Source organism: Halostagnicola bangensis (genome assembly GCF_054653435.1).
The window spans coordinates 1801979-1913251 of sequence record NZ_BAAIGG010000002.1; the positions used below are offsets into that span (position 1 = coordinate 1801979).

At 59.5% G+C, this 111273-nt stretch carries 113 protein-coding genes, 3 tRNA genes, 3 rRNA genes and 2 pseudogenes (2 of these 121 only partly in view); 59 read left to right on the forward strand and 62 right to left on the reverse strand.

Going from position 1 to position 111273, the window contains the following annotated elements; genetic code table 11:
* Positions 1–779: the 5' portion of a DUF7282 domain-containing protein gene (locus ACYQ14_RS10590; protein ID WP_459887898.1), read on the reverse strand. The gene continues 367 nt to the left of window position 1, outside the view; 779 of the gene's 1146 nt are visible here — the first part of the coding sequence; its start codon is at positions 777–779; the stop codon falls past the left edge of the window.
* Positions 780–1198: 419 nt separating this feature from the next.
* Between ACYQ14_RS10590 and ACYQ14_RS10595 the strand changes: the two genes are divergently transcribed.
* From ACYQ14_RS10595 to ACYQ14_RS10620, 6 genes are all read left to right on the forward strand, one after another.
* Complete coding sequence (locus ACYQ14_RS10595; protein WP_459887901.1) at positions 1199–1351, forward strand: hypothetical protein; 153 nt, start codon at positions 1199–1201, stop codon at positions 1349–1351.
* Positions 1348–2598, forward strand: a complete 1251-nt coding sequence (locus tag ACYQ14_RS10600; RefSeq protein ID WP_459887904.1) for a poly-gamma-glutamate biosynthesis protein PgsC/CapC — start codon at positions 1348–1350, stop codon at positions 2596–2598. Before ACYQ14_RS10595 ends, ACYQ14_RS10600 begins: the two co-directional genes overlap by 4 nt.
* A 27-nt stretch (positions 2599–2625) precedes the next feature.
* The gene (locus tag ACYQ14_RS10605; protein ID WP_459887906.1) at positions 2626–3906 is read left to right on the forward strand and encodes a Mur ligase family protein; all 1281 of its coding nucleotides are present in this window, start codon (positions 2626–2628) and stop codon (positions 3904–3906) included.
* 121 nt (positions 3907–4027) lie between these two features.
* A complete protein-coding gene (locus tag ACYQ14_RS10610) occupies positions 4028–5119 on the forward strand; it encodes a poly-gamma-glutamate hydrolase family protein (protein ID WP_459887909.1) in 1092 nt (363 codons plus the stop codon).
* A 186-nt stretch (positions 5120–5305) separates the two neighbouring features.
* The gene (gene rnz / locus ACYQ14_RS10615; RefSeq protein ID WP_459887912.1) at positions 5306–6241 is read left to right on the forward strand and encodes a ribonuclease Z; all 936 of its coding nucleotides are present in this window, start codon (positions 5306–5308) and stop codon (positions 6239–6241) included.
* A 476-nt stretch (positions 6242–6717) separates the two neighbouring features.
* Complete coding sequence (locus tag ACYQ14_RS10620; protein WP_459887915.1) at positions 6718–7296, forward strand: transposase; 579 nt, start codon at positions 6718–6720, stop codon at positions 7294–7296.
* A gap of 281 nt (positions 7297–7577) precedes the next feature.
* Here the strand turns inward: ACYQ14_RS10620 and ACYQ14_RS10625 are convergent.
* Positions 7578–7745: pseudogene (locus tag ACYQ14_RS10625) on the reverse strand (ISH6 family transposase); the annotation flags it as partial.
* A 107-nt stretch (positions 7746–7852) separates the two neighbouring features.
* Between ACYQ14_RS10625 and ACYQ14_RS10630 the strand changes: the two are divergent.
* Both ACYQ14_RS10630 and ACYQ14_RS10635 read left to right on the forward strand, forming a co-directional pair.
* A complete protein-coding gene (locus ACYQ14_RS10630) occupies positions 7853–8113 on the forward strand; it encodes a hypothetical protein (protein ID WP_459887918.1) in 261 nt (86 codons plus the stop codon).
* A gap of 417 nt (positions 8114–8530) precedes the next feature.
* Positions 8531–8839 (forward strand): hypothetical protein, encoded by a 309-nt coding sequence (locus tag ACYQ14_RS10635; protein WP_459887920.1) that lies wholly within the window; start codon positions 8531–8533, stop codon positions 8837–8839.
* A 1368-nt stretch (positions 8840–10207) separates the two neighbouring features.
* Here the strand turns inward: ACYQ14_RS10635 and ACYQ14_RS10640 are convergent.
* Positions 10208–10615: a PIN domain-containing protein gene (locus ACYQ14_RS10640; RefSeq protein WP_459887923.1), complete on the reverse strand. Its 408-nt coding sequence runs from the start codon at positions 10613–10615 to the stop codon at positions 10208–10210.
* Positions 10612–10842 carry an antitoxin VapB family protein gene (locus ACYQ14_RS10645; protein ID WP_459887925.1) on the reverse strand — a complete coding sequence of 77 codons (231 nt, stop codon included), beginning with the start codon at positions 10840–10842 and terminating at the stop codon, positions 10612–10614. Before ACYQ14_RS10645 ends, ACYQ14_RS10640 begins: the two co-directional genes overlap by 4 nt.
* A gap of 248 nt (positions 10843–11090) precedes the next feature.
* On the opposite strand from ACYQ14_RS10645, the gene ACYQ14_RS10650 reads away from it, so the two are divergent.
* A complete protein-coding gene (locus tag ACYQ14_RS10650; protein ID WP_459887927.1) occupies positions 11091–13067 on the forward strand; it encodes a DUF460 domain-containing protein in 1977 nt (658 codons plus the stop codon).
* A gap of 45 nt (positions 13068–13112) precedes the next feature.
* Here the strand turns inward: ACYQ14_RS10650 and ACYQ14_RS10655 are convergent, their stop codons facing one another.
* Positions 13113–13367, reverse strand: coding sequence for a DUF8015 family protein (locus tag ACYQ14_RS10655; RefSeq protein WP_459887930.1), 255 nt, complete (start codon positions 13365–13367; stop codon positions 13113–13115).
* 185 nt (positions 13368–13552) lie between these two features.
* Entirely contained in the window at positions 13553–13732 is a 180-nt protein-coding gene (locus ACYQ14_RS10660) for a DUF7470 family protein (RefSeq protein ID WP_459887932.1), read from the reverse strand.
* Between the two features lie 178 nt (positions 13733–13910).
* Between ACYQ14_RS10660 and ACYQ14_RS10665 the strand changes: the two genes are divergently transcribed.
* The 3 genes from ACYQ14_RS10665 to ACYQ14_RS10675 all read left to right on the forward strand — a co-directional run bounded on the left by ACYQ14_RS10665 (position 13911) and on the right by ACYQ14_RS10675 (position 15924).
* Complete coding sequence (locus ACYQ14_RS10665; protein ID WP_459887934.1) at positions 13911–14624, forward strand: glycerophosphoryl diester phosphodiesterase membrane domain-containing protein; 714 nt, start codon at positions 13911–13913, stop codon at positions 14622–14624.
* A gap of 78 nt (positions 14625–14702) precedes the next feature.
* The gene (gene eif1A, locus ACYQ14_RS10670; RefSeq protein ID WP_459887937.1) at positions 14703–14990 is read left to right on the forward strand and encodes a translation initiation factor eIF-1A; all 288 of its coding nucleotides are present in this window, start codon (positions 14703–14705) and stop codon (positions 14988–14990) included.
* Between the two features lie 646 nt (positions 14991–15636).
* Positions 15637–15924 (forward strand): hypothetical protein, encoded by a 288-nt coding sequence (locus ACYQ14_RS10675; RefSeq protein WP_459887940.1) that lies wholly within the window; start codon positions 15637–15639, stop codon positions 15922–15924.
* Between the two features lie 10 nt (positions 15925–15934).
* Here the strand turns inward: ACYQ14_RS10675 and ACYQ14_RS10680 are convergent, their stop codons facing one another.
* From ACYQ14_RS10680 to ACYQ14_RS10700, 5 genes are all read right to left on the reverse strand, one after another.
* Positions 15935–16120 (reverse strand): antitoxin VapB family protein, encoded by a 186-nt coding sequence (locus ACYQ14_RS10680; RefSeq protein ID WP_459890044.1) that lies wholly within the window; start codon positions 16118–16120, stop codon positions 15935–15937.
* Positions 16121–16316: 196 nt separating this feature from the next.
* Positions 16317–17429 carry a pyridoxal-phosphate-dependent aminotransferase family protein gene (locus ACYQ14_RS10685; protein ID WP_283836445.1) on the reverse strand — a complete coding sequence of 371 codons (1113 nt, stop codon included), beginning with the start codon at positions 17427–17429 and terminating at the stop codon, positions 16317–16319.
* A 236-nt stretch (positions 17430–17665) separates the two neighbouring features.
* Complete coding sequence (locus ACYQ14_RS10690; RefSeq protein WP_459887943.1) at positions 17666–18700, reverse strand: DMT family transporter; 1035 nt, start codon at positions 18698–18700, stop codon at positions 17666–17668.
* A gap of 317 nt (positions 18701–19017) precedes the next feature.
* Entirely contained in the window at positions 19018–19494 is a 477-nt protein-coding gene (locus ACYQ14_RS10695; protein WP_459887946.1) for a cupredoxin domain-containing protein, read from the reverse strand.
* A 135-nt stretch (positions 19495–19629) separates the two neighbouring features.
* The gene (locus ACYQ14_RS10700; protein ID WP_459887948.1) at positions 19630–20859 is read right to left on the reverse strand and encodes an MFS transporter; all 1230 of its coding nucleotides are present in this window, start codon (positions 20857–20859) and stop codon (positions 19630–19632) included.
* A 163-nt stretch (positions 20860–21022) separates the two neighbouring features.
* Here ACYQ14_RS10700 and ACYQ14_RS10705 point away from each other — a divergent pair, with 163 nt between their 5' ends.
* The 3 genes from ACYQ14_RS10705 to ACYQ14_RS10715 all read left to right on the forward strand — a co-directional run bounded on the left by ACYQ14_RS10705 (position 21023) and on the right by ACYQ14_RS10715 (position 24512).
* Positions 21023–22387, forward strand: a complete 1365-nt coding sequence (locus tag ACYQ14_RS10705) for an O-acetylhomoserine aminocarboxypropyltransferase/cysteine synthase family protein (RefSeq protein ID WP_459887951.1) — start codon at positions 21023–21025, stop codon at positions 22385–22387.
* Complete coding sequence (gene metX, locus ACYQ14_RS10710; RefSeq protein WP_459887953.1) at positions 22384–23589, forward strand: homoserine O-acetyltransferase MetX; 1206 nt, start codon at positions 22384–22386, stop codon at positions 23587–23589. The genes ACYQ14_RS10705 and metX overlap by 4 nt, the downstream gene beginning before the upstream one ends.
* A 143-nt stretch (positions 23590–23732) precedes the next feature.
* The gene (locus tag ACYQ14_RS10715; protein WP_459887956.1) at positions 23733–24512 is read left to right on the forward strand and encodes a hypothetical protein; all 780 of its coding nucleotides are present in this window, start codon (positions 23733–23735) and stop codon (positions 24510–24512) included.
* 57 nt (positions 24513–24569) lie between these two features.
* Here ACYQ14_RS10715 and serB read toward each other — a convergent pair whose 3' ends face one another.
* On the reverse strand, positions 24570–25214 hold the full coding sequence (gene serB, locus ACYQ14_RS10720; protein ID WP_459887958.1) for a phosphoserine phosphatase SerB: 645 nt from the start codon (positions 25212–25214) through the stop codon (positions 24570–24572).
* Positions 25215–25408: 194 nt separating this feature from the next.
* On the opposite strand from serB, the gene ACYQ14_RS10725 reads away from it, so the two are divergent.
* Both ACYQ14_RS10725 and ligA read left to right on the forward strand, forming a co-directional pair.
* Positions 25409–25678 (forward strand): DUF7571 family protein, encoded by a 270-nt coding sequence (locus ACYQ14_RS10725; RefSeq protein ID WP_459887961.1) that lies wholly within the window; start codon positions 25409–25411, stop codon positions 25676–25678.
* A gap of 175 nt (positions 25679–25853) precedes the next feature.
* A complete protein-coding gene (gene ligA / locus ACYQ14_RS10730; protein WP_459887964.1) occupies positions 25854–28013 on the forward strand; it encodes an NAD-dependent DNA ligase LigA in 2160 nt (719 codons plus the stop codon).
* A 90-nt stretch (positions 28014–28103) separates the two neighbouring features.
* Here the strand turns inward: ligA and ACYQ14_RS10735 are convergent, their stop codons facing one another.
* On the reverse strand, positions 28104–28520 hold the full coding sequence (locus ACYQ14_RS10735) for a hypothetical protein (RefSeq protein WP_459887967.1): 417 nt from the start codon (positions 28518–28520) through the stop codon (positions 28104–28106).
* A 688-nt stretch (positions 28521–29208) separates the two neighbouring features.
* Here ACYQ14_RS10735 and ACYQ14_RS10740 point away from each other — a divergent pair.
* Positions 29209–29691, forward strand: a complete 483-nt coding sequence (locus tag ACYQ14_RS10740; RefSeq protein ID WP_459887968.1) for a hypothetical protein — start codon at positions 29209–29211, stop codon at positions 29689–29691.
* A gap of 129 nt (positions 29692–29820) precedes the next feature.
* Positions 29821–30198, forward strand: a complete 378-nt coding sequence (locus tag ACYQ14_RS10745; RefSeq protein WP_459887971.1) for a DUF7522 family protein — start codon at positions 29821–29823, stop codon at positions 30196–30198.
* A gap of 94 nt (positions 30199–30292) precedes the next feature.
* Here the strand turns inward: ACYQ14_RS10745 and ACYQ14_RS10750 are convergent, their stop codons facing one another.
* The 3 genes from ACYQ14_RS10750 to ACYQ14_RS10760 form a co-directional block, all read right to left on the reverse strand.
* Positions 30293–31159 carry an ABC transporter permease gene (locus ACYQ14_RS10750; RefSeq protein ID WP_459887974.1) on the reverse strand — a complete coding sequence of 289 codons (867 nt, stop codon included), beginning with the start codon at positions 31157–31159 and terminating at the stop codon, positions 30293–30295.
* A complete protein-coding gene (locus tag ACYQ14_RS10755) occupies positions 31156–32073 on the reverse strand; it encodes an ABC transporter ATP-binding protein (RefSeq protein ID WP_459887977.1) in 918 nt (305 codons plus the stop codon). Before ACYQ14_RS10755 ends, ACYQ14_RS10750 begins: the two co-directional genes overlap by 4 nt.
* A gap of 109 nt (positions 32074–32182) precedes the next feature.
* On the reverse strand, positions 32183–32452 hold the full coding sequence (locus tag ACYQ14_RS10760) for a DUF7967 family protein (RefSeq protein WP_459887980.1): 270 nt from the start codon (positions 32450–32452) through the stop codon (positions 32183–32185).
* A 141-nt stretch (positions 32453–32593) separates the two neighbouring features.
* Here ACYQ14_RS10760 and ACYQ14_RS10765 point away from each other — a divergent pair, with 141 nt between their 5' ends.
* From ACYQ14_RS10765 to ACYQ14_RS10775, 3 genes are all read left to right on the forward strand, one after another.
* Positions 32594–34336, forward strand: a complete 1743-nt coding sequence (locus ACYQ14_RS10765; protein WP_459887982.1) for an excinuclease ABC subunit C — start codon at positions 32594–32596, stop codon at positions 34334–34336.
* Positions 34337–34416: 80 nt separating this feature from the next.
* On the forward strand, positions 34417–34947 hold the full coding sequence (locus tag ACYQ14_RS10770; RefSeq protein ID WP_459887985.1) for a hypothetical protein: 531 nt from the start codon (positions 34417–34419) through the stop codon (positions 34945–34947).
* A gap of 31 nt (positions 34948–34978) precedes the next feature.
* Complete coding sequence (locus tag ACYQ14_RS10775; RefSeq protein WP_459887987.1) at positions 34979–35275, forward strand: SUI1 family translation initiation factor; 297 nt, start codon at positions 34979–34981, stop codon at positions 35273–35275.
* A gap of 85 nt (positions 35276–35360) precedes the next feature.
* Here the strand turns inward: ACYQ14_RS10775 and ACYQ14_RS10780 are convergent, their stop codons facing one another.
* The 3 genes from ACYQ14_RS10780 to ACYQ14_RS10795 all read right to left on the reverse strand — a co-directional run bounded on the left by ACYQ14_RS10780 (position 35361) and on the right by ACYQ14_RS10795 (position 39365).
* Positions 35361–36164 (reverse strand): DUF6498-containing protein, encoded by an 804-nt coding sequence (locus ACYQ14_RS10780; protein ID WP_459887990.1) that lies wholly within the window; start codon positions 36162–36164, stop codon positions 35361–35363.
* 198 nt (positions 36165–36362) lie between these two features.
* Positions 36363–37622, reverse strand: coding sequence for a DUF6498-containing protein (locus ACYQ14_RS22090; RefSeq protein ID WP_488193327.1), 1260 nt, complete (start codon positions 37620–37622; stop codon positions 36363–36365).
* A gap of 93 nt (positions 37623–37715) precedes the next feature.
* Positions 37716–39365: a hypothetical protein gene (locus ACYQ14_RS10795; RefSeq protein WP_459887993.1), complete on the reverse strand. Its 1650-nt coding sequence runs from the start codon at positions 39363–39365 to the stop codon at positions 37716–37718.
* A 555-nt stretch (positions 39366–39920) separates the two neighbouring features.
* Between ACYQ14_RS10795 and ACYQ14_RS10800 the strand changes: the two are divergent.
* Together ACYQ14_RS10800 and ACYQ14_RS10805 are read left to right on the forward strand one after the other, a co-directional pair.
* Positions 39921–40043: pseudogene (locus ACYQ14_RS10800) on the forward strand (IS1595 family transposase); the annotation flags it as partial.
* A gap of 104 nt (positions 40044–40147) precedes the next feature.
* Positions 40148–40720: a GNAT family N-acetyltransferase gene (locus ACYQ14_RS10805; protein WP_459887995.1), complete on the forward strand. Its 573-nt coding sequence runs from the start codon at positions 40148–40150 to the stop codon at positions 40718–40720.
* Positions 40721–40968: 248 nt separating this feature from the next.
* On the opposite strand, the gene ACYQ14_RS10810 is transcribed toward ACYQ14_RS10805, so the two are convergent.
* A complete protein-coding gene (locus ACYQ14_RS10810; RefSeq protein ID WP_488193328.1) occupies positions 40969–41259 on the reverse strand; it encodes a DUF8011 family protein in 291 nt (96 codons plus the stop codon).
* A gap of 157 nt (positions 41260–41416) precedes the next feature.
* Between ACYQ14_RS10810 and ACYQ14_RS10815 the strand changes: the two genes are divergently transcribed.
* A complete protein-coding gene (locus tag ACYQ14_RS10815; RefSeq protein WP_459888001.1) occupies positions 41417–41899 on the forward strand; it encodes a GNAT family N-acetyltransferase in 483 nt (160 codons plus the stop codon).
* A gap of 13 nt (positions 41900–41912) precedes the next feature.
* Here ACYQ14_RS10815 and ACYQ14_RS10820 read toward each other — a convergent pair whose 3' ends face one another.
* The 5 genes from ACYQ14_RS10820 to uvrB form a co-directional block, all read right to left on the reverse strand.
* Positions 41913–42191: a DUF8154 family protein gene (locus ACYQ14_RS10820; protein ID WP_459888004.1), complete on the reverse strand. Its 279-nt coding sequence runs from the start codon at positions 42189–42191 to the stop codon at positions 41913–41915.
* 11 nt (positions 42192–42202) lie between these two features.
* Complete coding sequence (gene tnpC / locus ACYQ14_RS10825) at positions 42203–43618, reverse strand: IS66 family transposase (RefSeq protein WP_459888007.1); 1416 nt, start codon at positions 43616–43618, stop codon at positions 42203–42205.
* A gap of 381 nt (positions 43619–43999) precedes the next feature.
* The gene (locus ACYQ14_RS10830) at positions 44000–44593 is read right to left on the reverse strand and encodes a GNAT family N-acetyltransferase (protein WP_459888010.1); all 594 of its coding nucleotides are present in this window, start codon (positions 44591–44593) and stop codon (positions 44000–44002) included.
* 613 nt (positions 44594–45206) lie between these two features.
* Positions 45207–45527 (reverse strand): winged-helix domain-containing protein, encoded by a 321-nt coding sequence (locus tag ACYQ14_RS10835; protein WP_459888013.1) that lies wholly within the window; start codon positions 45525–45527, stop codon positions 45207–45209.
* 209 nt (positions 45528–45736) lie between these two features.
* Positions 45737–47791: an excinuclease ABC subunit UvrB gene (gene uvrB, locus ACYQ14_RS10840; protein WP_459888016.1), complete on the reverse strand. Its 2055-nt coding sequence runs from the start codon at positions 47789–47791 to the stop codon at positions 45737–45739.
* A 647-nt stretch (positions 47792–48438) separates the two neighbouring features.
* Between uvrB and ACYQ14_RS10845 the strand changes: the two genes are divergently transcribed.
* Positions 48439–49521 carry a hypothetical protein gene (locus ACYQ14_RS10845; RefSeq protein WP_459888019.1) on the forward strand — a complete coding sequence of 361 codons (1083 nt, stop codon included), beginning with the start codon at positions 48439–48441 and terminating at the stop codon, positions 49519–49521.
* Between the two features lie 895 nt (positions 49522–50416).
* Here ACYQ14_RS10845 and ACYQ14_RS10850 read toward each other — a convergent pair.
* From ACYQ14_RS10850 to ACYQ14_RS10870, 5 genes are all read right to left on the reverse strand, one after another.
* Positions 50417–50812 (reverse strand): PIN domain-containing protein, encoded by a 396-nt coding sequence (locus tag ACYQ14_RS10850; protein WP_459888022.1) that lies wholly within the window; start codon positions 50810–50812, stop codon positions 50417–50419.
* On the reverse strand, positions 50799–51071 hold the full coding sequence (locus ACYQ14_RS10855) for an antitoxin VapB family protein (RefSeq protein WP_459888024.1): 273 nt from the start codon (positions 51069–51071) through the stop codon (positions 50799–50801). The genes ACYQ14_RS10850 and ACYQ14_RS10855 overlap by 14 nt, the downstream gene beginning before the upstream one ends.
* Before the next feature lie 234 nt (positions 51072–51305).
* Complete coding sequence (locus ACYQ14_RS10860; protein ID WP_459888027.1) at positions 51306–51953, reverse strand: cohesin domain-containing protein; 648 nt, start codon at positions 51951–51953, stop codon at positions 51306–51308.
* Positions 51950–53269: a DUF7350 domain-containing protein gene (locus ACYQ14_RS10865; protein WP_459888029.1), complete on the reverse strand. Its 1320-nt coding sequence runs from the start codon at positions 53267–53269 to the stop codon at positions 51950–51952. Before ACYQ14_RS10865 ends, ACYQ14_RS10860 begins: the two co-directional genes overlap by 4 nt.
* Before the next feature lie 32 nt (positions 53270–53301).
* Positions 53302–54588 carry a DUF7405 family protein gene (locus ACYQ14_RS10870; RefSeq protein ID WP_459888032.1) on the reverse strand — a complete coding sequence of 429 codons (1287 nt, stop codon included), beginning with the start codon at positions 54586–54588 and terminating at the stop codon, positions 53302–53304.
* Between the two features lie 293 nt (positions 54589–54881).
* Here ACYQ14_RS10870 and ACYQ14_RS10875 point away from each other — a divergent pair, with 293 nt between their 5' ends.
* A complete protein-coding gene (locus tag ACYQ14_RS10875) occupies positions 54882–55151 on the forward strand; it encodes a DUF7553 family protein (protein WP_459888033.1) in 270 nt (89 codons plus the stop codon).
* Positions 55152–55199: 48 nt separating this feature from the next.
* Here the strand turns inward: ACYQ14_RS10875 and ACYQ14_RS10880 are convergent, their stop codons facing one another.
* The 7 genes from ACYQ14_RS10880 to ACYQ14_RS10910 form a co-directional block, all read right to left on the reverse strand.
* Entirely contained in the window at positions 55200–55403 is a 204-nt protein-coding gene (locus ACYQ14_RS10880; RefSeq protein WP_459888035.1) for a hypothetical protein, read from the reverse strand.
* A gap of 78 nt (positions 55404–55481) precedes the next feature.
* Positions 55482–55880, reverse strand: a complete 399-nt coding sequence (locus ACYQ14_RS10885) for a DUF2267 domain-containing protein (RefSeq protein ID WP_459888038.1) — start codon at positions 55878–55880, stop codon at positions 55482–55484.
* Between the two features lie 84 nt (positions 55881–55964).
* A complete protein-coding gene (locus ACYQ14_RS10890) occupies positions 55965–57095 on the reverse strand; it encodes an ORC1-type DNA replication protein (protein WP_283836414.1) in 1131 nt (376 codons plus the stop codon).
* Between the two features lie 75 nt (positions 57096–57170).
* Positions 57171–57338: a hypothetical protein gene (locus tag ACYQ14_RS10895; RefSeq protein ID WP_283836413.1), complete on the reverse strand. Its 168-nt coding sequence runs from the start codon at positions 57336–57338 to the stop codon at positions 57171–57173.
* A 101-nt stretch (positions 57339–57439) separates the two neighbouring features.
* A complete protein-coding gene (locus ACYQ14_RS10900) occupies positions 57440–58750 on the reverse strand; it encodes an MFS transporter (RefSeq protein WP_459888043.1) in 1311 nt (436 codons plus the stop codon).
* A 211-nt stretch (positions 58751–58961) separates the two neighbouring features.
* Positions 58962–60986, reverse strand: a complete 2025-nt coding sequence (locus ACYQ14_RS10905; protein WP_459888046.1) for a MutS-related protein — start codon at positions 60984–60986, stop codon at positions 58962–58964.
* 63 nt (positions 60987–61049) lie between these two features.
* A complete protein-coding gene (locus ACYQ14_RS10910) occupies positions 61050–61193 on the reverse strand; it encodes a hypothetical protein (protein ID WP_459888049.1) in 144 nt (47 codons plus the stop codon).
* On the opposite strand from ACYQ14_RS10910, the gene ACYQ14_RS10915 reads away from it, so the two are divergent.
* From ACYQ14_RS10915 to ACYQ14_RS10930, 4 genes are all read left to right on the forward strand, one after another.
* Positions 61180–62220, forward strand: coding sequence for an LLM class flavin-dependent oxidoreductase (locus ACYQ14_RS10915; RefSeq protein WP_459888051.1), 1041 nt, complete (start codon positions 61180–61182; stop codon positions 62218–62220). The two genes, ACYQ14_RS10910 and ACYQ14_RS10915, sit on opposite strands and share 14 nt — an antisense overlap.
* A 41-nt stretch (positions 62221–62261) precedes the next feature.
* Positions 62262–62384, forward strand: a complete 123-nt coding sequence (locus ACYQ14_RS10920) for a hypothetical protein (RefSeq protein ID WP_459890120.1) — start codon at positions 62262–62264, stop codon at positions 62382–62384.
* Positions 62385–62496: 112 nt separating this feature from the next.
* Positions 62497–63027 (forward strand): hypothetical protein, encoded by a 531-nt coding sequence (locus ACYQ14_RS10925; RefSeq protein ID WP_459888054.1) that lies wholly within the window; start codon positions 62497–62499, stop codon positions 63025–63027.
* A gap of 161 nt (positions 63028–63188) precedes the next feature.
* Positions 63189–63413: a hypothetical protein gene (locus ACYQ14_RS10930; protein WP_283836406.1), complete on the forward strand. Its 225-nt coding sequence runs from the start codon at positions 63189–63191 to the stop codon at positions 63411–63413.
* A 39-nt stretch (positions 63414–63452) separates the two neighbouring features.
* Here ACYQ14_RS10930 and ACYQ14_RS10935 read toward each other — a convergent pair whose 3' ends face one another.
* Positions 63453–64316, reverse strand: a complete 864-nt coding sequence (locus ACYQ14_RS10935; protein WP_459888056.1) for an ABC transporter permease — start codon at positions 64314–64316, stop codon at positions 63453–63455.
* A 148-nt stretch (positions 64317–64464) separates the two neighbouring features.
* The gene (locus ACYQ14_RS10940) at positions 64465–65022 is read right to left on the reverse strand and encodes a hypothetical protein (RefSeq protein ID WP_459888059.1); all 558 of its coding nucleotides are present in this window, start codon (positions 65020–65022) and stop codon (positions 64465–64467) included.
* A 437-nt stretch (positions 65023–65459) separates the two neighbouring features.
* On the opposite strand from ACYQ14_RS10940, the gene ACYQ14_RS10945 reads away from it, so the two are divergent.
* From ACYQ14_RS10945 to ACYQ14_RS10975, 7 genes are all read left to right on the forward strand, one after another.
* Complete coding sequence (locus ACYQ14_RS10945; protein ID WP_006182670.1) at positions 65460–65654, forward strand: cold-shock protein; 195 nt, start codon at positions 65460–65462, stop codon at positions 65652–65654.
* A 276-nt stretch (positions 65655–65930) separates the two neighbouring features.
* Entirely contained in the window at positions 65931–66914 is a 984-nt protein-coding gene (gene lipA, locus ACYQ14_RS10950) for a lipoyl synthase (RefSeq protein WP_459888062.1), read from the forward strand.
* A 396-nt stretch (positions 66915–67310) separates the two neighbouring features.
* Entirely contained in the window at positions 67311–68420 is a 1110-nt protein-coding gene (pdhA, locus tag ACYQ14_RS10955) for a pyruvate dehydrogenase (acetyl-transferring) E1 component subunit alpha (RefSeq protein ID WP_459888064.1), read from the forward strand.
* A 2-nt stretch (positions 68421–68422) separates the two neighbouring features.
* Positions 68423–69421 carry an alpha-ketoacid dehydrogenase subunit beta gene (locus ACYQ14_RS10960; protein WP_459888067.1) on the forward strand — a complete coding sequence of 333 codons (999 nt, stop codon included), beginning with the start codon at positions 68423–68425 and terminating at the stop codon, positions 69419–69421.
* A complete protein-coding gene (locus tag ACYQ14_RS10965) occupies positions 69422–71077 on the forward strand; it encodes a dihydrolipoamide acetyltransferase family protein (protein ID WP_459888069.1) in 1656 nt (551 codons plus the stop codon).
* Between the two features lie 45 nt (positions 71078–71122).
* Positions 71123–72592, forward strand: a complete 1470-nt coding sequence (gene lpdA / locus ACYQ14_RS10970; protein WP_459888072.1) for a dihydrolipoyl dehydrogenase — start codon at positions 71123–71125, stop codon at positions 72590–72592.
* 209 nt (positions 72593–72801) lie between these two features.
* Positions 72802–73878 (forward strand): multicopper oxidase domain-containing protein, encoded by a 1077-nt coding sequence (locus ACYQ14_RS10975; RefSeq protein ID WP_459888075.1) that lies wholly within the window; start codon positions 72802–72804, stop codon positions 73876–73878.
* Positions 73879–73899: 21 nt separating this feature from the next.
* On the opposite strand, the gene ACYQ14_RS10980 is transcribed toward ACYQ14_RS10975, so the two are convergent.
* Both ACYQ14_RS10980 and ACYQ14_RS10985 read right to left on the reverse strand, forming a co-directional pair.
* Complete coding sequence (locus ACYQ14_RS10980; RefSeq protein WP_459888078.1) at positions 73900–74196, reverse strand: DUF7521 family protein; 297 nt, start codon at positions 74194–74196, stop codon at positions 73900–73902.
* On the reverse strand, positions 74193–74570 hold the full coding sequence (locus ACYQ14_RS10985) for a helix-turn-helix domain-containing protein (RefSeq protein WP_459888081.1): 378 nt from the start codon (positions 74568–74570) through the stop codon (positions 74193–74195). Before ACYQ14_RS10985 ends, ACYQ14_RS10980 begins: the two co-directional genes overlap by 4 nt.
* Before the next feature lie 986 nt (positions 74571–75556).
* Between ACYQ14_RS10985 and ACYQ14_RS10990 the strand changes: the two genes are divergently transcribed.
* The 5 genes from ACYQ14_RS10990 (at position 75557) to ACYQ14_RS11010 (ending at position 80876) form a co-directional block, all read left to right on the forward strand.
* Positions 75557–77030, forward strand: a 16S ribosomal RNA gene (locus tag ACYQ14_RS10990).
* Positions 77031–77186: 156 nt separating this feature from the next.
* Positions 77187–77258, forward strand: a tRNA-Ala gene (locus tag ACYQ14_RS10995).
* Between the two features lie 208 nt (positions 77259–77466).
* A 23S ribosomal RNA gene (locus ACYQ14_RS11000) occupies positions 77467–80388 on the forward strand.
* Positions 80389–80535: 147 nt separating this feature from the next.
* A 5S ribosomal RNA gene (rrf, locus tag ACYQ14_RS11005) occupies positions 80536–80657 on the forward strand.
* Together the 16S, 23S and 5S rRNA genes with 2 tRNA genes alongside form the textbook arrangement of a ribosomal RNA operon.
* Positions 80658–80800: 143 nt before the next feature.
* Positions 80801–80876, forward strand: a tRNA-Cys gene (locus ACYQ14_RS11010).
* A gap of 419 nt (positions 80877–81295) precedes the next feature.
* Here ACYQ14_RS11010 and ACYQ14_RS11015 read toward each other — a convergent pair.
* From ACYQ14_RS11015 to ACYQ14_RS11025, 3 genes are all read right to left on the reverse strand, one after another.
* Positions 81296–81369: transfer RNA gene (locus ACYQ14_RS11015), tRNA-Lys, on the reverse strand.
* Positions 81370–81450: 81 nt separating this feature from the next.
* The gene (locus ACYQ14_RS11020; protein ID WP_459888084.1) at positions 81451–82185 is read right to left on the reverse strand and encodes a DUF7119 family protein; all 735 of its coding nucleotides are present in this window, start codon (positions 82183–82185) and stop codon (positions 81451–81453) included.
* A gap of 51 nt (positions 82186–82236) precedes the next feature.
* Complete coding sequence (locus ACYQ14_RS11025; protein WP_283835671.1) at positions 82237–82368, reverse strand: hypothetical protein; 132 nt, start codon at positions 82366–82368, stop codon at positions 82237–82239.
* Positions 82369–82789: 421 nt separating this feature from the next.
* Here ACYQ14_RS11025 and ACYQ14_RS11030 point away from each other — a divergent pair, with 421 nt between their 5' ends.
* From ACYQ14_RS11030 to ACYQ14_RS11055, 6 genes are all read left to right on the forward strand, one after another.
* Positions 82790–83077, forward strand: a complete 288-nt coding sequence (locus ACYQ14_RS11030; RefSeq protein ID WP_459888086.1) for a DUF6360 family protein — start codon at positions 82790–82792, stop codon at positions 83075–83077.
* Between the two features lie 92 nt (positions 83078–83169).
* Positions 83170–83646, forward strand: coding sequence for a ribosomal protein S18-alanine N-acetyltransferase (rimI, locus tag ACYQ14_RS11035; protein ID WP_459888089.1), 477 nt, complete (start codon positions 83170–83172; stop codon positions 83644–83646).
* 220 nt (positions 83647–83866) lie between these two features.
* The gene (locus tag ACYQ14_RS11040; protein ID WP_283835675.1) at positions 83867–84331 is read left to right on the forward strand and encodes a DUF5810 domain-containing protein; all 465 of its coding nucleotides are present in this window, start codon (positions 83867–83869) and stop codon (positions 84329–84331) included.
* A gap of 24 nt (positions 84332–84355) precedes the next feature.
* Positions 84356–84766, forward strand: coding sequence for a DUF5809 family protein (locus ACYQ14_RS11045; RefSeq protein WP_283835677.1), 411 nt, complete (start codon positions 84356–84358; stop codon positions 84764–84766).
* Between the two features lie 82 nt (positions 84767–84848).
* Entirely contained in the window at positions 84849–85451 is a 603-nt protein-coding gene (locus ACYQ14_RS11050; RefSeq protein ID WP_459888094.1) for an NUDIX hydrolase, read from the forward strand.
* 82 nt (positions 85452–85533) lie between these two features.
* Positions 85534–85902, forward strand: a complete 369-nt coding sequence (locus ACYQ14_RS11055) for a rhodanese-like domain-containing protein (protein ID WP_283835680.1) — start codon at positions 85534–85536, stop codon at positions 85900–85902.
* 163 nt (positions 85903–86065) lie between these two features.
* Here ACYQ14_RS11055 and yciH read toward each other — a convergent pair whose 3' ends face one another.
* The 6 genes from yciH to ACYQ14_RS11085 form a co-directional block, all read right to left on the reverse strand.
* Positions 86066–86359: a stress response translation initiation inhibitor YciH gene (gene yciH / locus ACYQ14_RS11060; RefSeq protein WP_283835681.1), complete on the reverse strand. Its 294-nt coding sequence runs from the start codon at positions 86357–86359 to the stop codon at positions 86066–86068.
* Between the two features lie 81 nt (positions 86360–86440).
* Positions 86441–88714, reverse strand: coding sequence for a transglutaminase domain-containing protein (locus ACYQ14_RS11065; RefSeq protein WP_459888098.1), 2274 nt, complete (start codon positions 88712–88714; stop codon positions 86441–86443).
* Positions 88711–89784 (reverse strand): DUF58 domain-containing protein, encoded by a 1074-nt coding sequence (locus ACYQ14_RS11070; protein ID WP_459888101.1) that lies wholly within the window; start codon positions 89782–89784, stop codon positions 88711–88713. The genes ACYQ14_RS11065 and ACYQ14_RS11070 overlap by 4 nt, the downstream gene beginning before the upstream one ends.
* On the reverse strand, positions 89781–90758 hold the full coding sequence (locus ACYQ14_RS11075; RefSeq protein ID WP_459888104.1) for an AAA family ATPase: 978 nt from the start codon (positions 90756–90758) through the stop codon (positions 89781–89783). The genes ACYQ14_RS11070 and ACYQ14_RS11075 overlap by 4 nt, the downstream gene beginning before the upstream one ends.
* A gap of 282 nt (positions 90759–91040) precedes the next feature.
* Complete coding sequence (locus ACYQ14_RS11080) at positions 91041–91235, reverse strand: cold-shock protein (RefSeq protein ID WP_283835686.1); 195 nt, start codon at positions 91233–91235, stop codon at positions 91041–91043.
* 99 nt (positions 91236–91334) lie between these two features.
* Positions 91335–91622 (reverse strand): DUF7573 domain-containing protein, encoded by a 288-nt coding sequence (locus ACYQ14_RS11085; protein ID WP_459888107.1) that lies wholly within the window; start codon positions 91620–91622, stop codon positions 91335–91337.
* 169 nt (positions 91623–91791) lie between these two features.
* Between ACYQ14_RS11085 and ACYQ14_RS11090 the strand changes: the two genes are divergently transcribed.
* Positions 91792–91986: a DUF8024 family protein gene (locus tag ACYQ14_RS11090; RefSeq protein WP_283835688.1), complete on the forward strand. Its 195-nt coding sequence runs from the start codon at positions 91792–91794 to the stop codon at positions 91984–91986.
* 29 nt (positions 91987–92015) lie between these two features.
* On the opposite strand, the gene ACYQ14_RS11095 is transcribed toward ACYQ14_RS11090, so the two are convergent.
* Together ACYQ14_RS11095 and ACYQ14_RS11100 are read right to left on the reverse strand one after the other, a co-directional pair.
* Positions 92016–93056 carry a 5,10-methylenetetrahydromethanopterin reductase gene (locus tag ACYQ14_RS11095; RefSeq protein ID WP_459888111.1) on the reverse strand — a complete coding sequence of 347 codons (1041 nt, stop codon included), beginning with the start codon at positions 93054–93056 and terminating at the stop codon, positions 92016–92018.
* A complete protein-coding gene (locus tag ACYQ14_RS11100; RefSeq protein WP_459888114.1) occupies positions 93053–93823 on the reverse strand; it encodes a coenzyme F420-0:L-glutamate ligase in 771 nt (256 codons plus the stop codon). Before ACYQ14_RS11100 ends, ACYQ14_RS11095 begins: the two co-directional genes overlap by 4 nt.
* 119 nt (positions 93824–93942) lie before the next feature.
* On the opposite strand from ACYQ14_RS11100, the gene ACYQ14_RS11105 reads away from it, so the two are divergent.
* On the forward strand, positions 93943–95352 hold the full coding sequence (locus tag ACYQ14_RS11105) for an eIF2B alpha/beta/delta subunit family protein (protein ID WP_459888116.1): 1410 nt from the start codon (positions 93943–93945) through the stop codon (positions 95350–95352).
* 207 nt (positions 95353–95559) lie between these two features.
* Positions 95560–96489, forward strand: coding sequence for a D-2-hydroxyacid dehydrogenase (gene ddh, locus ACYQ14_RS11110; RefSeq protein ID WP_459888118.1), 930 nt, complete (start codon positions 95560–95562; stop codon positions 96487–96489).
* Positions 96490–96555: 66 nt separating this feature from the next.
* On the opposite strand, the gene ACYQ14_RS11115 is transcribed toward ddh, so the two are convergent.
* Entirely contained in the window at positions 96556–97959 is a 1404-nt protein-coding gene (locus ACYQ14_RS11115; RefSeq protein ID WP_459888120.1) for a polysaccharide deacetylase family protein, read from the reverse strand.
* 110 nt (positions 97960–98069) lie between these two features.
* On the reverse strand, positions 98070–98687 hold the full coding sequence (gene engB / locus ACYQ14_RS11120; protein ID WP_459888123.1) for a GTP-binding protein EngB: 618 nt from the start codon (positions 98685–98687) through the stop codon (positions 98070–98072).
* A gap of 232 nt (positions 98688–98919) precedes the next feature.
* Between engB and ACYQ14_RS11125 the strand changes: the two genes are divergently transcribed.
* Positions 98920–100212: a TIGR00341 family protein gene (locus ACYQ14_RS11125; protein WP_459888125.1), complete on the forward strand. Its 1293-nt coding sequence runs from the start codon at positions 98920–98922 to the stop codon at positions 100210–100212.
* A 124-nt stretch (positions 100213–100336) separates the two neighbouring features.
* Complete coding sequence (locus tag ACYQ14_RS11130; protein ID WP_459888127.1) at positions 100337–101617, forward strand: DUF389 domain-containing protein; 1281 nt, start codon at positions 100337–100339, stop codon at positions 101615–101617.
* 25 nt (positions 101618–101642) lie between these two features.
* Here ACYQ14_RS11130 and ACYQ14_RS11135 read toward each other — a convergent pair whose 3' ends face one another.
* On the reverse strand, positions 101643–102659 hold the full coding sequence (locus ACYQ14_RS11135; protein ID WP_459890048.1) for an NOG1 family protein: 1017 nt from the start codon (positions 102657–102659) through the stop codon (positions 101643–101645).
* 131 nt (positions 102660–102790) lie between these two features.
* Between ACYQ14_RS11135 and ACYQ14_RS11140 the strand changes: the two genes are divergently transcribed.
* Positions 102791–103150, forward strand: coding sequence for a DUF5518 domain-containing protein (locus tag ACYQ14_RS11140; RefSeq protein ID WP_459888130.1), 360 nt, complete (start codon positions 102791–102793; stop codon positions 103148–103150).
* A 26-nt stretch (positions 103151–103176) separates the two neighbouring features.
* Here ACYQ14_RS11140 and ACYQ14_RS11145 read toward each other — a convergent pair whose 3' ends face one another.
* Positions 103177–103524: a four-helix bundle copper-binding protein gene (locus ACYQ14_RS11145; RefSeq protein ID WP_459888132.1), complete on the reverse strand. Its 348-nt coding sequence runs from the start codon at positions 103522–103524 to the stop codon at positions 103177–103179.
* Positions 103525–103692: 168 nt separating this feature from the next.
* Between ACYQ14_RS11145 and ACYQ14_RS11150 the strand changes: the two genes are divergently transcribed.
* The 3 genes from ACYQ14_RS11150 to ACYQ14_RS11160 all read left to right on the forward strand — a co-directional run bounded on the left by ACYQ14_RS11150 (position 103693) and on the right by ACYQ14_RS11160 (position 107542).
* Positions 103693–104277, forward strand: coding sequence for a DUF7978 family protein (locus ACYQ14_RS11150; RefSeq protein ID WP_459888135.1), 585 nt, complete (start codon positions 103693–103695; stop codon positions 104275–104277).
* A 685-nt stretch (positions 104278–104962) separates the two neighbouring features.
* Positions 104963–106186, forward strand: coding sequence for a hypothetical protein (locus ACYQ14_RS11155; protein ID WP_459888138.1), 1224 nt, complete (start codon positions 104963–104965; stop codon positions 106184–106186).
* Between the two features lie 774 nt (positions 106187–106960).
* Positions 106961–107542: a hypothetical protein gene (locus ACYQ14_RS11160; RefSeq protein WP_459888140.1), complete on the forward strand. Its 582-nt coding sequence runs from the start codon at positions 106961–106963 to the stop codon at positions 107540–107542.
* A gap of 96 nt (positions 107543–107638) precedes the next feature.
* On the opposite strand, the gene ACYQ14_RS11165 is transcribed toward ACYQ14_RS11160, so the two are convergent.
* From ACYQ14_RS11165 to ACYQ14_RS11185, 5 genes are all read right to left on the reverse strand, one after another.
* The gene (locus ACYQ14_RS11165) at positions 107639–108169 is read right to left on the reverse strand and encodes a hypothetical protein (protein ID WP_459888143.1); all 531 of its coding nucleotides are present in this window, start codon (positions 108167–108169) and stop codon (positions 107639–107641) included.
* Positions 108170–108397: 228 nt separating this feature from the next.
* Positions 108398–108682, reverse strand: coding sequence for a phosphoribosyl-ATP diphosphatase (hisE, locus tag ACYQ14_RS11170; protein ID WP_459888145.1), 285 nt, complete (start codon positions 108680–108682; stop codon positions 108398–108400).
* The gene (locus tag ACYQ14_RS11175) at positions 108683–109150 is read right to left on the reverse strand and encodes a bifunctional nuclease family protein (RefSeq protein ID WP_283835708.1); all 468 of its coding nucleotides are present in this window, start codon (positions 109148–109150) and stop codon (positions 108683–108685) included.
* A 102-nt stretch (positions 109151–109252) separates the two neighbouring features.
* Positions 109253–109867 carry a pyridoxal 5'-phosphate synthase glutaminase subunit PdxT gene (gene pdxT / locus ACYQ14_RS11180; RefSeq protein ID WP_459888147.1) on the reverse strand — a complete coding sequence of 205 codons (615 nt, stop codon included), beginning with the start codon at positions 109865–109867 and terminating at the stop codon, positions 109253–109255.
* 406 nt (positions 109868–110273) lie between these two features.
* A complete protein-coding gene (locus ACYQ14_RS11185; protein ID WP_283835711.1) occupies positions 110274–110435 on the reverse strand; it encodes a preprotein translocase subunit Sec61beta in 162 nt (53 codons plus the stop codon).
* Between the two features lie 139 nt (positions 110436–110574).
* Between ACYQ14_RS11185 and ACYQ14_RS11190 the strand changes: the two genes are divergently transcribed.
* On the forward strand, positions 110575–110844 hold the full coding sequence (locus ACYQ14_RS11190; protein ID WP_283835713.1) for a thioredoxin family protein: 270 nt from the start codon (positions 110575–110577) through the stop codon (positions 110842–110844).
* Positions 110845–111150: 306 nt separating this feature from the next.
* Here ACYQ14_RS11190 and npdG read toward each other — a convergent pair whose 3' ends face one another.
* Positions 111151–111273: the 3' end of an NADPH-dependent F420 reductase gene (gene npdG / locus ACYQ14_RS11195; protein WP_459888152.1), read on the reverse strand. It continues 543 nt past the right edge of the window; the window shows 123 of its 666 coding nt (coding positions 544–666); the start codon falls outside the window, past its right edge — the gene reads right to left on this strand; its stop codon occupies positions 111151–111153.

Below are 111273 nucleotides of genomic sequence, written 5' to 3' on the forward strand. Positions count from 1 at the left end.
CCGTCAAACTCGAGATCGATCGTATCCACTGCCCCGTCATCGGTCGTATAGACGCCGATCGTCTGCTCGCCGGGTTCGGCCCCGGTCGTCTCGATATCGAATTCGATTTCTCGGCTCTCGTCGGGTTCGAGTTCGAGTACCTGTCGCTCGAGGACGGCGCCGTCTATCCGGAGGTCGACGTGTTGTTGATCGACCTCGTCGGTCGGATTTCTGATCTCCGCGGTTACGGTGATCGTTTCGTTGGTCGTGGCGGACGACGGGGCATCGATAGATTCGACGCTAAACGAGTCGCTGACGGCACCATTGTCTCGATCAGCTATCGTCACCGTCGCGGTGTCACTGACAGGATAGCCGTCCTCGATGTACGGTTGGTCCTCCTCGCCGTCGGTTTCGTCGTAGGCGTACGTTTCGTCGCCGGTGCTGTCGAGGTGTGCAGTTGCGGTCAACTGTCCGACCATCTCGAGGCCGTCGTCGGCGGTTTGGTTGATGGTGACGTTTTCGTGTGTCCCCGCCTCGAGGTATTCCGAGACACCGACGCTGTTTCCGGTGCTGTCAGTCACGACGACGAAGCCGCCGTCCGAGACCGAGACCGACGTCACGGAGACGCTGGTTCCGTCGCTTTGTTGGTCCTCGAATTCGATTGACGCCTCGGGTTCTTCGTCGACACCGAAGATAGCCGGAGCTTGTCCGATGACGGCACCCGCCGCGAGGACGACGACGAGGGCGAGCAAGATAGCAACGATTCGTTTGAGTGTACTGAATTCGGGTCTCGATCTCATGTCCCAAGTGGATACGAACCCTTTGTGGGCCGGAGACGTAAAACGTCGAGTTTGTTTGGCTGTTCACCGCTCCATTCGCCGCGTCCGCTAGCCTCTAGGTCTGTCTTACAGTTTTTAATTCGGACAGGTATAGTATGTTTAAAATTCTGTCGGTTCCTCGGCGGCCACTTTCTGTCGTCTGTCCACAGTCGTTTGTTCTCAATCTTTCGTCGATCGCTTTTGTGGCCCTCTCAACATTTGCTATACATTCACATCTACTAATGATTCAATCTAGAATAAACTATCCACAAATCATTAATTTGTTAATATATTGATTCTATATAGATATCAATAAGTAACCATCTAGTTAGTATAGATTATCTAGACTTAAAATACAACGCTAGATAAACTTTATTTATTGCCGGGGTATCTTCCCCAATATGAGTCCGTCAGCAACGAACGCCACTGACCATCCAACCACTGACGACGAGAATACGTTCTTCCGGAGTGCTCATGCTCTCATCTCGGCGAATTGGTTACTCGGATTTCCCAATCGGATGCGAGAGCGGTTCCCGGAGGTCATCTCTCGATGATCGTTGCCGCGTTATTGACCATCATTGGCCTGTTGATCGGAATCGGAATCGTCCAATCCTTCGGGCTCCGACTCTCCGGTGTCCTCGTCGTTCCGCTGTTCGCGGTGTACTCCCTCTACGACGTGTTTGCACTCCCTGCGTTCGTAATCGGGGTCATCGCATCCTACGTTGGATTAGCACTGTTGCAGCGTCGGACGTTACTGTTTGGCCGACAGTTGCTTCTGGCGAGTATGATACTCAGTATGGTGGTCCCGTTTACCGTCTTCGGCGGATTCTCCGCACTCGGTGTCTTTGAACTCTCTCTCTCGGCGTTCACGTTCGTCGGGAGTATTCTTCCTGGCGTCGCCGCGTACAACTACCACCAGCTTGAGCCCGACCGACGACTCGAGGATGTCGCGGTGAGCATCGGCGTCCTCCTCGGTTTGATCGGGCTCGGTGCGGCGCTGGTCAACATCGAGTTAGCTCCCCACATCGGAGGGCTCACTCCGCCGCTGTTGTTCGGTGACGAATCGTATATCGCCGACGCTCGAGACGCCACTGCCGGCAATATGGAACTTTTCCTCGACGCCTCGCTTCCAATCGTGTTGCTTGCGATCGTCCTCGGAATGATCGTCTCGGAGGGCGCGTACATGCGATGGGGCGTCAGACTCAACGGCATCATCGCGCTGCCGCTACTCGCTCTGTTCGCGCTCCAGTCGATCGCCGTTCTTCCGCTGTACGTGCTCGGCGTCGCCGTCGTCTACGGATTGCTCACTCTCATTCACCGATCTACCCTGTTGTACGGGCGGGTTCTGCTCGCCACCGGCCTCGCTATCGCCGTCGCGGGATCGATTCCCGTCGCGATCATTGTCCCGGTCACCTCCGGATTGCATCTGTTCTTTACGGCCATTCTGATCGGAATCGGCTCGTACAACCTTCACCGGATGCCGCCGGAACACCGATCGGCCTCGATCGCTCTGTCGGCCGGCGCGTTCGCGCTCTTCCTCGGAGGGCTCCGTCTGGTTGTTTCTCCGGAGGCGGATGGGGCGCTCCACTTGGATCTCATCGAGCTGGGCGACGTTTTCTCCCTCAATTTGTGGGAGTTAGATATCGTTCTCCAGTACAATCTGCATCTCCTCCCGCAGGTCGGGTTACTCGCCGCTGCCTTCGTTGTCGGCACGATAACAGCGTTCCGTCTCGAGCGGCTTCGCCCCTCGAGTTCGGATGCTGATCGACAGCACGTTAGCACACACAATAGCCACACCTAATCAACCAACAATACAGATACAACATCAATGTCTTCCAACACATCTTCAACGGTCATCCCAGAGCCGGTCACGAGGCTCGCTCGGCGCATCGTTGGCCCGTTCACACGCGGCACCGAACACCGGCGACGACTCGACGAAATCGACGTCAAAATCGTCGTCTCCGGCACTCGAGGCAAGTCGGGAACGACCGAACGGATCTACGACGTTCTCCGGTCTCGGGGTTACGACGCCTACGCCAAGGTGACTGGAAACCATCCCCTATCGCTGTACGACGGCGACGAGAACCCGATCGACCGCGGAGAGCGCGTCACGCTTTACGAGAACTTCGACGAACTTCGAAAGTACGCCCCCGTCGACGCGCTCGTCCTCGAGAATCAGGGGATTACGGACTACACGACGCGGATGATGAACGAACAGTTTGGTAAACCCGACGTACTCGTGCTCACGAACGTTCGACAGGATCACCGCGATACCCTCGGTGGTACTCGTGCGGACATCGCGAGGGCGTTCGCTCGAGCGACGCCAGCCGGGACCCACGTGGTCAACGGCGAACAGGACTCGCGTCTTCGAGAGTACATCGAGCGGGAACTCGAGACGGTCGACGCGACCGTCTCCCACGTCGACGTTCCCGAACGCCATCAGGACATTCCGGCCGCCGAATGTATCTACGGGCTCGATCACGTTCTCGCGGCGATCGACGAGGAACCGCTGTCCGACCGTCAGCGCGAGTCGATGCTCGAGGGGTTCCGCGTCGAGTGGACCCGCGCGCTCGGTGGCCGGGTCTACAACGCCGCCGACGTCAACGACGTCGAGAGCACCGAGATGGTTCGCCAGGCGCTGGTCAACGACGGCGAACCGATCCAGCCGTTCGTTTATCTTCGCCGGGATCGGCGCGCTCGAACCGCGTCGTTCCACGACTATCTCGGAGGGCTTTTCGAAGATGGTGCGATCGAACAGGCACGGGTCGCGGGCGGACACGCGGATCTGTTCGCCGAGAAAGCGTCGTTTCCCGTGATCAGTCACGACACGGAAACCGAATCGGCGCGATCAGTTCTCGAGGAGATGGTCGCGGACGGTTGGCCGGTTCTCGTGATGGGTAACACGGTTGCCGAGTTCATGCGCGACCTCGACGACGAAATCGACCGTCATTCGGCACCGAAAGAATCGGCCGACACACCCAATGCGGATCTCGAACCGCAGTCGCCCGGAAAACCGACCGATCAGCAACTGCCCGAAAAGCAGGTTGATTACCGGTCGGCTGGAGAATCCGACGACGAACCGCCCCGGGCTTCCTCCGTACAGAGGTGATCATGTAGAGAGACACATCTCGCGGACAGGTCTCCAGCTGACCTGTCGGCATTCGGCCCGGACGTCTCGCCCGTCGACTACCGCTCGGGAGGCGGTATGCTCCCATCGGAACTGAAATACTATGACAAACGATTCAGACACCAACGGACGCACCGGCCGACCCCATTCGTCACGACGGACGTTCCTGGCCGGCGCAGTCGGTACTCCAGCACTGCTCGGCCTCGCCGTCGGTTCGTACGAGGCCGCATCGCGGGTGACCAGCGACGAGGAGTTCGATACTTGCCTCGTCTGTGACCTCGCTGACGGACAGGACAATCTCGCCGAAGATCCGACGTCGATATCCGCCGACCCACGCTTGCTATCGGCGCACGATCTCTCCGTCGGCGACCAGCTACGCATCACCCGCTCGGACGATCAGGACGAGTTCGCGGTGTATACGATCGCGGACGAGCAACTGGAATCGCCCGAGACCATCGTTCGCATGTCCGACAGCGCCCGCTGTCGGCTCGACCTTGGGTCGGTGGCGACGGATCCCGACGACGAGAGCTGTCCCGGCCCCACCACCAGTTGTTCGATCAGCGACGAGGAGTTCGACGGCGACATCTCGACGATGATCTCGAACCCGGCCCTCTCCGAATCGGAGGCGAGAGAGCGGGGCGAGTTGATCGAACAGCTCGACGAAAACGGCACGGACACCATCTTCATCGCGCCACACGGCGGCGGCGTGCAACCGAAGACGGACGAGCAAGCAGAACACGCCGCGGAGCTCGGTAACGCGACCTGCTGGCGGACGAAGGGATGGGGGCCAAACTCCGGCGCATTTCAACGTTGGTACGTCCCAACCACGGAACTCTCCCCCGAATCGTACCCCGAACTCGAGACGATCGCAGACGCCGATTTCGACGTTGCGGTCGACTTCGGCGGCGTCTGTGAGCAGGGAGTCGTCGTCGCCGGTAACGCCACGGCGTCGCTCCTCGAGGACGTTCGCGATTCGATCAACGATGCGCTCCCGTCGTGTGCGGAGCAGGCGACGCTTCCGGACGACGAGGCAGTGACGGGCGAGGGGCTGCTCGTCGACGATCTCGGCGACGAGTGTCTCTTCCTCTCCCAGAGTTACGCGACTCGTCGCGCGTACTGGGAGGAGATCGCTACCGGAACGGCGGCGGCGCTCTCGGACGATTTCGAGGTCGCCGAAAGCGGAAGTTGTCGATGATCGAGGAACGGTCGGGGGCGGAGGGACCTGATGAGCGACTCCGATCGAGGATTCGCGTTGGTGGTGGTTGCCTCGGGATTGCGATAGCCTAACGGCGGACGAGCCCGGTGACGGTCCCCTCTTGCGGAACGGCCGAACCGGCTCGATCCGAAGCCGGTTTAGTCGCCGCGTACCGAACCGTAGGTAATGCCATTGTGCGTGACGTTTCTCGGAACGAGTGGGGCGATTCCAACAGCACAGCGCAATCCCACGAGCATTTTTGTCGCGCGCGAAGGTGACGAGCTCCTGTTCGACGCCGGCGAGGGGACTCAGCGTCAGATGATGCGGTTTCGAACGGGGTTCTCGATCTCCCACCTCTTTCTCACGCATCTCCACGGGGATCACGTCCTGGGAATTCCCGGCTTGTTGCAGACGATGGCCTTTAACGACCGAACGGAACCGCTCGCGATTCACACGCCGAACGGAACTCGCTCGCAGGTGAAGTCGCTCGTCAACGCCCTCGGAAACCAACCTTCGTTTCCGGTCCGGATCAACGAAGTCGGGGGCGACGACGTCGCCTACCGCGCCGAGGAGTACGAGGTTCGCGTCTTCGAGACGGACCACGATACCCGCTCGGTCGGCTACGCGCTCGTCGAGGACGACCGCAAGGGACGATTCGACCGCGAGCGGGCCGAAGAACTCGGCGTTCCGGTCGGCCCCAAGTTCTCGCGCCTTCACGAGGGCGAGGCCGTCGAACTCGAGGACGGCACCGTCGTTGAACCCGACCAGGTCGTCGGCGAGCCCCGCCCCGGCCGCTCGCTCGTCTACACCGGCGACACCCGCCCGACGACGGCGACGCTCGAGGTGGCCGAGGAACCGGACCTATTGATCCACGACGCGACCTTCGCCGACGGCCGAACCGATCGCGCGACGGACACGGCCCACTCGACGGCGCGACAGGCGGCCGAAATCGCCCGCCGAGCCGGGGCCGATCGCCTGGCGCTGATGCACATCTCCTCGCGCTACGCCGGCGACATCGAGGACCACCTCGAGCAGGCTCGAGACGTGTTCGACGGCGAGGTACTGTTGCCGGAGGATGGGGATACGCTCGAAGTACCATACTCGGATGACCCTGTTCGGTAATTCGCTGACTGATCCAACTCGTCGCTGGCTATCGATTATTCTGTCGGTGTACGTGTGAAAGTGGCCGGTGATGGCGGTTTAAGTGTGTCCTCTCAAACGCCCTCACCAGCCGATGTACTAGACGGCGTACCTGTCACAAACATCCTTCGGTCGGCAAAGCGCCGCGAGAACGCGGCGCTTGACCTGTCAGTTCTTGATGAATGGATGGACAATGGACCAGGTCGTGATCCAAAGTACCCTCGCTCGCAGATGATGCGGGGGCTGCTGTTGTGCACTGCCGAGACGAAGTTCCAGTTCAGAGAACTTGAGGACTGCTTTGATTCGGTTCTCGGGCGTCTCATCTGCGGAGAGTGATTGGCGTAACCATTGAACGTCCCAGGTCTGCAAACGGCGTCTCCTCATCCCGTCGACCCTGGTCTCGACGACGATGTATTCAAACGTTGCGCTGACCACTCTTTGCAGATGAGACGCCTGTGTTGAGCACGATCTGGGAGTTCTGGAACCGTGTCCAACCGTTCATTCAGCGGCTGTTCGATCATCTCGTCCAACTCCTCGATGGACTCGGCTTCTACGGCTCCCGGTTCGTGTTCGATTCGACCCATCTGGAATGCCCACGCATCGATCCCGACGGAGCGTGGGCGTGGGATTCTATCGATCAGAAGTGGGCCTACGGCTACGGAATGCTCGTCGCGGTCGACTGCGCCAGCGATCTTCCCGCTGGCGCAGTCGTTACCCAGCGCAAACAGCATCCAGAAACAGCAACGCTCGAGTGTTTTGACCGGCTGAGTGAAAATACGACGGTAACGGAGGTTCTAGGCGATTCAGCGTATGATACGCTCGAATTCCACGAGGAGTGTATCGATGACGAGCCGCTTCCAATCTGTACGTACAACCCGCGAAACACGGCTAATCCGCTGGATATCGTGTTCCGGGTAGAAGCGTTGATCGAAGAAAACGATGTTCAGCTCAATCGTGACCGCTCAAGGCAGCGTTCGCCGACGATCCGGTCGGCGAACGCTTCTTCAGCGGACTCAAAGAAGATGAGCGGAAGTTGACGTTCCGAGTTCTGGGCCGCCGTCGCGTCGAAACTCACGTTGGACTCGTTTTGATTGATCGACTTGTCACAGCGCTAGCCAACCGACTTGATGATCCAACTGCTAATCTCCGGAGAACGAAACCGTGGTGATTACCGAACAGCCTCTTGGTCGATCTGCAATAACCTTAGACGCAACACCCCCCGTTATCGATCTGTAAGATAATAGTCCCGTCTCAAAATCATATACAGTTCGCCTCTGGTAGCCTCAACTGACACCTCCATTGTGATGGCTGTTTTGGCTCACCGCTCAAGCAGTTCGTCAGCGAACGCCACGAACTGCTCGGCATCGGTATACTGTACCAGATTCAGCTAAAGAAGCAATTCTAATCCAGACTCTGACTACCGCATCCACTGGTTCTTACACCGCTTCGGAACTTCACCTATGGCTCGTTCGACCACGTTCAATGTCTATGAGAAAATTTAGGATTGGGATGGATGTGATTGAGATTATGAAAACAATAATAACTGTACTAATAACCAATAGATATATACAGAATGGATTTTAAATTCAACTTATGGGTAAGAAGCCCACTAAAATAACTCGCCGTAAAGGTATCAAAGCAACCATCGGAACAGTTTCTGGGATGGCAGTGTTTTCCAACTCTGCATCGGCTCAATCTCAGTCTGAGCTCGAATCGGACTTGAAGGAAGCTTATGGACGAAAAGAGGGGAAAATACTCTATAATGTTATTCAAGATAAGCAAGATTTGACGAAAAATCAGAGCAAGAGAAGTATGAGGAGATCACTAAGGATGTCTTGGAACATGAAAAACTAAAAAAGGTTAAACAGGATATCCAGCAAGTCGGAGGAAAAAAAGCCAAAACCTCATAAGAAAGAAGAAGAGTACGAGATAACGAAAAACAATCATAAGCGCTATACTATCGATCTGGAAGAGGCGAGCGAGCGAGAGCAAGCAAAGTTTGAAAGACTCCAGAGTGAAGAGTCGAAAGCTGAACCATCCGATATAGGGACCCTGGAAACTACCAGACTTTCGGATTTTCGCAATCCAGTCACCGACTCTGAGTCCGGTGTCGCAGGAACAACCAATACGGGCGCGAATCGTGGAGACTCTATCTGGTGGCATCGGGCACGTGCTGAAGCAGCTGTTTACGGATATGGGTCTGCGTGGGCTTACACACGATTTGAAACCCATGAGGTCAATAACGACATATCGGGTGGCAGCAATTATGAAGTGGGTGCTTCCTACGAACGAGATGGTGATGCTGTCACTGGAGATGCAGAAATAAATCTCGGAATATCTTATATTGATGATGGCTCTCCATCATCAGTGTCAACGACATTAGAGGAACCCTCCGGTCGGGATGAAGGTTGGAATTACGCCCAAGAACAATTTTATATCCCATCTAATGTGTCCACTCTACTGGCCACCATAGAAATATACGTTGAGGCTTCAACTGGCGGTGGTGCAGCCAATACAGATTACTTTTCAGGAGACAGGTGTCTTTACCCAGACTATATCGAGTTTGACAGCCTAGACTAAGCGGTTGTGCAGAAGTCTTCACAAGCTCTGTACTGGCTAATCACAGTTCTACGAACGCCCTAATTTCTTCCTCGAGATAACGATATATTAGCAGACTTCTCTTATTTATACAATCATCCCAATCAAAGATTCGTCAAGTTAGGCTTTGATACGTATTCTGCCCTACCTCCATGCTAGCTAATCAAATACAATCTTCCCAGTCCGAAATTACTTGTTAATATACCTATCATGAATATGTATGATAATAGCCAATCCAATGACGCTAACAACAGCTAGTCCTACAAAATATAGCATCTCGATTGGAGGAGCAATAACAGTGAAAAAAAAAACCAGAGTGAAAAGAGAAGAACTATCAAAGCAATAGTTTTTGCAAGAATATCAAGAAAGGTATTTATAGCTCGAAGGGGGCTGGAGTCCATATTTAAGACCCTTCACTACTCTGCTAAGAAGTTTTCGACGAAATATATTGCCCCTGTTTCCACAGGAGTCAGTTACTACTCTAGTGAGTTTGGGACACGACCAAGATAATGTTGTTCGATTTCAATTCCTTTCCATGGCCCTCGGTGTGCTCTTAGTCAAGTAACTATCGCAGTAGCCGGAATAGAGAGTTTAGAGGACAACGACAGATAGCGACGATTCTAATTGCTTGTTGATGCAGTCAGAAGACAAGTTATGTGCGGCGGAGGTGCGACGATATAATGATCGAGAGAAGTATTGGGAACAGCTGTACGAGGGAGTACCACTACAGGCCCCAGCTGCCGATAAGTGGGGTAGACCCCATTCCCAGAACTTAGCTAATTCATTAAATCGTCGCAAAACAGTACGTTCGATTTGTTCCCTGATCGGGATAAGTGATCAGGACGTGATCTGTGTCTGCATCACCGTAAAACCGCACTGGTGGAGGTCGATCGCAACATCGACACAGTTGGGCAATAGCCGTTGTTTCGAAGGATCTCGAAGAGATTATCGCGGACGCTATCGAACTGATCGTCGATGGCGTCCGCTTCCAAGTTTCGAAGATGGTAGAGCAGGGATTTGGCGAGTCCATTGCGAGCCGTCGACGTTACGTCGACGAACTCGCCATGGTTGAGTTAGCACGTTTTCCCGGCGGTATTGGCAAACTCTTGCTCGAAGGCGACACGAGAGAGTACTTCGAGAAGCTCCTCTCTCGTGTCGCCTCCACAGGGTTTGATGCCAAAGTCGAGTGCTGGGTACACGACGGAGGAGACGGCACGACAGACTTGTTTTGCTTCGACCGTCTTGGTCATAGTCACCCTACCAGCAACGTTACAAATTAGGTTCGGCGTCTACTGTGAAGGGCGAGGCTTCCGCTTGCTAACCGTCAGAATCGATGTTCTCTCAATTTGCTTACCGATACCGCTCGTGGGTGATGCCCGGAATGGTCCCGAAGTGGTCGTCTGCGGCAAGGACGGGTTCGTCGCGCTCGAGAGCGGTTGCGGCGATTGTTGCATCGGCTTTTCCGATTCCAGGGCCTTCACCGTCGTCCGTGTCGGCCATTCGTTCACCGAGTAGTCGTCCCGCACGTCGAGAAATACTCGGCGTCATATCTACCACCGGGTAAGAATCGAGTACGGCTTCGACTTTCTGGCGCTCTTTTCGGGTGTTCGACACCGTTCCGACGCCGGTGTAGAGCTCCAGAACGGTCATCGAGGGAAGCACCAGCGGGACGCTCTCGGTTTCGAGTTCTCGCTCTTTCGTGACGGCTGCTTCGACGTCGTCGATGACGTCCAGAACGAAGCTCGTATCGACGATCATTCGAAGCGCTCCGCGACGTCGCGGACTCCTTCGCGATCCTCCTGATCAGCAGCGTCGATCGCCGCTCGCATTTCGCCTACCTGGTCTTCATCGAAGACGTCGCGGAGGTCGCGGAGTGACCGCCCACCGATGAGCCGTTCTACAGCGTCGCTGAACGACTCGTTATCACGTTTTTTCGCCTTGATGCGTTCGTAGACATCGTCTTCGAGACGAATTTGCTGTGACATCCTTGTTGACAGCGTTGACGCTCTATGAAAATTAAGATTTGGATGTGTAATAAATTCCACACCATTTCCCACGCTGTGAACGGGCCGATTCTCTCGTCGCACCGAATTGACTCGTGCCACAAAATCGCTCCTCAAACAGTAAGCCAGAAATCTCCTTCCCCCCATTCGAGCGGGAGTGAATCGAATGTATCCATTCGAGGTGCTGAACCCGCGTCGGATTTATACATCGCTCGCCCCTATACTCCTCCGTGAGCACCCGAACGAGTGCGTTGAATGCAGTCGTCTTCGGCGTCGACATTCAAAGCGGGGACGTCCGCGGTGACTCGCCTTCCTACGCGCTGGTCCAGTACAACGGCGAGGACCTCACTCGAGACGTCGTCACCCACCGAAAGCTCAGGCGATTGATCGACGACCACGAGCCGGCGATCATCGCGACGGACAACATGTACGAGCTGGCCCCGGACAAAGACCAGCTGATCCACTTTCTGGGCTCATTGCCCGCCGAAACGATGCTCGTGCAGGTGACCGGCGCGGAACAGCCCGAACCGCTTTCGCGCGTCGCCAAGCGCCACGGGATTCCCTACGGCAAGGATCCGATGAAGGAAGCCGAAGCCGCCGCCAAGCTCGCCGCCCACAACGTCGGTCACGAGGTATCGGCCTTCACCGACGAGACGACGGTGAAGGTCTCGAGGGGCCGATCGACCGGCAAGGGCGGCTGGAGCGAAGACCGGTACACTCGCCGGATTCACGGCTCCGTCAAGCGCCGCGCCCGAGAGGTCGAGTCCGAACTCGAGAAAGCGAACCTCGAGTACGAAACCGATATTCGCGAGTCCTACGGCGGCTACGCGAACGCCATCTTTACTGTGCAGGCGCGGCCGAGCGACATTCCCGTCTCGAACGAGCGATCGGGGGACGTCCGCGTCGAGATCGAACGCGAACGCCGCGACGGCATCGAGTTCCGTCCGCTGGCGAAGCGACGCGACTACGTCGTCGTCGGGATCGATCCGGGAACCACTACCGCGGTCGCCATCGCCAGTCTCGAGGGCGAAATCCTCGACGTCTGGAGTTCGCGCACGAGCGACACCGCGGACGTGATCGAGTGGATCGTCGAGCGCGGGCGACCGGTGATCGTCGCGGCGGACGTCACTCCGATTCCCGAGACCGTCGAGAAGTTCCGCCGGAGCTTCGACGCCGCGGCGTGGACGCCCAACAGCGACCCGCCGATCGACGAGAAGCAACACCGAACGCGCGAGCACTCCTACGACGACGACCACCAGCGCGACGCGATGGCCGCGGCGCTGTACGCGGTCGACGATCACGAAGGCCAGTTCGAACGCATCGCCGACAAACTCCCGCCGGGAATCGACCGGGGCGAGGTGACCGCTCGAGTCGTCGCCGGCGAAGAGAGCGTCGAAGCCGTTCTGCGCGAGCTGACCGACGAGGACGAGACAGAAGAAGAGACGACCGAGCACGAACCGCGCGAGCTGACCGCCGAAGAAAAGCGAATCAAGTCCCTCGAGCGGCAGGTCGAACGCCTCCAATCACACGTCGGGACGCTCGAGGATCGCATCGAGACCAAAGACGACCGAATCGAGGATCTCGAGGCTCAAATCACCGTTGCACGGACAGAAGAGCAGCGCAAGGTTCGAAAGGATCGGGAAGTCACCCGCCTCGAGCGAAAGGCAGAGCGCCTCGAGGACGAACGTGACGAGGCCCGCGAGACGGTCGACGAACTCGAGGACAAAGTCGAGCGGATGAAAGCCCTCTGGAAGCTCGATCACTCGAACTTCAGCGACGTTTCGGCCAAGAAAGAAGGATTGGTGCCGGTGAAGGTGATCGAACAGTTCACCAAGGGCGCGATCCGCGAGGCCGACGACCAGTACGGACTCGCGGCCGGAGACGTCGTCTACGTCCGCGACGCGAGCGGAGCCGGTAAATCGACCGCGGAACTGCTCGCGTCGTTCGAGCCACGCGTCATCCTTAAGGACGGCGGGCTCTCCGAAGCCGCCGATCGGATCCTCTTCGACGCGGACCTCCCCGTCGGCCCCGCGGGCGACGTCGCCATGCAGGAGGTCGACGAACTCGCCGTGGCTCGCGAGGAAGACGTCGAAGCCGTCATCGACGACTGGCACGAGCGCGCTCGAGACCGCCGGCGCGATCAGAAGGCCTCGATGGTCGACCAGCTCATCAGCGAACACCGGGCAGGAGACAACGAGGCTGACTAACAGAGCCGAAAACCAGCGATTTTGCTTGTCGGGGCCGTCGAGGGCTCATTCCGGCGTCTCGAGCGGTGAGAGAACCGCCGGAGCCTCCTCTGGTTCGACTTCCTCGGTCAGGTCCTCGAGTTCGTCGACGGGGCCGTTGACGAACATCGCGTGGACCACGAAGCCGATGGCGACGACGGCGGAGACGGTGACCGAGAGCTCGAACGCGATTGGCGTCGCGTACCCGACGACGAAGCCGGCCGCGAGGCTCGCGGCGATACAGGCCAAAATCAGATCGTAATACTGTAGCGTGTCTCCCATACTCGTCTCTAGGCGAAGTGACGTCGTAAGCCTATCCGAACACGTTCCATCCCCGGATACTCCTCGAGACAGTCTGATTCCGGATTTGGTCCCGTCGCCGCCTCATACGGTTTGCTGTAAGTCATTTCCGGAGCAACCGCAGGACGAGTCGCGGTTGCTCCGGTAAATCGTTACAGCAAACCGTATCACATCATGCCGAAGGCACCGAGCATCCCCGAAACGAGCGCCTTGACCGTAAGTCCAAGGCCGAGGAGCACGAGCGCCATGCCGCCAGCGACGAGTAAGCTTTCGATGGCGATGAGAACGATTCCGACGAGAACAATAGCGAGTCCTGCAATCCCCAGCGGGCCGAGCTTATCGAGCATACGCTTGAGTCGATAGCCGACGAAAATAAACGGCGTGGTTTAGCCTTTCAACGCGTCGGATGGTGAACGGAGATGAACGAGGATAGTACATTTCCTCCATCGTAATGACAACTGTAATGGTGGCTCGCCCTCAGATCTCCGATACCGACAGCATTCGTGTTAGGTTGTTTTACAGTCCATGCCCTCCGACAATAATTTACAGTATCTCGATTACGTCTTCGATATTCCGGGATCGACCAAGCGTTCGATAGCTTCGACGCCGGAACTACTCGTCCTGTTGCTCGGCGTTTCGTTCGTCCTCGTCGAATTTTACGAACTCGTCGATCAGTACAGTTGGCAGTTCGTCGCCCTGGCGTCACAACTCGCCCCGACGCTCTTCGAACAACAATACGTCTTTTCGCCGCGAACGCCGCTCGTTTTCGCGTTCGTCGTCGCGCTCGCACTCGCAATCGGTTGGCTGTTCGCGTTCGTCTGTGCAACCGGCGTGTGTCGAATCGCGGCGTCCACCAATAGTCGGTCACTCTCGCGCCTTACGGCTCTCCGTCGCGGCTTCGCCACGAGCCGTCGGACGTTCGTCCTTCTTTTCACGATACTGATACTGACGGGAATTGGAATCCTGTTGCTCGTCGTTCCCGGCGTTATCGCCGCGATTCGATTGTTCGTCGCACTGCCCGCCCTCGTCCTCGAGGATCGATCCGTTCGAAGCTCGATTCGGAAGAGCTGGCGGGTAACTAGCGGTCAGGAGGTCAGAATCGCGCTCGTCGTGGCGTGTCTGGTCGGACTCACGATCGGTCTCGCGTGGATCCCCGTACTCGGTCCCGTGCTGGCGTTTGTCGGCGGTGGGTTCGTAACCAGTACCGCGACCGTGGCTGTCTACGACGCACTCGAGTGATCGACTCGTTTTTCGAGCGGCCACCACGCACGCTCGCTAACTAACAGTTTTAAAACCCTCGAACGCCAACCACGACGTATGAGCGAGGACGAGGGCAGCCGCAAGAACCTCCGGATGCCGGACGACGACGAGGTTTTTGCGACGGTCACGGACATGCTCGGGGCGAACCGAGTCACAGTACGATGTGCTGACGGGCAAGAGCGCACAGCACGCATTCCAGGCAAAATGCAAAAACGCATCTGGATTCGTGAGGACGACGTCGTCCTCGTCGAGCCGTGGGATTGGCAGGACGAGAAGGGCGATATCACCTGGCGCTACGAGAAGTCCGATGCCGACCAACTCAGAAGCGAAGGGCATATTCAGTAACCAACCTTTTGCGCTGCGGTCTACCGCATTCTGGCCAGTCATGACTGGCCAGAACGCGATGTCCCTCGGCAAAACGTTGATGAAAAGCACTCCTCCTTCTGTTCCGAACGCATAGCGTTCTCCACATCAGTCGTCGGCCCGAGCGCGAAGCGCTCACGGGCGTTGCCCGTTCGCTATTGCGGTTCTCGCCCTGTGGGCTCGAACCGCGCTTCGCTCGGTGAACGGCGTCGTTCGGGTTCTTCGAACCGCTCACTCGCCGAGAGTTTGCTGGTGGACCATTTCACGAGCCGAAATATCGTTTCATGTGTCGATCAGCGAGGGCAACTCTGTCTGGTTCGCTGTCTCTCGAGTTACCTTCTTCCATCCGCTATCAGTAAGTATATTGTCCTTCAGAACTTCTGTCATGATGGAAGCCGCGCGCTCCAAAACGTGGACGCGTGGGCATTCGTTTGAAATGCCCCGGGTGCACCAACACCCGAAGCGTGTGGCTTCCAAGCGAGCACTTGGTTGCCATGTTTCAGTTGTTCCTTCCGAGACAAAAAGCTCTCGAACGACAGTTCAGTATCACTTTCGATCAACTCGCGGAGTCGAACGGACCCCCATACCCCGAAAATTACGCCTGGAGGACGCTCTGGAGGCGATTCGGATGACCTCGAGATCCGACGCGACGGACTCGAGCGCTGAAGGAACGAACTCGAGTGCTGGTTCCGAAGATGGGGCGAGCGTCGACCGCTCCCCGCCAGCAGTTTGTTATCGGTGCGGCGAATCGGTTCCGGCCGGTCGCGTCCTCGCCGTTTCGACCAGCCCCGGTCCGGACCTCGCGGAGCGCTACGCCGCAGTCACTCGAGCGTGTTGTCCCGATTGTGCGGCCGCGATCGGCATGTTGGCGCTTTCGAACGGGCCTCGAGCGGGTTCGTCAGCGGGTTCGGACTAACTCACCACCGTCATCGACCACTTCGGTTTTCGCGCTCTCGAATCATCTCACGTATTTCGTTGGCCTCCTCGTCCGTGAGGATACCTGCCAGTTCGGTCAGAGAACGCTCGCCAGCAATACGCTCGACGGTATCCGAAAATGACTCGTCGGTTCGTTTCTGGTTCTCGAGCGGGTGTGGGTGGCTAATCGGCGTGATCGGCGATTTACGTTTGAGAGGCCGAAAACACAACCGTAGTCGGTTGTTTTCGGAGAATACAACCCTATACCGTTGTCTTTGAAACTGACGGATAACAAATACCGTTTTCAATGTCACCAAACAGCCCTGTCGATGCTGAGAAGTCCGTGATGCGTGGCGGTTCCACGACTGCTTCCAACCACTCCTCGAGATGTCTCTACAGATCCGCGACGTCTTCGATCGCGTCGGTTAGCTCCTTGATGCTCTCGAGATCGTGTTCGCCCATGTGGCCGATGCGGAACGTCTTCTCGCCGAGTGCGGAGCCGTAGCCGTTCGAGAAGACCATGTCGTACTCCTCGCTCACGGCGTCGATGGTTTCGGCGACGTCGATCCCCTGAGTGTTCTCGATACAGCTCACCGTCCGGGATTCATAGCCCTCCTCGGGGAACATATCGAAGTGCTCGCGAGCCCACTCGCGGGTGTACTCGGCCATCTCCCGGTGGCGCTGGTCGCGCCCGTCGTGGCCTTCCTCGAGCATGTGTTTCATCTGCTGTCGGTAGGCGAGCATGATCGGGATGGCGGGCGTAGAGTGGGTCTGGCCCTTCCGGTCGTAGTAGTCGATCGTGCGCTGGAAGCCGCCGTACCACGAGGCCGAATCGGACTCGAGTTCGGCCTCGTAGGCATCTTCGCTGACGACACAGACTGCCAGGCCGGGCGGCATGGCGAAGGCCTTCTGGGTGGACGTGAAAATCACGTCAATGTTGTGCTCGTCGATGTCGACGTAGTCGCCGCCCAGCGCGGAGACGGCGTCGACGACGAAATAGGTGTCCGGATACTCGGCGATGACGTCGCCGATCTCTTCGATCGGATTGCGGACGCCGGTCGAGGACTCGTTCATGACGGTCGCGACCACGTCGTAGTGCTTGTCGCTCTCTTCGAGCGTCTCGCGGATGTCTTCGGGTTTGATCGCCTGACCCCACTCGTACTCGAGTCGGTCGACGGTTTTACCGAGCCGTTCGGCGACGTTGGCGTGGCGTTCGCTGAAGCTCCCACAGGTCGGGACGAGGATGTTCTCGTCGACGAGGTTGAGCGTCGAGGCTTCCCAGAATTCGGTGCCCGAGCCCGTGAGGATGATGACATCGTTGTCGGTGCCGAGGAACTCCTTCGTGTCCTCGACGATGGTCGTGTAGAGATCCGTCATTCGGTCCATGCGGTGGCCGAACATCGGCTCGCACATGGCCTCGATAACGTCCTCTCGAACTTCGGTCGGGCCCGGAATATACAGCGTCTTGTCGGGGTAGTCGTCTTGATACTCGCTTTTTTTGGTCACGAAAACCACCTGATAGGAGCTACTGGGTCGCGCGTCGGTATGGTACTTTTGATGGCGCGCCGAATTCGGAGCGCCCGTCTCGAGTTTACTCGCCCTCGAGTGAACGGGGAATGACGGCCCGATTGTCGGTATCACCTCGCACCCCGATAGTCGATCTCACCTCGCATCGACTCGCGTGTGACTCGAGAGTTCGATCGTCGCTTGGAGACGAGTTCAGTCGACATCCAGAAGAGCGTTCAGTCGGCACCCGGAGACGAACGAGACTGTGGTGCCGAACGCCCCTCGTTGTTGCGATTCGTAGAGTGGACGTACGGATTCTGTCGGACCACAAACCCGTTCGTCGGCACCGACGGACGCGTGTATCCGTCCTCGACTATCGGCCGAACGAGCTTCCAGAGGCTGTCGATCTTACAGAGGGTAAAGCCGAGGACGATCAGGCCGAAGCCCGCGACCGTCGCGACCGTGATCGACTCGCCAAGCAGGAGCCAGCCGAAGACGGCGGCGATCACGGGGGAGGTGTAGTTGACCAGGCTGAGCTCCGTCGCGCCGACCCGCTCGAGCAGGACGAAGTACGCGAGGAAGCCGCCGGCCGTCGAGACGACCCCGAGGTACGCGAGTGCGGCAACGATTTCGGTCGTGAACGCCGACGTGACGAAGCGTTCTCCAGGGTGGAGTCCGCTCAGGCCGTGCAACGTGAGGGCACCGACCCCCATCGCCCACGTCTGGAGCGAGACGACGGGAAGCGTCCCCCGCGTTCGCTCGAGGACGACGGAACCGATGGCGATCGAGATCGCGGATCCGAACAACAGCCCCACGCCGAGGGCCTGGCCGCCGATCGAGCCGCCCGAGAGGGCGATGACGACGACGCCGACGAGGCCGAGCATCAGGCCGACGGCGGCGGGCGGGCGGATCCGCTCGCTTGGGAGCAATGCGAGTGCGATCGGCGGCGTGACGATCGGCGTCAGGCTCAGTACGATCGCGGCGACGGCGCTCGAGACGTACAGCTGTCCGACGAACAGCAGTCCGTAGTGAGCGCCCACGAGGAGCACGCCGCCGACGGTGATCGCGATTACGTCGGCGCGCGTTCGCGGTCGCCACTCGAGGCCTAACACGGCGACGACGGCGACGAACAGGAGGGTGGCGACGTCGAGCCGAAAGGCGGCAAAGAGGATCGGCGGAAGCGACGTGAGTCCGATTTCGATCGCACTGAACGCGGTTCCCCAGGCGAGTGCAAGCGCGGCGAAGAGGAGAATATCTCTCTGTGAATTCATTTTATTATGGGAGGTGACTCGAGCACTTGTATGTTGTTATGTCGGACATAGAGTCCCTCTACCTCCCAAATTCTTCGATGAATGTTATCGTAGGACATGAGTGAGGTTTCGTATGGTACTAATTCCTATGACATACTCTGTGCCGGTCGGCTGTCAGCGCAACGGAATGCTCGAAAAGGGACTCATCGTGTCGATAGGTACGGGTATTTGTCGAGGTGGCGACTTGTCGGTTCGATGCAGGACCCAATTCGACGCATCGATCGACGGTCGAATGACTACCGACTCTGGTTTCCGAAAAAACGGACAGTACCGAACGGTTATTCGACGTTGATTTCGCCGTCCATCGTACCCGAGTGTGGTTCGCAGACGTATTCTGCCATGTCGTCGCTTGCTTCGACACCCTCGAGTGTCTCGGAATCGCCCTCGTTGTCGTTGAAGTCCGTCTGGTACTCGTCGTCTACGAGTTCGCCGTCGTCGTCCCAAATCTCGAGGTTGTGGTTGTCGCCGTCTGCGTTCTCCCACGTAAAGTCGTATTCTTCGCCCTCTTCGAGGTTGAGTGTCGGGTTATCTTCGCCCTCGATTTCTTCGGGTGCGACGCCTTCCCAACCGCCAGTATAACCGAGGAGTTCGATCTCCGTTCCGGGTTCGATGGTCTCTCCACCGTCGTCGCCACCGTCATCGTCGCCACCGTTCCCGTCGTCATCGTCACTGCATCCTGCGACCAGCGCGGTTGCCGCAGCAGCGCCTGTGACCTTCAGTGCGGTTCGCCGTGAGACCGTTCGCTTTCGTGCCATCGTGACTTTCTTGGTACTACGTACATAAAAAGTGATTCCCTCTGTCGTTACGCAGTCATGTGTGTGCATACCACATTACTGCCGACAACTTTCCGCAAATCAAACGGAAGACGAGTTCACGCGCCGGTGTAGATTTTATGCCTCGCCCTCACGAACATGTTTGTGTCCGGATACTGATAGTCTGAGGAAGACCGGAACGGCGACGAGCGCGATGGTGATTTCGAGGCCGCCGACGACGAGAAATGCCAGATCGTAGCCGTACGTGTCGGCGACAGTGCCGCCGATGAGGAACCCGCCCAGAAAGCCGAGGCTCCCTGCGAGATTAAATCCGCTCATCGCGACGCCGCGTTCGTCGTCGGCGGCGATGTCGGTTACGAGCGCCATCGTCGCCGGAGAGACGAGCGCGCCGAGAATACCGACCGTAACCATCGCAAGCGCTGCGAGTGTCACCGTCGGTGCGACGTTAACGCCCAGAATCCCGACGCCATAACAGAGCGAGCCGACGACGATCGGAACCGTTCGGCCGATTCGATCCGAGAGGGCTCCCATCGGGTACTGCAAGAGCGCGAAGGGAGCGAAAAAGCACGCCAGCAAGAGCCCGGTCTGTGCGGGATCCAGTCCGAACGTGTCCTGAAAGTAAAGCGTCCCGACGAGGGCGAAAAACCCGGCCGTGAGTCGATCGATAAACCCGAACACGTACGGGATCGATAGCGTCGGCCGTTGTCGAACACCCTCGAGGAGGTCTCGAGCCGTCCGTTTACCGCTCGGTGCTCTATCGGAGACGAGGGTGACGAGCCCGCCGACACAGACGAGCAAGACCCCGGCGGCGACCAGCGGGGCGAGCGGGTGAACCGTCGTGAGTTGGCCCCCCATCGGAGCGCCGAGGGCCGCGCCGAGTCCGATCGCGATCCCCGCGGCACCCATATTCCTGCCGTGGCCCCCCTCGAGATCCATCAGCATCGTCATCGTCAGCGAGAACGCGCCGATGGTCATCGCGCCTTGAAGCACCCGCAGGAGGAGTACGCCTTCGAAGGGAACGGAGCCGAGCAGGGGCGCGACCGCGAGCGCGAGATAGCCGACGGCACCGGCGAGTGCGCCGATGACGATGAAGGGCGTTCGTCGCCCCGTCATGTCGCTTGCGGCTCCCCAGACGCCGACGAAGGCGACGTACGCCGCGAACTCCGCGACGAGGAACCACATGCTCGCGTCGAGCGCCGTCGTTGCGAACGGTGAGGATTCTCCGCCCGGATCCGCGCCGAGTGCCTCAACAAGCGTCGCGACCCCCGGATAGAGCAGTAACTGCGAGAACAACACCGCGAAGACGACGGTTGCGAGGATGAATCGATCGCGACGACTCGAAGACACACTCTCCCGTAGCGTCTACACCCCTATGAAATCGTCCGTCTCGGTACTGCGTGTCGTTCGCACTCACTAGTATGGCCTCATATGCGAGATATCATCTCTCAAGGTCTGCGGTTTTTGCCGTTACTGAGACGCATAAGTCCGTGGGGAAGTATGCATGCAAAACATGAGCGACGACAGGAGCGACGGGACCGATGAACCCGAACGGTGTCGATTCGGAACGCGAAGCGTCCACGCCGGACAGTCTCCCGACCCCGAGACGGGCGCGATGGCCCCGCCACTCTACCAGACGACCTCCTACGTTTTCGACGATGCCGACAGCGCTGCGGATCTTTATGCCCTCGAGAGCGAGGGTCACATCTACTCGCGGATATCGAACCCGACGGTCCAGACCCTCGAACGGCGGATGGCATCACTCGAGGGCGCACCCGGTGCGGTGGCGACTGCGAGCGGGATGGCCGCCCTCGACTCGGCGGTCCTCGTCCTCGCCGAGGCGGGCGACAATGTCGTCCTCTCGACGGACACCTACGGCGGGACGACCGCCTACTTCGCGAAAACTGCCTCCCGGCGGGATATCGAGACTCGACTTGTTCCCACGCTCGAGTACGACGCCTACGAGGAAGCAATCGATGAGGACACCGCCTTCGTCCACGTCGAGACGATCGGCAATCCCTCCCTCGTGACGCCCGATTTCGACCGTCTCTCGACCATCGCCCACGATCACGGCGTGCCACTCGTCGTCGATAACACGTTCGCGACGCCGCATCTTTGCCGTCCGCTCGAACACGGCGCGGACGTCGTCTGGGAGTCGACCACCAAGTGGCTCCACGGCTCGGGGACGACCGTCGGCGGCATCCTCGTCGACGGCGGCGACTTCCCGTGGGGCGAACACGGTTACGACGAGATTTCCGGACAGAATCACGCCTACCACGACGTCGACTTCTCACGGGACTTTCCCGACGCGCCGCTGGCCGCGACGGTTCGATTCCGTTCGACGCGCAGTCTCGGGAACCAGCAGTCGCCGTTCGACGCCTGGCAGACCCTGCAGGGGCTCGAGTCCCTGCCTCTGCGGATGGACAAACACTGCGAGAACGCGACTATCGTCGCGGAGTACCTGGCCGATCACGACGACGTGGCGTGGGTCACGCATCCGGGCCTGAAGACCCACCCGACCCACGACAACGCCTCCGAGTATCTCTCCGATTTCGGCGGGATGATCGCCTTCGGACTGGAAGGGGGCTTCCAGGCCGGCAAACGCTTCTGCGAGGAAGTCGAGGTCGCCCAGTTCCTCGCGAACATCGGCGACGCGAAGACGCTCGTGATCCACCCCGCGAGTACGACTCACGGACAGCTTTCCCCGGAAGAACAGAAAGACGCCGGCGTCACGCCGGACCTGGTCCGACTTTCGGTCGGCATCGAGGACCCTGCGGATATCCTCGCGGATATCGACTCGGCGATCGAGACGGCGTCGGCGGCCAGTTCGGACTCAAGCACCGAGAATCGAGGAGAACCTGCGGAGGAGCGGCCATGACGACCAAAGAGACCGTCGAACTCGGGGAGTTCACCTTCGAGAGTGGCGAGTCGATTCCCTCGCTCGAGGTCGCCTACGAGACGTACGGCGAGTTCACGGGCGATAACGCAGTCTTAATCTGTCACGCACTGACCGGCAGCGCCCACGTCGCCCGCCGCCCCGATTCGGGCGATCAGACCGCGGGACAGGCTCGAGCCTGGTGGGGCGATGTCGTCGGCCCCGGCAAGGCCATCGACACCACCGAGTACTACGTCGTCTGTGCGAACGCGCCGGGGTCGTGTTACGGAACGACCGGCCCCTCGAGTACGAACCCCGAGACGGGCGAGCCCTACGGCACCGACTTTCCGCCCGTCACGGTCGGCGACTGGACGCGCTCCCAGCGGAAACTGCTCGACGAACTCGGCGTCGGCCGCCTCCACGCAGTCATCGGGGGCAGCGTCGGCGGCATGAACGTCCTCGACTGGCTTCGACGGTACCCCGACGACATCGAGTACGCCGCATCGGTCGCGGCCGCGGCCCGACTCGACGCGCAGTGTCTCGCCCTCGATACCGTCGCCCGGCGAGCGATCACGACCGACCCGAACTGGAACGAGGGCCACTACTACGGCGGCCCCGAGCCCACCGACGGCCTCGCTCGAGCCCGCCAGATCGGCCACATCATGTACCTCTCGAAGGCCTCGATGGCCCGCAAGTTCGGTCGCCGATCGGCGGGTCGCGAGGCGACTCGAGAGAAGCCGACGGATCCCGCGGGCGCGTTCTTCCCGTATCGGGAGGTCGAATCCTACCTCGACTATCAGGCGGAGAAGTTCACGGACCGGTACGACGCCAACAGCTACCTCTACCTGACCCGCGCGATGGACGACTTCGACCTCGCGGCGGGCTATGAATCCGACGCGGATGCGCTCGCGGCGTTCGAGGGCGAACTGCTCATCCTTTCGTTTACCGGAGACTGGCACTTCACCGTCGAACAGGCCGAGGTCCTCGCCGAAGCCTGTCGCGACGCGGGCGTCGACGCCTCCCACCACGTCGTCGAATCCGACCACGGCCACGACGCCTTCCTCGTCGAACCCGAGAAGGTCGGCCCGCCGCTGTCGGCGCTTCTCTCCACGGGCCTCGAGGGGCGTGCGATCACGGACACGGCCGAAGAGGAGGACGAACCGGAGGCGTTCGCGCCGGTACACACGAGTCTGTTTTCGGAATGATTGCGTACCGGCACTGACCGTTCGGAGCGGCCGAGTCCCGGTTCTGACTGCTCGTCCGGCCGCTCGAGGGAACCTTCTGACGGCGCGCCCGATTGATTGGGAGACCGAAACACACATTCGGTTCGGCTGAAACGTTGATGGCAATGGACAGACAACTCGAGTACGACAAGGGCCCCGCGGTGGACGAACAGGATGCAGAGACGAGTTCGGAGGACGCCTCCAACGGCGGTGATGATCCGAGGCGTGACGGACTCGAACTCGTCGGATCGGTCGTTCGGTCGAGTAAAGTCGGACTCGGGTTCGGCGTCGGTTCGTTCGTCGCTGTCTATGTAATATGTTATCAATTAGTTGGGGCGATGTTCTCCGGCGGACTGTTTGCAGGGGGAGATCAGGAACCGAGCCGATGGGTGGTCACCGGGCTAACCGTGTTGGGGAGCCAGGGTGCGACGATTATGAACGGCGAGGAGCCGATACAGATGGGCTTCAGCGTGTACGGCAGCCTTACGTCCCACGTAACGGCGCTCGTTCCGATCGTCGTGCTTTCGATCGCCGGCTTTCTCCTCGTCCGGACACTGCGGGAAGCGAGGCTCAAGGAGACAGCCAAAAGCGGTGCGATAGCCGGAACGTTCTTCGTCTCGAGTTACGTCGTCCTCTCGGTCGTTCTTGCTGAGATTTCGACCTGGATTCCCGAGGAAGAGGGTACGGGGACCGCTACTGGAGGGGCGAGGGCCGAAGAGTCCGAAGCGATCGCGGTCGCCGTCGACTCGTCGCTGGTTCTGACGACGGTCGGCACCGTGCTCTCGATTGCGCTAATCGGGGGAGTAATCGCAGTGTTCGTCTATCACCTGTTGGGACGAATTGAGCCACCCCGTTCGCGAACAGCGGACTCGGTTCAGTCCGAGTCCGACGAGGTATCGTCGTAGCTCGTCTCACAGGAAACGACTCGGGAGAACCGATGTTACTCGGACGACTATTCGTCTTTACGTTCGATCGAGGACGCCTTCGGCCAACAGCGTATCTCGAACCTCGGCCATCGAGGTAACGACGACCTCACAGGCCGGTTCGACGGCCGGTTTCGGATCGAACCCGATCGGAAGGCCAACGACCTCGAGCATCGGGAGGTCGTTCGCGCCGTCGCCGACGGCGACCGTTTCCGCCATCGAAACGCCGGCGTCGCCGGCGAGGCTCTCGAGTGCGGTATCTTTCGTGCCTTCGATGAGCGGGCCTTCGACGTCGCCTGTCAGTTCGCCGTCTTCGATCGGGAGTTCGTTCGAGACGATGAAATCGACGGTGACGCCCTCGTCCTCGAGCGCCGTCGCGACGCCGCGCTTGAAGCCGCCGGTGAGGATCGCGGTGGTGACGCCGGCGTCGTTGAGCGCCCGAATCAGGCCCGCCGCCCCCTCGCGAAGTTCGACCTCGTCGAAGGCGGATTGGGCTTCGGCTTCGGAGAGTCCCTCGAGCAGCGCCGCGCGCTCGCGGAGGCTCTTTGCGTAGCCGATCTCGTCGTTCATCGCGCGTTCGGTGATCTCCTCCATCTCGTCGGCGACCCCGCACCGGTCGCCGAGCAGGACGGTCATTTCTGAATCGGAAAGCGTTCCGTCGAAGTCGAAAGCGACGATGGTCATCGACCGATGGTTTTCAGGCCGGGAATAAACCAGTTCAGGTTTTGGCTCGGTATTCGGCGGCTGACTCCGTTTGCGTTCGTTTGTGATTGCTCTGTCGCAGATGTCGAAATCTCCCCGACGGCGAAGTTGCGGCAGGGTTCCACGGGGGACGACAGAACTTTGTGTTACTGTCACATGGTACCGAGTGCATCGACATGAAACCGTGCCAAAACTGTCAGGCGGTCATCGACGAGTATCTCTTGGACAAACAACTCGAACCCCTGCGTGAACTCACGGTCGACGATTTTAACGTCTGCGTCGACTGCGCGACCATCGTTTCCGATGCATGCGTGGAGTGCAACGGTGCGGTCTATGTTCCCCGAAGTGCGAGTGCAACGCCCGACTACTGCCCGGCGTGTCGATCCGACCTCATCGAACGGACCGGTCAGGATCCCGGGTGGAATCTCGAGACTCAGTCCGTCTGAACGGCGCGTCGCGATACTGTCACGGATCCGGCTTGCGGATCCACTGTTTCCTCGAGTGAACAGTGACGTCGCACCGCCAAACAGCGGGCTACTGTCTACCTATTCGGTTCTTTTGGCCGTCCGATGCCGACACGAGAGACAGCGACTTTAACGGACCGGCGTTTACCCTCGAGTAATGTCAGTCGCCGACGAATCTTCGGACGACAACCCCTACCTCCGAGATCCGCCGACGGAATTTGTCCCCCTCGAGGAGCTCTCGGCGGAGGAGGCCGAACATCAGGTCGAGCAGCTCCGGGCGGCCATCCGCGAACACGACCGTCGCTACTACGTCGAGAACGATCCGACCATCGCCGATAGAGCCTACGACGCGCTCTTCGCCAGGCTTCAAGAACTCGAGGACGCGTTCTCGCTCTCCCACCCCGACAGTCCGACCCGAAGCGTCGGCGGGGAGCCCATCGACGCGTTCGAGACCGCAGAACACGTCGCGCCGATGCTCTCGATCGACCAGAGCGGCGAGGCCGAAGACGTTCGCGAGTTCGATCGCAGGGTTCGCAACGAGGTCGGCAAAGGCGAGGGCGTCGAGGATATCAGCTACGTCTGCGAGCCGAAGTTCGACGGCGTCTCGATGGAGTTCGTCTACGAGGAAGGGAGCTTGGTGCGGGCGGTGACTCGCGGTGACGGCCACGAAGGCGACGACGTGACCCGAAACGCGCGCACGATCGGTTCGGTTCCTCAGAAGCTCCACGGCGATCCGCCCGACTTCCTCGCCGTCCGCGGCGAGGTCTACATGCCCAAAGACGAATTTCAAGCCCACAACCGCGACCGAATCGAACGCGGCGAAGAGCCCTTCGCGAACCCGCGAAACGCGACCGCGGGAACCATCCGCCAGCTGGATCCCGCCGTGGTCGCACAGCGCCCGCTCGAGGTCTTTTACTTCGACGTGCTCGAGTCGAGCGAGCTCGAGGACACCCACCGCGAGGAACTCGAACGGCTCCCGGAACTCGGCCTGCGGACGAACGACCGCGTCGAGGTCGTCGAAAGCGCAGAACGGAGTTCCGCGGACGCCGCAGGTGACGAAGGATCGGGAGATGCGATCGAGGAGGCCATCGACTACCGGGATCGACTGCTCGAGGCTCGAGACGACCTCCCCTACGAAATCGACGGCGTCGTGATCAAGGTCGACGACCGCGAGGCCCGCGAGGAGCTGGGCCAAACGGCTCGTCACGACCGGTGGGCCTTCGCCTACAAGTTCCCCGCACGCGCGGAGGTAACCCCGATCGTCGATATCGCCGTCCAGATCGGTCGAACTGGCCGGGTTACTCCCGTCGCGCTCCTCGAGCCGGTCGACGTCGGCGGCGTGACGGTCTCTCGAGCGAGCCTGCACAACCCCGACGAGATCGCGGAGAAGAACGTCAACGTGGGCGATACCGTCCGCGTCCAGCGAGCGGGCGACGTGATTCCCTACGTCGAGGAGGTAATCGAGAAAGCGAGTGAGGGCCACTACGAGCTCCCCGAGCGCTGTCCGATCTGCGACAGTCCGATCGAACACGACGGGCCGATGGCATTTTGTACCGGAGGCCTCGCCTGTGACGCCCAGCTCCGTCGATCGATCGAGTACTATGCGAGCGACGACGGCCTCGACCTCGAGGGCCTCGGTGAGAAGAGCGTCCGCCAGCTGGTTGAGGCCGGCCTCGTCGATTCCATCGCCTCGCTCTACGAACTCGAGCGCGATGAGCTCACCGCCCTCGAGGGCTGGGGCGAAACCAGCGCGGACAACCTGCTCTCGGAACTCGCCGAGGCCCGCGAACCGCCGCTTTTGGACTTCCTTTCGGCGCTTGGAATTCCCCACGTCGGACCGGCGACCGCACGCGAACTCGCACGGGAGTTCGGTACGTTCGCCGCGTTTCGCGAGGCAGTCGAGGTCGAACCGGATCAACTCGAGGGCGTCGACGACGTGGGCGAGACGGTCGCCGAGACGATCCACGAGTTCTTCACCAGCGAGGCAAACGCCGAGGCGGTCGACGACGTGCTCGAGCACGTCTCGCCCCAAGAGGTGGACACCGAGACCGACGCCGGTAACGAATTCGACGGGCTCACCTTCGTCTTCACTGGCTCGCTCGAGGGCGTCACTCGAGGTGACGCACAGGAGACCGTCGAAGCCCACGGCGCGAACGCGACGGGAAGCGTCTCGGGGAACACCGACTACCTCGTCATCGGCGAGAGTCCGGGGGCGACGAAGCTCGAGGACGCCGAGGAAAACGACGTGGACGTGCTCGAAGAAGGCGAGTTCCGGGAGTTTCTCGTAGAGCACGGGATCGATCTCGAGGGCGAGTGAGGAAACGGCAATTTCCCTCTGAGTCACTTCGTCGGTGGTATGCAACCGGTCGGTGTCGACGACCCGTCGAAACGCTCGGCTGCCGGCCGGTTAGAGTTCCTGAATAGCGAGGCGGTCGATATCCACCCGTCGACGCCGCGCTCTCGAATCACGGCCCCAGTAATCGCTGTAGGTGTACTCCACGATTGCCGATGCGGAGGCCCGTAGTTCGACGCCGAATTGATGGATGCTTCCGTCGGTTAGCTCGAACTGCGCGGAACCCGTTTTTTCGTCCCCACTGGACCACCCCAGGTCTTCTATTCGTTCCTTTACGATCGTGTCGTTCGACATGTTTCGAAGCAAGATGAAGAGTTCCGTAGATGCGTTGCCTACCGTGGAGGTGGTCGTTCCCCGGGCTTTGTAGTCGACGTTCACCTGGTAGCTCCCGCTCTCACCGCGGGCATCGGCAAGCAACCGAACGACGTACTCCGAGGTGCCCCCGACCACGGTTCCACAGTACCCGCGCATCCGCGCTTCTCCATCGTCATCGTGAGTCCGAGAAGACGTCGAATACGACCCCGAAAGTCCGGACGATCCATCTTCATGGCTGTTGTTCAGCTCCAACTCGAACTCGCTCGCCGACACCGAGGACGGAGAAACCGGGTCCGACGAGTCCGACGGTTCCCGGACTTGCGCGTCCAACGCCTCCGGAAACTCTAGGTGAGAACTGATGTCTTCCCCGGATTGTTTCGTCACCGGTTCCGCGATAATTTGCTTCCACGCTCTGTTGGTTGCCTTTTCTGCACTCCAGACGCCGGCTTCGTACGCCTCCCAGCCGCCAAGGGTTATGACTGGTAGCGCTTATGTAAGAACTGCCGAAAGAAGGTGTGAGTATGCTGTCTGAAGCGTCTTCTTGGTGATTAAATGCACTCTCAGCGACGAGGTGCCTGCGAGAAGCTGGTATCGTGTGTTTTGTAAAATCATCCTTATGTGTGGTGTTATCAATATCTAATGTGCCGTGAGCTAGCTAATCCATTGTTGTATAGAGGTTCACTATGGCCGATTCATAGCCAACTCTTTGTGCTGGCGCTTCTATATTCAAAAGCCCGGAAGAACTAATAGTAATGTCTATTGATAATGTATAAATCTTGAGGATAAGTAAACAATTTCCCAATCCAATAATTTTAATAATTTGATACTTGATGGATAAGTTGCAATGCCCGATGATAATATAAAACAGTCCTCTGATGGATCGACACCGACGCGTCGAAATATGCTACGAGCAGCCGCTGGTGTAGGTACTGGTGCTGTGATCATTCCTAGCGTAGCAGCAGCGAGTCCCGGTGGAGAAGAGATCGGTGGTTTCGAACTGGATGACATCGATGATTTCATCCCGATAGATTTGCCCTTTCCCTTGAATATCGGTTTCACAGCGTACGAAGACCCGTGTGCTTTCGAGTTAGAACTCTCGGCGTTAGACCAGACAAGGACGGATTCATGGACGTGTGATCCGGATGGGGAGAGCTGTGAAGAAGTAACTCTCAATCTCGGATTGAGAAAGGTGGAAGCTAAAACCTGCTACGATAGTGGCTATCCGGGCGGACCTAGGGCAGAAAACGAACTCACGTACTGTACACGGACTTACCCGTGGCAGAGTTGGGACTGTGATACCTACGACTTGGGATCAGAGGACATCTGATCGGCTCCGGTGAATCACTAAGTGGCGGTGACTTACCGTGTGGTTTGAGACTTCGGGTGAGGTACTTTACCATAATGTAGGTTCTTCCGTCATCGTCACGCTATTAACCAGTCGCTCCAATTATAACGTATGAGTGACGGTAGCATTAGTCGGGAACTGTCGGGAGAACTCGAGAGCGTCTGTCGGACCGCGGTCGGCGACGAACTTCGGAGTATCACCTACTTCACCGAAGACGACGTCGACCAGTTGTACCTCCGGTCGGACCTCGAGCAGACCGCAGACCTCGTCGGTTTCGCCGAACACGAGGCGCTTGGCTTTCGGTCGCAGTCGGCCTACCGCAACTCCGAACTCGGGGCGTACGAGGCGACGATTCGAATGTTCGAAAACGGCTACCTAACGCGCGTCATTGCTGGTGATGCCGGCGTCTGGGTGACGACCGATCCGCTTTCGATCGAGCGGTTCGAGGAGCTTTCGACGGCATTGCGATCGGTTCTTGAGGACAGTTGAATTGAAACAGCACCGGATGTCACCCCTCCGATCACGTGCTACGTTGTAAGCGAAATAGCGTGCCCATCACCGTCGCTCTTCAATGAGTACTTCGTTAGAGATCAGTCGCTTTGAATCGGTAGTATCCGATCATTAGCGGAACTGCGATCCAGGCTCCGAGGATTACGAACGCGAACCAGTGTTGGAGGTAGATTGGTTGGCTGGCTACCTCGGACGCCGATGGATCTTCCATCATCTGTTGGTTCACAGCGACGAGAGAGGCGTTCGGTATATCGTCGTGTTGCACCGTCATAATCGCCGCAAAAACATCGTAGAACACCGTGAACAAATCGAATCGCTGAACGAACAACAGTGCGTCGCCAGAGAATAACTCGAGCTGACCGTTGATCCAGCTGAAGATGCCCTGCCAGGAGTACAGCAGGATAAACGCCGCGACGCCGCCGATTGTCGCGCGAGTTTCAGTTCGTGTAAGTGCGGAGATACCGAGTCCAACGGCGACGAACGTAACCCCAAACAGTATCGTCACAAGAACCAAAGCCACGTACTCGAAGAGCGGAAAGTTGTCGATCCGGAGCGCAAATATGATTCCGGCTGGTAGGAATCCAGAGAGGATTGCGGTCGTTAATAATCCAACGCGTCCGATGAACTTGCCAACAATGACCTCTCCACGCGTATGGGGGAGCGACAGCAGGATTTTGATGCTGCCGAGTTCGCGTTCTCGAACGACTGACTTGATACTGACAACCAGCCCGGTCAGCGGAACGAGCACGACGACGGCGATCAATGACGAGATTCCGAGCATCCCGATCAATGCTACGGTCCCGCCGTCCTCGACTGATGATTGCGTCGCAAGGAGGCTGAACCCACCGATAGACAGGACGAACATCGCCGTTAGCGCCCAGAGGAGCCGTGAGCGGACTCCGTCCCGGAAGTCCTTCTTTGCTACGGCAGCGACGCTCATGCGCTCACCTCCGTGTACGAATGGAAAACTTCTTCGAGCGATGCTTCCTCTGTTGCGAAGTCCTGAACTGTCACACCGGTGTTTTCAACGGCCTCGAGGACGGCAGTCTTCGAGCCGTCACACTCGACGAGGAGTGTCTGCTCGCCGTTTTGGGTCCGAGTTTCGACGGTTCCGGTTCCGGACAGCGACCGGACCCCCGCGAGGACATCATCCGTGACCCGGTCGACCGAAACCCGAAGTACTGTGGAACTGCTGACCGAATCGCGCAACCCTTCGATGCTGTCGACAGCGACCATTTCCCCGTCACGGACGATACCGACGCGGTCACAAACTGCCTCAACCTGCTCGAGGATATGGCTCGAGAAAAACACAGTTGTCCCTCGATCATTGACCTCGCGAATGAGTTCTCGCATCTCGCGGGCGCCGTTAGGATCAAGACCGGTCGACGGCTCGTCCAAGACCAGCAACTCCGGTTCGCCGACGAGCGCCATCGCAAGCAGAAGCCGTTGTGCCATCCCCTTCGAGTAGCCGCCCGTTTTCTGGTCGGCCGCGTCGAGGATTCCCACCCGCTCAAGCAGCTCATCGGGTGTCTCGGTCGCTTCCTTTGATTCGATAGCGAACTCGAGGTGTTGGCGACCGGTGAGTCGATCGTATGTTTCGTATCCTTCGGGGAGGACACCGATTCGCGAACGGATCTCTTTGCTATCGGACTGGACATCCAGTCCGAGAATCGATGCGGAGCCAGCGGTCGGTCGGACGAAATCGAGGAGGATGTTGATCGTCGTCGACTTTCCAGCGCCATTCGGGCCTAAAAACCCGAATACTTCGCCTTCCTGCACCTCGAAGGTGAGATCATCAAGCGCGACCGTTTGACCGTATGATTTTGTCAGGGCGTTGGCTTCTATAGCAGCCATAGGTGGCATCTCTCACTGAGTGCCGATAAGCTTTTTCCACTGGATATTAGTGCGAGAAAACGCGACTGAAGGTTTGAGAGGCTAATTCGGCCTATTTCTGATAAATTTGTCAGATCTCCTCGTCCGGGTCGTACTTTTCTGCAGTCCGCTCGACTTCGCCAGCGTAGCGCTCTCGAGTCTCCTCGTCGGGGACCGCCTCGAGTTCGTCCGCGTCGATATCGGCCGCCGCGGTCACCGCCGAACCCTGCTGTAAGGACATCGCTGACCGTTCTCGCTGGTGGTACCGCGAGCCGTCAGGGGTCGCGTAGACGATCGTGACGAGGTTTCGATCGTCGAACGTCCGCTCGACCAGCCAGCACCGTTCCGTCGAATCACTCATGAGTGGTCGTTGTGGGCCGACCACCGAGAAAGTACCGCGTCGGGTTTCGGAGACAGTCGGATCCTTCGAGGTACCGACTCGAGTCGGTGTGGGAGACGCTGTGACGGTAGGCTGAAACCCCTCGACTCCCTAGGCCCGCCGATGAACGCCGAGACGGTTCGCGAGCGAGCGAAATCGTTACCGCGAGAGCCCGGCGTCTACCAGTTTCGAGCCGACGACGTCACCGTCTACGTCGGCAAGGCGGTCGACCTCCGAGATCGCGTGAAGTCCTACGCCGACCCCCGAAGCGCTCGGATTCGGCGGATGGTCGACCGCGCCGACGGCATCGAGATCGCCGTCACGGACACGGAGACCCAGGCGTTGTTGCTCGAGGCGAACCTGATTAAGCGCCACCAGCCCCGCTACAACGTCCGGCTGAAAGACGACAAATCGTATCCGATGATCCAGTTGACCGATCACGCGGCACCGCGGATCGAGATCACGCGCGACCCCAACGAGTCCGCGACCGTTTTCGGCCCGTACACGAACAAAGGGCGGGTTGAAACGGTCCTGAAGGCCTTGCGGGAAACCTACGGCGTCCGTGGCTGTTCGGATCACAAGTACTCGGGTCGAGACCGGCCGTGTCTCGACTACGAGATGGGACTCTGTACCGCGCCCTGTACGCGAGAGATCGACCCCGAGAGCTACAGGGAGGACGTAACTGCGGTCGAGCGCTTTCTCGAGGGCGAGACGGGGATCCTCGCGGACCCACTGCGCCGGGAGATGGACGCCGCGGCCCAGAAGCAGAACTTCGAACGCGCGGCCAACCTCCGGGATCGACTCGAGTCCGTCGAGGCGTTCCACGGCGAGGGCGGCGAAGCCGTCCAGTCGGCCGGCCACGAACGGGCCGTCGACGTGCTGGGCGTCGCCGTGGAGGGCGAAGACGCGACGGTCGCCCGACTCCGCGCCGAGGACGGTAAGCTGGTCGAACGGGATCGCCACGGCGTCGACGCGCCGGCTCCGGACCACGAGAGCGAGCACATCGCGTCTGTCCTCGCGGCGTTTCTCGTCCAGTACTACGCCGAACGGGACCTGCCCGACGCGTTGTTGTTGCCCGAACGCCACGGTGACGAGGAGGTCGCGGCCTGGCTCGAGGCCGAAGGCGTCGACGTCCGCGTTCCGGGTGCCGGCCGGGAGGTGAAGCTGGTCGACCTCGCGTTGAAAAACGCCCGCAGAAACGTCGGCGGCCGCGACGAGTGTGGTATGCTCGCCGACGCGCTCGGCCTCGAGTCCGCCGACCGAATCGAGGGCTTCGACGTGAGCCACGCCCAGGGGAAGTCGGCGGTCGGGAGCAACGTCGCGTTCGTCGACGGCAACGCCGAGAAGGCCGACTACCGCCGGAAGAAGCTCACCGACCAGAACGACGACTACGACAACATGCGAGCCCTCCTCGAGTGGCGCGCCCGCCGAGCCGTCGAGGGTCGAGACGACCGCCCCGACCCCGACCTGTTGTTGATCGACGGCGGGGCGGGACAGCTCGAGGCGGCTCGAGACGCGCTCGAGACCGTCGGCTGGGACGTGCCAGCGATCGCCCTGGCGAAAGCCGAGGAGCAGGTCATCACGCCCGACCGGGAGTTTTCCTGGCCGTCGGACGCCCCGCATCTGCACCTTCTCCAGCGCGTGCGCGACGAGTCCCACCGCTTTGCCGTACAGTACCACCAGACGATCCGCGACGAGGTGAAGACGGTACTAGACGACGTGCCGGGCGTCGGCCCGGAGACGCGAAAGCAGCTTTTGGGGCGGTTCGGGAGTGTGGAGAACGTTCGCGAGGCGTCCCTCGAGGACCTGCGGAGCGTTTCCGGCATCGGTGAGAAGACTGCCGAGACGATCAAGTCACGGCTGTAGCGGGCAACGGTGGCTGCCGTATCGGACACCGTCACGTTCGGTAAGCAACACATATGTGTATTCGAGTTGAACAGTTACCAATGAGGGAATTCGTTCGTGCGATGATCGTCCCCTTCTTTATGGCTCTCTTTCCGTCGGTTTGGTTCATCAACCGGAACCTGACGACGGATCGGCTCCCGCCCGCAATCGAACCGAGTGCAGGGCTGATCCTGCTCGCCCTCGTCGGTGCGGTCGTCGGTTCGGCCGCCATCGCGGCGCTTCTCGCGTTCGTCGGCAGGAATCGTACCACCGCGGCCCACGAACTGCCGTACCGGCAGCGAGTCTTCCAGGCGGATACCAACGCGCTCGGCGTGTTCCTGGGGTTCGTCGCGCTCTGTGGTGCCTGGGCGCTCGTCGAATTCGCCGGTATCGGCCCGGCCGTCCTCGGCGACGCGCTGACCGTCGTGATGGTCCTACTCGGGCTCCCGTTGCTCGTCCTCGCACCGTTGGCGATTCACTCGGCGGTTGCGACGACGGTGGCCCTGATCGCGTGTGCCCTCTGGCTCTCCGTCCTCTCGGTCGGTGCGACCGAACTCGTCGCGCGACGGTCCGGAAATCCGACCGGTAACTAGGTCTATTGTGCTGGGATACCTCCACTTACACGTGCCCGCAGACGACCCACTCGACGACCTGCTCGACGAACTCGACAGTCAGGGAGACCTCGAGACCTCCCAACAGAAGCTCTCGATTCGGATGGAAACCCGCCGGTACGGCAAGCCGGTGACGATTATCGAGGGATTCGACCTCTCGGATTCGGAAGTACAATCTGTCGCGTCGGATCTCAAGAGTGCAGTCGGCGCAGGCGGAACGGTCGACGATGGTCGGATCGAACTCCAGGGCGACCATCAGGATCGAGTGCCGGAGTTGCTTCGCGACCGCGGCTTTGAAATACGGAGTTGAGCGAACTCCCTGCTCTCTGAACTTGAGCGAGCCCGCTCCTCTCGATCAGAGAGTCCACCACAGCGGATAGTGATTCCTCGAGGCGCTATTTCGATCGCGGATCTTCCGGAACGAACCAGTTCGCGAAGCCGGTCGGATTCGACTCTCGTTCCGCCCTGAATCTCGACCATTCGACGGCGAGTTTTCCTAATATCGGTCCCGTTACGAGGACGGCATCGATGACCCGTTCGCTCGGAACGTAGCCGAACGTCTCGGAGAGAGTCACTCCGATGATGACGATGAATATTCCGCCAACGATGGCTAACGTCATGAGAAACCCAAAGGCAAAGAAGATCACTCGGATGGGAATCTCGAGCACCATGTGTGCGGACATCGCTTGGTATTTTTTCTCTTCGAGGAATTCGCGCTGAACCTCGAGGAGGTGCGAAGCGGAAATCGCGATCGTCACCCCGACGATGGCGGGTGAAACGGTCGACTTGAGGGCCGAATAATACTCGAAGACGAAGACGGGGAGGATCAGAAACCCGGCTCCCCAGAACATCGACAGTGCAACTATCCGACCGTTTCGGGGGTAAATCGGCGGAATCGGGCCGACGAGGGAGATTCCCTCGGACTCGCTGCTCCACTTCGACTCACAGAGGTCCGTGTTCTTCCCAACACCCGGCAGGTGGAGTCTTCGCCCCTCGAGAACGACCGGTCGTTCAGCAGTGAGTGCGAGTCCGCTGTAAACGAGGAGCATGACCCAAATCTCGAGCCAGAAAATCACGAGAATCTCGGCGAGTCGCCAGTCGAACCAGATGATCCCGACGATCGGGAGGAGGTTCGATAGCAGGATAGGGCCAAAGCCGAGATCGACCGATTTCGTTTCCGTTCGTCGACCGAATCCCATCAGATTAGTAAATTGAACAGTTGTCAATAAGTTCCTTGGTCCCTGTCGCCTACGGCCTTCGATGTGCTGTATTCTGCCTCGAGCATCGAGAACACCTTTACCGCTCTCCGCACAATTTCGGGTATGCACGTTCGGCTCGCGACGACCGAGGACGAGGGCTTAGCACCCTCTTTTTCAGCTAAATTGTAGTTTAGGGAATTAGTGAACTTCAATGTGAGCGATACGACCGAGACGAGCAACGACTTCTTCCCCGTCCGAAAGATACGGCAGCTTGGCAGGCATACCGTCGCTCGTTCCGATAGACACAGTACTGTATCCGACGAGCTGACCGACTCGACTGTGAGTGATCGAAACCTGATCAATTTCCGCGTAGGGAAGTTCCCACTGCGGTTGTTGGAGCCACCGATCGTAGCAAACCAGCCGGTCGTCGTAGAACTCGTACTCGAGCGTCGCGTTCCGTGGATACGAGATCGCGAGACCACACAACGTGAGACCACCCAACGCGGTGCCTCCGAGGATTAGTGCAAACGACCACGACCCGCCTAGTATCACTATCGCAATAGCGAAGGTGAAAAGGAGTCCGAACCAGGTTCCAAAGACACGGTTTCCAAGTCCAACGAACGGACCTTCGACAATAATACCTAGGCGTGTAGGCTGGACGGTCAGCTGTGGCCACGTATCCGGACGGGGCACCGAAGGAAGCTCCGCGGTCAGTTGTTTCGGTGACATCCGCTGACGAAAACTACGCTCAAAGGTGAACGGATCGGTATCTGTACTGATCTGCTCGAACCGGAAGCGATTTCGACAACGGGTGAGCAACTCGAGGACTATCTTTCCGATGGCAATCGCGATGGGAAATGACACGAGCCAACTAAGGTTCAGAGGATGATCGGTAAGATCAGCCAGTACCACGACAAGCGAGGCGACGCCAAACACGTATGCGAGTGATGGAGCGGCAGTTTCTGGTGGCGTCGTCCGTCGATATCGCCGTTCATCGAAGTACGGTCGAATCGTTATCAGGTGCGATACGGCAAGGAGACCTGCGACAGTTACGACGGTCGGAAGCGTCGTCGTTGAGTACACAAACGGAGACGTAGCGCGGTAGAATGCGAGTACCCCCGTTACGAGCCACACCCCGAGAGCGGCCAGCAGAAACACGAGTAGCGGCCCGTTTCGAGCGTAAATAGGAAGACCGCCGATGTTGATCGACCCGCGCTTGATCTGTATCGAGGGTTTACGCTGGCTGTCGGGCAACGGTAGAGTGACGAGCCTCGCTGGGCCGGTTTTCACGAATCCGACGATGATGGCGACGCCTCCTTCGAGCCAATAAACTACCAACAGGTCGATCATATCCCAGCCGAAGGCGAGCAGTCCCAACAGTGGGAGCAAATTCGCAATAGCGATGAGGACCACCACAGGACGGCTATACGCCCAGAAATCATCAGTCCTACTTACCATCTGAAAAGGATTCACTATTTGTGAGGTCTTGAATATTTATTTTCTCAATAGAATAAATACTGTGGGATAGGTTCTGTGATCTAATGGGCTCACTCAACAAAGGCTGGCTTCTTCGCACGCTCTCTGCAACCCTTCTTCCGCACCATGCTGAGCAATCAGGTCAGCGAGCGTATTAAAGAACAGCGCACATCCGAGTGTACCAACTCCCCCAGTGATCGCCGCGCATCCAGCGGTACTAGCTTTGCCGACGCCAACGTCGACCGCGACCAGGCCGGTCGCAATGCAAGCGCTACAATTATCAACTTCACCACTTTCTCCGAAATGAGATAATGCCGTTACGAACGGACTGGCCGAGTTGAACGCGTTGTTCAGTGCCCTCGAACCTCTATCAGAGAAACCTTGGAAGTTCCCCTCAAGGTAATTCCAATCACTGAACGTACCGATTCCGGACAAGGTGACACTTATTCCACTGTCTACGGTGTCAACGACGACATCAGTGCCCTCGTCGATGATACCCGAGATACCGTGAATTTCTAGTTCTGTTACATCCTGGTTCCGATCGTACTCCAACGCATCTTTTCGTAGTGCCGTTTTGTCGGATTCCACAGAATGCGTTCGAAGGCTACCGGATATCTCGCTCAGCCGTATCGTCTCCCGCGAATGTTCTTCAGTAGAGTGCGTAGTGAGTCTGTCAGCCTCCTCGCTGTCTTCGTCGATCAGCTGACCTACTTCGACACCCTGTGGAACATCTTCTGCCGTTCGGAAGCGTCGAATTACCTGTGCTTCCTCTACCTCGCTAATCGTTGTATTCTTCGCAAGTCGTACCGATTCGAAGTCGGGTCCGTCGATATCTGTAAGCTCGTAGCGAGCGCCGGCATACAAATCCCGCTGTGATTTATCGCCCGTATCACCGGCGGTTGCGACACGGAATGCAGTGATCCCACCGGAATCCTGTCGAATTCGACCGCCATCTGCTTCGGCGTGAATCGAAAGCGGTTCGAACTCGGACTCACGCTCGAGGCTGGCAGCCAGTTGGAGCTTTTTTGCACGAATTGCCGCATCGGGCGTCACGCCGGGTTCAAGATTGAGTTCGACCCCAGCGGGTTCTTGCTGATTCGCGGCTTCCACTCGGACGTTCGTAATCTGTCCATCCAGTTCGAACGTCTCCAGTTCGTCCGATTCCGTGGCAAAGGTCGTCTCCAATCCATCGGCGGTTGTTACGGTAATTGACACACCATCGTCGTTCAGTGAGAGGCACTCGACGGAGTCATTCTCAGGATCATTTTTGATCGCTCCGACTTCGGGAATCTCCACGAATTGGAAGATGCCACTGAACGAAAATGCGGTGGGTTGAGAAGTTGCGGTCCCGTACGCGATACCGTGTTTGATCTTATCGATCATCTCATCTCCGTCTTCTGCGGTGACGTCCCATCCCAAGTGGAGATAGTACTCGCGTTCGGTCCCAAACGATTCGATCTGCGCCCGACGGGGTTCGATTGTGGGAACCGGTCGAGTAGGATCGATTTCAGTGCCGTTATCGATCACAGTCACATCGCCCTCGATATCGAGATATGTCAATTCCCCAGCGTATGAGAGCGTGTGAGATGACGATCCGGAACCGTACGAGGTCAGACCTGAACCAGATACAGCAGAAATCGTGCCGGTAGCGCTCCGATTGGTCGGCCTCTCTGCATCATCCGAGTTGAGTTCGACGGCTCCGGTCGCCGAAACGTCGTAGTTCACCGTCCCGTCGGCGATAATCTCGAGCGTATTGTGTGGGAACGTCTCGTATTCGAACGACTCTCCGTCGACGGTGACGGTTGCGTCGCCTTCGATACCGAAAGCCGTGAATTCACCAGTAAACGAAAATTCGTGACGTCCATCCGCAAGTACCGCCGAACCAGTCCCCGACTCGACAGCATCAGACGGTGCATCAACTTCCGACAATAGTCCGGTCACGGTGAATTCGTACTCGATCTCTTCAGTACTCTTGATCACGAGCAATCGCTTCGATGTGTCGTCGACGCTACCAGTGGTTGCGGTAGCCGTCCCGAATATCTGAACGTCGGTGAGTGAAGTCAGAGTTGGCATTGCAGCGAGACCTGCTCCACTGGCACCCATCGACTTGAGGACGCTTCGACGCGAGGAATTCTCCGTTGATCGGTGGCGGCTATTTTTCGCCATGTATATGTAATCTAGTATCTAACTAATATAGTTTTATATTTTTACTTTACTATTAGATGGAGCTATAGTAGATATATAAGAGAGAGTAAAACCAACTAAGAATATCTGCGAGAGCCACATCGAGGCGTCTTCAAGGATAAGCTCACACCGTCTCTCAGAGCGTTTCAACTTCGTCGTCGTGTCTACCGAAAACCAGGGATAGAAGCGCTCAAAACCATCCTCGAAACTGCGCTCTAACTCACCAATAATCTACGCCACAAGAGCGCAGTTCCTATTCAAATAATTGGGTTCCCATCACGAGTATCGAGAACACCTTTACCGCTCTCCGCCCAATTTCGGGTATGCACGTTCGGCTCGCGACGACCGAGGACCTCGAGTCGATCAGCGCCGTGGCCAGGGAAACGTGGCACGACACCTACGACGAACTCGAGCCCGAGACGATCGACTGGGCGATCGACGAGTGGTACGGAGAGGGCGGGATTCCGCTCGAGGCGCCCGGAACCGTGGTGTTGGTCGTCGAGAGCGAGGACGGCGAGCGAGGTGACAGTCAGGAGGTCGAAAACGGAGGCGGCGATGGAGATGGGAGCGACGATGACGCGGACGAACGAGACGACGGGGCGGAGAACGACATCGTCGGCTTCGCCCAGGCCGTCGTCCACGGCGACAATGCGGATGTGCTTCGGCTGTACGTCCACCCCGACTATCAGGGCCGAGGGATCGGGACGACGCTCCACGACCGACTCCGAATCCAACTCGAGGCCTACGACGTCGAGCGCATTCAGCTGATCGACTTCGCGTTCAACGACGAGGGACGGGGCTTCTACGAGTCGCTCGGCTTCGAGCAGACGGGCGAGGGGGAGGTCGAAATCGACGGCAAATTCTACCCGGAATTGGTGTACACGCTCGAGGTGTGACGACTCGAGCGAAGAGTTGACCGTCGCTCGCTCGAGTGGACTTCGCGGACCCACCGCTCGAGTTCGACCCCCTTCCTTCGGGTGGAACTTCCTTTGGGGCGCGGTCCCGTTCAGACTAAAGACGAGAGCAGACTTTTGGTACTGACGACGTGTATCAGCCGTTTAGCGCAGGTTCGTGAGCTGACCGTCGAGCTTTCCCACTCGTTGCAGAGGATACTCGTCACGCCGGAAGCGGAACGAGCCGTGGGCTACGCAACGAGTCCGAAGTCGACCACGATAGCAGCAAGCAAAATGAGACTCATACCACCGATCCGAACGGTTCCCGCGAGCGCTGTTCGTTCCGCTGGAACCGATTCGGCGATAGCGAGGACGACGAGAATCCATCCAACCGTCACCCAGCCACCGTAGCCGCGAACGTGTGGCAACGTAAAACAAATTGCTGCCACTAGAACGGCTACCGCGTTCCCCGGCCACCCGTCCGGCTCCTTGAAGGGCGACACGAACCAGGTCGGGCTGGATTCCGTTTTCGGAGACGCCATAGTAGTTGGATTCGTGTCATACGAATATAAAAACTGGGAATCCACACTGTTCAGTTCTGGCTTCGAAATGGGTTCGTTTACCGATTAATGCGCTATCACTGGCACCGAACCGAACTCGAGTGGAACTTCTTTCGTGATCGCCGTGGGAGCCTCGGCCATGGAGATCAGACCAGCCACGGAAGCCGACCGAGGGGCCATCCGCATCGTCGCCCGGGAAACGTGGCACGACACCTACGACGACCTCCAGTCCGAGACGATCGACGAAACCGTCGCGGAGTGGTACAGCGACGAGGCCCTCGAGCGCGCCCTCTCGAGACCGGGAACGGCCTTTCTCGTCGCCGTCGTCGACGACGACCTCGTCGGCTTCACCCACGGCGTCGTGGAGGGGGACGAGGGGGATATTCTCCGATTATACGTCCATCCCGACCATCAGCGCGACGGCGTCGGAACCGCACTCCACGAGCGCCTTCGAGCGAACCTCGAGGATTTCAACATGAATCGAATGCGAGCGATGGATCTGGCGGGCAACGAGGGCGCCCAGGCGTTCTACGAGTCACAGGGGTTCGAACAGACCGGCGAAGGAGAGGTCGAAATCGGCGGCGAAAAACGGCGAGAAGTGGTGTACACGCTCGAGTTGTGATGACTCCGAACGTTCAGATTGTGTGATCACAGAAGCACTCGTGGCCCTGTGCGGATCGGCCGACGACGAGGGTGTGGATTTCGGTTGCGAGCGCGGACATTGCTTCGGCCCGACTCGCCGCGGCCAGTCCGTCTTGATAGTACGTTTTCGATCGGTGATTTCGCCAGAGATCGACGAGTTCGGGTATCGTAAACTCGGTATCGTGAGCATCGGCTACTAAGGAGAGAATCTCGTCTGCGGCCTGAATTCGGAAGACACCCGTCTCGTCGTTCGGGTCGATATCGATACACACCTTGTACGTGTTTACCCCGAAGTCTCAACAGCCGGCTCAGTGTGAGTCCGTGAGATTATCTCATTGTTGCTGACCACTCGGCGAAGTTCTTCGTAGGGATTGCGTCCCTGCTGGCGCCATGTCGCCAGCAGGGACAAGATCGTCTCGTGAACGAACATACCTCGATCGTTACGGAGTGTCCCAATGATTTTCCGGAGAACGACTGGTTCACGAAGTGCGTTCTCAGCTGCGTTGTTCGTCGGGGAGACCGCTGGCTCACCGACGAAGGTGAGCCAGTGGTCGATCCCTCCTTCGATTTTCCCGAGTAGTGTTGCCACTGGTTCGTCGGTTACTGACCGCTCAACGAGCGATCTAAGCCCGTTCTGGCATGATCGGTGCATCTGTGCTCTCTCACGAGGACTCGGGTCGGTCTCCAGCCACGACTGGAGACCGACGAACATCTGCTTGAGATATCGGTAAACCGGCTCTGCCTCCTCGTGGTCATTAGCAGCGTCTTCGGCTTCCCGGAGAAGATGTGCCCAGCACCGCTGAAGATTACTGCTGAACGCTGGATACGCCGTCCACCCATCGCAGATGACCGTTCCCGCGAAGTCCTCACCGAGGACTTCCGCGGGAACATCACTTCCACGACTCTCTCTTACGGCGTATAGCGTGTGCTCGCTCGTCCGAAACGTCCAAATCCACGCTTGCTCACCTTCGCGTTTGATACCAGTTTCGTCAACGTGAACGATCTCTGCTTGCTGAATCTGTCTTCGAATCTGTTCGTATTCGCAGCGACCGGCGCGCGCAGCGCGCTCGGTCGCGTGCCACGCGGACGCGCCCGAGAGTTCTAATCCATGCAGTTGCTCGAAGCGGTCAGCGATTTTCCGGTAGGGAAGGCGGTGATCATACCGAGAAAGTGCTGCTTGAGAGATGACGTTCACCCCGAACTGCCCCTTATCGGGGCAGTTGGGGTGTGTAGCAACGGTTTCTGTTCCACAAGAGCCGCACTGGTAGTAGTGGCGGTTGTACCGGGTGATTTCTGGTGGCTGTGGATCAGGAACCTCCTCGACGAGTCGGGGGCTGACGCCCACCGACTCGTCGAAGTGGTCGCCACACTCGGGACAACAGTCACAGGTGACTTCGATCTCTTCGTCGGGATCAGCTGTTACACGCCACTCTGGTTCATGACCGTTCTTTCGTCCAGGAGTGCCGCCATCGGTTCGAACATTCTCGTCTTCGTCGTCCTGCGAGGTCGGGGACTCGTCCGTCCCCGACCGTCGCTTACTGGGTGGCGTGTGTGGATTTTCGTATTTGCGAAGACGTGTTTCGAGTTCTTCTATCCGCTCGTCCTTCTGATCGACTTCCTGTTGAAGTTCTTCGACTTGTTGTTCAAGTTGAAGAAGTCGAGAAAGGAGCTCTTCTTTGGTGAACTCGTCTGCGTTCACAGACTCCACCAACCAGTTATGACAGCAGAGGCAACGGGATGGGCTCCGCTGCGGAGCCCATCCCTGAGAGTCGTATCCGATGTCTGCTGCCTGTTCATATCGCGTCCGTTGAACGCTTCCTACGAGAGAGTACCGAAATCAGTTCGGGCTAAACACGTACCACACCTTTATCCCTCGTTTCATCTCCTCGGACATTATTTGGTTTTGTGCAACGAGGTATAAACAATCGTCGCCGATCGCTCGTTGTGGCCGACGACACGGTTCGTAGAATTTAGAGACGGCAAATCTCTGTATTCGTGGCCCACCACACGTTCAGCACCATCGTGATTGCCAATTCTCGAGTAGAGAGAAGCCGATTGGAAGCTGTATCGATGTCTCGGACTACTGCGAGGCGTTTCGGTACTGCTCGTGAGACACGGTATACCTGCGGAGATCACGCACCTCCCCGTCCTTTGAAATCCAGTTTCGAAGAATGCCGTCGTACTGTCCGCCGTAGGCTTCGACGTACTTCTCGATGGCTCGTTTCGATTTCTCGTTCCCGACCTGCTGTGCCGCGCCGACGAGTTCGAGGTCCAATCGCTCGAACGCCAACTCGAGTAGCGCCCCGGCGCGCTCGCCGGAGTAGCCGCGACCCCAGAACGGCTTTCGGAGCCAGATGCCGAGTTCGGCGGACCGCCGCTCCCAGCCGAAATGAAGGTTTGTGACGCCGGCGAACGCTCCCGCGTTCGCCTCCTCTCCCCGAGGATAGACGACGTAGGTTGCCTGTTCTCGGTCTTCCCACTGTTGTTCGACCTCCTTGAGGTGGTCTTCCGTTTCCTTGATCGTCTGGTGTGGTTCCCATATGACGTATTCGCTAATCTCGTCCATTTCGGGAGCATCGTCGCTCATGTGCTCGTACAGGTCTGTCGCCGGGACGTTTTCGCGACATAGTCGAACGAGTCGGAGCCGTTTGGTTTCGATCTCGGTCGGGAACATGTCTATTGGGCACTCTCCCAACAAATGATGCTTTCCGTCGTTTGGTATAGTGAACCACGGGTCTCCGTGGTCGATTCTCGACGATGGTCGTCGTTCTCGAAACCGAAGTGATAGGAGACAATAGCGGTAGATAGTAGCAGGTTTCTTTATTCAGTGTGGGCCGTGGAAATCGCGGTAAGTACAGTCGGAGACGTGTGCACTCACCGCGAGCGAACGGAGTGAGCGAGCGGGCCGACGACCGACCCGTAGGGGAGGGAGGAGTGCTTTTCATCAACGTTTTGCCGAGCGACCGAGCACCAGCGAGGGAGCGCAGAGCAAAAGGTTGGCACCTGTAGTTACCACATCACGGTCCCGATCGACTGTACTACTGATAGACTGTGTCTCGAGTATCGAGTTCCAGTACTCGAAGTTCGTTTGTGACCCAATCGATAATTGCGCGTCGTTTCCCAATGCGGAGTGAATACTCATCTCGTCCCTTAAGCGGTTTGAGGTGACGGTCTGGATTCTCCCCGGCTTCAGTCAACTTCGATCGAATTCGATCCTCGATATCGTTTGGGAGAGATTGCAGTTCCTTCTCCACATCAGGATGCAACAACACCGTCGCCATCTATCGCTACAATTCCTCCCACTCGGTAGACTCCTTCCTCGAGTCAACAGTTTCGGCAGTAGTAGAATCCAGTTCTGGGGCGACGTTTGCCCACCATCCCACAGCTCTCGCACCGAGCTTTTTTCGGCTTACAAGGCCTTTCTCATCCATCTCCTCGAGCCGGTTTCGGACTCCTTCGGGGGTGATTTGTGTCCCAAACCGTCGAAGACCGTCGGCAACTTCCGGCGCTGTGAGGACTGGATCATCCTCGTAGTCGAAGACTTTGAGGATATCTTGTTCGGTAACAGACTCCTCAAATCGGCCCGCGTCATCGCGTCCTTGGCTCATAGTCCTACTGACGTGGTGGTCGCACATAACCGTTTGGCTCGTGCAAACCGGGCTGGTTGAGATCTCCAGCGGTCAGTATGTACACGTACTTACCGAATCACCCAATTCAGTTTCAACCTCATCTCTGAATAAAGAAATCGCGCTACCAACGACTGATAGGAAACTCGAAACGACGAACGTAATCCGCTCGACGAGAACGACCGGTTCCGTCAGAACTCCTCTGCAGGCGGCGCAATCCCTTCGTCGCCGCCCTCGAGTTCGAACTTCTCGCGAACCTCTCGCATCCGGTCTCGGATGTCCGCCGCGAGTTCGAATTCGAGGTTCTCCGCGGCCTCCTGCATTCGATCCTCGAGTTCCTGTATGTATCGGGCGGCTTCGTCGTCGTCCTCGAGGTTGCGCCCGGAGACGCTCGAGGTGTCGGTCTTGCTTCCCGGGAGGTTCGTCTCGCCGACTTCCTTCTCGATGGTCGTCGGCTTGAGGTCGTGTTCCTCGTTGTATCGCTGTTGAATCCGACGGCGGCGCTGGGTTTCCTCGATCGCGTCGGCCATCGCGTTCGAGGGCTCGTCGGCGTAGAGGACGACCTCCCCATTGACGTTTCGGGCCGCTCGGCCCATCGTCTGGACGAGGGTCGTTTCGGACCTGAGGAATCCTTCCTGGTCGGCGTCGAGAATCGCGACGAGTGAAACCTCCGGGATGTCCAGGCCCTCCCGGAGCAGGTTGATCCCGACCAGCACGTCGATCTCCCCTAACCGGAGCGATCGGATGATCTCGTGGCGCTCGAGCGTGTCGGTCTCGTCGTGCATGTACGCGACGTTCACCCCGGCTTCCTCGAGGTACTCGGTCAGGTCTTCGGCCATCCGCTTTGTGAGTGTCGTCACGAGGGTGCGTTCGTCGCGCTCGATACGGCCGTCGATCCGATCCATCAGGTCGTCGATCTGCCCGCTGGCTGGCGAGACTTCGACTTCGGGGTCGACGAGGTGGGTTGGGCGAACGATCTGTTCGACGATCTGCTCGCTCTGTTCGCGTTCGTAGTCGCTCGGTGTCGCCGAGACATACAGCGTCTGATCCGTCTTCTCCTCGAACTCTTCGAATGTCAGCGGGCGGTTGTCGTAGGCCGTCGGGAGTCTGAATCCGTTCTCGACCAGCGAGTCCTTCCGGGACTTATCGCCCGCGTACTGGCCCCGAATCTGGGGAATCGTCTGGTGGGATTCGTCGACGACGGTCAGGAAATCGTCGGGGAAGTAATCCAACAGCGTGTACGGTGCCTCGCCGGAGTCGCGATCCGAGAGGTACAGCGAGTAGTTCTCGATCCCCGAACAGTAGCCCGTCTCCTGCATCATTTCGAGGTCGAAAGATGTCCGCTCCTCGATGCGCTGGGCGGCGACGAGATCGCCCTGGCGCTCGAAGTACGAAATGCGCGAATCCAGATCGTCCCGGATTTCGTCCATCGCCCGCTCGAGTTTCGTCTCCGGAATGGAGTAGTGCTCTGCGGGGTGGACGAGCACGGCCTGCTGTTCGCCCTTGGCTTCGCCCTCGAGGGGATCGACCTTGATCATACGGTCGATCTCGTCGCCCCAGAGCTCGACGCGAACGGCGTAGCGGCCGTACATCGGGTAGATCTCGACGGTGTCGCCGCGCACGCGGAAGGTTCCCTGCGTGAAGTCGACGTCGTTGCGCTCGTAGTTCAGGTCCACGAGCTGGGCGAGCAAGTCGTCGCGGCCGACCTCCTCGCCGACCTCGAGTCGCAGCGACATGTCGATGTAGTTTCGCGGGTCGCCGAGGCCGTAGATCGCCGACACCGAGGCGACGACGATGACGTCCTCTCGAGTCAGCAAGGATCGCGTCGCGGAGTGGCGGAGGCGGTCGATTTCGTCGTTGATCGAGGCGTCCTTGTCGATGTAGGTGTCGCTCTGCTCGACGTAGGCCTCGGGCTGGTAGTAGTCGTAGTAGGAGACGAAGTACTCGACGGCGTTGTTCGGAAAGAGGCTCCGAAACTCCTCGTAGAGCTGGGCCGCCAGGGTCTTGTTGTGGGCGATGACCAGCGTCGGTTTCTGGATCTCCTCGACCGTCCACGAGACGGTGTTGGTCTTTCCCGATCCCGTCACGCCGAGTAGGGTCTGTCTGTCCATTCCCGATAGGTATCCCTCGGCTAACTCCTCGATCGCCGTGGGTTGGTCGCCGGCGGGATCGAACGGGGCGTCGACCTCGAACGGCTCGGCGGCGTCGGGTCGGTCCGGCTGTAGGGGGCCTCGAGTGTCGCTCACGATGACCCGAATAGGGACTCGAGGCACTTTACCGACACGCTTGGCGCTCGAGGCGGGGGCTCGAGTCGATCACACTCAGCGGAACTCTCGAGTCGACGGTAGACGCAGAATCAACTGAACAAGTGGATATGTTACTCGAGTGCACTTCTGCGAGCGAATAGGCCGAACGGTTCGGGAAATGGTGGCGTCGAGGGGAGATCGCGCCATCAGATTCCAACCACTCTTCCGGAACAGTACACAAGGAAGCGAGTTCCAATGAGTCTGTTTGGATACGTTGCCCGTAGTGAATCGTCATATAGCGTTGGATTTGTCTAGCTCACAGCACGCTTGATTTTATAGACGTTTCCTCGTCATTTCTACTGATTGTAGGGCTCCGATAAATGGACAGATACCGCGACTTGATCCGTCACAACTAGGAGTTGAAGTGGAAGACGGCGGATGCTTCATGTTCAAATTCTCTTGCTTCGCCGATTCAAACTTATAGTCTTACCTATCTATCTTTGCTCACACATTTAAAATATTATGACTAATAAATTTAGAATTTAATTGTTTTAGAACTTGTAAAAGTATAAATATGGTTGGGTGATATACATCTAAGTATGCGAGATAAAGACAGTATTCATCGGAGAACCGTACTCAAATCAGGTATGGCAACCACGGTTGGAAGTCTTGGAATAATGGCTAGTGGCAGTTCCGTCGCTGCATCTAGGGATCCCGAACTGCCGGATGAAGCCAAGCCTCTTTATCCCATGGAGTCAGAGGAAGGGGAGCTATCAATAATGAGTACGGGTGAAAGTACGGCTGTAAGTGAGGGCTCAATGCATGAGGAATTCGGTTGCGATGAAGTAGATTGGGCCTCTACCGTTTCCGCTGGCGAATACAGCCTCAGTGTCAATCGAACGCTCACGTTTCTCCGGTCAAATTTCATGAACGGATACCATGGCTACGATGGTGACGGCCATCTATACGAATTTACTCTATCGGCGTTCGGTGCTGATGCATGTCGAACTGAGAACACCCCAACCCTCTGGGGCAGTTGTTCCACTGCGAGAGAAGAATCGTCGTTAACACCGTTCGAAAACCGAGGTCAGAGAATGTCTGTGGAGGTGAATGAGGGAGATTTCATCGGGAATGACTCCCTAGGAACATTTTTCAATTACGAAGACCCCCACATTTACGGTCGATCGTATTTCAAGGATGACGAGTTCATTGATCACGAAGACTGGGTTGCAGACGACCTGGATAATGAATCATTTGATCTTGAAAGGGAATCTGACTACATTTCGGGATTTGGAACTGCGTTCGGTATTGGGGGTGCAACCTTCTCTGGGGGCCTCGCATCAATGCTTCCCGCCATAGGCGCGGGACTGTCTGTAGGTGGACTAGCGCTCTCGCTCATCAGTGGAGGAGATGGCGAGGCTGAGATGTCTGACGACAGCTTCACGTTCGAATTTGATCCAAGCATCGGCGGTGGTGGCTCGAATCAGTGGTTCGAACACTACATGTATTTCAGCATATATGTGCCTGCCGGCGAGAGCTGTCAATTAGTAGTTGAGGATTCTGTCGATATTGCCGATTTAGTGGCGTCGGGCCGCGGAGGCTACCGTGAGGAAGTTTCGGATGAAACACAAGTGGAGAGCTACCTTAATAACTACGACACCGAATCATGGTCGATTAATTTACTAGAACGAGACAAAGACGAAGATAGCCCACCGGCATATATCTGGTAACCGTTTGCTCGATCTTTAGTCGCTTCAACTCACACCCAACATACGCAAATACAACCAATCCACACCATTAAACACATTCCTTATTATTAGAGAATTTGATTGCGGGAGATGGTCTTAGTCATTTTTCCTCACATTCAACCTACCATCTTCTTGTAGCCAAAAACTGACGTGAATATCGGCTTTCGTTCGATCAGATGTCCACTCGAACGTCCCGTTTTCGAGGACCCGATCTTCGTATAGATCGTCAACTCGGAAACGCAACGAGAGTGGACCATCTAATTTACTGTTAATTCTGAGATTTGGCACAAGTTGTCCGACGGACCCATCTGCTTCATGTGCACCTTCAATCTGGAACGAATCCCAAACGACAGTTTCACTGTCTTCTTCCATGAGAAAGTTGAAAGTCTTTTCCTCCTCATATGCATTAATAAACTCAATGTGTACTTGTTTATGATTGGCGTTGAAAACGTTTGTACACCCTGCTAGGCTACAACTGACCACAACTCCTGTCAAGATAGATCGTCGAGTATACGAGGACATTGTTACAGAACTAATGTGCGAATCATATTAGCCTTACCTTGCTCTGTTTGCTTTTCTATCGACTCCAAAGTTAATTTCCAAACAAGGAAATCCCTTAATGTATACTTTTCGACTTCTAGGAGGAATTGGCTCTGGTAAACCATCAGAATGCGCCGACTTGGTTCGTTACAAGTAGAAGTTGAAGCGAAAACGGTGGATGGTTCATGTCTAAAATTTCCTGCTTCACTATGGTGGTAGTGACGTTAGCTAAAAGCGCTGTTGGTGGTTGAGGCGCATCCACTACCCCGAAGGGCGGCGGCGGATTCGCCGACTACGCCGTTTTTCGCTGCATTGTCTGTGGATTTACTTGGAGAAATCAGCATGATTCGACGGCCACATCATCGAAGAACTGAAAATCATCCTGTGTTACGACTGTTGCGCCAATTTCCTTGGCCACGGCGCCGATCAATGCGTCTCCGACGAGGAAATTCATTTTATCCCGATTTATATGCTCGTCTCGATGGAGTGTTGCTTCTAGCTCTCCTGCAATAACGCTATGTTCGACGCGAAACGGGACGATAGTTAGCCACTCGAATTTCGAGCGTATCTCGAACGGATCGAGTTGTCCTTTTAGTTCTCGTCCGACCGTGATCTCTTTGATGTTCAGGGTCGTCGTTACGGACTCGCTCTCTTCGTGTGATTCGAGATATCGTCTGACTTCGTCTCGGCCCGCCCAGTAGTGGATGAGAAACGTCGTATCAAGCAGTTTCATCGTCCGTGTCTGCCATCTTCTCGAGTGCTTCTCGTTGTCGCGTTGCTAGGCCCTCACTCGTTTGATTACTGGAGTCCGCAACGATTTGCTCGAGTTCGTCGGCGTCTCCTTCGGGAAGCGCCCCGAACTCTTCACGCCAGTCGGTAGTCGTTTCGTCCAAGAGGCGATCCATGAGATCGGTAAAGCTCTCATCATCCCGTTTTCGAGCCTTCAAACGCTCGTAGATCTCGTCTCGGGCGCCGATCGTTTTCGTCCCCATAGTTTGTGTTTGTGCTAGTGATCCAGGGAAGCTATTGAGGAATCCAATCGGTGGAGTCCAGCTACTGACGCCAAGGCCGCTGCTCGGAGCACTCGTTTCTCAAAACCTTTTCTGGAGTACTAACACAAACACAAGTCTGTTACTGCTCCGTCGGCGGTGTTTGTGACAACTGATTTCCGCCGCGATTACTCCCCTTCGATCGAACTACCCCAACTCTGCCAGTAATTGAGCCGCTTACCGCCGTCGCCGGAGACCGACGAGCACCGCGAGCAAAAGCGAGAGCGAGCCGACCGCGACGGCCGCTCCGAAGCCACTCATCGGCTCGTCACCTGTCGCTTCCTCGATCTCGATCGTTCCGGTCCGCTCGATCGCGTTCTGTCTGTAGTCTCCAGATGTACCCGCCGAACTGTCCGTGAACTCGAGTTCGCTCGTGCCCAGTTCAGCGTCTTCGTCGACCTCGAACGTGATCGTTGCGACCGGGGCGTAGTTCGTCGTGCCGTTACCGGGTGGGTCGCGTTCTTTCTGAATCGTGACGTTGCCGGTCTCCTCGTCTACCTCGTTCGTTTCGTGGATCTCAACCTCGTCGCCGTCTATCTCCTCTTCGAACCAGGTACCGTACTCGACGTTCGCAACCGAGAGGTTGTCGGTGTCGTGGCCAACGGTCACATCGATATCGGTCACGCCGTTTCCTGAGCCGTCGCCGTGACTCGAGAAGAGCACGTCGACCTCGACGGTTTCACCTGGGGCGGCCGTCACGTCCTCGTCGTCGAACGACATGACCGCGGAGCCGTCCCCGGCACCGACCGGCGCGACCAAGAGCGCGCTCGCGACCAGACAGACCGCGACCACGACCGCGCCTCGAGCGAGCCGTCCCGTCGTCATTCGTCGGCCTCCGGAACCGTCAGTTCGATCGGCGGCATGTCCAGAAACGCCGTGTCGTACCCCTGGTGGCGCGCGACCTGCGGGAACGAGTCGATCTCGACGGTCACGTCGTCGCCCGATTCAACGTCCTCGAGGGGCCCGCCGTAGTGGAGGTCGAACTCGTCGTCGATCGTCTGCTCGAGCGAGACCGATTCGCCGTCGTCGACGGACGCCGACAGCGACATGTCCGCCAGCGGAACGCGGTTGTACGGCGTCCGCGGAGAGACGAGAAGATACTGCTCGTCGCCGTCGACGAGCCGTGAACCGGGCTCGAACAGTGTCGTCACGAAAACGGCGTCGCCGCTCGTGGCCTCCTCGTCGCCGTCGGCCGGCTCGAGGTGGGTGCCCGGATACTCCTCGGCGGGCGGCAACTCGGAGTAGGGAACGTGTGCGTGATCATCGTGCTCGCCGTCAGCATCGTGTTCGTGGTCGTGATGATCGTCATCGTCGCCGTGTTCGTGGTCTTCCTCGTCGTGATGGTGACCGTCGTCGCCGTGTTCGTGATCGTCGTCTTCGTGGTGGTGATCTTCCTTGTCCCTGTGGTCGTGTTCTCCGTGGTCCATCGGCTCGAGCGCGCCGAGTTCGCCCCACTCGTCTTCATCGAAGTACTCGACGCCGGCGACGACCTCCTCGCGGAACTCCTGGTCGTACTCGAACTCGAACGAAAGCGTCTGGGTTTCCTCGTACTTGCCCTCGAGTTCGCCCGTCGTTCGAACGTCGAGCGGAGGAAGTGTCACCTCGGCCGTGTGGGTTCCGTCCTCCTCGAGAGTGACGTTGTCGCCGAAGTGAAAGCCCATCTGCTGGGAGATCATCGGCCAGGGAGTCCGCGGCGAGCCGACCTGTTCGCCGTTTTTCTCGACTCGAAGCTGTGCGCCGCTGTCGACGGGGAGGACGATCCCCGTCTCGGTATCCCAGACGGTCATCATCAGGTGGACCCCGTTGCCATCCTCGGGCACTTCTTCCTCGATTTCGTTCCCGCTGATAATCCAGAAGGGATGCGGGTACGAGAGCATCGGCGCGAGCGTGTACTCGCCCGCTTCGACCGGCTCGAGCATCCGCATCGCCTCGCGGTGAGTCGGGAGATAAACCGCGTCCGGTTTGTCCTCGATTTCGTAAAACTGGGGCATCGCGGGGTCGTCGCTCGGATCCGGATCCGCCGATTCGTCGTCGAACTCGAGCGTACAGCCTGCAAGCCCCGCAATTCCCGCGGCTGCGCCTGCGTGTATGAGAAATCGTCGTCGGTCGATTCGCCGCTTCATGTTGTCTGTGTCTGACATTGGTTGGTTGTAATCGTTCGCTTTGGAGCCGACTATTCGGGCGCTGCCGGTGGCAACGATCGACGCGAGCGAGGCGGAACGAGGTAGTTCCCTCGTCGGTCGACGAAGATGTAGCCCAGAATGCCGTGATTCTGGCGGATGCCGATGTCCAAGTCGTCCCCTGTCATCGCGTCGCGAACCGCCCGAAACTCCTCGAGTCCGCGCTGGAGTGAGAGGAAGTGAAGCCCAGGACTATCGCCGTCGACCGTGTTGAAGTCCCGCCGTAAGAGGAGCGGATTCCCGTCCTCTCGAGCCCGCGCGGCCTTCTGGGCGTGTCCCACGACGCCGGGGTTCGTCGCGTCTGCTTCGGTCGCCTCGATCCGCTCGTCCGTGAGCCCGCTCGAGGCTCCCAACGCTTCGCCGACTTCGCCGACCAGATCCTCCTCTGCGTGTTCCGGGCTGAACGTCTTCATCACGCGCTGGGTGTGATTTTCCTGTTCGAACCAGACCTCGAGTTGAATCCCCATCGAGGAGAGCTGCTGGGTCGTCCCCCCGGCGAACGGCCCCGCTTCGATGGTGACCCGGTCTTCGGTCGCCTGACTCTCCCGAAAGCCGGATCGAAAGCCCATGAAAAACGGAGCGTCCTCCGGAACGGAGTCCGGAACGCCACCGACGTCCGTGTGTTCGGCCGGGAGGCCCTCGCCGACGAACCCGGTTCGGCGGTGGTCGTCGAGTCGCTCGAACACGCCCGTCAGATCGTCCTCGACCGGTTCGTCGTTTAGCTCCTCGAGTTCGCCAAAGAGCGCCTCTTCCGCCCGGAGCACGACATCGGCATGGTCGCTCGCGAGGTGGATCACCGCGTCGAACTCGTCGAACGCCGGATCCTCGCTGACGGTCAACGGCTCCGGCTCCGGTAGGTCGACGGCTTCGGGGAGCTCCCCGTCGAATCGGTCGAAGTACGAAGGCGTGTAGCCGATCGTAAACAGCAGTCCGTCGTTGCTCCACTCGTAGGCTCGCTCGAGCGTTCGGAGACTTGTCTCGACGGTTTCGCGCGCGTCGTCGAACGAGTCGCCGTCGCCATCGTCGAGTTTGGCCTCGAGGGAAAGTGCAACCAGCACGTGGTGTTCTGGCGGCTGGACGTTGCCGTCGTCGTCGGTCTCGAGAAACCCGTTCCAGGCGTGTTGGCGCTCGGGAAGCGAGTCGTGATCGTCGGTTCCCGTCGGAACGTCGATATCGTCCTGCTCGTCGACGCAGGCGCTGATGGCGCTGGCTCCGCCGACCGCGACGGCCATTCGGAGGTAGTCCCGACGAGAGAGTCCGTTCCGCGCTGGAACTGTCACTGTCGAGGTGTTGGTCTCGAGAAATATATATGTGTATTTCGGGGTCGATTCCCACCGTTACCGTGAACGGACTCGCGCCGTTTTTCCGGAACTGACCTCCTCTTCAGCCGTACAGAGGCTCGATTCTGGCCGTCTCGGTGAGACCGAACGCTATTCGGCCGTCGTCAAACTCGGCAAAGGTTGCGACGGTTCCTGGTTCTCCCGCTTCGACCCGAGCGACTGAACCGAACTGGTTCGGCAGTCTTCGAAGGGGACCCACAGCGTTTTGGGCGATGTCGTGGTGGCATCTGGGTATGGCCGCCACCAAACTTCAGAACGCCCACACGGAACTCGAGGACGCCGTCGAAACCGCGGACGACGACGTTCGTGACGACCTCCGCGACGCGGCGGGCGAGTTCGCCGAACTCGCATCCGACGCCGACGACCTGGATCACGCGGTCCTCGATACCCACCTCAACACCCTTCGTCAGCTAAAGAAACGAGCGGGCGGCGAAACCGAGTCGGCCGTCGACCGCGCGCTCGAGCACGCCGAGGACTACCGCGAAAATCTCGAACAGGCGTGAGTAGCGAACTCCCGTCGTCCCGAATAACCGATACTCGAGACGGCCTCGCTACGACTCTCTCGGCGACCGATCTTGCACGTCCACCTCGGCGTTCGTCTCGGCCAGCAACTCCTCGAAGCCGATGTGCTCGAACTGGTCGACGACGGCGGCGTGCTCGCTCGCGTCGACGTGCTCGAGAACGACGCCCATCACCGTCGACGAGACGCTTTCGCCGGAGAGCTCCTCGGCCTCGAGAAACTGCGTCTGGTCCATGTCAGGCCCCACAGCGGGCCGCTCCCTGAGGGGTCGGGGAGCACCTGTAGGCGGCGCTCTCGTTACCGGCACTCCCGCTTACTCGGTCGCGACCGCGTCGAGATCCTCGAAGAGATCGTCGTAGCCGAAGGCCTCGAAACGGTCCAGAAGCGTCTCTCGCTCCGTTTCGTCGACGTGTTCGATCACCGTCGAGACGACCGCCAGCGTGATCGTCTCCGTCTCGCCCGTATCCGCCCTGTCGGCGCGCTTTTCGATGCGCTGGAGAAACTCCTCGGTGGCGAGTCGTTCGTCGTCGCTCCCGTGGGTGAGTTCGTCGCCGATCTCCTCGGGTAGTTCCCCGTGGAGTCGTTGTGCATCGGCGATCTCGAGTTGCTCGCCGAGGGTTCGCAATACAGCTCGAGTCGCGTCGGCCGCGTCGTCGCGGTCCGCGAGCTGGGCTCGCTGTTCGACGGTGTGGTAGAATTCGTCCCGTTCCATACTGGCGCTAGGACTGGCTGGTCGGTGGGCGTTCGGCTGGCGAATGCATGTCGGAACGATACGTGGAGAAGCGTCCGCCGCGAGCTACTCGAGCCGATCCAGCACTGCCTCTTTCTCGTAGGCGAGCGTCAACGACCGTGATCGACCGCGGCCGTCGATTTCGGCGTAATCGGCTTCGATCAGCCCGAGTTGGTCGAGTTTATTGACGATTTCTGAATACCGGGTGTAGCCCAGTTCGGTTTCTTCGCGGAAGGCCTCGTAAACGTCGCCGGCCTGTTCGCCGTCGTTGGTGGCGATGACCTCGAGCAGGGCACGTTCCGTGTCGCTGAGCCCGGAGAGGCTCTGGGAGAGGCTCACGTATTTGGACTTCTCGTAAGCGTTCTCGACGTCTTCGCGCTCGACGACGCGACTGGCGCGCATCTCGGCGGTGAGTCCCGCCCGTCGAAGCAGGTCGATGCCGACCCGGAGGTCGCCGCTGTCGGCGGTCAGTTCGCCGACGTATTCGAGGGTATCTCGGGTGATAACGCCCTCGTTGAACCCCTTGCGGACTCGTTCGTCGAGGATGTCGACGATCTCGGGCTGGTCGTACACCGGGAAGTAGACGTCCTCGGGGCGGAACACGCTCTGGACGCGCGAGTCCAGTTCGTCGATCACCTCGAGGGTCGGATCCGAGGAAACGACGACGACGCCGATCTTCGCGCCGGGATACTCCTCGTGAGCCCGGAGCAAGGAGTAGAGCGTATCCGAAGCCTCGTTTTCGTAGAAGAGGTAGTTCACGTCGTCCAGTGCAACGACGAGGACGCGATCCTCCTCAACGAGTTTCTCGGCGATCTGGCCGAACAGCTTCTTGAAGGAAATACCTGAAGAGGGTGGCTCGTAGTCGAAGGTTCCCTCGAACAGTCTCGAGAACACCGAGTAGCGCGTCGAGTTGACCTGACAGTTGACCCGAATCGTCCGAATGTCCCCGGTCTGTGCGCCGACTTCATCGAACAGTTTCTGAATCGAGGTGGTCTTGCCGGTCCCGGGCGGTCCCCGAACCATCACGTTGAGCGGGCGCGACCCTCGAACCGCAGGGCGCAAGGCGTAGGTCAGGCTCTGGGTCTGACTCTCGCGGTGTTTGAACGTCTCAGGGACGTAGTCGATCTCGAAGACGTGTTCGTTGCGGAACACGGATTCGTCCCACGACAACATCCCCTCCTCGGGGTCCCCATCCATTAGTTTCACCACGCTCTCCGAGCTACTTAGTTGTTTTTGGCGTACGGGCGGTTCCGTTTCCGATAATATCCCGTTTCAGGCCGTCTCGATCGGTTTGATCCATCGGTCGAGATCTGCCGGCGCGATCCGGGAACTGTGAGCGACTCGAGCGTGTGCTCGGGCTAGCGTTTCCGCCTCCCCGTCGCCGTCGGCCCGGAGCATGAACGAACAGCGCTCCCGCGGGCATTCGAATTGGTATGGCATACCCGTAGGTTCGTGCGAACGGGAATAGCCGTTGTACTTGCACATCCGTGGCGGGGGTATCGGAATTTTGCAGATTCCAAAATTGCGTACCGATTCCTGTATTACCCGTCGAACAGGACGATTCCGACGATAACCGCGGTCACGGCCATGAGCGCCCCGCCGGTCAGAAAGAGCATCGCGTAGGAGCTGACCGAGAGCAAGAATCCGAACGCGACCGGCGACACCGAAATCGCACCCGTCTTTCCGACCTCAAGGACGCTGACGATGCGCCCGCGGACGTCGGCGGGGGCGCTCATCGTGACGATATCGTTCGCGACCGGATCGAAGAGGCCGTCGCCCATGCTCGTCAGTCCGAGGATGGCGATGACGGCCCAGGTATCGGTCGTCAGGAGGAGTGCCCAGGTTCCCGCGCCGAAACAGAGTAGACTCGAGACCAGAATCGTCGGGCGGCTGATTCGGGTGGCGAGCCATCCGGCGTAGGGGGCGGCGACGAACCGTCCGATCCCCAGGACAGCGACCGCCACGCCGCCGATCAACTCGCTGGTTCCAAGCACCGTCACCGCGTACAGTGGGATGAACGTAAACAGCGCGTAGCGCACGAAAAAGAGGACGATGACGCCGAAGATGACGATACCGGCCTCCCTCGTGAGCGCGTTCCAGACTTCCCGTACCATCGTGCCAATGCGGGAACTAACGGCCGGAGCGGGCGTGTCGCCCGACGGGAGCGTGTCCGGGTTTCCAGGCGTTCCAGTGCCGGGGCTCTCAAGCGTTCCAGTCTCAGGGTTCGGCGAGGCGTCGGATTTGCTGCCGGCAGAAACTCCCTTCGAAGAACCAGGGTCTGGCGACGAATCGGGTTCCGGGAGCCAGAAATAGCACATGACGAACGCGATGAACGTGATGCCATACAACAGGAATGGGAGCCGCCAAGAGATGTCCACGAGAACGCCGGCGGCCAGCGGCGAGACGATGCCGCCGAGTCCGGTAATGCTCGTGAGATACCCTTGCGCCGTGGTCGCGGTAGCTCCGTCGTAGAGGTCGCCGATCAGCGTAATCGCCATCGGAAGCAGGCCCGGGAAGGCACACCCCTGAACTGCACGGAGGAGCAAGATCACCGCGAAGCTGTCGACGAACCCGATCAGTACGCCGGCCACGCCGTAGACCAGCAGCGACCACAGAAACACCGTCCGTCGTCCCCAGATATCCGTCACGACACCGACGGTCGGAATCGCGACCACCGCCGTCAGGAAGAAGGCCGTCATCACCATCCCGATTCGAGCCTCCGTCAGGTCGAACGTCGACGCCATCCCCGGCAGTGCCGGAGAAACCAGCGTGCTCGAGAGCACGCCGACGCCGGCGAGCGCAAGAATAGCGTGGAGCTTCGGATCGGTTTTCAGTGCGTTCGATCCCGTCATTGGACTACCCCGCAGTCGGCGGCCCGACTCTCGGCAGACGCTCCATGACTCTCGGCAGACGCTCTATCCTTGTCACGTGTTGGCAACCAACCACGGTCGAACGTAACGCGACAGGTTGTAAATAGGTGCCGACTTTCGAAGATTCCGTGACCGCTGGTGGATACTCGGTAGCGAAAGAACCTTCATTGACTTCACTCGGCGTGCTTCGTCCTCACTCGAACTTCTCGAGCAGTCGGTCGTAGAACACGGCCTCGCTTTCGTCGGCTAGCTTCTCGACGATCAGCTCCGGCGTCGAGCGCGCGAGGTGGTCCTTGATCGGCGAGCGGTTGACCTCGAGTTCGCCCTCAACCAGTCCAACGGCTTCGATGCCGTCGACGGTCACGTCGTAGGCGGCCATCTCGCGGATTTCCCCCGCGAGGTGGGAGACGAACACCGCCGTCGCCCCGTTTTCGGATAACGCCTCGAGAATTCCCGCGATAATCTTCGCCGACGCGCCGGGTTCGGTGATGCTCTCGAGTTCGTCGACCAGCACCAGCGATCCCTCGCCGCCGTCGGCCAGGCTGGCGAACTGCTGAACCGTCGACTCGAACGCGCCCGCGTCGAGGGTTCCCTGGGTCTTGGCGTGATAGTGGAGGTCATCAAAGCGTTCGAGCCGAACCCGATCCGCAGGAACTGGAAGTCCCATGTGGGCAAGCACGACGACGCTCGCAACCAGATCGAGCGTTGAGGTTTTCCCGCCGCTGTTGACCCCCGACAGGAGGGCGACGCCGGCAACGTCGTAGTCGACCGGCTCGATCTCCTCGAGCGGTTCCGAGAGCAACGGCGAGCGGCCGCCGTCGATCTCGAACCCGCCTTTCTCGCCCCGATTGTCAGCGTTCGCGCTCGTCGAACCGTCCGACTCCTCGCCGATGAACTCCGGCATCGTACACTCGAAATCGCGGGCGAACCGGGCGATCGCGAGCTCGACGTCCAGCTCGAGGGCGGACCGGACGAGCCCCTCGGCACTCTCGCGTCGATCGGCAAGGTCCGCCGCGAGATCGCGTTTCAGCCGCGCGCCACGGCGTTCTTTAGTCGCCGTGAGTTCCTCCCGAAGTCGGCTCACGGTCCCTTCGTCCCGTTCGACCGGAAACGTCGGCTCGTCGCCGAACGCCCGGCGGGCGAGTTCGGCTTCGCCCGCGTCGAGGTCGAGCGCGTCGATCAGGTGCTTGCGGGCGGCTTCGACGGCTTCGGCGTACTCGTCTGCGAGCTCTCGAGAGAGCAACGAGTCGACACCCGCCCCCTGTTCGACCAGCGAGAGCAAATCCGATCCTTCGATCGTGACGTCCTGTTCGCGGATCGCCTGTCGAAGGTGATCGTTGGCGACGGATTCGCCGGCTCCGACTGCCGCGTCGAGGTCGTCGATGGCCGTTGCGAGCCGATCCAGTTCATCGTCGCCGGCGACCGTTCCGTCTTCGTCCACCCGCGACAGGCCGTTCTCGAGCGCATCGAGATCACAGTCCGTCTTGAGGTCGGCGTTGCGGTGGACGGAGATCGCCGCCCGTAAGCTGTCGCGATTGCGCGCGAAAAAGGCTAACGAGCGTTCGGGAACGACGTCCGCTGGGTTCTCGAGGGCGTCGGGACGAACCTGTACGTCGCCCTCGACGGTGACGCCGGCGAACGCCTCGTCGAGCGCGATCACTGTCGAGTAGCCCCGAGCGAGCTCGGCCAGTCCCTGTGCGTCTTCGACGACCTCGACGGAGAGTTCGGGAATCGCCTCCCGGGCGGCCGTATACCGCTCGGCGTCGGTCGTCGCCAGACACCGCTCGCGGACCTGTACGTCGCCGCCGGTCTCGAGCGGCTCGACTCCTTCGAGCGCCTCGAGAACCGTTGGGTCGGGGTCGCGCTTGAGCGCCTCGCGCGCGAATCTCTGTACTTCTTCGATCCGCGACCGGCACGGACTCGGGTAGATCGTCTCGAGACGCTGGGCACCGTAGGCGGTTACGGTGCGGTCTTTGCACAGCGAAAGGACCTCCCGGTAGATCTCGCGCGCACGATCGGTCGCGAGAAAGCCGCCGGGATCGTCGTGTTCGCGTCGAATCGCCCCGCGCGCGATGCGGGCGGCCCGCCCCTGTGTGATCCCCGGGGCTTGCGCGAGCGCCGCCACGTCGCCCGTTCTAAGCGCCTGCTCGGGGTCGTCGAGCGCTGCCAGCGAACGTGCGGTCTTCTCGCCGACGCCCGGAATCGTCTCGAGCTCCATCGACCGGGCTATTCTATCGAAACGAGAAAAAGGTCCCGTCCGCGCGGTGGTTCACTGCTCGAGTCACGCTCCGGATGGGGTGGTCCGTCCGATTCGCTCTATCGCCTCTCGAGGCGGCGTTACCGGTTGAAATCGCCGGTTCTGGGGTTCGGAGAGCGCATCCTTCATTACTCGCTGGCCCTGACCACCGATTGTGGATCTCTCCATCGTCGACCTCGCGCCGATACCCGAGGGCGGGTCAGCAACGGAAGCGTTCGAGAACACGGTCGAGCGAGCCCGGAACGCCGAGGAACTCGGCTACTCGCGCGTCTGGGTCGCCGAACATCACGATTTTACCGATTCGTTGGCGAGCACGACGCCCGAGGCGCTCATCCCGCATATCGCCGCCAAAACGTCGGATATTCGTGTTGGGTCCGGCACCGTTCTGCTCAACCACTACAGCCCGTACAAAGTCGCGGAGTCGTTCAGCGTCCTCGACGCGCTCGCTCCTGGTCGGATCGATCTCGGGCTCGGTCGCGCGACCGGAAACCCGGTCAGCGACCGCGCGCTCCAGACCGATCGGAGTCAACACCGTGCAGGTTCCAACGACGATCACCGGGAGAAAATAAACGAGGTCGCCGCCCACCTCTACGACGGCTTCCCGGACGACCACTCGTTCAGCCAGCTCGAGCTCGCCCGCGCACGCGAAACTATCCCCGATATCTGGGTCCTCGGTTCGAGCCCATCGAGCGCCGCAATCGCTGGCCAGCTCGGGCTTCGATACTGTTTCGCGGCGTTCATCAGACCCGGTCCCGCTGTTCGGGCGCTCGAGGCTTACCGGGAGAACTTTCAGCCGTCCTCGTTCGGTGCCGGGCCCGACGAACCCCACGGCATGATCGCGGCGAACGTCACCTGTGCTGAGACTGACGAGGAGGCCGCTCGGCTCCGCGCCACCACCGAAGCGACTCACCAGCGACTTCGGCAGGGAACGATCGACCGGCCGCCGATCCGTTCGACCGAAGCCGCAATCGAGGAACTGGGATACGTTCCCGACCCGACGCCGACCTCGCTCGAGCCGGGCCAGTGGCCCCGACAGATTTCCGGTAGCCCGTCCACGGTACGGAAGCTGTTGGATCAGATGACGGACCAGACCGGCGTTGAGGAGGTCGTCATCCAGCAACAACTCGCCGACCCCGACGACGTGCTTCGGTCACACGAACTGTTGGCCGACGCGGCGGATCTCTCTCCGCGTTGATTCTCTCCCACAAATATAATATATTTTGTATATGTGGTTGCGTGTTGTGGGATACTGGTGACGGATCGGGAATCGGTCGGGTGACTGCACTCGAGTTTTCGGATCGCGGCGCGAGCGTCGTCGTTGCAGATCTCGGCGTCGAAGGCGGCTATCTGAGCCAGTAGGCCGCTTTTCGATCGGGTTCCGCTTTGGAGGTAACTTCACCGACTCAGCGCCGATAGCCGTGGCTGTGTGTGCACCCCAAACGAACTTCCTCGTTCGGACGGTAGGACGCCCATGGTTCGTCTCCCACGATTCGGCCGGAACAAGCCGGACACGATAGTCCAGAACTCGACGGCTGAAGACCAGCGAGAGGATTCTTCGTCCAGCGCTGGACGCGGACGTAAGCTCGTCCTCGCGCTCGGAATCGGCGCGGTCGCGTACCTGGTGGTTCGCCGGCGAAACCGCGAGGGTCCGAGCCTCGAGAAGCGGTTGGCGGAACCGCTCGAGTCGGACGACGCTGACGGCGACGGACTCGAGGGTGCACAAAAAATTGCAATCGGCGAACCGGCTTCCGAACCGGACGAAAGCGAGACTGGCATGGATGGAGACGAGACGAGTACGGACGAAGACGAGCCAGCTATCGAGACGGGCGTTCAGGAAGAACCCGTAGAGCCGGGTGAGATGACGATCGACGAGGATGTCGCGGAGGAAGTCGTCGACGACGAAACCGGCGAGACGGACGAACGCGAAGGGGAGCAGGAATCGCGCGCCGACACCGACGACGTGACTGACACCGACGACGTGACCGACACCGACGAGGAGTGAACTCACCGAGGCGGATGGGTAGTCCAGTCAAGCTATTCCAACCCGAAGGGATCGAGTCGTTCCGGGCACGGCGGCGAGTCGTCGACTCGAGCGCGTCGAACGCTGTCCGGGCTTGCGTGCTCCGGCGCTGTCGTTATTTCGTTGGCTCGGAAAGAACACGTATGGCACTCACCCGATTCCTCGGCTCGAAAGCGACTCGCTCGCTGACGGTTGTCTCGGTCCTCGTCGAAGCGAAGCGATCGTTCGACCGCGGAAAACGAACTCGAGGCGCACTCCTGCTCGTCGTCGCCGTCTTCGCCTGGAAGTGGGCCCTCATCGGGATGGCCGCTCAGGGCGTCGTCAAACTTCTTCGGGGCGGACGCTCCTCGAAAGCTAGCTCAGGTTAACCTTTTTCGGAGTCGGAGATCTCCCGTGGATACGCTTCGTTAGATGAGTCCCGTGATAAACGCGATCCCCATCGCCACGAGGACGATTGCGGTAATCGTCGGTAAGTACGGCGTGTACCGCTCGATCCGTTTTTGATGGTGTTCATAGCCCGCGATCAACAGAAGCGTCGGAGTGACGATGGCGATGATCACCGCGGTCGAATAGAGTAGCATCAACTCGAGACAGCGTTCCGTCCCGACGCAGATCGCCAGGATCTGGATCGGTTCCTCGTGAGCGAATCCCAGCAACAAGGCGGTCATTCCGAGCGCGTAGAGCCCCCGCTGTGCGTGTTCTTCCTCGAGGTGTTGGTGTCCGCCACCGCCGGGGAGGTGCCGTCGCACACGGCTGAAAACGCTGGTTTCGGAGTCGTCCTCGTCTCGAGCATCATGGTGGTGCTGAGAACGGTCTCCAGTGTGGTGCGTCTCGTCTCCACCGTCCGTGTGGTGGCTGTGGCCGCTGTTTCCGTGTTCGTGAGTGTGATCGGAATCGTGGCGGTCGTCGCCGCGCTCGTCGGTTTGTTCGCCGTCGTGATGATCGTGCCCTTCGTGATCGTGTTCGTCCATCGCGTGGCCGCCGTGGCGATACTCGTGTACGCCGAGTAAGATCAGGAGCGTCCCGGCGACGTATCGCATCCACGGTCCCTCGGCGAAGGCGGCGAACGTGCTGAACCAGAAGTACGCGAGGACCAACAGGACACTGCTCACGAGGTGGCCCACGCCGAGGATGAGAGCCGCAACGAACCCGTAAAATAGCCGTCGCTGTTTGTTCAACGCATAGGTCGCCGCGATCGGCCAGCCGTGATCTGGCAGGACGCCGTGGACGAACCCAATGACGATGACGCCGAGGACGACCCCGATCTCCATACTGTATCCGCGGGCGGTTGTCGGTATACAGGTTGTTATGAACGTTCCCGAGAAGCCGTAATACCGCTGTTAACGGTTGCTAACCCATCTTGGCCGTATGCTAGGAACACAACCACCTCCAACCCTGTTTTCACAACAAGCCAACGGCTCAGTTGCCGTCGTCGTATTCGTACTCTGCTACCGGATCTTCGACGCCTTCGGTTCGCGAGCCGACCCACGCGCCGAGTGCAAGTCCATAGACGAGGTGCCCGGCGTGAAACAGCGCGAGCTCGTCATTCTCGAGTCGGATGTCGAGAACCTCCTTGAGCATGACCTGGGAACCGAACGCCGAGAGAACCATTCCGTACACCGACCCCCAGACGATCCCTCGCTGTTCGGCCTCGATCGAGCGCTCGGCGTCCTGGAGTGCAAAGAGACCGCCGAAGACCGCCCCCGCGCTCATCCCGTAAACGAGGTGCAAGAAGAGTCCGGCAACCGGATGATCGTCCGGATCCCCGTCGGCGACGTACTGGGTCCAGAAGTTCGCCGACGGCGGGAGCGAACGAAGGATCGGGAGCCGGAACGCGGTCATGATACAGGTCGCGACGAATCCGGCTTGCAGCCCTCGAACGGAGGCAGCTGCGGTGTGTTCAGCGCGCGACCGTGTGTCGTCGTCCTCCGTATCGTTACTCGACTGCAGCTGGCGTAACCGATCGAATGCGAACATTGTAGCTTCCAGACCAGTCACACAACCTGTAGAAACTTAACGTTCGTGCGCGCACTAGCCACCACTTGCCTGTATTTCGTCTCCGTTGTCGCTATTTGTCGAGCCTTCTCGCGTCGTAATTGGTGCGTTACGAGCCGCTTGCGTTCGTCGTGAAACAGTTCTCTATAGACTCACTCTCTACAGACTCAACGTGAGCACTCTCTGTACGTCTAGTGTACTCACACCACGTCTACGGGGAACTGACGATTGAATGAGCCGTTTCGGAAACCACTCGAGAAATCCAACAAACACCGATGAATTGGGAGAATAATTGAATTGAACAAATAGAATATTCCACTGAGGTGCTGTAATTCCTGATTCCAAAGTCTTTCCTGTCTTATCCTACAGAAATATATAACACAAGCATTATACGGCTCGTGGCACTTGATGTAGTTGTAATGGCGAAAGGCAACGTTGATTTCTTCAACGACACAGGCGGCTACGGTTTCATCGAGACAGACGACGCGGACGACGACGTGTTCTTCCACATGGAAGACGTTGGCGGCCCGGACCTCGAAGAAGGCACAGAGATCGAATTCGACATCGAACAAGCACCGAAAGGTCCCCGCGCAACCAACGTCACCCGTTTGTAAACGGGTCCGCGTTCAGTAGCCGGTTTTACTTTCTTTAACACTCGAGAGCCATTGCGCTCTCGAATTCCGACTTACCGCCCTTGAGTGACAACTGCTCTTCTCGAGTCACGTCCCTGGAATCGATTTTCCACGTTTCCTCGAAAATTGATCGTATCGTCACACTCGTCATATTCAACTAGCCCGTTGCACTCGTCGTATCCAACTAGCCCGTTGTTGACAGGGGTATGAGAGAACATCACCATCACGATTTTCACTGTCGGTCACCACCACACTGGTATGAGCAGTTCGCGAAAGCCCGAGTGGCTGAAGACCCAGCCACCATCGGGTCGAGAGTTCGCCGATATTCGGGAGACCTTGCGGGAGCAAAACCTCCATACCGTCTGTGAGGAGGCAAACTGTCCAAATCTCGGCGAGTGCTGGTCCGGCCGCTCGAGTACACCTGCCTCTAGCGGGGATGCTGGAGGCGGACAGACCGGCGGCGGGACGGCGACGTTCATGCTTCTGGGCGATCGGTGCTCTCGGGGCTGTAACTTTTGCGACGTCGAGACCGGCGGGATGGAGCCGCTCGACCCCGACGAACCGGAAAACGTCGCAAGCGCCGTCGCGGAGATTGGGCTCGATTACGTCGTCCTCACGAGCGTCGATCGGGACGATCTGCCGGATCAAGGTGCGGGTCAGTTCGCCGAAACGATTCGGGAGATCAAACGACGCCATCCCGGCATCCTCGTCGAAGTCCTCATTCCGGACTTTCAGGGCGAAAAACGGCTTCTCGAGAAGATAATCGACGCCGAACCGGACGTTATCGCCCACAACGTCGAAACCGTCGAACGGCTCCAGTACCCCATACGAGACCGTCGTGCGGGCTACGAACAGAGCCTCGGGGTGCTCGAGTACGTCGACCGGAACGCGGATATCTACACTAAGACCTCGATCATGCTCGGCCACGGCGAGTACGATCACGAGGTCTACCAAACTTTAGCCGACCTCCGCGAGCGCGGCGTGGATATCGTCACGCTGGGACAGTATCTCCAGCCGTCGCGATCACACCTCGACGTAAAACGGTACGACCATCCCGACAAGTACGAGACGTGGCGACGCGTCGCCGAGGAGGAACTGGGATATCTCTACTGCGCCAGCGGCCCGATGGTTCGTTCGTCGTACAAAGCCGGCGAGCTGTTCGTCGACGCGGTGTTGCGCGAAGGCGAGAGCGTCGAGCGTGCGCGCGAGCGCGCTCGAGGAAGTCACGGTAGTCGCGTCTAATTTACGTCCGGAACACGCGTCCAATTTGCGGATCTCGGGGCTAATCTGTCCCAATCTGTTCGCTTTATCTGCCTCCCCTGACCGCTTCACCCGCATACCCTGTTTTCCTGACTAATCTGATTCAGGGGGCTCCACGCCATCTCGTCTCCGAGTTCGATTTCGTTGGGGCCTCCGGAGTCGAGAGCTGGTCGTCCGTCCAAAACGTGTGTGAAAATTCGTTATCTTTTGGACACCGTTCGATGATAGTTCGAGAAATAAGACATTCGTCCGTTCGATATCCGGCTCACTGAACACATCTGTGCAATGATGGCAATTTTCCTCCTAACAGTAAATTATTTACGAAAATTCTTTACCTCGAGCGGTTGTTGATACGAGTATGCTACGGAGGTTCTTTCCATGAGTACGTTACAACGCGATCCTCGAGAGAAGGTGCAGGTGCTCGACGACTCCGGCCAACTCCTCGAGGGGGAGTCGGTGCCCGATATTTCGGCCGAGGAGATGGTCGAGATGTACGAGGAGATGCGACTGGTTCGTCACTTCGACCAGCGCGCAGTTAGCCTCCAACGACAGGGTCGGATGGGAACGTACCCGCCGCTGTCGGGACAGGAGGGCGCACAGATCGGGAGCGCGCATGCGCTCGCGGATGACGACTGGGTGTTCCCGAGCTACCGCGAGCACGGAACGGCGCTCGTTCGGGGCACGTCGCTCAAGCGGACGATGCTGTACTGGATGGGTCACGAACTCGGCAACCGAATCTCCGAGGACTCGAACACGTTCACCGTCGCGGTTCCGATCGCAACCCAGATTCCCCACGCGACGGGTGCCGCGTGGGCGTCGAAACTCAAAGGCGAGGAGAAGGCCTTCCTCTGTTACTTCGGCGACGGAGCGACCAGTGAGGGTGACTTCCACGAGGGACTGAACTTCGCGGGCGTCTTCGACACGCCGACGGTCTTCTTCTGTAACAACAACCAGTGGGCGATCTCGGTTCCCCGAGAACGCCAGACTGCGAGCGCGACCCTCGCACAGAAGGCCTCTGCGTACGGATTCGAAGGCGTTCAAGTCGACGGGATGGACCCGCTGGCGGTGTACAAGGTCACCCGCGACGCCGTCGAGAAGGCGAAGGATCCGGGCCAGGGCGAACTCCGTCCGACGCTGATCGAGGCCGTCCAGTACCGCTTCGGGGCACATACCACGGCCGACGATCCGTCGGTCTACCGGGACGACGACGAGGTCGAACGCTGGAAACAGAAGGACCCGATCCCGCGCCTCGAGACGTTTCTGCGGTCGGAAGGGATTCTCGACGACGAACGCGTCGACGCGATCGATTCGCGAGTCGAGAACGAGGTTGCGGAGGCGATCGAGGCCGCCGAAAACGTCGAGCGCCCCGACCCGGAGGAAATCTTCGCCCACGTGTACGAGGGAATGCCCAAACGATTACAGGAACAGCTCGAGTGGTTCGAAACGATTCGAGAGCAACACGGTGACGACGCGCTCCTGGAGGACTAACAATGGCAGCAGAATCCACGGCGGAGGTCGAAAATCTCACGCTCGTACAGGCGGTCAGAGATGGATTGTACACCGAAATGGAACGCGACGAGGACGTCCTCGTCATGGGCGAAGACGTCGGCAAAAACGGCGGCGTCTTTCGCGCGACCGAAGGGCTCTACGACGAGTTCGGCGAAAATCGAGTGATCGACACGCCACTGGCCGAGTCCGGTATCGTCGGCACGGCGATCGGGATGGCGGCCTACGGGATGCGTCCCGTCCCCGAGATGCAGTTCATGGGATTCATCTACCCTGCCTTCGACCAGATCGTCAGCCACGCCGCTCGCCTCCGTACGCGCTCGCGCGGGCGATACACGTGTCCGATGGTCGTTCGAGCCCCCTACGGCGGCGGTATTCGCGCCCCCGAACACCACTCCGAGTCGACCGAAGCGATGTTCGTTCACCAACCCGGGCTCAAGGTCGTCATCCCCTCGACGCCCTACGATACGAAAGGGCTCCTGACGAGCGCGATCCGGGATCCGGACCCGGTCATCTTCCTCGAGCCGAAGCTCATCTACCGGGCGTTCCGCGAGGAAGTCCCCACGGAGTCCTACGAGGTGCCACTCGGCGAGGCGGCGGTCCGGCGCGAGGGATCCGATATCTCCGTGTTCACCTGGGGTGCTATGACGAGACCGACCCTCGAGGCCGCCGAGAACCTCGATGGCGAAATCGACGTCGAGGTCGTCGATCTGCGGACGATGTCCCCGCTGGACGTCGACACCATCGTCGATTCGTTCAAGAAAACCGGACGAGCGGCCGTCGTCCATGAAGCGCCAAAGACGGGCGGACTCGGCGCGGAGATCGCCGCGACGATTCAGGAGGAAGCGCTCCTCTATCAGGAGGCACCGGTCGAACGTATCAGCGGCTTCGACACGCCGTTCCCGCTGTACGCGCTCGAGGATTACTATTTGCCAGAACCCGCACGCATCGAGTCGGGTATCCGAGACGCGGTGGGGTTCTAGATGGTTCACGAATTCAAACTCCCCGACGTCGGCGAGGGAGTCGCCGAGGGCGAGCTGGTCTCGTGGCTGGTCGAAGCGGGTGAGAAAGTCTCCGAGGACCAGCCCGTCGCCGAGGTCGAGACGGACAAAGCCCTCGTCGAGGTTCCCTCGCCCGTCGACGGTTCGGTGCGGGAACTGCGCGCCGAGGAAGGCGAGGTCGTTCCCGTCGGCGACGTAATCATCACGTTCGACGTCGAGGGCGAGGAGACCGCTGACGCGTCTGCCGACGCCGAAGATGGTGATAGCGCGTCGGAAACAGCGGACTCCGCGGCGACAGCCGATTCCGGATCTGACTCCAAGTCCTCCGCCGAAGCCGAACCTGCCGGCGACCCCGGCGCGACGGGCGGCGATATCGAGGAGGTCGCCACGCCCGAAGGGCGAATCTTCGCGCCCCCGCGCGTGCGACGCACGGCACGCGAAGAAGGCATCGACCTCGAGTCCGTCCAGGGGAGCGGCCCCGGCGGCCGGATCACCGAGGGGGACGTTCGGGCGGCCGCCGACGGCTCGGCGGAGACCGATTCCGCAACTCAGGCCGCATCCGGATCGAGTGCCGACTCCGCCTCGAGCGGTGGCGCTTCCGCGAGCGCCAGCACTGCTTCCGAGAATGAAGCCGAAGTCGCGGACTCGAGTGCGGTGGCGGATGCGGCTGGTGAGGTCACCCAGTCGCGGACACACGTCGAGTCGGCCGACCGCGACCAAACGCTCGCGGTACCCGCGACGCGTCGACTCGCTGATGAGGAAGGCATCGACATCGACGCCGTTCCGACGGACGAGACGCGGGACGGCGAGCCGTTCGTCACGCCTGAAGCGATCGAAGAGTACGCGACGATGCAACGGCAGGCCCAGGAAGCCGACGCGGCCGCCGTTTCCTCGGCCAGCTCGGCCGCCGACGAATTTGAGGGCGAACGCGAACGTCGGGAGCCGTTCAAAGGCGTTCGAAAGGCCATCGCCGACGCGATGGTCGAATCGAAGTACAGCGCTCCACACGTCACCCACCACGATGAGGTCGACGTCACCGAACTCGTCGAAATCCGAGAGCGGCTCAAGCCCCGCGCCGAAGAGCAGGGAATCAAGCTGACGTACATGCCGTTCATCACGAAGGCCGTCGTCGCCGCCCTCGAAGAGTTCCCCGAGATGAATGCGGTGATCGACGAGGAAAACGAGGAGGTCGTCTATCGGAATTACTACAACATCGGCGTCGCCACGGCGACCGACGTCGGGCTGATGGTCCCCGTCGTCGACGACGCGGACGGGAAAGGGCTGCTCCAGATCGCCTCGGAGACGAACGAACTCGTCCAGAAGGCTCGAGAGCGCTCGATCTCGCCCGACGAACTGCAGGGATCGACGTTTACGATCACGAACGTCGGCGGCATCGGTGGCGAGTACGCAACGCCGATCCTCAACTACCCAGAGTCGGGCATCCTCGCGATCGGCGAGATCAAACGCAAACCTCGCGTGGTCACCGACGAGGACGGCACCGAATCGATCGAACCGCGCTCGGTCATGACCCTTTCGCTGTCGTTCGACCATCGGCTGATCGACGGCGCGGTCGGCGCGCGGTTTGCGAACGCACTGATGGAGTACCTCGAGGACCCCGAACTGCTACTGTTGAAGTAGCGGGCGGGCGAAGGGACACGCAAGCGGACAAAGAGACTCACTACAATGGTCGTTGGAGATGTCACAACTGGCACGGACGTACTGGTAATCGGCGCTGGACCCGCGGGCTACGTGGCCGCGATCCGTGCCGGACAACTGGATCTCGACGTCACGCTCGTCGAAAAGGACGCCTACGGCGGAACCTGTCTGAACCACGGGTGTATTCCCTCGAAGGCGCTGATCTCGGCGACGAACGTCGCCCACGAGGCGAGCCACGCCGAAGAGATGGGCATCCACGCGAACCCCGCGATCGATCTCTCGGGAATGATGGGCTGGAAAGACGAGGTTGTCGACCAGCTTACGAGCGGCGTCGAGAAACTCTGCAAGGCAAATGGGGTCAACCTGCTCGAGGGAACCGCCCAGTTCGACGGCGAAAACACGGTCCGGGTCTCCCACGACGGCGAAGGGCAAGGGAGCGAGAGCCTCGAGTTTGAAGACGCGATAATCGCGACCGGCTCCCGTCCCATCGAGATTCCCGGCTTCGAGTACGGCGACGAGCCCGTTCTCGACTCGCGGCAGGCGTTAGCCCTCGAGTCGGTCCCCGAGTCGCTGGTGATCGTCGGCGCGGGCTACATCGGGATGGAACTGGCCGGCGTCTTCGCGAAACTCGGTACCGACGTAACGGTGATCGAGATGCTCGAGGACGCACTTCCGGGCTACGACGACGACCTCTCGCGTCCCGTCCGCAAGCGCGCGGAGGAACTCGGCGTCGAGTTCGAGTTCGGGTACACGGCATCGGAGTGGCACGACTTGGAGGACGGCGACGAGATCCGCGTCATCGCCGAACCCGCAGAAGAGGCGGCCGCAGACGGCGGCGAGATGGAAGCCCCCGAAGCGGAGTCGATCGAACTCGACGCCGAGAAGGTGCTCGTCGCCGTCGGACGCCAGCCCGTTTCGGATACGCTCGATCTCGAGGCCGCGGGGATCGAGACCGACGACCGCGGATTCATCCCGACGGACGACCGAGCGCGGACCAATCGAGAGCACGTCTACGCGGTCGGCGATGTCGCCGGCGAACCCATGCTCGCACACAAGGGGTCGATGGAGGGCCAGGTTGCCGCCGAAGTGATCGCCGGCGAGCCCTCGGCGATCGACTACCAGGCGATGCCCGCCGCCGTCTTCACGGAGCCCGAAATCGGAACCGTCGGGCTCACCGAAGACGAAGCGGCCGAACAGGGATTCGAGCCGCTCGTCGGCGAGTTCCCACTTCGCGCGAGCGGACGCGCGCTGACGATGAACGAATCCGACGGGTTCGTCCGCATCGTCGCCGACGAGGAGGCCGGCTTCGTCCTCGGCGCACAGATTGTCGCCCCCGAGGCATCCGAACTGATCGCCGAAATCGGCCTCGCGATCGAACTGGGAGCGACCGTAGAGGATATCGCTCGAACGATACACACCCATCCGACGCTCTCGGAATCCGTGATGGAAGCCGCCGAGAACGCACTCGGACACGCGATCCACACGCTCAATCGGTAGGGCGGTAGCCGTCCGAGCGTCGCCCGACCGTTTCCGTGCTCTTCGACGGCTACACCCTCATCTTTCTCGCTTTTTCCCGAGTCGTAGGAACTCCCATACGACTCCTTCACCCCTCGGTGTGAATCCGTAACTGTACCATGGGGAACCTGAATTCGACTGCAACCGTTCGACGTCGCACCGTTCTTTCAGCTGCCGGTGCAGGTGGGCTGATGGCGCTCTCGGGGTGTACTTCTTCGTTCTTCGAAGAGGATCCTGACGTTTCCGAGTCTGACGATGGTGACGAAGACGATGAACCGCTGACCGACCATCCCTACACGGCACCACCCCAAATCGTGGATCTCGCCGATCAGGGATACGAATCAACACTCCAGACGGTCTCCGCACGCCACGAACTCGTGACCGAGGAGGCCAGTGGTGGCCCACTCGAGCTTCCCGAGGTGTGGGCCTGGCAGGCGGACGATCTCGAGCCGTCGGTTCCCGGCCCGATCTATCGAATGGAAGAAGGGGAGACGTTCGAGCTCACGTACGACAACGACCACACCCGACCGCACACCGTTCACGTCCACGCCGTCGGGAAGGTGTGGGACGACGACGGCGCACCCGTTACCAACCGCGACCGCGTCGGGGCTGGCGAGAGCCACACCTACACGCTCGAGGGTGACGTTCCGGGAACGCACGTCTATCACTGCCATTACCAGACTCACAATCACCTCGATATGGGAATGTACGGTATCATCAGGGTCGATCCGGAGGGATACGAACCGCCGGACCGGGAGTATTTCCTGACGCTTCGCGACTGGGATACTCGCCTTCACGAGCAAAACGCCGGCGGCGACGCCGATTACTCGCCGACGGATCGCTCTTCGGACGCCTACACGATCAACGGACGGAGCGCTCCCTCGACGTTTCATCCAGAACTCGGATCGCCGCTGATCGTCTCCGCGGGAGAGACGGTTCGCCTCCACATCGCGAACAACGGTTACGAAAGTCACCCGTTCCACACCCACGGCCACCGGTTCACGGTCGTCGAAAAAGACGGCTCGCCGATTCCCGAATCGGCGCAGTACGACGAAGACGTCGTCAATATCGCCCCCGCCGAACGGCTCACCCTCGAGTTCGAGGCGGACGCCGACCCCGGCATCTATCCGGCCCACTGTCACAAGGTCCATCACGTTACCACCAACGGCAGCTATCCGGGCGGAATGGCGACCGCGATCGTCTACGAAGAAGCGATGGAAACCGAGGAGTTCGGCGAAATCATGGACGACGCGGGATACGAGGAGTAGGACTTTCTTCCCCGACCTTCATTACTGTACGTACAGCGAGTACGCGATGATTGTGAATCCGACGAGCACAAGGAGGCTCTCGACGAGGATTCCAACCGTTAGTCCGATGTTCAACACTTCGTGAACCATTCCTGCGAGAACGAACCCGAGCGTTACAATTCCGAACCCGACTGTGAGATAGCCGAGTGCGGGCTGGCGCGTTCGGCGGTAGGCCTTGAATGCGAAGTAAGTGATTATGCTTCCAACAACGAGTAATAACGTTTTAACGACCATCAACGCCATCGAGGCGGTGGTCGGTTCGATTAGTTCCGTGCTCATGTTTCCTTTCGCACCTCCGACCACAGTTCCGCGAGCCGTTCGTCGGCAGTCCGGGCCGGTCGCTCGATTCGGACTGCGAGCGAACGGTCGTCCTCGAGAACGAGCGTAATCTCTTCGAACGCGACCGTGTACTTGCTCGCGTGGTGGCCGTCGCGTCTGATGTCGGTCGACTCCTCGAGTAAGGTTGCGTCGGTGAGTAACTCGAGTTTCCGATACAGCGTCGATTGCGGAATTTCACACCGCTCGGTCAGCTCGGACGCCGTCAGCGGTTCGTCGAGATTCCGGATAATCTCCCGACAGTCGGGGTCGTCGAGCGCAGCACAAATCTCTTCGGCTGAGGGCATCGACTCCGAAGCGATCGGGTCCCGGACCATTCGTCTCTTTCTAGTCACCCCCGTGATTTATTCGCATCGATGCTGATCACCGCTTTTGCCTGCTGACGCCTCGAACACGAACATCTTCGCCATTGGTTGCCGAGCGTGTTACGATGCTCGGCTCACCCAGGTAACCAGCCCCGTCGATATTCGAAAGAAAGAGTTCTTGCGTGCGCGCTCGAATAGGAAACTGCGCGGGTATCATTCGGTTAGACCGTGTCTGCAAGGACGGAATGATTGGCCGACCTCCGCCCGCGCGATATTACTATCTCCTCTCGAGCGGATGCGCTATTTTGTTTTCGTCTCCATTTATTAGTGTCAGCGGAGTAATTGACGGGTGGAAAACCGTGCCATGGTAGCGGGATGCGGAGGGAAGTTCGTTCGACGGCCTTATGTAGGGACCGTCTCCTCGTTATGAATGTAAACGACGTGACGCAGGATGTCACGTCCCCTCTGGCCGGATTCCGGCACGGAGGGCAGTTCGTCTCCGACTCGGGCCGAGGTCGATGCAATGACCTTAAGTGCTCGAGGGAATTTGACTATGAACGTGACCGCGACCGGGGTCGACCCGGTCGCCTCGAGACGACGCCCTTATATGGTGTCGTCGTCTACGATTGGTTACGTGAAATCCGGCGCCGGTGATCGATTCCGGCGCCGATTCAGATCCGACGGCCTTATAAGGATAGGGCAGTTCGGATATGAACGCAACGAACACGTGATCGACGGGCCGTTCAACTCGGCTCGTCATCTCGGACGGTCATACTCCGAAGGGGTTTTGTACCCTCGAAGACGTATGATAGAGTCCGAAGGAAATGAGGATCCTACCCCTGCGGTCCGCCGTTAAGATGGGATCTGATGTTAGCCTTGACAGTTCGGTGACGCTCGATCGGTCGACGATCTGGTCGCCGAACTGTGGACCACGCAATGTGTGAGTGTGTATTTATACCATTCACCGCCAAACCCCCCTGCATCGCAGGGGATTTAGCATTCCGGTTGATCCTGCCGGAGGTCATTGCTATTGGAGTCCGATTTAGCCATGCTAGTTGTACGAGTTCAGACTCGTAGCAGATAGCTCAGTAACACGTGGCCAAACTACCCTATCGAGCACGATACTCTCGGGAAACTGAGGTTAATAGTGCATACGGCTCGCTCCCTGGAGTGGCGCGAGCTAGAAATGCTCAGGCGCGATAGGATGTGGCTGCGGCCGATTAGGTAGACGGTGGGGTAACGGCCCACCGTGCCAATAATCGGTACGGGTTGTGAGAGCAAGAGCCCGGAGACGGTATCTGAGACAAGATACCGGGCCCTACGGGGCGCAGCAGGCGCGAAACCTTTACACTGCACGAGAGTGCGATAAGGGGACTCCAAGTGCGAGGGCATATAGTCCTCGCTTTTTCCGACCGTAGGATGGTCGGCGAATAAGTGCTGGGCAAGACCGGTGCCAGCCGCCGCGGTAATACCGGCAGCACAAGTGATGACCGCTATTATTGGGCCTAAAGCGTCCGTAGCTGGCCACGCAAGTCCATCGGGAAATCTCCCCGCTCAACGGGGAGGCGTCCGGTGGAAACTGCATGGCTTGGGACCGGAAGATCCAGAGGGTACGTCTGGGGTAGGAGTGAAATCCTGTAATCCGAGACGGACCACCGGTGGCGAAAGCGCTCTGGAAAGACGGATCCGACGGTGAGGGACGAAAGCTCGGGTCACGAACCGGATTAGATACCCGGGTAGTCCGAGCTGTAAACGATGTCTGCTAGGTGTGGCACAGGCTACGAGCCTGTGCTGTGCCGTAGGGAAGCCGTGAAGCAGACCGCCTGGGAAGTACGTCTGCAAGGATGAAACTTAAAGGAATTGGCGGGGGAGCACTACAACCGGAGGAGCCTGCGGTTTAATTGGACTCAACGCCGGACATCTCACCAGCATCGACAGTGTGCAGTGAAAGTCAGTGTGATGAGCTTACTGGAGCCACTGAGAGGAGGTGCATGGCCGCCGTCAGCTCGTACCGTGAGGCGTCCTGTTAAGTCAGGCAACGAGCGAGACCCGCACCCTTAATTGCCAGCAACACCCTTGAGGTGGTTGGGTACATTAAGAGGACTGCCAGTGCCAAACTGGAGGAAGGAACGGGCAACGGTAGGTCAGTATGCCCCGAATGTGCTGGGCTACACGCGGGCTACAATGGTCGAGACAGTGGGATGCTACGCCGAGAGGCGACGCTAATCTCCGAAACTCGATCGTAGTTCGGATTGCGGGCTGAAACTCGCCCGCATGAAGCTGGATTCGGTAGTAATCGCGCCTCAGAAGGGCGCGGTGAATACGTCCCTGCTCCTTGCACACACCGCCCGTCAAAGCACCCGAGTGAGGTCCGGATGAGGCCGGCGCAACGCCGATCGAATCTGGGCTTCGCAAGGGGGCTTAAGTCGTAACAAGGTAGCCGTAGGGGAATCTGCGGCTGGATCACCTCCACAGACCGGGACCGGGGCGACGCCCCGGCCCACACGCGGTTTTGCGAACTCGGTCCACACGTTCACTCGACCACCGTCAGGCCGAGCGAGCACCTTAGAACTGTCAAGGCTAACACTCCCGATTGATCCCCTGACTGCACTATGAGCAGACAGGGGTGGGCCCATAGCTCAGTGGTAGAGTGCCTCCTTTGCAAGGAGGATGCCCAGGGTTCGAATCCCTGTGGGTCCATGACTCGGGTTAAATCACAAATCGTGTCCCTTAAGTGGGAGACGGGGCGTTGATTTAATCCGAAGCAACGAACCAATGCACCACCCCGCGCAAGTGTGGGTGGGAAGGGTTAATGCAGGCCCGCTGTCTACGGGCGTGCAGATGAGACCGTGTGTACGTGTAGTCCAGGCGTCCACTGGACCCGTTCCCGGGTCACTACTGATCCGAAAGAACGTGGCTACTGTGCCAGCTGGTGGATCGCTCGGCTCAAGAGCTGAAGAAGGACGTGCCAAGCTGCGAAAAGCCTGAGGGAGCCGCACGGAGGCGAAGAACTCAGGATCTCCGAATGGGAATCCCCACCGCAATTGCTTCGCGCAATGGGGAACGTCGAGAATTGAAACATCTTAGTATCGACAGGAAAAGAAAGCAACCGCGATGTCGTTAGTAACGGCGAGTGAACCCGACACAGTCCAAACCGAAGCCCTTACGGGCAATGTGGTGTTCGGACTGACATTCAGCATCCGAAACTTGATGAGAAATCTCCTGGAACGGAGTACGAAACAGGGTGACAGTCCCGTACCGTCAAGAAGTACGATGTGCGTCAGCTCCAGAGTAGCGGGGATTGGATATTCCTCGTGAATGTTGCGGGCATTGACCGCAAAGACTCAATACTCCTTGAGACCGATAGCGAACAAGTAGCGTGAGCGAACGCTGAAAAGCACCCCAAGAAGGGAGGTGTAATAGGGCGTGAAATCAGTTGGCGATAGAACGACAGGGCACACAAGGTCCGACACACAATGAATCAGATGCGAATCTGTAGTAAGCAGTGTCGGAAGCCGGTGTTCTGTCGTACGTTTTGAAAAACGAACCAGAGAGTGTGTCTGATTGGCGAGTCTAACCTGATCATCAGGGAAGGCATAGGGAAACCGATATGACCGCAGTGCTTTGCACCAGGGTCACCGTGTTCAAGCGCGGGGAGCCACTCGGACACGACCCGAAACCGGACGATCTACGCATGAGCAGGACGAAGCGTGCCGAAAGGCACGTGGAGGTCCGTTAGAGTTGGTGTCCTACAATACCCTCTCGTGACTTATGTGTAGGGGTGAAAGGCCCATCGAGTCCGGAAACAGCTGGTTCCAACCGAAACATGTCGAAGCATGACCTTCACCGAGGTAGTTTGTGGGGTAGAGCGACGGATTGGGAGACCGGCCTCCGAGAGGAGTTCGCCTCCCTGTCCAACTCCGAACCTACGAACGCTGTTGACGTGAGGAGTCCGGTGCGCGGGGTAAGCCTGTGTACCGTGAGGGAGACAACCCAGAGCTGGGTTAAGGTCCCCAAGTGTGGACTAAGTGCGATCGAAAGTGGTGCCGAGCCCTAGACAGCCGGGAGGTGAGCTTAGAAGCAGCTACCCTCTAAGAAAAGCGTAACAGCTTACCGGCCGAGGTTCGGCGCGCTGAAAATGATCGGGGCTCAAGTCCACCACCGAGACCGAGCGACACACCTTACAGGTGTGATTCCGTAGGTTGGCGTACTGTTCGGATGGAAGCATGGAAGAGATTTCGTGTGGACCGTTCAGTAACGAAAATTCTGGTCATAGTAGCAGCGTTAGTCGGGTGAGAACCCCGACGGCCGAACGAGTAAGGGTTCCTCAGCAATGCTGATCAGCTGAGGGTTAGCCGGTCCTAAGTCTCGCCGCAGTTCGAACGAGACAAAAGGGAAATAGGTTAATATTCCTATGCCAGTGTGAATTAGAAGTCGACGCTTTGGAGCCGCCCAGGCCGGGCATTCGCCCGGTGTAACCATCGAAATCCGTGGAAGCCGTAATGGCACGAAGCGGATGAATGGTGGGATGCCGCAAGCTGGGTCAATCTGGAGCCCGTGAAAAGACGATCACACTGTCCGTACCGAGATCCGACACAGGTACTCGTGGCGGCGAAAGCCAAGGTCTGTCGGGATCAACCGACGTTAGGGAATTCGGCAAGTTAGTCCCGTACGTTCGCAATAAGGGATGCCTGCCTCGGAGAGAGGCAGGTCGCAGTGACTCGGGCGCTCCGACTGTCTAGTAACAACATAGGTGACCGCAAATCCGCAAGGACTCGTACGGTCACTGAATCCTGCCCAGTGCGGGTATCTGAACACTCAGTACAATGAGACGAAGGACCCGTTAACGGCGGGGGTAACTATGACCCTCTTAAGGTAGCGTAGTACCTTGCCGCTTTAGTAGCGGCTTGCATGAATGGATCAACGAGAGCGCCACTGTCCCAACGTTGGGCCCGGTGAACTGTACATTCCAGTGCGGAGTCTGGAGACCCCCAAGGGGAAGCGAAGACCCTATAGAGCTTTACTGCAGGCTGTCGCTGAGACGTGGTCGCCATTGTGCAGCATAGGTAGGAGCCACTACACAGGTACCCGCGCTAGCGGGCCACCGAGGCATCATTGAAATACTACCCGATGGTGACTGCGACTCTCACTCCTGGCGGAGGACACCGGTAGCCGGGCAGTTTGACTGGGGCGGTACGCGCTTGAAAAGATATCGAGCGCGCCCCAAGGTTTCCTCACTCGGGTCGGAGACCCGAGTAAGAGTGCAAGAGCATAAGGAAGCCTGACAGTGTCGAGCACAACAATCGACGCTGACGCGAAAGCGTGGTCTAGCGAACCAATTAGCCTGCTTAATGCGGGCAATTGCTGACAGAAAAGCTACCTTAGGGATAACAGAGTCGTCACCCGCAAGAGCACATATCGACCGGGTGGCTTGCTACCTCGATGTCGGTTCCCTCCATCCTGCCCGTGCAGAAGCGGGCAAGGGTGAGGTTGTTCGCCTATTAAAGGAGGTCGTGAGCTGGGTTTAGACCGTCGTGAGACAGGTCGGCTGCTATCTATTGGGGGTGTTACGGTATCTGACGAGAACGTTCGTATAGTACGAGAGGAACTACGAATGGGTGCCACTGGTGTACCAGTTGTCCGAGAGGGCACGTGCTGGGCAGCCACGCACCACGGGGTAAGAGCTGAACGCATCTAAGCTCGAAACCCACTTGGAAAAGAGATACCATCTGAAATCACTCGTAGAAGACGAGTTCGATAGACTCGGGGTGTACGCACCAAGGCAACGAGGTGTTGAGCCCGCGAGCACTAACAGATTGAGCCACCATTCATACGCATTTGGATCATGTACGGACCCGGAAACGGGTCCAGGCGTGAACTGGACTACACGTACACACGGTTCGGCACCGTTTCCGAGACTGGCTGTCACACGCTCGTTAGTGAGCGTGTGTGGCGGTTCGAATCCGTAGCTCGGCGTTACGGCGGCCATAGCGGCGGGGTTCCTCCCGTACCCATCCCGAACACGGAAGATAAGCCTGCCTGCGTTTCGGTCAGTACTGGAGTGGGAGACCCTCTGGGAAATCTGATTCGCCGCCTCCATTCATACTTTATTACCTCAACCAGTGGGAACGCTGGTTGAGGTTTCGCTATTTCGTATTCGAGTACCGACAGCGTTGCCTTCACGTCGCATCGCCGTCGGGGACCGTAACCGTTATGCGCGCAACTCGTCTACCACTATCTGCGCCAAGGTGGCAGAGTCCGGCCGAACGCAGCGGCCTGCAGAGCCGCCCACCGCCGGTTCAAATCCGGCCCTTGGCTTTTCCGAAACACTTCGTTGCGAGCGGAAGATCTGGATTGCGGTTTTAAATCAGTGAGCGCCCACCGTCGGTTTAAATCGTCTTCCCCTTCGTCGACGTTCATCTGACACTGTCGATCTAAGGAATACAGTGTGTTACGGACGATAAATATGGTATTTCTCTATTCTTTCAGTATTGGCGATACTTTCCCTACTCCGAAATCAACAGTCGATTATCAACTAAATCACGATAGTTCCGTTATTGTAGTCCAGAGAGATGATCAGAGCTACGTTCACTTTTCCGCTGATTTCAGCGGCTGGATCGTGTTCGGAAGACACGGAAGCAACGAATCGAAAACATCGGGGCGGTCTGGCAAGGGTTCTAGTCTCCGTAAATTATTCGTGGCCGCTTCGCTCGTCAAGTAACTACTCGGAGCAAAAGCGGGCCGGGCGCGATTTGAACACGCGACCGTCTGGTTAAAAGCCAGACGCTCTGCCAAACTGAGCTACCGGCCCTGTGTCTTGTACTATCGGCGAGTAGTGGTTAAACGTTTCTTTCTCCGATGGTGAATTCGGTGGAGAATTACCGGATGGATCTCATTCGAGGTATTGCTCTAACGCATTCGAGACGATCTCTCCGGGGGGCCTGCCCTCGAGAGACGCCTGTTGTCGAAGGTCGCGGTAGATAACCGGTGGGAGGCTGAGCTCGAGGTGTCCCAATTGGACGTCGCACTGGGCGAGGGCGCGGTCGATAGGGGTGTCATCGTTGACGGCGCTCGCGACGCTTCTGACCTGCCGAACAGTGAGGTCGCCGTCGAGTGTGGCCCACGCCAAGAGGAGGCGAGATTCGCCGGAAACGCGTGCGATGTGTTTGGCCGCGGTTGGTGCGATCTGCCCGAGGGCGACCTGCCGACGTACCGATCGGGGGAGGTCGTGAACGCGAGCCCATTTTCGAATAAACGAAACGGTAGCGGTTTCGGGTTCGGCATCGTCCTCGCTCAAGGTCGTTTCGTCGATTCCATCGCGTGCACGCTCCGCGGCGGCCTTGTACGATCCTTCGCCGCGGACGAGGGCCGCACATGCGGCCGCTCCGCGAAGCATATACAGGTGATCTCCCGTGGTGTTCCCGGCCGCGAACTGTCTGACAGTCTCGGCTGCGTCGGCGAGGCTCTCGGGGTCATCAGGGTCGAATTGGACGGCCTTGCGGGCGCGGTTTCCGGCAACCGATTCGTCACCACGGATGACTGGTGCCCCAACAGGTGATTTCCGATCTGTTGGCACTGATTGACCGGCTTCTTCCGATGGTTGATCGCCGCGCCGATTATCGCTCATGACCACATAGAGGGAGCAAGTCGCCAAAAAGCTCTTGTTCGGGTATACGTCTCACTCGTCGCGTTCCTCAGCGAGGTGTTCCCAGATTTCCGTACAGCCCGCACCGACCTCGACGTCGTCGAGGTGACTGTCGTCGCGTTCATCGTCGTCTACCGGTTCAGTCGCACATTCTGTTTTAGTCATGTTGGCCCTCTGTCTGGTGTAATTCTGGTGCGACATCGGCCGAAACGTGCTGCCGTCTGCCGACTCGAGTTCGCGAAACGCGGATCATAACCATTCGTTTGTTCGACAAGCCCATAAGTTCGCCTTCGGGTGCAAGCGATACCCGTACTCGCTTATGGCGGAAAGGATAGCCGGTATCTCGGTTTCGTTCCACGGGAGAGAATGCCGTCAGGTACTGCGATTTTGGTCATACACCTCGTCATCAACTGTTGTTTCCTGTCCGATCGATAGAGATCCAGGAACGGGTGTGGATATTACGTTATTACTCAGATATTTACTGGAACGGCGACGATCTGTTATATATTGCCGAGGGTTCACAACACGACTCGAGGCGTCGACCGAAGCCGCGGTGGCTAAGTGGATTCGAAGTGATACTGGGGCTATGACAAACCGCCTGATGTCCGTTACTGCGTACACGACGTTAGATTACGTCGATGCGGTCGCAACTGGATACGAGTTCGAAACGGAATCGGTTGCCGTGGTGGACGCGACGACGAATCGCACGGATCCGGCCGATGTTCAGTTGCAGGTCGAACTCGATAATCGAGCGGAAGAGCACTTCCCGGCGCACATGGTGGAACTGCAGTTAGGTCCCGATCAGGCTCGAGCGCTGGCGGCCGATCTCGAGGAGCACGCCCAACGAGTCGAAGCGGAAGATACCGAGAGTTAGAATTTCGCCGACTCGAGTACGTCCGAACCCGGGAGCAGCCTCCCGATTTGCCCGACGGTTCGTTTTTATGGTTCGGTGTGATAGATTCGTCCATGACGGTCCCTGTTCCAGAGGGGGGAGACAGCCTCTCGATTCGGCGGGCACAACGGGCCGACCTCCTTGCCGTCGTCCGGATCGAAAACGCGTCGTTTTCCCAACCGTGGCCCTACGATGCGTTCGAAACGTTTCTCGGCGAGCCGGGGTTTCTGGTCGCGATCGGCGAAAACCGGTCGATTGTCGGCTACGTTGTTTCCGATGTTACGCCGAACTACGGCCGAAATCTGGGTCACATCAAGGATATCGCCGTTCATCCCGACCATCGTGGCTCGGGAGTCGGTTCGGCGTTGCTCACCCGAACGCTCTCCGTACTCGGCACGTACGAGGCAAACTCGATCAAACTCGAGGTCCGACCATCTAACGGCGGTGCGAGACGCCTCTATCGGACCTTCGGATTCGATCCGCTTCGACGCGTACCGAACTATTACGAGAACGACGAGGATGCCATCGTCATGATTTACGAACTCGAGTAGTATCGGACAAATCCACCTTTCGATGGGTAGTGGACCGTGGTTCCTGATCGACGATGCCGCCGAATCTACAAACGGGGTTTTGCCACTCGCGGGTGGCGTGAACGTCACACTTCGAACGGTGGTTCCCCATCTCGTTCGATTGGATCGAGCGACTGAGTAGTTGAAGCGTGGCTGATTCGGAGACGAGGTGATTTTACCGTTGGCTACCGTACGCGCCGGTATGGGATACGCCTGTCCAGTCTGTGGGACCGAGGAAGCCGATGGTGTCCACCTCGCGAATCATTTCGCAGTGACCGCCTCACTGGGTCGAGAGGATCATCTCGAGTGGCTCGAAACCTACGCACCCAATTGGAACGAACGGGGACCGGACGAGCTCGCTGAGATCGTTACCGAGCATGCATCCGAGGTTGAGACACCGGAGATCAAACAGGGAACCGATCACGGACAGTCGCCGTCGCTCGAGGCAGAACTGGCCGCACAGTCCCGTCAGCCGGGTCGTGGATCGACGACACAGGAGCCGAGTCCGGAGGCTCAGGGGGCTCTTGAGGAGGCTCGGGAGCTGACTCGAAAACTGTACGAGTCGTCGGATGGGAGCGAGGGAACTTCGGATGACGATCCGTCCGCGGAGTCGTCGGATCGTGAGCTCTCGGAGACGGCCACGGAGTCGGACAACGAAACCCTGTAATCGCCCGGTCTCATCAGTCCTACTATGCACACGACGGGTTCGTTTTCCCCCGATTCGGTTGCTGATGCGAGCGAACGTTACGAGAGCATCGGTCCTGCGGCACAGACCGTTGTCCGAGAGGTTGCCAAGGCGATGGAGTTTGACCGCGAGGAGTATCAGGAACGCGTCTCCAGTGAGGTCGTCGAGACGGCTCGAGACGCCCTCTTCGCCAGCATGCTTTCGGTCCGTGTCGGCACCCGGGAGGAGTATACGGCTTGGCTCGAGGAGTACGACGGTGAGGTGACGGAAACGGGCCATGAGTCTGTCGACCACGTTGTCTGGCACGCCGGCCCCGACGGCTCGGCGGTCGCCGCAACGTTTCAGGACGAGGAGGACGCGGCGGTTGCGACGCTCCGGCGACAGGCGTTCGGGCGATTGTATCGCGATCTCTTGTAAGCTCCCGGTTCGTCGCTACCGGACCGCTCGAGAAGCGTCCAAAGCGGCACCTATTACCGACTCCGGACCCCATTCGGGTCCGATGACCGACGCAGACGAGTCACGCGAACCGACTGTCCCGGACGAGTGGGACGTTATCGAGCGGGAGGCCGAGTACGAGACGGGCTGGTACGAGGGGGGATACGATCTGGTCGAACAGCCCGACGGAACCGAGAAGCGCTATTACTGGGCGGAACTGCCGCCGGCGGTCGTCGTCGTCGCCAAGGTAACGGGAACCGCGGTCGGATCGAGCGATTCGGCGGGCGACGGGGATCGGATTCTCTTCGTCGAGCAGTACCGCCCGGCGATTCGTGAGCACCACCTCGAGTTGCCCGCGGGGATTGTCGAAGACGGCGAGTCCTACACCGAAGCCGCGGCGCGAGAACTCGAGGAAGAAACCGGGTTCGAGCCCTCGACGACCGTACTTCTCCAGGAGTACGCCGTCGCGACGGGTGTGCTTGATCACGACCGTGCCGTTGTCTATGCGGACGGACTCGTTCCGGGAGAAACCGAACTCGACTCCAACGAATTTCTCGAGGTGACGTCGCTTCCGGTCGAGGAGGCGTTCGAGCGGGCCCGCGAGCAACCCGCGAACGATTCGACGATCAGCGCGCTGTTGCTGGCCCGCGAAGACGGATTGCTTTGAGGCGGTCGGTGGTGTTGCCGGCGATGTCGACATCGGGGGCGACCCGTGGTCTTATTCAGCCCGAGGTCTAACAACCGGGCAAATGGACGGCGAAATCTCCACTGAAGCGGTCAAGGAACTTCTCGAGAATAACGCTGACGTTCGGATCGTCGATATCCGCGACGAGCGAAGTTTCGAACACAGCCACATCCCCGGCAGCGAAAACGTTCCGTTCCACGAGCTCTCGGGACGTATCGAGGAATTCGAGGAAGCGGAACGTATCGTCACCGTCTGCCCGCACGGGAAGGCGAGCGTGCAGGCCGCCAATCTTATCGGCTCGTACGAAGGAAGCGCCGATGCGACGGTCGAAAGTATGGAGGGCGGTCTCGAGGAGTACGGGCTAAAGTACGGCCTCGTTTCGGAGAAGGAGTCACCCAACGAATCGACACAGAGCACCGAATCACCGTTCTGATTGAGGTCGTAATTCGGTACTTCCGATAGCAGTACTGCCAGTGTCGGTCGTTGTGCTGTTCGGGCCGGTCGCCGCGCTGTTCGGGTCGGTCTCTACGGAGAAAACGGGGGCGATAGTGAAGCGATACGGGCTGTCGTGGGTTCGGGAGTCGTCTCAGATCATCCTATGCGACGTTGAAGCCGCGATCCCGAAGGAAATCCTCGATGCGACCGGAGTGATTCCCTTGTAGTTCAATCTGGCTGTCTTCGACTGTGCCGCCACAGGCGAATTTTGACTTGAGATCCGACGACAGACTGTCGAGGTCGACGTCTTTGGGGTCGAATCCTTGGATGATCGTTACCTCCTTACCGTATCTGCGCTCGTCAATGCGGATGGTGAGTTGCTGTTGACCTTTGGCGACGTCTTCACAGACGCAAAGCTCATCAGGCAGCCCGCACGTCGAGCAGACTTCCGACATTACGTTCGCCCGTACGAAACCAGCATATTAAACACTATCGGGACCTTCCCTCCCTCGTGTGGTTCTTTTTCAGTGGTCGATTCACGCATCGGTCGAATTGCCGATCACTGGGAGTCGTTCACGCGCCAGTTCGTCGACCAGTTCGATCGCTTCGTCAGTCCGTTCTCGGCTGATATCTCCGCTGTACTTGGCTAACTCATACGTTTTACCGACTTCGTCGATGCGCGGATCCAGTTCGTCAGTCTCCGAGAGCGTCGCGAGGTACTCGCGCACCGATTCGTTCTCTCGTCGCGGCCGATACGTTCGCTCGAGGAGAATCTCGAGTCGTCTGTAGGCGCGTTCGGCGTCCGCCGCCGGGGTATCTTGGGAGCCGTGCCAGTAGAGGTGAGCCGTCCGGCTCACGTGGGAGCCGACGCCGCTCCGGCGGATCCCTGCGACGAGTCCGACCACCAGGGAGAGCCCGATTACGGCGTCTTCGAACGATATCGACGGGAGCATGGATTCCTCGTCTTCGGATTCGGTATCCGTTCCACCGCTGTCGTCGGGATCGGGACCGCTCTCGTTTCCGTTCGATTCGTTTCGCTCTTCGGATTCGGTCCCGTCCTCCGATCCGTTCTCGTCCGGATCTTCGGTTCCGTTCTCGTCGGGACCATCGCCGTCTGGATCCTCTTCTTCTTCCTCTTCGAGCGGGATATCTTCGCTCTGCTCGGTGTCGATACCGCTTTGTCCCTCGTCGCGTGCATCCTGCAGGACGTCGTCGTGGGCGTCCTGACGGTCGCCCGGCGGCGTCGGCTCGAATTCGACCCAGCCGTGACCGGGGAAGTAGACTTCGACCCAGGCGTGGGCGTCTAATCCTCGAACGACCCACTCGTCGTCATCGACCTGTTGTCCCTCTGCGTAGCCGGTGACGTACCGCGCGGGAACGTCCTCCGAGCGGAGCATCTGTGTCATCGCCGTCGCGAAGTAGACACAGTAGCCCTCGTCCATCTCGAGGAGGAAGTCCTCCGCGACGTTGCCCGAGGGCTTTTCGACGTCGAGCGAGTAGTCCTTGGAGGATCGGAGGTGTGATTCGATCGCAACCGCCTTCTCGTAGGGGTTGTCGGCGTCTTCGACGATATCGGCCGTTTCCTCCTCGAACTCGCTCGAGGTGTCTTCCGGCGTCTGGCGGTACTCGCTATCTTGAATTTCGTCCGGGTAGTTCCGTCCGGCGGTTCGGAGTTCGTTCGGCTCCGGGTCGAGGACTGCGCTTTCGACGGTGTACTCGTCGCGCTCGAGCAGCGTTTCCACCGGGTGGATCTGCCCGTGGTCCGTGACTTCGGCGACCCCGATCCCACTCCCTTCGACCGAGAGCGGGTGGGCCGCCATCGGCATCGTCCCGATTTCGGTTTCGAGATCGATCTCCTGTTCGACCGTCTCGTAGTCGCCCGGCGGTGACTCGAGGCTGCCGTCGTACTCGCTGGTATCTCCGGTTCGGACCCACTCGTCGCCGGTAAAGCGATCGTAGACGCCGGTGCGCCAGTAACTCGCCCGTTCGGATTCCGCCGTAAACCGCACTTCCGGTGAGAGATCGACTTGTCCCCCGATCCCCGAGTGGCCGGGCGAGGAGTCGATCGTCCCCTCGAGGGTCTGTGGACCGTCGCTGTCGATGAAGACTGGTCCACCGTTGTCTCCGCCGGGGATAACCGTGACCGACAGCGAGAGGGCGATCATCAGCGCGAATATGATTGCGAGGATATCCGCTTGCGCGATCGATCCGTCGCGGTGGGCGAGTTCGCCGAACGCGACCGCCGTGATCGCACCCAAGGTTCCAAGCATGGTGACGGTAATTCCCGCGTTTCCGGTCAGAACCAGAAACAGAAGGGCAAACCCACCAGGAACGACGCTCCAGACGTACCGCTCTCGCATCGCGAGATACCACGAGAGAAAGACGGGGCCCGGTGCAAACCCGAGCGCCCACGTTCCCGCTTCGACCATTCTGAGGATCGGGAGCCCAGTCGCGAGTGTGATCGCGTCCGAAAGGAGGGCGTCCCACGCCGAAATCGCGACGCCGAGTTCGACGCCCGCCGCGTTCAGGTAGTACGAAAACCCGACGGCCGCCGCCACCGTTGCCGCGAGTATCGCCGTTCGCGGTCGAATCGTATACGCGAGTACCGTCGCGGCGACCAGCATCGCGGCGACGATGGCAAACAGCGTTTCCGTACCACCGACGACCGACGTGACGTCCTGGTGTAACACTCTGACGTACGACGCCGTCAGAATCCCGATGCCGCCGAGCGCGACGATTCGGAACGCCCGCGGTCCGACCGTCCCATCTAGGTCGACCGACGTGACTCCTCGCTTCGATCGTGAGCTCACGGGGACACCTCCGATTGGGCGTCCGTCCCGAGAGATTCGGGAGAGTGGCGACCCCCTGCCGTATTCGTCCGTTCACTACCTGCTCTCCCGCGCAGTCGGTAGAAGGGGATCTCGTGGCCGTCGACAAGCACGACTGTCCCGTTCGCGTCGGATTGGACGAGGACGTCGGCGTCGGTTTTCGTTTGGTCGTCGAGTTCGCCGGCCTCGACGAGGGCCAACAGTCCCAAAACGTCGCGGTGGTGTTCCTCGCCGGTCGACGGCGGCCGCGTTGCGTCGGGAAGCGTCACGCCGACCGAGACGTTTAGCTCGAGCAAGTAGGTCGTGACGCTGGCGACTGCGGCGGCCAACTCGTCTTCTCGGCCGGGGATACACTCCGCGGCGATCGAGGCCGAGCCACGATCCTCGTCGTCGACGAACTCCTTGACGACGAGTTCGCCGTCGGATCGTTTCGCGGCGGATTTCCAGTGGACGTCCCGCAGGGAGTCGCCCCGAACGTACTTTCGAAGGTGGTCGAACTCCTCGCGGCTGGCAACGCCGGCGGCGTCCGCGAGCATCTGCAGGTCGCGATTCGGCCCTTCGCTGAGATCGTAGATGCGGGGAAAGACCAGTATCGATGTCGTCTGGTCGTCTTCGAACCGCCGTTTCATTAGTCCGAGTAGGTCCGTGATGGTAATCGAGATCGGTCCGACATCGTGTTCGCCTCGAGCCTCGAGTCGAACGTCGTAGCGAAAGCGATGCTCCGTGGAAATCGTCGTCTCCGCTCGGTTCGCGTCGTCGGTACCCGTGAGACCGCCTGTCTCGTCGACGGCGTCGTGAACGGTTGCTGAGACCGGGTTGTTTGGCTCGATACGGGTTTCGACCGTCCGCTGTTCGCCGATAAAGCCCGCGTTGATCGGCGTTCTGTTCACGACCGGTTTCTCGGCACGGTACGTCGTGACGACCGCCGCGAGGCTCACGATACACAGCGGAAAGATGATCGCACTTAGTGCGCGGGGACCGTACTGCCACGCCATGGCGAACGAAAACGCCAGAATGGCGACCACGCCGACGCCTCGACGTGTCGGTCTCATTCGACGGGGACGCTCTCGAGCGCGTCTTTGACGACGGACCGTCCGTCCCGCTCTCGATCGGTCGTTTTGATTCGATGGCTCATGACGACCGGAGCGACGTGCTTGACGTCGTCCGGCACGACGTATCCCCGTCCCTGACTGACTGCGTGGGCCTGTGCCGCCTGGAGCAACGAAATCGTCCCACGGGGGCTGATGCCGATGTGTGCGTGTTCGCGCGTGTAGCCGGCCAGACGAGTCGCGTATTCGCGAACGGGCGCTTCGACGGTGGCGTTGGCGACCGTTTCGCGCGCCCGAACGATCGTCTCCAGATCCGTGACGGCCTCGAGCGAGTCGATCGGGTGGTGGCCGACGGTTCGGCCGAGCATCTCCGATTCCTCGTCGGGGTGGGGGTATCCCAGGTGGAGCTTTTTCATGAACCGGTCGACTTCGGCGAAGGGCAGGTCGTAGGTTCGATTGGGCTCGACGGCGTTCTGGGTCGCGATGACGGTAAACGGGTTCGGAAGCTGTCGCGTCGTCCCGTCGACGGTGACTTGCCCCTCTTCCATCGCTTCGAGTAACGAGGACTGCGTTTTCGGCGGCGCGCGGTTGATCTCGTCCCCGAGGACGATGTTAGCGAAGACGGGTCCGGGCCGAAACTCGAACTCTCGAGTCTTCTGATTGAATACGTTTACGCCCGTGACGTCCGTCGGAAGCAAGTCGGGTGTGAACTGTACTCGGCTGAATTCGCAGTCGACAGAGGTTGCAATCGAGCGGGCGAGCATTGTCTTGCCGACGCCGGGAACGTCGTCGAGGAGGACGTGGCCGCGGCCGAGTATCGCCGTGACGACGTGACTGATGGCCTCGTCGTGGCCGACGATCACTCGGCTGACGTTGTCGTGGATTTCTTCGGAGAGCGTACTAACGGTATCGACCGGGAGGGGGTTCGGTGACGAGTGGTCGCTAGCTGGTCTGGCTGTCGTGTTTGTGTTAGTCATGGATAACTGGGTGCGGTGACCGAATACGAGGACCTATTTCGATCGGCTATTTGTGGGGTATCTATCGTTCACCAATATATGTTTTGTGACAATCAGGTTAGATCCGGCGGACATTGTTCAAGGCCTGTGGACGTTGTCTTCGCGGTAAGATTCGAATCCACGTCGATCTTGATATAACTGATCCTCGGAGAACCACGGAGCTGTCAATTACTCGTGTCGACACCGGATGCGTTGCTCTTCGGTGGGTGAGTACTTGAAAAACGATACCCCTTCTTCGGGCGCTTACAGGCGCTCGACGTTCGTCGCGCGCGGGCCCTTATCTGCTTGCTCGATATCGAACTCGACTTCCTGACCCTCCTCTAGGTCAGGGCCGCCGACGTCTTCCATGTGGAAGAATACGTCTTCGTCCGCGTCCTCGCTTTCGATAAAGCCGTAACCGCCTGTGTCGTTGAAGAATTCGACCGTGCCTTTCGCCATTGCAGACGTATAGAGCAACGACTATAGCATAAATGTTCGGGATCAACCAGCAGTATTTTCCGGAATATGCCCCCAAACCGGCGTCGTCTCGTGGTTTCGCTACCAATCCTTACAGGTCGGGCAAACGAGTCCGTCTCCTTCGCGCCAGGCTCGAGCGACCGTCTCTGTACAGCTGTCGCAGGTGTATGTCCCCCAGACGTACGTCGAGGTGGCCGGATCGATGTCGGTGTTCGCGTCGGTTCGCTCCGCCGCGTTAGCGTCGGGTTCGGACACGGCTTCCGAGTTGCCGGAGTCCGATCGGTCCTCGCTGCTATCCGCTTGCCCTTCGCTGGCACCCGCGTCGTCTTCTGAATCCTGAAACGCCGAGAGTGTCGCGTCCTCTGTCACGGTTGGGGATACGGAGTGCCGGGGCTTAACGGCTCCGACGAGGATCGACGGGTGGGGAGATAGCTCGCGGCGGATAGGTAGATCACTTGCGGGGCAGGTGGTTTCCCCTCGAGTGAGTACCGCGTCACGGATCGGCACGGCCAAGTATCATCGGTGACAACTCCCACGTATGGACACCGCCGTACCACTGAACGTCATCGTGGACAACATCACGGAGATGAACGAACTCTTCACCGATGTCGCGCTCGGTGATGGGGTCGCGCCGTTGCTCGTCGCGATGGGCACGCTCATAATTATCGCCAGCCTGGGGATTTTCGGCGCGCTGACCCTCGGTGCCGTCGGCAATCTTTTCACCGCAAATTAGCGCCGTTGGCCGATTTGTGCTGTTTTCCGTTACGCTCCGTCCGCTCGCCTGAGCGCTTCGCTCGCCCGTCCTACCGCGTCCTCGAGATCCGGCCCGAGCGGCGAGCCGACGACGATCCCGTCGACGTGTTCGAGGGCCGCCTCGAACCGTTCGGCGACCGTGTCGGTCGTTCCCGCGATGCAGAAAACGTCGACCATCTCGGGCGTCACGCGATCGAAGGCCTCGGGCAGGTCTCCGCGCTCTAAGGCCTCGCTGACCTCTCTCGCCGCTTCCTGATCGATATCGTGGCGCTCGAGTACCGGGTCTGCCGCGCCGCCGACGATAAATGCGACGGGCGGACGAGCCGCTTCTCGTGCCGCCTTCTCGTCGCCGGCGACGCTCACGCTGGCAAACGCGAGCGATTCGAACGCGCCGTGTTCGTCGGGACGGTCTTCGAGTCCCTGCTCGAGTTGATCGCTCGCCCACTCGAGGTCGGCCGGGTGGGCGGCGTTGATCAGAACGCCGTCGGCGTGTTTCGCGCTCATTCGGAGCATGTGGGGTCCCTGGGCCCCGACGTAGACGGGGATCCGTTCCGGTGGCGGCTCGAGGTTGAGCGAGGCGTCTCTGGCGGTGAAGGTCCCCTCGTGGGTGACCGTTTCGCCCGCCCAGAGCTCCCGAGCGATGTCAAAGGTCTCGAGGACGCGCCGGAGCGGGCGGTCGCGTTCGATCCCCAAATTCGCGAGCGAGGAGCGGTCGCCGGCACCGACGCCGAAGGCCGCGCGGCCGTCGCTGACCTCGTCGATAGTCGCCACCTGGGATGCGAGCCTGACGGGGTGGGTTTCGTAGGGGTTGACGACCCCAGGTCCGATCCGGATCTCGTCGGTCTCGTCGGCGATCTTCGAGCAGGCGACGAACGGATCGCGGTTGAAGTAGTGACTGCTCGTGAACGCGATGTCGAACCCTTCGTTTTCGGCTTGGGCCGCCAGCGAGGAGATCCGATCCGGCGGGTGTTCGGGGGTGAGTTCGACGCCCCAGGTCGGGTTCTCTCGTCCGTCGTCGCTCGAGGTTCGATTCGGGGAATTCTCGCTCATCCGTCGAACCTCCATCCGCGAAGCGCCTGACGGATCAGATCGTCCTCGACGGATCGGAACAGTTCGTCGCTTCCCGCATGGTCGCCGAAGTCCCAGTTTCGGACGACCACGGCGGGGGTTCCGCCGTCGCCTTCGCCGGTCACCAGGTTCGCCGCCGCGGCGAGTTCGTCGACGACCGACTGGACGGTGACGCCGAGTTCGTGGCCGTCGCGGTCCTCCTCGCCGCGCCAGTCTCGGCTCGCGGACATGCCCGCCCACCCGAGTGCGACCCCGCGCTGACCGTGTCGGAACGGCCGTCCACAGGTGTCGGTGACGATGACGGCGACGTCCTCGATGCCCCGGTCCTCGAGCCCGGAACGAATCCGTTCGGCGCTTTCGGCCGGCCGCTTGGGCAGAAGCAAAACGTCGTTATCTGGCACGTTCGAGCGGTCGATCCCCGCGTTCACACAGATGTGGCCGAACCGCGTTTCAGTCAGGAGAAACGGCGCGTCGATCAGCAGTTCGGTGCTCTCCTCGAGCACGGCCTGGGCAAACCGCGGGTCCTTCTGCTCGCCGGTGATCCCTTCGAGTCGGTCGGCGATCTCGGTCGCGCGACCGCTGACGGGAAACTCCTCGAGGTCGACGGCTCGATCCTCCGTCTTCGAGACGATCGTACTCGCGACGGTGAGCACGTCGCCGGCCTCGAGGGCGGCCCGATCCGCGACGAGTTCGGCGATGTCGTCGCCGGGACGGATTTCGGGCAGATCCGTCACTGCGTGTAGCTCCATATCGGAGAGAGGGTGAGCCGCGCCAAAAACGCACCGTCATCGGAGAATGGCGTCGGTATCGAACTCGAGGCTTCCGCTGTCCCGAAACGCCTTCCCTCGAGGCCGGCGTTCGCTCACGTATGACCGACTCGGGAACGGAAAGCGCCGAGAGCGAGGAAAGCGAGACGAGTCACGTCGTCACCGCGTTCGTTCGAAACCGCGGCGAGGTGCTCCTGTTGTGCCGCAGCGATGCCGTCGGAACCTACACGGGGCAGTGGGGCGGCGTCTCGGGCTTCGCCGAAGGCGATCCCGCCGAGCAGGTTCGCGTCGAAATCGCCGAGGAGACCGGCCTCGAGGACGAGGTCTCCCTGGTCCGTTCGGGGCGCGAACTCCGCGTGACCGACGAAGAACTCGAGCGCGAGTGGGTCGTCCACCCGTACCTGTTCGAGTGCGATTCTCGAGACGTGGCCCTGAGCGCGGAACACGACGAGTTCGAGTGGGTTTCCCCGACGGTCGCGTTCGATCCCGATGGCCTCGAGGAGCAGTCGGATACGAATCCGTCCGAGGTCGCCGGGGTGGACGATCGACAGACGGTTCCGAAGCTCTGGGAGGCCTACGAGCGCGTCGCGCCTTCGGTTCGGTCGGTCGCCGCCGACGACGAGCACGGCGCTGCCTTCCTCTCGATTCGCGCCCTCGAGGTGCTTCGGGACCGTGCGGGCTTGTTAATCGGCGAGCGCGACGATGTCGGTGTCGACCCCGACGAAGAACGGGACGAACTCGCGGAACTCGCTCGGCGTCTGCTCGAGAGCCGCCCCTCGATGGCCGTCCTGCGAAACCGGGTGAACAGAGCGATGGCGGGTGCCACGACGGAGGTTGAATCTGACGAGCCGGTCGCGGACGATTCGAAAGCCGACGCTGTCGCAATCCTCGAGTCGACGATAGCCGGCATCGATCGCGCGGTCGAAGCCGACCGCGGAGCTGCCGAGACCGCCGCCGAACTGATCGAAGGCGATACGGTGTTGACCCTCTCGCGCTCGGGGACGGTCCTCGAGGCGCTCGAGAGCAGCTCACCCTCGCGCGTTTTCGTCGCTGAATCAGGGCCAGCCCGCGAGGGCGTCGCCGTCGCCGAAACGCTCGCGAACGAGGTACCGGTGACGCTCCATACCGACGCTGCGGCCGCATCGGTGCTCGCACGCGAGGAGGTCGACCGCGTCCTCGTCGGTGCCGATACGATCCTTCCCGAGGGCTCCGTGGTCAACAAGACCGGCACGCGCTCGATCGCGCTCGCGGCCGCTCGAGAAGGCGTTCCCGTCTCGGTCGTCGCCGCGACGGACAAGGTCTCGACTCGTTCGGAGGTCAACATCGAGTCCGGCTCGAGGGACGCCGTCTATGGCGGCGACGCGTCGATCGACGTGCTGAATCCGACTTTCGACGTGACGCCGGCCGACTGCGCGAGCGAGTACGTCTCCGAACGCGGGGTTCTCGAGCGAGTCGACGTCGAGTCGGTCGCCGAGGAGTTGCGAGAGGTGGCGGCGTGGCTCGAGCAATGAAACGACAGACCGAAACCCCTCGAGGCCGAACGCTCTTCCGGCGGCCGTGACGAAGAGTTACCCCCTCCGAGCCCCTTGTGACGAGGAATTTTCCCGAGCCGCCGTCGTTTCCGAACTCGAGAGTCGTTCCTACGTACAACCCGTGCCACTCTCATGTCGTTCTCGAGTGCAGAAACCTTCAACACGGAGCCGTCTGTAGCTCTCTTCATGCAATTCGACATCGACCGGCTCGGCGTCCACGAGTCGGTCAGTGCCGTCTTTCCCGACCGCGTACTCGTCGAACATCTCGAGACTCTCCCGCTCGAGGTTGCCATAATCGGCGACGACGAAATTACCGACTGCGACGCGGTCGTCACGCTCGAGTACGACGACGCTATGCTCGAGTGTTCGTGGATCCACTCGATTCAGGCCGGCGTGGATCGGTTTCCGTTCGAGACGCTCGAAGTCCGAGACGTGATCCTGACCAACAGCACGGGCATTCACGGCCGGTCCGTCGGCGAAACGGTCGCGGGCTACCTGCTCGCGTTCGCCCGCCGGATTCACGACTACGCCGCGAACAAACGGGACCGCCGGTGGGATCGCCCGGAGTGGGACGAAGCCTTCACGCTTTCGGGGACCACCGCCTGTGTCGTCGGAACCGGAACCCTCGGGACCGGCGTCGCCGATGTCCTGCGTTCGCTGGGCGTCCGCGTGATCGGCGTTCGCCAATCCGCGGAGCCGCTTCCCGAATTCGCGGAGATGTACGCCAACGACGACCTGCTCGAGGCGATTTCGGGGCCAAATTTCGTGATCGTGACCGTTCCGTTGACCGACGAAACGCACCATCTCTTCGATACGGATGCGTTCGCCGCGATGTGCGAGGGCGCGTACTTCGTCAACGTTGCACGCGGTGCAGTCGTCAACGAACCCGCGCTGGTCGACGCCCTCGAGACCGACGAAATCGCGGGTGCGGCACTGGATGTGTTCGAAACCGAACCGCTCCCCGAGGAGTCGCCGCTCTGGGACCTCGAGAACGTGATCGTCTCGCCACACTGTGCGGCGTTCACCCGCGATTACGTGACCGACGTCGGCGAAATCGTCCGCAAGAACGTGGGGCGATTGGACGACAGCGAGGAGTTCCACAATCGAGTCGTCTAACACACTAACTATTACTGGAGTCGTCTACGCACTGACTGTCACTCGAGTCGTCCACCGTACCAGTTGTTACTCGAGTCGTCGATAGATCGCGGCTCCTGCGGCTCCAACCGCCGCGAGGATACCGGTTCCAGCCAGAATCGAGGTCTGGTTGTCCTGAACCGTCGAGGCGACGCGGTCGCCGACGGTTGGGGATTCGTTCGCCGCCGACTCGTCCGCCCCTGCCTCGTCGCTCCCCGATTCAGTTCCGCCATCACCCCCGTCCTCTGAGTTGCCGCCGTTCGCGGCCCCACTCCCAGTACCTGATCCGCCCTCGAGATCGGAGAGCGCCTCCCGGAGCGTCACGATCTCGAGGTTGCGGGCTTTCGCTTCCTGAATCGCAAAGCGGACGCGTTCGGGCGTCGTCTTGTCGAACTGGCTGTGGCCGACGACGATGCCGAGATAGTCGCCCGCGACGACCTCGTCGTAAAACGCTTCGATCCCCTCCCGATCCTGGACGTTCCCGTCGATGCTCGTCCGACCGAGTTCGTGCGGGTCGAGTCCGTCGATCGGGTTCAACCCGTCCCCGCCGCGGTTCGCGAACCCGGCGTAGTGTTCCTGGACGAGTTCGTCGACGAGCCCCTCGCTCCGGCCGAACGGCGAGACGAAGTGGTCGATCTCGAGGCCCATCTCCTCGAGTTCTTCCTTCGAGCCGACCACCTCTTCACGAACGATTTCGTCGGAAAAGCGTGTGAACGACTCGTCGGGTTCGAACGAGTCGCCGACCGGTTCCTCGAGGTCGATGTACGTCCCGATATCGTTGTTCCCGCCGCCCGCGATGACGTTTTCGACCGTCCGATTGTCGTCGCTGATGACGATCTCGGAGCCGTCGCGATCCTCAAGGAAGTCCCCGTTGAGGTAGACCCGATGATCGTCGGGCTCTGTCGGTTCGGTGAGGAAGAGGTTGCCGACGGCGCCGTGGCTCGCGGTGTGGGATATGATTTCCCAGCCTTCGGCTTCCATCTCGTGGAGGTGCTCTGGAAGGAGCCCCCAGCCCGTATCGACGTAGTCGGTCACGGCCGCACAGCAGGCGGGGACGTCCTCGTCCTGGTGGACGGGAAACGTGTCGGTCCAGTCCTCGCGCCAGCTATCATCGTAGATGAACACGACGCGGCCGTTGTGGTCTCTCTGTGCCCTCGAGGAGCCGACGATCGGCCCGATACCGAGGCTGGCTCCAGCGAGCGTGAGCGTTCCGGCAGATCCGACCCGGCAGAAATCTCGGCGGCTGACGCCCGTCATCGGCGTCTTCCTCGAACGCGGCCCGTTCCCCTGGTAGTCGTGTCCCGGTGCACATTCGAGTAGTTGCCGGTCCTGTTTCCGGACGACTTTCGGCACCGTTTTCCCTTGTGCGGTCGTTCGCCGGTCTCTCCAGTCGCTGTGTTCGTTTCGGTAGCTCCCCCAATCGTCATGCGAGAGACATCCCTCCACGATCATTATTACTATCAAACAGTTAAGCCGGGGCCCGCGCTCCTACCCAACTATTAAACCGCTTTCACGACCTGGACGTGGTTCCTTAGCGAACCCGGCGATCCGGATCGGCGTCACTAGAAAAACTTGAACAAGTCGTCTCGCTCCTGTTCGTGGAGGTGCGTTCGGACGGCCTCGAGCATCGGATCGAGCTGTTCGCGCTTGGCGCTGATCGGCGCGACCGTGTCCTGCCACTGTTTCCACGGCGGGTAGAGACCGAGCCGGTCGGCGAGTTCGTTAAGACGCTCGTCGCGGTCGTCGACCTTGTCCATCTTGTTGACGGCGACGACGGTCGGCACCCCCAGATCCTGCAGGAAGTGATACATTTCGACGTCGTAGGGGATCGAATCCGGCCCAGTGTGGCGGTCGATAATGTCGACGACGCTCTTCCCGTCGACGACCAGTATCGCGACGAGGATGTTGTCGGCGTACTCCTCGAGATAGTGCACGATGTCGGTCTTGATCTGCTCGCGGTGGTCCTCCTCGACGCCGCTCATGAATCCGAATCCGGGGAGATCCGTCAGGACGAAACTCTCGGCCGTCCAGTCGTAGTGATTCGGCGAGCGGGTGACACCGGGTTTGCCGCCGGTATCGAAGGAGTGGCCGGTCAACTCCCGCATGAGCGTGGACTTCCCGACGTTAGAGCGCCCGACGAGTGCGACTTCGGCGTCGCAGTTCGGACGGTTTTCGAACATACCTGACGTACGAGGGCGGCGAGTAATAAGGGCCGCGACGGCGGTTCGACCGAACGGGCAACTACCGGTTTTCATACTGCCGGCTGTAACTATGTGAAGGTTTTCGCACCACCGGGCGACGAAAATCTTGAACGACTTACAGCCGGCAGTATCAGTGACCGACCGACTCTTCGTTTCCCCGTCTGTCATTTCCGAACACTGGAATTATCACACCGGGGGGCGAGATACGGGTGTGCGGCTCGTACAGTTGACGGTTCCGACAGGCCAACGACAAACTATCCTCGAGACGCTCGACGACCAGGGGGTCGATTACGTCGTCAACGAGGAGACGAGCGACCGCGATTACACGGCGGTCGTCTACTTTCCGCTCCCCTCGGCGGCGGTCGAACCGGTTCTCGATTCGTTACAGGATCAGGGGCTCGACGACGAAGCCTATACGGTCGTCGTCGACGCGGAGACGGTCATCTCTCGCCGGTTCGAGTCCTTACGAGAGAAGTATGAAAACGGGGACGTCGAATCGGATCGGATCTCGAGACAGGAGCTTCAGGCCGAAGCGGAGTCGCTGACGCCCACGTTCGGCGTTTACGCGACGATGACGATCGTGAGTGCAGTCGTGGCGACGGCGGGATTGTTACTCGACTCTCCCGCCGTCGTCGTCGGCTCGATGGTGATCGCACCGTTGATCGGACCGGCGCTCGGTGCCGGTGTCGGCTCCGTTCTCGACGAGGAGGACCTCTTCCTCAAGAGTATCAAGTATCAACTCGTCGGCGTGCTTCTGGCTATCGGGGCGGCCGCGGTGTTTGCCTGGACGGTTCGTGTGACGAACATCGTCCCGCCGGGGCTCGACATCTCTGCCGTCGACGAAATTTCCGAGCGGCTCGCGCCGGACCTGCTTTCGCTGGCGGTCGCACTCGGTGCCGGTGTCGCCGGGATCGTCTCGATCTCGACGGGTATCTCGGTCGCGCTCGTCGGCGTGATGATCGCCGCGGCGTTGATCCCGCCGGCCGCGGCGGCGGGGATCGCCATTGCGTGGGGCCAGCCGTCGGCTGCGATCGGATCGACGGTGCTCGTGTTCGTCAACGTCCTCTCGGTTAACCTCGCAGGACTGCTGACGCTCTGGTACGCCGGTTATCGTCCGGAGAACCTGTTCGAACTCGGCCCGACACAACAGCGGGTCAGGCGTCGAGTGGCGGGGTTGGTCATCATCGTCCTCCTGTTCGGCGTCTTCCTCGGCGGGATCACGTACGCCTCCTACTCCGCCGGGACTTTCGAGGAGAACACTCGAGAAGAAGTCGAACTCCTCCTCGATCAGGAGGAGTACGAAGCCTACCAGATGCTCGAACTCGAGGTGGTGATGGACGATAACTACCCGTTCTTGAGCCCTGAACGGGTGCTCGTAACGATCGGCGGTCCGCCGGGTGAGACGGCTCCGGAGTTAGTGGACGAACTCCACGAACGGATCAATCAGCACGCGGACGAACCCGTCGGTGTCGAAATTCGATACGTCGAAGTCGCCGAGCGTTGAGTTTGCTCCCGGACGATGTAAACAGCGGCTCGGGAGTGTCCAATATTCTGTTTCCCGACTGAACGACCGAATATCGGCGTACACAGGCCGTCCTCTTTTTGTTCCACGCGCCGGGGTGTTTTGCGTGCGCCTCGTCCACGTCACCGTTCCGGAAGAACGCCGAGACGCCGCCCGAGCGGCGCTCGAGGACGAGCAGTTCACGTTCACCGTCGTTCCGATCGTCGACGACGACCTCGTCATGTTCGAAATTCCGGTGCCGAGCAACGCGGTCGGCGACGTGCTCGACGTGCTCGAGGCGGTCGAGGTCGACGTCACCGACTACACCGTGGTCGCCAGCGGCGAAACGGCGATGACCGAAACCTCGGAGGCGCTCGAGCGAGAGTACGCCGGGGACTACAAGCCGATGACGGCTGTCGAGCTCCGGACGAAGGCTCGCGACCTGAGCCGAGATACAGCTTCGTACGCGGCGTTGATGATCTTGAGCGCGCTGATCGCGACGGCTGGATTGCTGATCAGTTCGCCCGCGATCGTCGTCGGATCGATGGTGATCGCACCGATCATCGGCCCGGCGCTGACCGCGAGCGTCGGAACCGTGACCGGCGATCGAAAGATGATTGCGGATAGCTTCTGGATGCAACTGTACGGACTCGGGCTCGCGATCATCGCCGCGGCGGCGCTGGCGGCGGGATTTCGATTCGGCGGGTTCGTTCCGACGACGATCGATCTCCCGGCGCTCGATCTGTTCGGCGTCCGACTTGCGCCGAACATGCTGTCGCTGGTCGTCGCCGTCGCGGCGGGAACGTCGGCGGGCATCGGCCTGACCACGAAAGGGCCGACCTCGATCATCGGCGTGATGATCGCCGCGGCGTTGATTCCGACGGCCGCCGCGACGGGTATCTCGATCGCCTGGCTCGAGCCCGAACTCGCCATCGGGACGGCTGTCCTGTTGCTCGCCACGTTGGTCGTGATCAATCTCTCCGTATTCGCCGTCTTGGTCCTCCTGGGGTACGCCTCGAGAGAACGCACCTCGCCGGGCGGCGAACTCGACCGGTCCCTCGTCGTGACGGGCGTGCTCGCGATCATCGTGATCGCGCTCACGCTGTCGGTCGGGTTCGCGACCGTCCAGCAGGTCGGCGTCGATCGGGAGGTCGCCTCGTCGGTCGAAGAGACGCTCGAGGACCCCGCCTACGAGGATCTCACCGCGGTGTCCGTTCAGACGCAGTACGCTGATATGTCGCCCTACACCGGTCCACGGAGTGTGACGGTCGAGGTGAGTGAAGAGGGTGACGCCGATACGGCGGCGTTCGCCGCCGATCTCGCCGAAACAATCGAAGAACGGACTGGCGAGGCTATCGACGTTCGCGTCGAACCGGTCGAGTACGAATCCGCGTCCGCTACCGGCTGAAAAAGCAGTCGGGCCGAATCCGTCCTCAACCGTCGAACGGCAACTCCGGCTCGTAATCGATCGCTTCGATCGCCGCCTCGAGGACCGTTTCGACGTTCTCGCCGGTTTCGACGCTCATGTGGTAGTCGGCCTCGACGTCCTTCGACAGGTCCGACTTGTTCCCGATCGTCAGTACCGGTATCTCGTCGAACTGCGCGTCGATGGCGTCACGCAACTCGAGTTGTGACTCGAGCGGGTAGCCACACTTGCCGCTGGGGTCGAGAAAGACGAGGACGCAGTCCCCGAGGTGCTCGAGGGCGCTGACGGCCTGTGACTCGATCTCGTTTCGCTCCTGTGGAGGCCGGTCGAGTAGTCCCGGCGTGTCGACCAGCTGGTACCGAATGTGGTCTCGCTCGAGGTGCCCGAGTCCGATTCCCGTCGTCGTGAACGGATACGAGTCCGTCTCGCCGCGGGCGTTGGTCACGTCGTTGACGAAGGTAGATTTGCCGACGTTCGGGTAGCCGGCGACCACGATCGTCGGTTCGTCGGCGTTGATCTCGGGGAGGTCACGAAGCTCGTTTCGCGCGTCGTTTATCAACCGGAGGTGTTCGTCGACCTGTTCGACGATATCGGCGAGTCGGGCGAACGCCTGCTGTCGGTGCTTGCGAGCGGTGTCGATGTCAGTCTTTCTGAGCCGGGACTGGTACTCCTCGTGAATTTCACGGGTCTTTCGGCCGGCCCACCCGACCTGCGAGAGGCTCTGGCGAAGGGCGTCGACGCCGGTCGTGGGTTCAGCGTCTCCCGATCCGTCCGAGTGGGAGATGGAAACGTCGAGGATCGCGTCGGCGAGTTCGTAGTAAAACGGGTTGACATCGTACTCGAAATCCGGCCACGCGGTCACGACGTTCTCCAGATTGTCGGACATGATGTTCGCCGCCGTCTGGAGCATCGACTGCTGGGCCTCGAGGCCGCTTTTGGCGTTGCCCGAGCGGGCCGCCCGGGAGAACGCCTTGTCGATCAGCTCTTCCGACGTTGGCGTCGTCGGAAGGTCTTCGAAAATCATAGTAGCCATTATAGCCTCGACACTAAAAGGGCGTTCGTTGTTCGTTCGTCGCCTTGGCGTTCACTTTTCTGGGTAGCGAAACCTCGAGAACCCGGCCGCGTCCTTATTTTGTTCCGGAGCGTACAGTCTCTATGACTAACTGGCGCGCGGTCATCATCGGATTCGGACTCACGATCGTCGTCTCGATTATCGGACTCGCGATCCCCGGAATCGGGCAACTTGCCGCCGGCCTCATCGGCGGATTCGTCGCCGGCTTCATCGCGGGGGGCGGCCTCCTCCGCGGTGGCTGGCACGGCCTGCTCGCAGGGGCGCTCGGCGGCATACTCGCCGGCCTGCTCGTTGGGATCATCGTCGGGATCACCGGACTCACGCTGGGCCCGATCGGCGGCTTGCTCGGCGTCGGCGTCTTCGTCTTCGCGGCCTTGCTCGCGATGATCATGGCTCTCGAGAGCGCGCTGGCCGGTGCACTCGGTGGACTGCTCAACGCCTGAATCGTTTTTTGCTCATCCGTCGGATTTCAGCCCTCGGCCATCTCTCGACAGCTCTCAACACACTTTGGAAGGATCTCTGCACAGGCTTGGCAGTGATCGTGATCGTGCTGTTCGCACTCCTCGGCGCACGCTTCACAGACATCGGCACAGATCGACGCCAGCTCGCGGTGATAGCCCGAATTGCGAGCCATAAACCGCGCGTGAAGCGTCGTCAGATCCGCCACGTCTCGACAGAGTCGGATACAGCGTGCCATCTCCTCTCCCTCGCCCGCACAGGCGTCCGCACACCATTCACAGACCTGGGCGGCTTCGAGGCAGTTGTCGATACACTCCTGCATATGCTCGTCCGCATGCTCGAGTTGCTCGAGTGCCATCGTGCACACTCGACGTGGGGGTTGGGTATCAAGCTGGCACGGGCGAATGCAAGTCGTGACGAACACACGTGTGACTGAAAAATACGATCTACCGAACAATAAGTAAACTCTGAATGTGGGTGTCACTGTTTAACAATGGATTTATGTTGCCGTCAACACCCATTGATAATGGTCGTTACTGATTATTTACGAATGTCGATCGTCGTGGGCGCGTTAGCAGGCGTAGCGGCGTGGATACTGGGTTATCTCGTTACGTACGCTGGTGCGATCGGCGACATTCGGGCGGACGAGCAAGCCGAATTACTCGAGTTAGCGGCCGAAGAGTCCATCGAGTTCGAAATGGTCGGCCTGTTGTTCTACAACGCACACAACGTCGCCGCCGAGGTGCCACAGTATAGCGTCTTCCAAGCGCTCGAACGGAGTCACAACTTCGTCCTCGCGGATGGTGGAAGCTCCCTCTTCCTGTATCTCGTCCCGGTGCTCGTCTTGCTCCTCGCCGGCGGAGCGGTCGCGTCGTACACCGTTTCGGATCTCGAGGTGTCGACCGACGCCGCACTCGCCGGAGGGATGGTCGTCCTCGGCTACTTTCCGCTCGTCGTCATCGGACTGTTCGTTTTCAGTATCGACCTGGGAGACGGTGCGATGCGTCCCGAACCGCTCTTTGCGACTGCGCTCGCCGGACTGGCGTATCCGCTCGTATTTGGATCGATCGGTGGTGTACTCGCAGGTTTTGCTTCGAGCAGATCCGAGTAAAACCCGTTCTGGACGCCGGTCGGAGCGGTACTGTCGGAAAGCAGTGGGAGAGTTCGTGAGACTGGTCAGCTGAACGGGCTCAAAAGCCCAGCGATAGGACTCACACCGTTTTGTAAGCAGTGCTCGTGTACTGTATCGATCGGCTCGTGAATTGGGCGGCGCGTCTCGATGTACTCTCTTCGTTCTTGAACGGAATCGTACCCAACCCGGTGAGATCGCTCCGTCTAGTAACTAGCTCGGCTGGCAGGGCGTTCGAATTCTAATTTCAGAAACTGTCGCCAGCTAGACTACCCCCTCGATATTTCTCGGTTTCGCCGCCTCGAGGGTCGGAGTCTTACGCGGAACGTACTTGATGTCAGACTCAAAGTCGCCGATCGAGATTTACTAACAGTACAGCATCACCGACTGTGATCGCGGGGGGTTCCGTATTCACGAACTCGAGACGAGTGTGGTTCACTAATCTCGTTTGCAGGGCTTAGGCCCGAAACGTGCTGGCACAAAAACATGAGTATCCTCCCATTCCAGAAACTAATATAATGATTATTCCAACTGTTGTTAAACTCACAACTGGGGGACTATTGTACTGTATGTGAACTTTGAACAATATCTCCGTTTAATACTATAATCTCACAATGAATTTCTCGTCTTCGAAGTTGGCAGATCGCCACCGAAGACAAGTGATCAAATGTCACGAATAAAACAATCCCAGGTACTTGCACTGCTGTTTGCTATCCTTATGGTTACGTCGGCTGCGTTCGCCGGCGTCGGTTCGATCGTAGGGGCAAGCAATCAGGCCGACGATGGCGACGAGGTTGACGAGATCAACGCGATCGTCGAAGACATCAACGAGGAACTCGAGAACGTCGACGACGTTGAAACGATCGACGAGATCGAAGATGATACCGCTGACGACGTCCAAGACGACATCTTCACGCAGGTCGTCGCCGAAATCAACGCCCAGTCACAGGAACTCCTCGGCGAAGATATCGCCGACGATGTCGATACGCCCGAAGAAGCGCGCGAAGAAGCTGAAGACATCGAAGACGAGTACGGTATTGCCGCTCAAGAAGCGGTCGACGCACTGAACGACGCCGCAGACAGTATCGAGGAAATTCAGGAACTCGCTGAACAAGCCGACGAGGGTGACAGCGACGAAGCTGATGAAGATGACGGTGACGAGGCCGACGATGACGACAGCGACGAAGCTGATGAAGATAACGGTGACGAGGCCGACGATGACGACAGCGACGAAGCTGATGAAGATAACGGTGACGAAGCCGATGAAGACGACAGCGACGAAGCTGATGAAGATGACGGTGACGAAGCCGATGAAGACGAGAGCGACGAAGCTGATGAAGATAACGGTGACGAGGCCGACGATGACGACAGCGACGAAGCTGATGAAGACGAGAGCGACGAAGCTGATGAGGACGACAGCGACGAAGCTGACGAAAATGAGAGCGACGAAGCCGATGATGGCGACGAGGTCGACGAGATCAACGCGATCATCGAAGACATCAACGAGGAACTCGAGAACGTTGACGACGTCGAAACGATCGACGAGATTGAAGATGGTACCGCTGACGACGTCCAAGACGACATCTTCACGCAGGTTGTCGCCGAAATCAACGCCCAGTCACAGGAACTCCTCGGCGAGGATATCGCCGACGATGTCGACACACCCGAAGAAGCACGCGAAGAAGCTAAAGACATCGAGGATGAGTACGGCGCTGCCGCTCAAGAAGCAGTCGACGCGTTGAACGATGCCGCGGACAGTGTCGAGGAAATCCAGGAACTCGCTGACCAAGTCGACGACGACAGCGACGAAACTGATGACGACGCTGACGAAGATGACAGCGACGAGGCCGACGAGGACCCTGACGAGACCGATGAATCCGTAGAGTGCTGAGCCCGACAGCACGAATCGCTCCTTCCAACCAGAATAGATCTTTTATACCTATCCGTCTCCGGTAATAGGATGCGATAGTTCCCATACGAAGTAACGTCCCAGTCGAAGTGACGAAAAACGCTATTCGTTTTCTCGAGGTCTGCAATGAACCCTGCCGCCGTTTCGATCTTGATTCCGTAGCGGGAGTGGGTCTCGAGTGCCCCCTGCGACGTGTGACGTGTCGAGAGACCCGTCTGCCGTTCACGTCTTTCTCTCGGACCCACTCCCCGAAGACTCGTCGTTCGCGGACTCATTGCTCGGCCAGTGTTTCCATCCTCCTGCTTCGGCTGTCGCGGTACTTGCTCTTGACTCCGGCGTGGGCAGAGCCCGATCAAGGGTGAGTAACGCATCGAATAGTCGACCCAGCAGGCCCGTTTGCGAGAATCGTTTGTCGGCGTCGGTGCCGGACGACCACGGCAATCGATATCTCGAGGTATACTGTCGGCTGTACGTCGTTCAAAATTCTCGTCGCCCGAGGGTGCGAGAATCTTCACATAGTTACAGCTGACAGTATATCCATCCGGTACCGCACCTGTCGCCTGTCCGCTCAATGTGCTCTCCCGCTCGCTCTTTCGGTTCAAACTGCGGCCGCTCGAGCGGCGTCCGAACCGTTTCGGATATTCATGGCATATAATGTCTCTATAGTAAATACCGGTAAAGGCATGCTGATAGTTGTCGATGAACAATAGTTATATTTCACGTCGAACATTCGTCAAGCTATCCGGCCCGGTTGCCGTGATCGGACTGAGCGGATGTGTCGACGATACCAGCCAAGATGATGAAGAGGAGGACGAACCAGCCGAAGACGATGACGACGCCGATACCGGAGCGCCCGAAGCGGATCCGATCGACGACTCGGTTAACGGTGTTGACGAGACGGTCGAGGAGGTTAACGACGGTCCACTCGCCGATACGAACGAGAACGTCGATGCCATCAACGCTGAACTCGAGAACGTCGACGATATCGAGGGAGTCGACGAAGTAGCGGCCGAAACCGCTGACGATGCCCAAGACGAAGCGGACCGACTTGCGGACGAGGTCGATAGACTCCAAGATGACATCTTCACGCAGGTCGTCGCCGAAATCAACGCCCAGTCGGAGGAACTCCTCGGTCAGGACATCGCCGCTGAGGTTAGTACTCCCGACGAGGCTCGGGAAGAAGCCGAAGAGATCGACGACGAGTTCGGCGACGCGGCTGAGGAAGCGGTCGACGCGCTGAACGACGCTGCGGACAACGTCGAGGAAAATCAAGCGTTCCTGAACGGCGCTGCTGATGCGCTGGCGGATATCGACGAGGACGAAGAAGACGACCAGTAACGATACTTGTGTCGAGTGATAGCGGAAACGAGCGATGGCTCGCACTCGAGCAGTCCGCGCCTCCGCGCTCGTTGGTCCGTCACTGATCGCCCGCTTTCAGTCCCTCTCCTCGGGCTCCTCTCCTGGGATGTGGTCTTTGTGGACGATTCCCCGTTTCGCATCGTCCTCCGCGACCGCTTCACAACGGGAGATCAACGTCCGAACCCGCTCGATGTTTCCCGAGAATTCAAACTCATCGCTCTCGTGTTCAGCTCTCGCCGTACAGTACTGTAGATACAGTTTCGCCCGCCAGTCGGAATCGAGCGGCCACCACACGGCCGCCGGTTCGTTACCCATCTGGCTCTCCCACGTCTCGACTAGCTCGTGCATGAACGCCGCGAAATCCGCTTCCGTTTGCTGGATCTGTAACTCGTCGTTCAGCACTCGAGAAAGGAACGTCGACTGTTCGATCGCAGTCGCAGTCGCAGTTTCGTTCTCGAGGAGCGCTCGCAGTGCGTTCAGGTCGTCTCGAGAGATCGCTACGGCACACGCGACGCTATAGGTCTCCGTAGGAAAATGCTCATATTCCGGAATGGGGAGCTGCGCCGTCGTCTCGGCCGCGCCCCGGTTGTCTCCAAACAATCCCATAACAGTTCCTCTGAGCCATCTGGGATGAGTTTTGTGGTGATTCCCATAACATAACGGTACAAAAACACTGAATTTATTACAGTCACGATACGGGATACTATTGGTTGTCGATCATCTTTGGACCGATGCCAGAGATGGAGCTGATCCGTTGTCGCCGAATCAGAGGGCGTTTGCGGGGTCGGATCGCTTCGATCGCACTTCGAACCCGCGCTCTGCAGGTGTTCGCCCCTATCGCCGCGCCTCGAGTTCCTCCTCGAGTTCCTCGAGGCTCATATCCTTCATCGAGAGCAACACCAGCAGGTGATAGACGATATCGGCGGCTTCGTATGCGATCTCGTCGTGGTCGTCGTCTTTGGCGGCCAGGACTAGTTCCGTCGACTCCTCGCCGAGTTTCTCCAGGACGGCGTTTTCTCCCTTCTCGTGTGTGAACAGCGAGGCGGTGTAGGAATCTTCGGGTAGCGTTTCCTTGCGGTCTTCGATAACGGCGAACAACTCCTCGAGTGTCTCGTCCATTTATAATTCACCGGGAACGTCACGGATGTCTTCGAGTTCGGCGAACTTCTCGCTGTCGTCTCGGCCGTCCTCGAAGACGGCCTCCGTAACCTCGATGGGGACGTTGGTTCGGGCCGCCAAAGCGAGCGAATCGCTCGGACGGGCGTCGATTACGGTCTCTCCGCGGGGCGTATCGACGTGGATGTCCGCGATGTAGGTTCCGCCCTGCCCGTCCGCACGCTCTTCGATTTCGTTGACGACGACTCGGTCGACCCGTCCGCCGAGTTCCTCCATCACGTCGAGCAGGAGGTCGTGGGTCAATGGCCGACCGATATCTTCGGCCTCGAGGCCTCGAGCGATGCTCGTCGCCTCGTTGAACCCGATGAATATCGGGACGATATCGTCCTCGCCGTCGATGGAGAGAATCAGGACCGGAACCGGTCCCTGTTGGGTTCCCGCAACGCGGACCGCGTCGATGGACGCATTCATAGTTCGACTCATGAAGGCGAAGGGGAAAAGTCTGTACGCCTGCAATGGAGTTTCCCGTTGGAGTCGAACCGGATACGACCGCCGTCTCGCCGTCCGCCCGCCTCACTCGAGCGTCGGCACATCTGCGCCATCGTTCTCGAAGAACGCCAACTCGTGAACGCGGTCATCGGTCGTCAACTCGGGGTGAAAGGAGGTGCCGACGACCGGCCCGTCGCGCACCGCGACCGGGTTTTCGTCCCACGACGCCAGCACCTCGGCATTGCCGACGTCGTCGATGACCGGGGCGCGGATGAACACCGCGGGAAACGGCTCGTTGTCGGCGAGCCCCGTCACCTCGAGTGGCGCTTCGAAGCTGTCTTTTTGCCGTCCGAAGGCGTTTCGCTCGACGGTCACGTCGATGAGATCCAGCGTCTCCACGCGCTCGTCGCCCGCATCGCTCGAGGCGACGATCAGTCCGGCACAGGTCGCGAACAGTGGCTTTCCGGCCTCGACGTGCCCGCGAATCTCGTCGGCGATTCCCTCCGACTGGACGAGCCTCGAGATGGTCGTGGACTCGCCGCCGGGCATCGCGAGCAGGTCGCAATCGGGGACGATTCCCGACTCGCGGATTTCACGAACTTCGACCGCCTCGCCCTTGGCGTTGCCCGCCCGTTTGATCGCGTCTGTGTGTTCGGAGACGTCGCCCTGAACGGCGATGACGCCTGCAACCAGTGACATGGCCGACTTAGGTGAACCGCCGACAAAAATCCCGCGTCACGACCCGCAAACGAAGTGATACTGCCGGCTGTAAGTCGTTCAAGATTTTCGTCTCCCCGGGGTGCGAAAATCTTCACATAGTTACAGCCGGCAGTATGAGCGGCGAACGGCGAGGTGCTGTGGGCAGGTTCGAAAGGGGTGGGATTTCAGGGCCGTAGTCTCGATTCCATCGGCCAAGCAAAAGAGCGGGCTGGGCTCTCGAGATGGGTACACTCAAAACCCCATGAGAGTAACTCGAGAGACCTCCTCCGACAAGGACTCCTTCTACTATCGGATCATCAACTCGTACTCGACCTCGAAATGTGTCTCAAAACAAAAATGCGCCGCTATGCGGTGACCGACCGAGCCAGAAACCTGATAGATCGCGTTACGAGACGAACGCGAGCAGCTGGATGAGCACGCCCAGCATGACACCGGTTGCGATGACGGTTTTGGGGTCGATGCGAATCGCGTTCGAGTCTTCGGCGTCGAAGTACCGGACAAGTCCGGCACTGGACATCAGTCCGCCTGTGTTCTGTCCTTTATCCATACGTCTACATTGGTCCGCCAGGCACTAAATCTTTCGACCGGCCAGACGCGTTCGTACTCGAGTAGCGTCGGCGATCACGGCAAAGCCACACTGGTGGGAAACTCTTATGCGCGCCGCGCGGGAAGAGCCAATGAACGGTATGACTGTCACACTTAAAGACTTCCACGCAGACTGGTGTGGCCCATGCAAGACTCAGGACCCGATCCTCGACGATCTCGAGGAAGACTGGGAGGGCCGATTCGAAGTCGAGAAAGTAAACGTCGACGAACAGCAAGACGTCGCAAACGAGTATCAGGTACGTTCGCTCCCGACACTCGTCATTGAAAACGAAGACGAAATCGTCGAGCGGTTCGTCGGTGTTACACAGCGCGAGGATATCGAGGACGCCCTCGAGTCAGCCGGCGCGTAACGAAGCCCAACTCGCCGTTTTCACGTTCTCTCTGCCCGATGAGCTCCCGGTATCTGCTTTCACTCGAGTGTCGTTTCCCGTCCCCGCTTGCGGTAGACGAGAGCGATCGAGAGACGCGCCGATCCTGTACACAGGCGCCTTCTTGGATGTACTATTTCCCCGACATCGATCAGCGAAAAGGCACTCCGTCGGAGTAATCCGGAATATCGCTCCGATTTGTTGTACTATTCTCTCAGGAATAGAAGCACGAACCCGCCGGCATTTTCGCCGCGACGCTACCGTAACACGCTGGGGCTGTCGAGACGATTACTTAAATTTGACGCCGACGTCGTGTAACTCCTCGTTGTGGCGGGCGATGTTGATAACCAGCGGCGTGATGCTTTCGACTTCAGCCGCGTTTGCGAGCGGCCCGGCGTCGAGAACGCGGAG

Excerpts from the sequence above, each read along its gene's own strand:
- ACYQ14_RS10595 (WP_459887901.1), top strand. The coding sequence starts at position 1,199 with ATGAGTCCGTCAGCAACGAACGCCACTGACCATCCAACCACTGACGAC.
- ACYQ14_RS10600 (WP_459887904.1), top strand. The coding sequence starts at position 1,348 with ATGATCGTTGCCGCGTTATTGACCATCATTGGCCTGTTGATCGGAATC.
- ACYQ14_RS10605 (WP_459887906.1), top strand. The coding sequence starts at position 2,626 with ATGTCTTCCAACACATCTTCAACGGTCATCCCAGAGCCGGTCACGAGG.
- ACYQ14_RS10610 (WP_459887909.1), top strand. The coding sequence starts at position 4,028 with ATGACAAACGATTCAGACACCAACGGACGCACCGGCCGACCCCATTCG.
- rnz (WP_459887912.1), top strand. The coding sequence starts at position 5,306 with ATGCCATTGTGCGTGACGTTTCTCGGAACGAGTGGGGCGATTCCAACA.
- ACYQ14_RS10630 (WP_459887918.1), top strand. The coding sequence starts at position 7,853 with ATGGGTAAGAAGCCCACTAAAATAACTCGCCGTAAAGGTATCAAAGCA.
- ACYQ14_RS10640 (WP_459887923.1), bottom strand. The coding sequence starts at position 10,615 with ATGATCGTCGATACGAGCTTCGTTCTGGACGTCATCGACGACGTCGAA.
- ACYQ14_RS10645 (WP_459887925.1), bottom strand. The coding sequence starts at position 10,842 with ATGTCACAGCAAATTCGTCTCGAAGACGATGTCTACGAACGCATCAAG.
- ACYQ14_RS10655 (WP_459887930.1), bottom strand. The coding sequence starts at position 13,367 with ATGGGAGACACGCTACAGTATTACGATCTGATTTTGGCCTGTATCGCC.
- ACYQ14_RS10660 (WP_459887932.1), bottom strand. The coding sequence starts at position 13,732 with ATGCTCGATAAGCTCGGCCCGCTGGGGATTGCAGGACTCGCTATTGTT.
- ACYQ14_RS10665 (WP_459887934.1), top strand. The coding sequence starts at position 13,911 with ATGCCCTCCGACAATAATTTACAGTATCTCGATTACGTCTTCGATATT.
- eif1A (WP_459887937.1), top strand. The coding sequence starts at position 14,703 with ATGAGCGAGGACGAGGGCAGCCGCAAGAACCTCCGGATGCCGGACGAC.
- ACYQ14_RS10675 (WP_459887940.1), top strand. The coding sequence starts at position 15,637 with ATGACCTCGAGATCCGACGCGACGGACTCGAGCGCTGAAGGAACGAAC.
- ACYQ14_RS10690 (WP_459887943.1), bottom strand. The coding sequence starts at position 18,700 with ATGAATTCACAGAGAGATATTCTCCTCTTCGCCGCGCTTGCACTCGCC.
- ACYQ14_RS10695 (WP_459887946.1), bottom strand. The coding sequence starts at position 19,494 with ATGGCACGAAAGCGAACGGTCTCACGGCGAACCGCACTGAAGGTCACA.
- ACYQ14_RS10705 (WP_459887951.1), top strand. The coding sequence starts at position 21,023 with ATGAGCGACGACAGGAGCGACGGGACCGATGAACCCGAACGGTGTCGA.
- metX (WP_459887953.1), top strand. The coding sequence starts at position 22,384 with ATGACGACCAAAGAGACCGTCGAACTCGGGGAGTTCACCTTCGAGAGT.
- ACYQ14_RS10715 (WP_459887956.1), top strand. The coding sequence starts at position 23,733 with ATGGACAGACAACTCGAGTACGACAAGGGCCCCGCGGTGGACGAACAG.
- serB (WP_459887958.1), bottom strand. The coding sequence starts at position 25,214 with ATGACCATCGTCGCTTTCGACTTCGACGGAACGCTTTCCGATTCAGAA.
- ACYQ14_RS10725 (WP_459887961.1), top strand. The coding sequence starts at position 25,409 with ATGAAACCGTGCCAAAACTGTCAGGCGGTCATCGACGAGTATCTCTTG.
- ligA (WP_459887964.1), top strand. The coding sequence starts at position 25,854 with ATGTCAGTCGCCGACGAATCTTCGGACGACAACCCCTACCTCCGAGAT.
- ACYQ14_RS10735 (WP_459887967.1), bottom strand. The coding sequence starts at position 28,520 with ATGCGCGGGTACTGTGGAACCGTGGTCGGGGGCACCTCGGAGTACGTC.
- ACYQ14_RS10740 (WP_459887968.1), top strand. The coding sequence starts at position 29,209 with ATGCCCGATGATAATATAAAACAGTCCTCTGATGGATCGACACCGACG.
- ACYQ14_RS10745 (WP_459887971.1), top strand. The coding sequence starts at position 29,821 with ATGAGTGACGGTAGCATTAGTCGGGAACTGTCGGGAGAACTCGAGAGC.
- ACYQ14_RS10750 (WP_459887974.1), bottom strand. The coding sequence starts at position 31,159 with ATGAGCGTCGCTGCCGTAGCAAAGAAGGACTTCCGGGACGGAGTCCGC.
- ACYQ14_RS10755 (WP_459887977.1), bottom strand. The coding sequence starts at position 32,073 with ATGGCTGCTATAGAAGCCAACGCCCTGACAAAATCATACGGTCAAACG.
- ACYQ14_RS10760 (WP_459887980.1), bottom strand. The coding sequence starts at position 32,452 with ATGAGTGATTCGACGGAACGGTGCTGGCTGGTCGAGCGGACGTTCGAC.
- ACYQ14_RS10765 (WP_459887982.1), top strand. The coding sequence starts at position 32,594 with ATGAACGCCGAGACGGTTCGCGAGCGAGCGAAATCGTTACCGCGAGAG.
- ACYQ14_RS10770 (WP_459887985.1), top strand. The coding sequence starts at position 34,417 with ATGAGGGAATTCGTTCGTGCGATGATCGTCCCCTTCTTTATGGCTCTC.
- ACYQ14_RS10780 (WP_459887990.1), bottom strand. The coding sequence starts at position 36,164 with ATGGGATTCGGTCGACGAACGGAAACGAAATCGGTCGATCTCGGCTTT.
- ACYQ14_RS22090 (WP_488193327.1), bottom strand. The coding sequence starts at position 37,622 with ATGGTAAGTAGGACTGATGATTTCTGGGCGTATAGCCGTCCTGTGGTG.
- ACYQ14_RS10805 (WP_459887995.1), top strand. The coding sequence starts at position 40,148 with ATGCACGTTCGGCTCGCGACGACCGAGGACCTCGAGTCGATCAGCGCC.
- ACYQ14_RS10810 (WP_488193328.1), bottom strand. The coding sequence starts at position 41,259 with ATGGCGTCTCCGAAAACGGAATCCAGCCCGACCTGGTTCGTGTCGCCC.
- ACYQ14_RS10815 (WP_459888001.1), top strand. The coding sequence starts at position 41,417 with ATGGAGATCAGACCAGCCACGGAAGCCGACCGAGGGGCCATCCGCATC.
- ACYQ14_RS10830 (WP_459888010.1), bottom strand. The coding sequence starts at position 44,593 with ATGTTCCCGACCGAGATCGAAACCAAACGGCTCCGACTCGTTCGACTA.
- ACYQ14_RS10835 (WP_459888013.1), bottom strand. The coding sequence starts at position 45,527 with ATGAGCCAAGGACGCGATGACGCGGGCCGATTTGAGGAGTCTGTTACC.
- ACYQ14_RS10845 (WP_459888019.1), top strand. The coding sequence starts at position 48,439 with ATGGCAACCACGGTTGGAAGTCTTGGAATAATGGCTAGTGGCAGTTCC.
- ACYQ14_RS10850 (WP_459888022.1), bottom strand. The coding sequence starts at position 50,812 with ATGAAACTGCTTGATACGACGTTTCTCATCCACTACTGGGCGGGCCGA.
- ACYQ14_RS10855 (WP_459888024.1), bottom strand. The coding sequence starts at position 51,071 with ATGGGGACGAAAACGATCGGCGCCCGAGACGAGATCTACGAGCGTTTG.
- ACYQ14_RS10860 (WP_459888027.1), bottom strand. The coding sequence starts at position 51,953 with ATGACGACGGGACGGCTCGCTCGAGGCGCGGTCGTGGTCGCGGTCTGT.
- ACYQ14_RS10865 (WP_459888029.1), bottom strand. The coding sequence starts at position 53,269 with ATGTCAGACACAGACAACATGAAGCGGCGAATCGACCGACGACGATTT.
- ACYQ14_RS10875 (WP_459888033.1), top strand. The coding sequence starts at position 54,882 with ATGGCCGCCACCAAACTTCAGAACGCCCACACGGAACTCGAGGACGCC.
- ACYQ14_RS10880 (WP_459888035.1), bottom strand. The coding sequence starts at position 55,403 with ATGGACCAGACGCAGTTTCTCGAGGCCGAGGAGCTCTCCGGCGAAAGC.
- ACYQ14_RS10885 (WP_459888038.1), bottom strand. The coding sequence starts at position 55,880 with ATGGAACGGGACGAATTCTACCACACCGTCGAACAGCGAGCCCAGCTC.
- ACYQ14_RS10890 (WP_283836414.1), bottom strand. The coding sequence starts at position 57,095 with ATGGATGGGGACCCCGAGGAGGGGATGTTGTCGTGGGACGAATCCGTG.
- ACYQ14_RS10895 (WP_283836413.1), bottom strand. The coding sequence starts at position 57,338 with ATGCCATACCAATTCGAATGCCCGCGGGAGCGCTGTTCGTTCATGCTC.
- ACYQ14_RS10900 (WP_459888043.1), bottom strand. The coding sequence starts at position 58,750 with ATGACGGGATCGAACGCACTGAAAACCGATCCGAAGCTCCACGCTATT.
- ACYQ14_RS10905 (WP_459888046.1), bottom strand. The coding sequence starts at position 60,986 with ATGGAGCTCGAGACGATTCCGGGCGTCGGCGAGAAGACCGCACGTTCG.
- ACYQ14_RS10910 (WP_459888049.1), bottom strand. The coding sequence starts at position 61,193 with ATGGAGAGATCCACAATCGGTGGTCAGGGCCAGCGAGTAATGAAGGAT.
- ACYQ14_RS10925 (WP_459888054.1), top strand. The coding sequence starts at position 62,497 with ATGGTTCGTCTCCCACGATTCGGCCGGAACAAGCCGGACACGATAGTC.
- ACYQ14_RS10930 (WP_283836406.1), top strand. The coding sequence starts at position 63,189 with ATGGCACTCACCCGATTCCTCGGCTCGAAAGCGACTCGCTCGCTGACG.
- ACYQ14_RS10935 (WP_459888056.1), bottom strand. The coding sequence starts at position 64,316 with ATGGAGATCGGGGTCGTCCTCGGCGTCATCGTCATTGGGTTCGTCCAC.
- ACYQ14_RS10940 (WP_459888059.1), bottom strand. The coding sequence starts at position 65,022 with ATGTTCGCATTCGATCGGTTACGCCAGCTGCAGTCGAGTAACGATACG.
- ACYQ14_RS10945 (WP_006182670.1), top strand. The coding sequence starts at position 65,460 with ATGGCGAAAGGCAACGTTGATTTCTTCAACGACACAGGCGGCTACGGT.
- lipA (WP_459888062.1), top strand. The coding sequence starts at position 65,931 with ATGAGCAGTTCGCGAAAGCCCGAGTGGCTGAAGACCCAGCCACCATCG.
- pdhA (WP_459888064.1), top strand. The coding sequence starts at position 67,311 with ATGAGTACGTTACAACGCGATCCTCGAGAGAAGGTGCAGGTGCTCGAC.
- ACYQ14_RS10960 (WP_459888067.1), top strand. The coding sequence starts at position 68,423 with ATGGCAGCAGAATCCACGGCGGAGGTCGAAAATCTCACGCTCGTACAG.
- ACYQ14_RS10965 (WP_459888069.1), top strand. The coding sequence starts at position 69,422 with ATGGTTCACGAATTCAAACTCCCCGACGTCGGCGAGGGAGTCGCCGAG.
- lpdA (WP_459888072.1), top strand. The coding sequence starts at position 71,123 with ATGGTCGTTGGAGATGTCACAACTGGCACGGACGTACTGGTAATCGGC.
- ACYQ14_RS10975 (WP_459888075.1), top strand. The coding sequence starts at position 72,802 with ATGGCGCTCTCGGGGTGTACTTCTTCGTTCTTCGAAGAGGATCCTGAC.
- ACYQ14_RS10980 (WP_459888078.1), bottom strand. The coding sequence starts at position 74,196 with ATGAGCACGGAACTAATCGAACCGACCACCGCCTCGATGGCGTTGATG.
- ACYQ14_RS10985 (WP_459888081.1), bottom strand. The coding sequence starts at position 74,570 with ATGGTCCGGGACCCGATCGCTTCGGAGTCGATGCCCTCAGCCGAAGAG.
- ACYQ14_RS11020 (WP_459888084.1), bottom strand. The coding sequence starts at position 82,185 with ATGAGCGATAATCGGCGCGGCGATCAACCATCGGAAGAAGCCGGTCAA.
- ACYQ14_RS11025 (WP_283835671.1), bottom strand. The coding sequence starts at position 82,368 with ATGACTAAAACAGAATGTGCGACTGAACCGGTAGACGACGATGAACGC.
- ACYQ14_RS11030 (WP_459888086.1), top strand. The coding sequence starts at position 82,790 with ATGACAAACCGCCTGATGTCCGTTACTGCGTACACGACGTTAGATTAC.
- rimI (WP_459888089.1), top strand. The coding sequence starts at position 83,170 with ATGACGGTCCCTGTTCCAGAGGGGGGAGACAGCCTCTCGATTCGGCGG.
- ACYQ14_RS11040 (WP_283835675.1), top strand. The coding sequence starts at position 83,867 with ATGGGATACGCCTGTCCAGTCTGTGGGACCGAGGAAGCCGATGGTGTC.
- ACYQ14_RS11045 (WP_283835677.1), top strand. The coding sequence starts at position 84,356 with ATGCACACGACGGGTTCGTTTTCCCCCGATTCGGTTGCTGATGCGAGC.
- ACYQ14_RS11050 (WP_459888094.1), top strand. The coding sequence starts at position 84,849 with ATGACCGACGCAGACGAGTCACGCGAACCGACTGTCCCGGACGAGTGG.
- ACYQ14_RS11055 (WP_283835680.1), top strand. The coding sequence starts at position 85,534 with ATGGACGGCGAAATCTCCACTGAAGCGGTCAAGGAACTTCTCGAGAAT.
- yciH (WP_283835681.1), bottom strand. The coding sequence starts at position 86,359 with ATGTCGGAAGTCTGCTCGACGTGCGGGCTGCCTGATGAGCTTTGCGTC.
- ACYQ14_RS11070 (WP_459888101.1), bottom strand. The coding sequence starts at position 89,784 with ATGAGACCGACACGTCGAGGCGTCGGCGTGGTCGCCATTCTGGCGTTT.
- ACYQ14_RS11075 (WP_459888104.1), bottom strand. The coding sequence starts at position 90,758 with ATGACTAACACAAACACGACAGCCAGACCAGCTAGCGACCACTCGTCA.
- ACYQ14_RS11080 (WP_283835686.1), bottom strand. The coding sequence starts at position 91,235 with ATGGCGAAAGGCACGGTCGAATTCTTCAACGACACAGGCGGTTACGGC.
- ACYQ14_RS11090 (WP_283835688.1), top strand. The coding sequence starts at position 91,792 with ATGGACACCGCCGTACCACTGAACGTCATCGTGGACAACATCACGGAG.
- ACYQ14_RS11095 (WP_459888111.1), bottom strand. The coding sequence starts at position 93,056 with ATGAGCGAGAATTCCCCGAATCGAACCTCGAGCGACGACGGACGAGAG.
- ACYQ14_RS11100 (WP_459888114.1), bottom strand. The coding sequence starts at position 93,823 with ATGGAGCTACACGCAGTGACGGATCTGCCCGAAATCCGTCCCGGCGAC.
- ACYQ14_RS11105 (WP_459888116.1), top strand. The coding sequence starts at position 93,943 with ATGACCGACTCGGGAACGGAAAGCGCCGAGAGCGAGGAAAGCGAGACG.
- ddh (WP_459888118.1), top strand. The coding sequence starts at position 95,560 with ATGCAATTCGACATCGACCGGCTCGGCGTCCACGAGTCGGTCAGTGCC.
- ACYQ14_RS11115 (WP_459888120.1), bottom strand. The coding sequence starts at position 97,959 with ATGATCGTGGAGGGATGTCTCTCGCATGACGATTGGGGGAGCTACCGA.
- engB (WP_459888123.1), bottom strand. The coding sequence starts at position 98,687 with ATGTTCGAAAACCGTCCGAACTGCGACGCCGAAGTCGCACTCGTCGGG.
- ACYQ14_RS11135 (WP_459890048.1), bottom strand. The coding sequence starts at position 102,659 with ATGATTTTCGAAGACCTTCCGACGACGCCAACGTCGGAAGAGCTGATC.
- ACYQ14_RS11140 (WP_459888130.1), top strand. The coding sequence starts at position 102,791 with ATGACTAACTGGCGCGCGGTCATCATCGGATTCGGACTCACGATCGTC.
- ACYQ14_RS11145 (WP_459888132.1), bottom strand. The coding sequence starts at position 103,524 with ATGGCACTCGAGCAACTCGAGCATGCGGACGAGCATATGCAGGAGTGT.
- ACYQ14_RS11150 (WP_459888135.1), top strand. The coding sequence starts at position 103,693 with ATGGTCGTTACTGATTATTTACGAATGTCGATCGTCGTGGGCGCGTTA.
- ACYQ14_RS11155 (WP_459888138.1), top strand. The coding sequence starts at position 104,963 with ATGTCACGAATAAAACAATCCCAGGTACTTGCACTGCTGTTTGCTATC.
- ACYQ14_RS11165 (WP_459888143.1), bottom strand. The coding sequence starts at position 108,169 with ATGGGATTGTTTGGAGACAACCGGGGCGCGGCCGAGACGACGGCGCAG.
- hisE (WP_459888145.1), bottom strand. The coding sequence starts at position 108,682 with ATGGACGAGACACTCGAGGAGTTGTTCGCCGTTATCGAAGACCGCAAG.
- ACYQ14_RS11175 (WP_283835708.1), bottom strand. The coding sequence starts at position 109,150 with ATGAATGCGTCCATCGACGCGGTCCGCGTTGCGGGAACCCAACAGGGA.
- pdxT (WP_459888147.1), bottom strand. The coding sequence starts at position 109,867 with ATGTCACTGGTTGCAGGCGTCATCGCCGTTCAGGGCGACGTCTCCGAA.
- ACYQ14_RS11185 (WP_283835711.1), bottom strand. The coding sequence starts at position 110,435 with ATGGATAAAGGACAGAACACAGGCGGACTGATGTCCAGTGCCGGACTT.
- ACYQ14_RS11190 (WP_283835713.1), top strand. The coding sequence starts at position 110,575 with ATGACTGTCACACTTAAAGACTTCCACGCAGACTGGTGTGGCCCATGC.